Origin of the sequence: Caballeronia sp. LZ024, from assembly GCF_031451455.1 — a bacterium.
Classification (GTDB): domain Bacteria; phylum Pseudomonadota; class Gammaproteobacteria; order Burkholderiales; family Burkholderiaceae; genus Caballeronia; species Caballeronia telluris.
The window spans coordinates 1,683,541-1,795,138 of record NZ_JARUXL010000001.1; the positions used below are offsets into that span (position 1 = coordinate 1,683,541).

The 111,598-nt window shown below is 65.4% G+C and carries 111 protein-coding genes, 2 tRNA genes and 2 pseudogenes (1 of these 115 cut by a window edge); 49 read left to right on the plus strand and 66 right to left on the minus strand.

Going from position 1 to position 111,598, the window contains the following annotated elements:
• From QCE48_RS07720 to QCE48_RS07740, 5 genes are all read left to right on the plus strand, one after another.
• Positions 1-538, plus strand: a 538-nt coding sequence (locus QCE48_RS07720) for a methyl-accepting chemotaxis protein (RefSeq protein ID WP_309794108.1), incomplete at its 5' end; no start/stop codon positions are given.
• 190 nt (positions 539-728) lie between these two features.
• The gene (locus tag QCE48_RS07725; protein ID WP_309785377.1) at positions 729-1,490 is read left to right on the plus strand and encodes a hydratase; all 762 of its coding nucleotides are present in this window, start codon (positions 729-731) and stop codon (positions 1,488-1,490) included.
• 574 nt (positions 1,491-2,064) lie between these two features.
• On the plus strand, positions 2,065-3,987 hold the full coding sequence (locus QCE48_RS07730; protein ID WP_087631008.1) for a PrkA family serine protein kinase: 1,923 nt from the start codon (positions 2,065-2,067) through the stop codon (positions 3,985-3,987).
• Positions 3,988-4,179: 192 nt separating this feature from the next.
• The gene (locus QCE48_RS07735) at positions 4,180-5,445 is read left to right on the plus strand and encodes a YeaH/YhbH family protein (RefSeq protein ID WP_309785376.1); all 1,266 of its coding nucleotides are present in this window, start codon (positions 4,180-4,182) and stop codon (positions 5,443-5,445) included.
• The gene (locus tag QCE48_RS07740; RefSeq protein ID WP_309785375.1) at positions 5,442-7,094 is read left to right on the plus strand and encodes a SpoVR family protein; all 1,653 of its coding nucleotides are present in this window, start codon (positions 5,442-5,444) and stop codon (positions 7,092-7,094) included. The genes QCE48_RS07735 and QCE48_RS07740 overlap by 4 nt, the downstream gene beginning before the upstream one ends.
• A 62-nt stretch (positions 7,095-7,156) precedes the next feature.
• Here the strand turns inward: QCE48_RS07740 and QCE48_RS07745 are convergent, their stop codons facing one another.
• Positions 7,157-8,218: an AI-2E family transporter gene (locus QCE48_RS07745; RefSeq protein ID WP_309785374.1), complete on the minus strand. Its 1,062-nt coding sequence runs from the start codon at positions 8,216-8,218 to the stop codon at positions 7,157-7,159.
• A gap of 284 nt (positions 8,219-8,502) precedes the next feature.
• Between QCE48_RS07745 and rarD the strand changes: the two genes are divergently transcribed.
• Together rarD and QCE48_RS07755 are read left to right on the plus strand one after the other, a co-directional pair.
• Positions 8,503-9,411 carry an EamA family transporter RarD gene (rarD, locus tag QCE48_RS07750; RefSeq protein WP_309785372.1) on the plus strand — a complete coding sequence of 303 codons (909 nt, stop codon included), beginning with the start codon at positions 8,503-8,505 and terminating at the stop codon, positions 9,409-9,411.
• Positions 9,408-10,067: an NAD(P)H-binding protein gene (locus QCE48_RS07755; RefSeq protein ID WP_309785371.1), complete on the plus strand. Its 660-nt coding sequence runs from the start codon at positions 9,408-9,410 to the stop codon at positions 10,065-10,067. Before rarD ends, QCE48_RS07755 begins: the two co-directional genes overlap by 4 nt.
• 21 nt (positions 10,068-10,088) lie before the next feature.
• On the opposite strand, the gene QCE48_RS07760 is transcribed toward QCE48_RS07755, so the two are convergent.
• Together QCE48_RS07760 and QCE48_RS07765 are read right to left on the minus strand one after the other, a co-directional pair.
• Positions 10,089-11,084 (minus strand): aldo/keto reductase, encoded by a 996-nt coding sequence (locus QCE48_RS07760; RefSeq protein WP_309785370.1) that lies wholly within the window; start codon positions 11,082-11,084, stop codon positions 10,089-10,091.
• Positions 11,085-11,177: 93 nt separating this feature from the next.
• Positions 11,178-12,572 (minus strand): annotated as a pseudogene (locus QCE48_RS07765) (DHA2 family efflux MFS transporter permease subunit); the annotation flags it as partial.
• A 111-nt stretch (positions 12,573-12,683) separates the two neighbouring features.
• On the opposite strand from QCE48_RS07765, the gene QCE48_RS07770 reads away from it, so the two are divergent.
• From QCE48_RS07770 to QCE48_RS07780, 3 genes are all read left to right on the plus strand, one after another.
• Entirely contained in the window at positions 12,684-13,544 is an 861-nt protein-coding gene (locus QCE48_RS07770; RefSeq protein ID WP_062640866.1) for a LysR family transcriptional regulator, read from the plus strand.
• 103 nt (positions 13,545-13,647) lie between these two features.
• Positions 13,648-14,922, plus strand: coding sequence for an acyl-CoA dehydrogenase family protein (locus QCE48_RS07775; protein WP_309785369.1), 1,275 nt, complete (start codon positions 13,648-13,650; stop codon positions 14,920-14,922).
• Between the two features lie 316 nt (positions 14,923-15,238).
• Positions 15,239-16,882: a tannase/feruloyl esterase family alpha/beta hydrolase gene (locus QCE48_RS07780; protein ID WP_404982643.1), complete on the plus strand. Its 1,644-nt coding sequence runs from the start codon at positions 15,239-15,241 to the stop codon at positions 16,880-16,882.
• A gap of 13 nt (positions 16,883-16,895) precedes the next feature.
• Here the strand turns inward: QCE48_RS07780 and QCE48_RS07785 are convergent, their stop codons facing one another.
• The 3 genes from QCE48_RS07785 to QCE48_RS07795 all read right to left on the minus strand — a co-directional run bounded on the left by QCE48_RS07785 (position 16,896) and on the right by QCE48_RS07795 (position 19,847).
• A complete protein-coding gene (locus QCE48_RS07785; RefSeq protein WP_309785367.1) occupies positions 16,896-17,258 on the minus strand; it encodes a DUF2917 domain-containing protein in 363 nt (120 codons plus the stop codon).
• A 370-nt stretch (positions 17,259-17,628) separates the two neighbouring features.
• Entirely contained in the window at positions 17,629-19,563 is a 1,935-nt protein-coding gene (locus QCE48_RS07790; protein WP_309785366.1) for a hypothetical protein, read from the minus strand.
• A gap of 68 nt (positions 19,564-19,631) precedes the next feature.
• Positions 19,632-19,847, minus strand: a complete 216-nt coding sequence (locus QCE48_RS07795; protein ID WP_309785365.1) for a hypothetical protein — start codon at positions 19,845-19,847, stop codon at positions 19,632-19,634.
• Positions 19,848-20,024: 177 nt separating this feature from the next.
• On the opposite strand from QCE48_RS07795, the gene QCE48_RS07800 reads away from it, so the two are divergent.
• The 9 genes from QCE48_RS07800 (at position 20,025) to QCE48_RS07840 (ending at position 29,073) form a co-directional block, all read left to right on the plus strand.
• Entirely contained in the window at positions 20,025-20,378 is a 354-nt protein-coding gene (locus QCE48_RS07800) for a YciI family protein (RefSeq protein WP_309785364.1), read from the plus strand.
• A 295-nt stretch (positions 20,379-20,673) separates the two neighbouring features.
• Positions 20,674-21,072 carry a VOC family protein gene (locus QCE48_RS07805; protein WP_309785363.1) on the plus strand — a complete coding sequence of 133 codons (399 nt, stop codon included), beginning with the start codon at positions 20,674-20,676 and terminating at the stop codon, positions 21,070-21,072.
• Positions 21,073-21,077: 5 nt separating this feature from the next.
• Positions 21,078-22,376: an RNA polymerase sigma factor gene (locus QCE48_RS07810; RefSeq protein WP_309788244.1), complete on the plus strand. Its 1,299-nt coding sequence runs from the start codon at positions 21,078-21,080 to the stop codon at positions 22,374-22,376.
• 408 nt (positions 22,377-22,784) lie between these two features.
• Positions 22,785-24,158, plus strand: coding sequence for an MFS transporter (locus QCE48_RS07815; protein ID WP_309785362.1), 1,374 nt, complete (start codon positions 22,785-22,787; stop codon positions 24,156-24,158).
• Between the two features lie 36 nt (positions 24,159-24,194).
• Entirely contained in the window at positions 24,195-25,025 is an 831-nt protein-coding gene (locus QCE48_RS07820) for a phosphogluconate dehydrogenase C-terminal domain-containing protein (RefSeq protein ID WP_309785361.1), read from the plus strand.
• Between the two features lie 26 nt (positions 25,026-25,051).
• Positions 25,052-26,296 carry a ribulose-bisphosphate carboxylase large subunit family protein gene (locus QCE48_RS07825; RefSeq protein WP_309785360.1) on the plus strand — a complete coding sequence of 415 codons (1,245 nt, stop codon included), beginning with the start codon at positions 25,052-25,054 and terminating at the stop codon, positions 26,294-26,296.
• Positions 26,293-27,672 carry a 3-oxo-isoapionate kinase OiaK gene (gene oiaK, locus QCE48_RS07830; protein ID WP_309785359.1) on the plus strand — a complete coding sequence of 460 codons (1,380 nt, stop codon included), beginning with the start codon at positions 26,293-26,295 and terminating at the stop codon, positions 27,670-27,672. The genes QCE48_RS07825 and oiaK overlap by 4 nt, the downstream gene beginning before the upstream one ends.
• Positions 27,673-27,743: 71 nt before the next feature.
• Positions 27,744-28,451, plus strand: a complete 708-nt coding sequence (locus QCE48_RS07835; protein WP_309785358.1) for a transcriptional regulator NanR — start codon at positions 27,744-27,746, stop codon at positions 28,449-28,451.
• A gap of 28 nt (positions 28,452-28,479) precedes the next feature.
• Complete coding sequence (locus QCE48_RS07840) at positions 28,480-29,073, plus strand: intradiol ring-cleavage dioxygenase (protein WP_309785357.1); 594 nt, start codon at positions 28,480-28,482, stop codon at positions 29,071-29,073.
• Positions 29,074-29,084: 11 nt separating this feature from the next.
• Here QCE48_RS07840 and QCE48_RS07845 read toward each other — a convergent pair whose 3' ends face one another.
• The 3 genes from QCE48_RS07845 to QCE48_RS07855 form a co-directional block, all read right to left on the minus strand.
• Positions 29,085-29,471, minus strand: a complete 387-nt coding sequence (locus QCE48_RS07845) for a DUF488 family protein (protein ID WP_309785356.1) — start codon at positions 29,469-29,471, stop codon at positions 29,085-29,087.
• A 99-nt stretch (positions 29,472-29,570) separates the two neighbouring features.
• On the minus strand, positions 29,571-29,906 hold the full coding sequence (locus QCE48_RS07850) for a superinfection immunity protein (protein ID WP_309785355.1): 336 nt from the start codon (positions 29,904-29,906) through the stop codon (positions 29,571-29,573).
• 160 nt (positions 29,907-30,066) lie between these two features.
• The gene (locus QCE48_RS07855) at positions 30,067-31,053 is read right to left on the minus strand and encodes an AraC family transcriptional regulator (RefSeq protein ID WP_309785354.1); all 987 of its coding nucleotides are present in this window, start codon (positions 31,051-31,053) and stop codon (positions 30,067-30,069) included.
• Positions 31,054-31,167: 114 nt separating this feature from the next.
• Here QCE48_RS07855 and QCE48_RS07860 point away from each other — a divergent pair, with 114 nt between their 5' ends.
• Both QCE48_RS07860 and QCE48_RS07865 read left to right on the plus strand, forming a co-directional pair.
• Entirely contained in the window at positions 31,168-31,413 is a 246-nt protein-coding gene (locus QCE48_RS07860) for a hypothetical protein (RefSeq protein WP_309785353.1), read from the plus strand.
• 162 nt (positions 31,414-31,575) lie between these two features.
• Complete coding sequence (locus QCE48_RS07865) at positions 31,576-31,899, plus strand: hypothetical protein (RefSeq protein ID WP_309785352.1); 324 nt, start codon at positions 31,576-31,578, stop codon at positions 31,897-31,899.
• A gap of 22 nt (positions 31,900-31,921) precedes the next feature.
• Here the strand turns inward: QCE48_RS07865 and QCE48_RS07870 are convergent, their stop codons facing one another.
• Positions 31,922-33,394: an NCS1 family nucleobase:cation symporter-1 gene (locus QCE48_RS07870; RefSeq protein ID WP_309785351.1), complete on the minus strand. Its 1,473-nt coding sequence runs from the start codon at positions 33,392-33,394 to the stop codon at positions 31,922-31,924.
• A 600-nt stretch (positions 33,395-33,994) separates the two neighbouring features.
• Positions 33,995-35,962, minus strand: coding sequence for an alkyl sulfatase dimerization domain-containing protein (locus QCE48_RS07875; RefSeq protein ID WP_309785350.1), 1,968 nt, complete (start codon positions 35,960-35,962; stop codon positions 33,995-33,997).
• A 481-nt stretch (positions 35,963-36,443) separates the two neighbouring features.
• Between QCE48_RS07875 and QCE48_RS07880 the strand changes: the two genes are divergently transcribed.
• From QCE48_RS07880 to QCE48_RS07895, 4 genes are all read left to right on the plus strand, one after another.
• Complete coding sequence (locus QCE48_RS07880) at positions 36,444-36,641, plus strand: hypothetical protein (protein WP_125469732.1); 198 nt, start codon at positions 36,444-36,446, stop codon at positions 36,639-36,641.
• 188 nt (positions 36,642-36,829) lie between these two features.
• Positions 36,830-37,744 (plus strand): YihY/virulence factor BrkB family protein, encoded by a 915-nt coding sequence (locus tag QCE48_RS07885; RefSeq protein WP_309785349.1) that lies wholly within the window; start codon positions 36,830-36,832, stop codon positions 37,742-37,744.
• A 426-nt stretch (positions 37,745-38,170) separates the two neighbouring features.
• Positions 38,171-38,842, plus strand: coding sequence for a hypothetical protein (locus QCE48_RS07890; RefSeq protein ID WP_309785348.1), 672 nt, complete (start codon positions 38,171-38,173; stop codon positions 38,840-38,842).
• Positions 38,802-39,929, plus strand: coding sequence for a diguanylate cyclase domain-containing protein (locus QCE48_RS07895; protein WP_404982642.1), 1,128 nt, complete (start codon positions 38,802-38,804; stop codon positions 39,927-39,929). Before QCE48_RS07890 ends, QCE48_RS07895 begins: the two co-directional genes overlap by 41 nt.
• A 15-nt stretch (positions 39,930-39,944) precedes the next feature.
• Here QCE48_RS07895 and QCE48_RS07900 read toward each other — a convergent pair whose 3' ends face one another.
• Positions 39,945-40,862, minus strand: a complete 918-nt coding sequence (locus tag QCE48_RS07900; protein WP_309785347.1) for a recombination-associated protein RdgC — start codon at positions 40,860-40,862, stop codon at positions 39,945-39,947.
• Between the two features lie 61 nt (positions 40,863-40,923).
• A complete protein-coding gene (locus tag QCE48_RS07905) occupies positions 40,924-41,823 on the minus strand; it encodes a DMT family transporter (RefSeq protein ID WP_309785346.1) in 900 nt (299 codons plus the stop codon).
• A 110-nt stretch (positions 41,824-41,933) separates the two neighbouring features.
• On the opposite strand from QCE48_RS07905, the gene QCE48_RS07910 reads away from it, so the two are divergent.
• Together QCE48_RS07910 and QCE48_RS07915 are read left to right on the plus strand one after the other, a co-directional pair.
• Positions 41,934-42,401, plus strand: a complete 468-nt coding sequence (locus QCE48_RS07910; protein ID WP_309785345.1) for an Lrp/AsnC family transcriptional regulator — start codon at positions 41,934-41,936, stop codon at positions 42,399-42,401.
• 89 nt (positions 42,402-42,490) lie between these two features.
• Positions 42,491-42,808, plus strand: coding sequence for a hypothetical protein (locus tag QCE48_RS07915; RefSeq protein ID WP_309785344.1), 318 nt, complete (start codon positions 42,491-42,493; stop codon positions 42,806-42,808).
• A 56-nt stretch (positions 42,809-42,864) separates the two neighbouring features.
• On the opposite strand, the gene QCE48_RS07920 is transcribed toward QCE48_RS07915, so the two are convergent.
• Entirely contained in the window at positions 42,865-43,026 is a 162-nt protein-coding gene (locus QCE48_RS07920; protein WP_309785343.1) for a hypothetical protein, read from the minus strand.
• Between the two features lie 239 nt (positions 43,027-43,265).
• Between QCE48_RS07920 and QCE48_RS07925 the strand changes: the two genes are divergently transcribed.
• Both QCE48_RS07925 and QCE48_RS07930 read left to right on the plus strand, forming a co-directional pair.
• Complete coding sequence (locus tag QCE48_RS07925; RefSeq protein ID WP_309785341.1) at positions 43,266-44,660, plus strand: selenium-binding family protein; 1,395 nt, start codon at positions 43,266-43,268, stop codon at positions 44,658-44,660.
• A gap of 11 nt (positions 44,661-44,671) precedes the next feature.
• Positions 44,672-45,310: a hypothetical protein gene (locus tag QCE48_RS07930; RefSeq protein ID WP_309785340.1), complete on the plus strand. Its 639-nt coding sequence runs from the start codon at positions 44,672-44,674 to the stop codon at positions 45,308-45,310.
• 39 nt (positions 45,311-45,349) lie between these two features.
• On the opposite strand, the gene QCE48_RS07935 is transcribed toward QCE48_RS07930, so the two are convergent.
• From QCE48_RS07935 to QCE48_RS07985, 11 genes are all read right to left on the minus strand, one after another.
• Entirely contained in the window at positions 45,350-46,549 is a 1,200-nt protein-coding gene (locus QCE48_RS07935) for a porin (RefSeq protein ID WP_309785339.1), read from the minus strand.
• A gap of 10 nt (positions 46,550-46,559) precedes the next feature.
• Positions 46,560-48,065, minus strand: a complete 1,506-nt coding sequence (locus tag QCE48_RS07940; RefSeq protein WP_309785338.1) for an aldehyde dehydrogenase family protein — start codon at positions 48,063-48,065, stop codon at positions 46,560-46,562.
• 86 nt (positions 48,066-48,151) lie between these two features.
• Positions 48,152-48,604, minus strand: a complete 453-nt coding sequence (locus tag QCE48_RS07945; protein ID WP_309785337.1) for a cytochrome c — start codon at positions 48,602-48,604, stop codon at positions 48,152-48,154.
• Positions 48,601-49,077, minus strand: coding sequence for a cytochrome c (locus QCE48_RS07950; RefSeq protein WP_309785336.1), 477 nt, complete (start codon positions 49,075-49,077; stop codon positions 48,601-48,603). The genes QCE48_RS07945 and QCE48_RS07950 overlap by 4 nt, the downstream gene beginning before the upstream one ends.
• A complete protein-coding gene (locus tag QCE48_RS07955; RefSeq protein WP_087631050.1) occupies positions 49,074-49,595 on the minus strand; it encodes a methylamine dehydrogenase light chain in 522 nt (173 codons plus the stop codon). The genes QCE48_RS07950 and QCE48_RS07955 overlap by 4 nt, the downstream gene beginning before the upstream one ends.
• Before the next feature lie 45 nt (positions 49,596-49,640).
• Positions 49,641-50,291 (minus strand): methylamine dehydrogenase accessory protein MauD, encoded by a 651-nt coding sequence (gene mauD / locus QCE48_RS07960; protein WP_309785335.1) that lies wholly within the window; start codon positions 50,289-50,291, stop codon positions 49,641-49,643.
• Positions 50,288-50,839, minus strand: a complete 552-nt coding sequence (locus QCE48_RS07965) for a MauE/DoxX family redox-associated membrane protein (protein ID WP_309785334.1) — start codon at positions 50,837-50,839, stop codon at positions 50,288-50,290. Before QCE48_RS07965 ends, mauD begins: the two co-directional genes overlap by 4 nt.
• Before the next feature lie 10 nt (positions 50,840-50,849).
• A complete protein-coding gene (locus QCE48_RS07970) occupies positions 50,850-52,004 on the minus strand; it encodes an amine dehydrogenase large subunit (RefSeq protein ID WP_309785333.1) in 1,155 nt (384 codons plus the stop codon).
• 164 nt (positions 52,005-52,168) lie between these two features.
• The gene (locus QCE48_RS07975) at positions 52,169-53,110 is read right to left on the minus strand and encodes a helix-turn-helix domain-containing protein (protein WP_309785332.1); all 942 of its coding nucleotides are present in this window, start codon (positions 53,108-53,110) and stop codon (positions 52,169-52,171) included.
• Between the two features lie 179 nt (positions 53,111-53,289).
• A complete protein-coding gene (gene bla, locus QCE48_RS07980) occupies positions 53,290-54,165 on the minus strand; it encodes a class A beta-lactamase (RefSeq protein ID WP_309785331.1) in 876 nt (291 codons plus the stop codon).
• A gap of 37 nt (positions 54,166-54,202) precedes the next feature.
• Entirely contained in the window at positions 54,203-54,400 is a 198-nt protein-coding gene (locus QCE48_RS07985) for a hypothetical protein (protein WP_309785330.1), read from the minus strand.
• A gap of 120 nt (positions 54,401-54,520) precedes the next feature.
• Between QCE48_RS07985 and QCE48_RS07990 the strand changes: the two genes are divergently transcribed.
• Positions 54,521-54,928: an SRPBCC family protein gene (locus tag QCE48_RS07990; RefSeq protein ID WP_309785329.1), complete on the plus strand. Its 408-nt coding sequence runs from the start codon at positions 54,521-54,523 to the stop codon at positions 54,926-54,928.
• 10 nt (positions 54,929-54,938) lie between these two features.
• Positions 54,939-56,190 (plus strand): annotated as a pseudogene (locus QCE48_RS07995) (NAD(P)/FAD-dependent oxidoreductase).
• Positions 56,191-56,199: 9 nt separating this feature from the next.
• On the opposite strand, the gene QCE48_RS08000 reads toward QCE48_RS07995, so the two are convergent.
• From QCE48_RS08000 to QCE48_RS08055, 12 genes are all read right to left on the minus strand, one after another.
• Positions 56,200-57,693 carry an efflux transporter outer membrane subunit gene (locus QCE48_RS08000; RefSeq protein ID WP_309785328.1) on the minus strand — a complete coding sequence of 498 codons (1,494 nt, stop codon included), beginning with the start codon at positions 57,691-57,693 and terminating at the stop codon, positions 56,200-56,202.
• Positions 57,690-58,880 carry an efflux RND transporter periplasmic adaptor subunit gene (locus tag QCE48_RS08005; protein WP_309785327.1) on the minus strand — a complete coding sequence of 397 codons (1,191 nt, stop codon included), beginning with the start codon at positions 58,878-58,880 and terminating at the stop codon, positions 57,690-57,692. The genes QCE48_RS08000 and QCE48_RS08005 overlap by 4 nt, the downstream gene beginning before the upstream one ends.
• A gap of 22 nt (positions 58,881-58,902) precedes the next feature.
• A complete protein-coding gene (locus QCE48_RS08010; RefSeq protein ID WP_309785326.1) occupies positions 58,903-62,097 on the minus strand; it encodes an efflux RND transporter permease subunit in 3,195 nt (1,064 codons plus the stop codon).
• Positions 62,098-62,298: 201 nt separating this feature from the next.
• On the minus strand, positions 62,299-63,369 hold the full coding sequence (locus tag QCE48_RS08015; RefSeq protein ID WP_404982641.1) for a hypothetical protein: 1,071 nt from the start codon (positions 63,367-63,369) through the stop codon (positions 62,299-62,301).
• A 562-nt stretch (positions 63,370-63,931) separates the two neighbouring features.
• Entirely contained in the window at positions 63,932-64,279 is a 348-nt protein-coding gene (locus QCE48_RS08020) for a hypothetical protein (RefSeq protein ID WP_309785324.1), read from the minus strand.
• A gap of 33 nt (positions 64,280-64,312) precedes the next feature.
• Entirely contained in the window at positions 64,313-64,498 is a 186-nt protein-coding gene (locus tag QCE48_RS08025) for a hypothetical protein (protein WP_309785323.1), read from the minus strand.
• A gap of 203 nt (positions 64,499-64,701) precedes the next feature.
• Positions 64,702-65,556 (minus strand): hypothetical protein, encoded by an 855-nt coding sequence (locus tag QCE48_RS08030; RefSeq protein ID WP_309785322.1) that lies wholly within the window; start codon positions 65,554-65,556, stop codon positions 64,702-64,704.
• 336 nt (positions 65,557-65,892) lie between these two features.
• Positions 65,893-67,134 carry a porin gene (locus QCE48_RS08035; protein WP_309785321.1) on the minus strand — a complete coding sequence of 414 codons (1,242 nt, stop codon included), beginning with the start codon at positions 67,132-67,134 and terminating at the stop codon, positions 65,893-65,895.
• 378 nt (positions 67,135-67,512) lie between these two features.
• Positions 67,513-68,151 carry a LysE family translocator gene (locus QCE48_RS08040; protein ID WP_309785320.1) on the minus strand — a complete coding sequence of 213 codons (639 nt, stop codon included), beginning with the start codon at positions 68,149-68,151 and terminating at the stop codon, positions 67,513-67,515.
• A gap of 174 nt (positions 68,152-68,325) precedes the next feature.
• Positions 68,326-68,601 carry a hypothetical protein gene (locus QCE48_RS08045; protein WP_309785319.1) on the minus strand — a complete coding sequence of 92 codons (276 nt, stop codon included), beginning with the start codon at positions 68,599-68,601 and terminating at the stop codon, positions 68,326-68,328.
• Between the two features lie 96 nt (positions 68,602-68,697).
• Positions 68,698-69,873 (minus strand): aromatic ring-hydroxylating dioxygenase subunit alpha, encoded by a 1,176-nt coding sequence (locus tag QCE48_RS08050; protein WP_309785318.1) that lies wholly within the window; start codon positions 69,871-69,873, stop codon positions 68,698-68,700.
• 142 nt (positions 69,874-70,015) lie between these two features.
• On the minus strand, positions 70,016-70,927 hold the full coding sequence (locus QCE48_RS08055) for a LysR family transcriptional regulator (protein ID WP_309785317.1): 912 nt from the start codon (positions 70,925-70,927) through the stop codon (positions 70,016-70,018).
• Between the two features lie 109 nt (positions 70,928-71,036).
• On the opposite strand from QCE48_RS08055, the gene QCE48_RS08060 reads away from it, so the two are divergent.
• Entirely contained in the window at positions 71,037-71,975 is a 939-nt protein-coding gene (locus QCE48_RS08060; protein ID WP_309788241.1) for a DMT family transporter, read from the plus strand.
• A 20-nt stretch (positions 71,976-71,995) separates the two neighbouring features.
• On the opposite strand, the gene QCE48_RS08065 is transcribed toward QCE48_RS08060, so the two are convergent.
• Positions 71,996-72,622, minus strand: a complete 627-nt coding sequence (locus tag QCE48_RS08065; protein ID WP_309785316.1) for a DUF938 domain-containing protein — start codon at positions 72,620-72,622, stop codon at positions 71,996-71,998.
• Positions 72,623-72,945: 323 nt separating this feature from the next.
• Between QCE48_RS08065 and QCE48_RS08070 the strand changes: the two genes are divergently transcribed.
• From QCE48_RS08070 to QCE48_RS08080, 3 genes are all read left to right on the plus strand, one after another.
• Entirely contained in the window at positions 72,946-73,497 is a 552-nt protein-coding gene (locus tag QCE48_RS08070) for an ankyrin repeat domain-containing protein (protein WP_309785315.1), read from the plus strand.
• A gap of 146 nt (positions 73,498-73,643) precedes the next feature.
• Positions 73,644-74,786, plus strand: a complete 1,143-nt coding sequence (locus tag QCE48_RS08075) for a hypothetical protein (protein ID WP_309785314.1) — start codon at positions 73,644-73,646, stop codon at positions 74,784-74,786.
• A 24-nt stretch (positions 74,787-74,810) separates the two neighbouring features.
• Complete coding sequence (locus QCE48_RS08080) at positions 74,811-76,052, plus strand: MFS transporter (protein WP_309785313.1); 1,242 nt, start codon at positions 74,811-74,813, stop codon at positions 76,050-76,052.
• Here the strand turns inward: QCE48_RS08080 and QCE48_RS08085 are convergent, their stop codons facing one another.
• Complete coding sequence (locus QCE48_RS08085) at positions 76,053-77,447, minus strand: FAD-containing oxidoreductase (protein WP_309785312.1); 1,395 nt, start codon at positions 77,445-77,447, stop codon at positions 76,053-76,055. It abuts the gene before it with no gap.
• A 187-nt stretch (positions 77,448-77,634) separates the two neighbouring features.
• Between QCE48_RS08085 and QCE48_RS08090 the strand changes: the two genes are divergently transcribed.
• Both QCE48_RS08090 and QCE48_RS08095 read left to right on the plus strand, forming a co-directional pair.
• Positions 77,635-78,939: a cation:proton antiporter gene (locus QCE48_RS08090; RefSeq protein ID WP_309785310.1), complete on the plus strand. Its 1,305-nt coding sequence runs from the start codon at positions 77,635-77,637 to the stop codon at positions 78,937-78,939.
• Between the two features lie 51 nt (positions 78,940-78,990).
• Positions 78,991-79,566 carry an AAA family ATPase gene (locus QCE48_RS08095; RefSeq protein WP_309785309.1) on the plus strand — a complete coding sequence of 192 codons (576 nt, stop codon included), beginning with the start codon at positions 78,991-78,993 and terminating at the stop codon, positions 79,564-79,566.
• Positions 79,567-79,636: 70 nt separating this feature from the next.
• On the opposite strand, the gene QCE48_RS08100 is transcribed toward QCE48_RS08095, so the two are convergent.
• The 9 genes from QCE48_RS08100 to QCE48_RS08140 all read right to left on the minus strand — a co-directional run bounded on the left by QCE48_RS08100 (position 79,637) and on the right by QCE48_RS08140 (position 88,384).
• Complete coding sequence (locus tag QCE48_RS08100; RefSeq protein ID WP_309785308.1) at positions 79,637-80,746, minus strand: saccharopine dehydrogenase C-terminal domain-containing protein; 1,110 nt, start codon at positions 80,744-80,746, stop codon at positions 79,637-79,639.
• 135 nt (positions 80,747-80,881) lie between these two features.
• Positions 80,882-81,337: an Lrp/AsnC family transcriptional regulator gene (locus tag QCE48_RS08105; protein ID WP_309785307.1), complete on the minus strand. Its 456-nt coding sequence runs from the start codon at positions 81,335-81,337 to the stop codon at positions 80,882-80,884.
• An 89-nt stretch (positions 81,338-81,426) separates the two neighbouring features.
• Positions 81,427-81,813 (minus strand): hypothetical protein, encoded by a 387-nt coding sequence (locus QCE48_RS08110; RefSeq protein WP_309785306.1) that lies wholly within the window; start codon positions 81,811-81,813, stop codon positions 81,427-81,429.
• Between the two features lie 196 nt (positions 81,814-82,009).
• Positions 82,010-82,297, minus strand: coding sequence for a hypothetical protein (locus QCE48_RS08115; RefSeq protein WP_309785305.1), 288 nt, complete (start codon positions 82,295-82,297; stop codon positions 82,010-82,012).
• 105 nt (positions 82,298-82,402) lie between these two features.
• On the minus strand, positions 82,403-82,981 hold the full coding sequence (kdpC, locus tag QCE48_RS08120) for a potassium-transporting ATPase subunit KdpC (RefSeq protein ID WP_309785304.1): 579 nt from the start codon (positions 82,979-82,981) through the stop codon (positions 82,403-82,405).
• Positions 82,982-83,024: 43 nt separating this feature from the next.
• The gene (gene kdpB / locus QCE48_RS08125; RefSeq protein ID WP_309788240.1) at positions 83,025-85,082 is read right to left on the minus strand and encodes a potassium-transporting ATPase subunit KdpB; all 2,058 of its coding nucleotides are present in this window, start codon (positions 85,080-85,082) and stop codon (positions 83,025-83,027) included.
• Between the two features lie 133 nt (positions 85,083-85,215).
• Complete coding sequence (gene kdpA / locus QCE48_RS08130) at positions 85,216-87,024, minus strand: potassium-transporting ATPase subunit KdpA (RefSeq protein WP_309785303.1); 1,809 nt, start codon at positions 87,022-87,024, stop codon at positions 85,216-85,218.
• Positions 87,021-87,116, minus strand: coding sequence for a K(+)-transporting ATPase subunit F (kdpF, locus tag QCE48_RS08135; RefSeq protein ID WP_087631087.1), 96 nt, complete (start codon positions 87,114-87,116; stop codon positions 87,021-87,023). Before kdpF ends, kdpA begins: the two co-directional genes overlap by 4 nt.
• A 365-nt stretch (positions 87,117-87,481) precedes the next feature.
• Positions 87,482-88,384 carry a fructose bisphosphate aldolase gene (locus QCE48_RS08140; protein WP_404982640.1) on the minus strand — a complete coding sequence of 301 codons (903 nt, stop codon included), beginning with the start codon at positions 88,382-88,384 and terminating at the stop codon, positions 87,482-87,484.
• A 161-nt stretch (positions 88,385-88,545) separates the two neighbouring features.
• Here QCE48_RS08140 and QCE48_RS08145 point away from each other — a divergent pair, with 161 nt between their 5' ends.
• The gene (locus tag QCE48_RS08145; protein ID WP_309788239.1) at positions 88,546-89,172 is read left to right on the plus strand and encodes a dihydrofolate reductase family protein; all 627 of its coding nucleotides are present in this window, start codon (positions 88,546-88,548) and stop codon (positions 89,170-89,172) included.
• A 138-nt stretch (positions 89,173-89,310) separates the two neighbouring features.
• Here the strand turns inward: QCE48_RS08145 and QCE48_RS08150 are convergent.
• Positions 89,311-89,386, minus strand: a tRNA-His gene (locus QCE48_RS08150).
• A gap of 106 nt (positions 89,387-89,492) precedes the next feature.
• Positions 89,493-90,509, minus strand: a complete 1,017-nt coding sequence (gene dusA, locus QCE48_RS08155; RefSeq protein ID WP_309785300.1) for a tRNA dihydrouridine(20/20a) synthase DusA — start codon at positions 90,507-90,509, stop codon at positions 89,493-89,495.
• Positions 90,510-90,709: 200 nt separating this feature from the next.
• Between dusA and QCE48_RS08160 the strand changes: the two genes are divergently transcribed.
• On the plus strand, positions 90,710-90,943 hold the full coding sequence (locus QCE48_RS08160; protein WP_309794111.1) for a hypothetical protein: 234 nt from the start codon (positions 90,710-90,712) through the stop codon (positions 90,941-90,943).
• A gap of 25 nt (positions 90,944-90,968) precedes the next feature.
• Here the strand turns inward: QCE48_RS08160 and QCE48_RS08165 are convergent, their stop codons facing one another.
• The 5 genes from QCE48_RS08165 to ssuE all read right to left on the minus strand — a co-directional run bounded on the left by QCE48_RS08165 (position 90,969) and on the right by ssuE (position 94,816).
• Positions 90,969-91,184: a TOBE domain-containing protein gene (locus QCE48_RS08165; protein WP_309785298.1), complete on the minus strand. Its 216-nt coding sequence runs from the start codon at positions 91,182-91,184 to the stop codon at positions 90,969-90,971.
• 28 nt (positions 91,185-91,212) lie between these two features.
• Positions 91,213-92,079, minus strand: a complete 867-nt coding sequence (locus tag QCE48_RS08170; protein WP_309785297.1) for an ATP-binding cassette domain-containing protein — start codon at positions 92,077-92,079, stop codon at positions 91,213-91,215.
• Positions 92,076-92,918, minus strand: a complete 843-nt coding sequence (ssuC, locus tag QCE48_RS08175) for an aliphatic sulfonate ABC transporter permease SsuC (RefSeq protein WP_309785296.1) — start codon at positions 92,916-92,918, stop codon at positions 92,076-92,078. Before ssuC ends, QCE48_RS08170 begins: the two co-directional genes overlap by 4 nt.
• Before the next feature lie 14 nt (positions 92,919-92,932).
• Positions 92,933-94,081: an FMNH2-dependent alkanesulfonate monooxygenase gene (gene ssuD, locus QCE48_RS08180; protein WP_309785295.1), complete on the minus strand. Its 1,149-nt coding sequence runs from the start codon at positions 94,079-94,081 to the stop codon at positions 92,933-92,935.
• 102 nt (positions 94,082-94,183) lie between these two features.
• A complete protein-coding gene (gene ssuE, locus QCE48_RS08185) occupies positions 94,184-94,816 on the minus strand; it encodes an NADPH-dependent FMN reductase (RefSeq protein ID WP_309785294.1) in 633 nt (210 codons plus the stop codon).
• A gap of 272 nt (positions 94,817-95,088) precedes the next feature.
• On the opposite strand from ssuE, the gene QCE48_RS08190 reads away from it, so the two are divergent.
• Positions 95,089-95,547, plus strand: a complete 459-nt coding sequence (locus tag QCE48_RS08190) for a hypothetical protein (RefSeq protein ID WP_309785293.1) — start codon at positions 95,089-95,091, stop codon at positions 95,545-95,547.
• Between the two features lie 4 nt (positions 95,548-95,551).
• On the opposite strand, the gene QCE48_RS08195 is transcribed toward QCE48_RS08190, so the two are convergent.
• The 6 genes from QCE48_RS08195 to QCE48_RS08220 form a co-directional block, all read right to left on the minus strand.
• Entirely contained in the window at positions 95,552-96,667 is a 1,116-nt protein-coding gene (locus QCE48_RS08195) for an enoyl-CoA hydratase/isomerase family protein (protein ID WP_309785292.1), read from the minus strand.
• Positions 96,668-96,718: 51 nt separating this feature from the next.
• A complete protein-coding gene (locus QCE48_RS08200) occupies positions 96,719-97,384 on the minus strand; it encodes a TetR/AcrR family transcriptional regulator (protein WP_309785291.1) in 666 nt (221 codons plus the stop codon).
• A gap of 57 nt (positions 97,385-97,441) precedes the next feature.
• Positions 97,442-97,624, minus strand: coding sequence for a hypothetical protein (locus QCE48_RS08205; RefSeq protein ID WP_087631096.1), 183 nt, complete (start codon positions 97,622-97,624; stop codon positions 97,442-97,444).
• A gap of 274 nt (positions 97,625-97,898) precedes the next feature.
• On the minus strand, positions 97,899-98,183 hold the full coding sequence (locus QCE48_RS08210; protein WP_309785290.1) for a DUF1488 domain-containing protein: 285 nt from the start codon (positions 98,181-98,183) through the stop codon (positions 97,899-97,901).
• A gap of 173 nt (positions 98,184-98,356) precedes the next feature.
• The gene (locus QCE48_RS08215) at positions 98,357-98,710 is read right to left on the minus strand and encodes a hypothetical protein (RefSeq protein ID WP_309785289.1); all 354 of its coding nucleotides are present in this window, start codon (positions 98,708-98,710) and stop codon (positions 98,357-98,359) included.
• A complete protein-coding gene (locus QCE48_RS08220) occupies positions 98,710-98,991 on the minus strand; it encodes a hypothetical protein (RefSeq protein WP_309785288.1) in 282 nt (93 codons plus the stop codon). The genes QCE48_RS08215 and QCE48_RS08220 overlap by 1 nt, the downstream gene beginning before the upstream one ends.
• A 298-nt stretch (positions 98,992-99,289) precedes the next feature.
• Between QCE48_RS08220 and QCE48_RS08225 the strand changes: the two genes are divergently transcribed.
• Positions 99,290-99,640, plus strand: coding sequence for a hypothetical protein (locus tag QCE48_RS08225; protein ID WP_309785287.1), 351 nt, complete (start codon positions 99,290-99,292; stop codon positions 99,638-99,640).
• Positions 99,641-99,676: 36 nt separating this feature from the next.
• On the opposite strand, the gene QCE48_RS08230 is transcribed toward QCE48_RS08225, so the two are convergent.
• Positions 99,677-100,015, minus strand: a complete 339-nt coding sequence (locus tag QCE48_RS08230; RefSeq protein ID WP_309785286.1) for an SMR family transporter — start codon at positions 100,013-100,015, stop codon at positions 99,677-99,679.
• A gap of 5 nt (positions 100,016-100,020) precedes the next feature.
• Positions 100,021-100,527: a heme-degrading domain-containing protein gene (locus QCE48_RS08235; RefSeq protein ID WP_309785285.1), complete on the minus strand. Its 507-nt coding sequence runs from the start codon at positions 100,525-100,527 to the stop codon at positions 100,021-100,023.
• Between the two features lie 365 nt (positions 100,528-100,892).
• Between QCE48_RS08235 and QCE48_RS08240 the strand changes: the two genes are divergently transcribed.
• The 4 genes from QCE48_RS08240 to QCE48_RS08255 all read left to right on the plus strand — a co-directional run bounded on the left by QCE48_RS08240 (position 100,893) and on the right by QCE48_RS08255 (position 102,408).
• Positions 100,893-100,969, plus strand: a tRNA-Met gene (locus tag QCE48_RS08240).
• A gap of 149 nt (positions 100,970-101,118) precedes the next feature.
• On the plus strand, positions 101,119-101,484 hold the full coding sequence (locus tag QCE48_RS08245) for a DUF2946 domain-containing protein (RefSeq protein WP_309785284.1): 366 nt from the start codon (positions 101,119-101,121) through the stop codon (positions 101,482-101,484).
• A 98-nt stretch (positions 101,485-101,582) separates the two neighbouring features.
• Positions 101,583-101,945, plus strand: coding sequence for a copper homeostasis periplasmic binding protein CopC (gene copC / locus QCE48_RS08250; protein ID WP_309785283.1), 363 nt, complete (start codon positions 101,583-101,585; stop codon positions 101,943-101,945).
• A 7-nt stretch (positions 101,946-101,952) separates the two neighbouring features.
• Positions 101,953-102,408 carry a copper chaperone PCu(A)C gene (locus QCE48_RS08255; RefSeq protein ID WP_309785282.1) on the plus strand — a complete coding sequence of 152 codons (456 nt, stop codon included), beginning with the start codon at positions 101,953-101,955 and terminating at the stop codon, positions 102,406-102,408.
• 82 nt (positions 102,409-102,490) lie between these two features.
• On the opposite strand, the gene QCE48_RS08260 is transcribed toward QCE48_RS08255, so the two are convergent.
• The gene (locus QCE48_RS08260; RefSeq protein ID WP_309785281.1) at positions 102,491-104,998 is read right to left on the minus strand and encodes a penicillin-binding protein 1A; all 2,508 of its coding nucleotides are present in this window, start codon (positions 104,996-104,998) and stop codon (positions 102,491-102,493) included.
• 585 nt (positions 104,999-105,583) lie between these two features.
• Here QCE48_RS08260 and QCE48_RS31840 point away from each other — a divergent pair.
• Positions 105,584-106,009, plus strand: a complete 426-nt coding sequence (locus tag QCE48_RS31840; protein ID WP_404982638.1) for a plasmid mobilization protein — start codon at positions 105,584-105,586, stop codon at positions 106,007-106,009.
• 16 nt (positions 106,010-106,025) lie between these two features.
• Here QCE48_RS31840 and QCE48_RS08270 read toward each other — a convergent pair whose 3' ends face one another.
• Positions 106,026-106,430, minus strand: coding sequence for a DUF2177 family protein (locus QCE48_RS08270; RefSeq protein WP_309785279.1), 405 nt, complete (start codon positions 106,428-106,430; stop codon positions 106,026-106,028).
• A gap of 287 nt (positions 106,431-106,717) precedes the next feature.
• On the opposite strand from QCE48_RS08270, the gene QCE48_RS08275 reads away from it, so the two are divergent.
• Together QCE48_RS08275 and QCE48_RS08280 are read left to right on the plus strand one after the other, a co-directional pair.
• Positions 106,718-107,398 (plus strand): PspA/IM30 family protein, encoded by a 681-nt coding sequence (locus QCE48_RS08275; RefSeq protein ID WP_309785277.1) that lies wholly within the window; start codon positions 106,718-106,720, stop codon positions 107,396-107,398.
• A gap of 119 nt (positions 107,399-107,517) precedes the next feature.
• Entirely contained in the window at positions 107,518-108,723 is a 1,206-nt protein-coding gene (locus QCE48_RS08280; protein WP_309785275.1) for a tetratricopeptide repeat protein, read from the plus strand.
• Positions 108,724-109,060: 337 nt separating this feature from the next.
• On the opposite strand, the gene glgX is transcribed toward QCE48_RS08280, so the two are convergent.
• Complete coding sequence (gene glgX, locus QCE48_RS08285; RefSeq protein WP_309785272.1) at positions 109,061-111,271, minus strand: glycogen debranching protein GlgX; 2,211 nt, start codon at positions 111,269-111,271, stop codon at positions 109,061-109,063.
• 300 nt (positions 111,272-111,571) lie between these two features.
• On the opposite strand from glgX, the gene QCE48_RS08290 reads away from it, so the two are divergent.
• Positions 111,572-111,598, plus strand: partial view of a DUF2252 domain-containing protein gene (locus tag QCE48_RS08290; RefSeq protein WP_309785270.1) — the 5' portion only. It continues 1,383 nt past the right edge of the window; the window shows 27 of its 1,410 coding nt (coding positions 1-27); it begins with the start codon at positions 111,572-111,574; the stop codon falls past the right edge of the window.

A 111,598-nucleotide genomic window follows, 5' to 3' on the forward strand; every position in this document is an offset into this window, starting at 1 on the left:
CGCGCAGCGCTCGTCGGCGGCGGCGAAGGAAATCAAGGAACTGATCGACACGTCGGTGTCGCGCGTGCAGTCGGGCACGACGCTCGTCGACGAAGCAGGCCGCACGATGAACGAGATCATCGGCGCGGTGCAGCGCGTGACGGACATCATGGGCGAGATCGCGGCGGCATCGGAAGAGCAAAGCAGCGGCATCGATCAGGTAGCGCGCGCCGTCACGCAGATGGACGAGGTGACGCAGCAGAACGCGGCGCTCGTCGAGGAAGCGGCTGCGGCGGCGCAATCGCTGGAAGATCAGGCGGGACGGCTGCGGCAGGCAGTCGCCGTGTTCCAGCTGGCCGAAGGCGCCGGGAACGCCGTTCAGCAACCCGTCCCGGCGCGCGCGGCGCCGAAGCGTCCGCAGGCGCCGCGCGCGTCGGTGGCTCCGGCTTCGTTCAGGCGTGCACCGGCCTCGACCTCGACCTCGACTTCGACCGCCCCGCGGTCTGCCAGCCCGGCTGCCGCCGTGGCGAGCGTCGCGGGCGACTGGGAAACGTTCTAAGCCTCGTCATCCGGTCCGAGACCGGCCATGACACTCGACGACGCGCGCCGCGAATCCTTTCGCGGCGCGCGTTTGTCTTTGTAGCAGCGTCTTGCGCGTGGGGCGGGAAGTGGAAGCGAGTCCGCAGAAGGGCCCCGGTAACTCGTACACTGCGAGTACCGTGCTTCAACCTTCACCGAGGACTTCCGACATGACCGAATCGAGACTGGCCGCGCAACTCCTGCACGCCCGCGAGCAGCACGCGCTGATCGACGAGATCGCCGCCCGCGACATCCCCGAAGATGCCGGCGCCGCCTACGCGATCCAGCATGAGGTCCTGCGGCTCAAGGGAGCGCGCATCGGCGCGTGGAAGATCGGCGCGCGCACGCCGTCGGCGCCGCCCGCGGGCGCGCCTATCGACGAATCGCTCGTCTACGCCTCGCCCGGGCGGCTCGACATCGCGTCGTTCTTCCGCGTGCTGATCGAGCTGGAGATCGCGTTTCGCTTCGAGCGGGCGCTGCCGCCGCGCCCCGAACCCTACGCGCGGGAAGAGGTGCTCGGCGCGCTCGGCGGAATGGCGGTGGCGCTGGAAATCGTCGACAGCCGCTTTGCGCAGTGGCCGAATCTCGCGCCGCTCGCGCAACTCGCCGATGCGCAGAACAACGGTGCGCTCGTCGTCGGCGGGATCGAACCCTACAACGTGATCGCGCCCGGTTTCGACTTCCTCGCGCCGCGCCTCGATCTGACGCTCGACGGCGTCTCGATCGTGCCGGCGGGCGTTGGCAACCCGGCGGGCGATCCGCGCGAACTGCTCGTCTGGTTCGCCAATCATTGCTCGCAGCGCGGGCTGACCGTCGAGCCGTTCTGGACCGTCACGACCGGGACTTATACCGGCGCTTACCGTGTCGAAGTGCCGGGCGTGGTGCGTGGCTCGATCGACCGCGTCGGCGAGATCGAACTGACGCTCGTGTGAACCAGCGACGCGGATCGACTGTTGGACTGACGCAGCAGTCCCGCGATGCATCATCGATATCGGTAACGAGCGCAGTTAAATCCACAAACTTGTAAAGGGTATCGATTGGCGCGGCACTGCACGCACGTAATGCCGGATGCGAATGAATAAAGGTAAGCGAAAATTACAAGCCAATCGACGCCGGCAATTCATGCAACAGAATGGAAATCCCCACGCGAAACTGCATCGGAACGCGGCAGGCAAACGTATGGGAATGAACGATGCGACCGACAACGCAGCGTCCGTTCGCGCGCAATGGCACGTCGAGTGAAACCCGTCGTGGCTGTGGATAACTGTGCTGCTACGAGGTGAAGCGAACAGGCGGGCGAGGCTTGCAGTAACACGATAGGGACATCGGGACTGAGGATTGTAGGTGAACGAAAATAATCCACCAAGCTAGGAATTCTTCGAAGCAAATCACGCACGCAAGTGCGTGAAAAAAAATTCGAAAGGGTTTAGGATGAATTCAAGCGATGTCGTTTCGATTACGCGCGTAGCGCACGGCAACGTTTTCTGACTTCGGCGAGGAGGTAGCATGGATATCTACAGCAGTTTCGCGACCCGCTTCGAAAAAACACGAGAGGAGGAATTCTCGCTCGAAGAGTACCTCGCGCTCTGCAAAGAAGATCCTGCCACGTATGCAACAGCGGGCGAACGCATGTTGACGGCCATCGGTGACCCCGAGCAGGTCGACACACGACTCGATCCGCGTTTATCGCGTGTGTTTGCGAACAAGGTCATCAAGGTGTATCCGGCATTCCGCGAGTTCTACGGAATGGAGGAAGTGATCGAACACGTCGTGTCGTATTTCCGGCACGCTGCGCAAGGTCTTGAAGAGAAGAAGCAGATCCTGTATCTGCTCGGTCCCGTGGGCGGCGGCAAGTCGTCGATCGCCGAACGGCTGAAGCAACTCATGGAGCGCGTGCCGTTCTATTCGATCAAGGGTTCGCCCGTGAACGAATCGCCGCTCGGTCTCTTCGACTACGACGAAGACGGCCCCGTGCTCGAAGAACAGTACGGCATTCCCCGCCGGTATCTGAAGAGCATCCTGAGCCCGTGGGCGGTCAAGCGCCTGCACGAATACAACGGCGACATCCGCAAGTTCCGCGTCGTGCGCCGCTACCCGTCCATCCTTCGTCAGATCGGCATCGCGAAGACGGAACCGGGCGACGAGAACAACCAGGACATCTCCTCGCTCGTCGGCAAGGTCGATATCCGCAAGCTCGAAACCTACTCGCAGGACGACGCCGACGCGTACAGCTACTCCGGCGGCCTGTGTCTCGCGAACCAGGGCCTGCTCGAATTCGTCGAAATGTTCAAGGCGCCGATCAAGGTCCTGCATCCGCTCCTCACTGCCACCCAGGAAGGCAACTTCAAGGGCACGGAAGGTTTCGGCGCGATTCCGTTCGACGGCGTGATACTCGCCCACTCGAACGAGTCGGAGTGGAAGGCGTTTCGCAACAACAAGAACAACGAGGCGCTGCTCGACCGGATTTTCGTCGTGAAGGTGCCGTACTGCCTGCGCTACGGCGAAGAGGTGAAGATCTACGAGAAGCTCCTGCGCAACTCGTCGCTTGCCGAAGCGGTGTGCGCGCCCGGCACGCTCAAGATGATGGCGCAGATGGCCGTGCTCACGCGCCTGCACGAACCGGAAAACTCCAGTCTCTTCTCGAAGATGCAGGTCTATGACGGCGAGAACCTGAAGGACACGGACCCGAAGGCGAAGTCGTATCAGGAGTATCGCGACTTCGCGGGCGTCGACGAAGGCATGACCGGCGTCTCGACGCGCTTCGCGTTCAAGATTCTGTCGCGTGTGTTCAACTTCGATTCGACCGAGGTCGCGGCCAATCCGGTGCACCTCATGTACGTGCTCGAACAGCAGATCGAACGCGAGCAGTTCCCGCCGGAGACGGAGCAGAAGTACCTGTCGTTCATCAAGGACGTCCTGGCTTCGCGCTACGCTGAATTCATCGGCAAGGAAATCCAGACCGCTTATCTGGAGTCGTATTCGGAATATGGACAAAACATCTTCGATCGCTATGTGACCTACGCCGACTTCTGGATTCAGGATCAGGAGTTCCGCGATCACGATACCGGCGAGAGCTTCGACCGCGCGGCGCTCAATGCCGAGCTGGAGAAGATCGAGAAGCCCGCGGGCATCAGCAACCCGAAAGATTTCCGCAACGAGATCGTGAATTTCGTGTTGCGCGCGCGGGCGGCGAACGGCGGGAAGAATCCGGCGTGGATCAGCTACGAGAAGTTGCGCGTGGTGATCGAAAAGAAAATGTTCTCGAACACCGAAGAACTTTTGCCTGTGATTTCGTTCAACGCCAAAGGGTCGGCGGAAGAACAGCGCAAGCACGAGGACTTCGTCAACCGGATGGTCGCGAAGGGCTACACGCCGAAGCAGGTGCGGCTGCTCTGCGACTGGTATCTGCGCGTGCGCAAGTCGTCGTGACCGAGGCACGGGAAACGGCATGACACGATCGTGAAACCCTACGTATCAGGTCCGCGCCAAACCGCTTCGATTCGAAGCGGCCCGGCGCGGGCGCCTTGCGAGGCGTGACCGAGGCAGCCGCCCCGGCCATTGCCCGGGCGGAAGTCCGCGCAGCGCCTCGCTTTCCTCGCTTGATAACGCGGGAGACTGGATGTGCTGCACCAAATCATCGACCGCAGGTTAGCCGGCAAGAACAAGAGCATCGCCAACCGCGAACGCTTTCTGCGCCGCGTGAAGAACTACATTCGCCGCGCGGTCTCCGACGCGGTGCGCGACCGCAGCATCAAAGACATTCAAAACACCCAGAGCATCACGATTCCGAAGAAGGACATCGCCGAACCGTCGTTCCGGCATGGTCCTGGCGGCAAGCGTGAACTCGTCCACCCGGGCAACGCCGACTACATTCGCGGCGACAAGATCCAGCGCCCGCAAGGCGGCGGCAGCGGCGGCGGCAAGACCGCCAGCAACGAGGGCGAAGGGCAGGACGACTTCGTGTTCGAGCTGTCGCGCGAGGAATTCATGCAGTATTTCTTCGACGATCTCGAACTGCCCCGGCTCGTCAAGACCCAGTTGCTCGCCGTGCCGACGTGGAAGAACGTGCGTGCAGGCTGGGCGGCCGAAGGCACGCCGAATAATATCGACGTCGTGCGATCGCTGCGAAGCGCGCTCGGCAGGCGCATCGCGCTCGGTTCGCCGTTGTCGAGCCAGTTGCGCGAGATGGAACGCCAGCTGGAGACGCTGAAGGAAGAAAAGGGCGATCCCGAAGACATCGCGCGGCTCGAAGCCGACATCGTCATCATGAAGGGACGCATCACGCGCATTCCGTTCATCGATCCGTTCGACTTGCGCTACGTGAACCGCGTGAAGCAGCCGACGCCATCGAGCAAGGCGGTGATGTTCTGCCTGATGGACGTCTCCGGCTCGATGGACGAGCAGAGAAAGGACCTGTCCAAGCGCTTCTTCATCCTGCTGTATCTATTCCTGAACCGGAACTACGAGAAGATCGAGGTGGTGTTCATCCGCCACCACACGCGCGCCGAGGAAGTCGACGAAGACACGTTCTTCCATTCGACCGAAAGCGGCGGCACGGTCGTATCGAGCGCGCTGGAACTCATGAAGAAGATCATGGACGAGCGCTATTCGCCGACTGAATGGAATATTTACGGTGCACAGGCTTCCGACGGCGACAACTGGACCGACGATTCGCCCAAGTGCCGCAAGCTTCTGTCGGAAGACATCCTGCCGAAAGTGCGGTATTTTGCCTATATTCAAGTAGCGCCCGAAGAGCAGAACCTGTGGCTGGAATACGCGCAACTGGCGCTCACCGCGCCCGAGCTTGCGATGAAAAAGGTCGAATCGGCGGCGGACATCTATCCGGTCTTCCGCGAACTGTTCGAGAAACAACAGGCGGCTGCATGACGACAAGGCATCTGCATAATGAAGCGCGTGGGTATAACCTGGACGGCAGCGCGGACGACCGCTCACCGTCGAAGCTGGAAGCGGAGCAACGGAGCGCGCCCCACGCGGGGCGGAAGGAAGGCAGCATGAATGTTGCGGAAAAGAGGCCGTTGCCGTGCCCGTCCGACTGGACCTTCGAACTGATCGAGGAGTACGACACCGAAATCGCGCGCGTCGCCGAGCGGTACAAGCTGGATGTGTATCCCATCCAGCTCGAACTGATCAGCGCCGAGCAGATGATGGATGCGTACGCGTCGGTCGGCATGCCGGTGAACTACCGGCACTGGTCGTTCGGGAAACACTTTCTATCGACAGAAAAGAGCTATCGGCGCGGGCAAATGGGCCTCGCGTACGAAATCGTCATCAATTCGAACCCCTGCATCGCGTATCTCATGGAAGAGAACACGATGACGATGCAGGCGCTCGTGATCGCGCACGCCGCCTACGGCCACAATTCGTTCTTCAAGGGCAACTACCTGTTCCGGCTGTGGACGGACGCGCACGCGATCATCGACTACCTCGTCTATGCGAAGAATTACATCGCGGAGTGCGAGGAGCGTTTCGGGCTCGACCGCGTCGAGGAGCTGCTCGATTCGTGCCATGCGCTGATGAATTACGGCGTGGACCGCTACAAGCGGCCGCAAAAACTGTCGCTCGCGAAAGAAGCGGCGATGCGCCGCGAGCGCGAAGCGTATCTGCAATCGCAGGTCAACGAACTCTGGCGCACGCTTCCGAACAAGAAGGAGCACACCGCAGAGGAAACCGAAAGCCGCTATCCGCCCGAGCCGCAGGAGAACCTGCTGTATTTCGCGGAAAAGAATGCGCCGCTTCTGGAGCCTTGGGAGCGCGAAGTGATCCGCATCGTGCGCAAGGTGGGGCAGTACTTCTATCCGCAACGCCAGACGCAGGTCATGAACGAAGGCTGGGCAACCTTCTGGCATTACACGCTGCTCAACACGCTCTATAACGAAGGCCGGCTCGAAGACGGCTTCATGATGGAGTTCCTGCATTCGCACAGCAACGTCGTGTATCAGCCGCCCGTGACGAAGCCGTATTACAGCGGCATCAATCCGTACGCGCTCGGCTTTTCGATGATGAGCGACATTCGCCGCATCTGCGAAAATCCCACCGATGAAGACCGCGAGTGGTTCCCCGAACTGGCCGGCAGCGACTGGCTGGAGTCGTTGCACTACGCCATGCGCAACTTCAAGGACGAGAGCTTCATCGCGCAGTATCTGTCGCCGCATCTGATCCGCGAGATGCGTCTCTTCTCGATCCTCGACGACGACATGCGCGAAGCGCTCGAAGTCTCGGCGATCCACGATGAAAGCGGCTATCGCTATGTGCGGCAGGCGCTGTCGCGGCAATACGACATGCATCACCGCGAGCCGAACATCCAGGTGTATTCGGTGAATACGCGCGGCGACCGCAGTCTCACGCTGCGTCACTTCATGACGGACAACCGCCATCTCTCGAACGACAGCGACGAAGTGCTCAAGCACATGGCGCGGCTGTGGCAATTCGACGTGTATCTGGAAAGCGTCGACGAAAACGGGACGGTCAGGAAGCGCTTCGAGTGCAAGTACGTGCCAACGCACGAAGGGCGATAAGGCGTCACGTCGTTCAAGCAGAAACCGGCTCTTTCGAGCCGGTTTTTTTTGTGCGATCCGCCTCACTCGCCTCGTGCGGTTTCCTCGCCCTGGGAAAACAGATCCCAGCTCGCCATGAACAGCGCGGCGATCAGCGGTCCGATCACGAACCCGTTGATGCCGAAGAGCGCCATCCCGCCGAGCGTCGAGATCAGCACGACCCAGTCGGGCATGCGCGTGTCCTTGCCGACGAGGATCGGCCGCAACACGTTATCGACGAGACCGATCACCACCACGCAGAACGCCACCAGAATCACGCCGCGCCAGATATCGCCCGTCATGAAGAAATAGGCGGCGGCAGGCACCCACACCAGCGCCGCGCCGACCGCGGGCAAGAGCGACAGGAACGCCATCAGCACGCCCCAGACCAGCGCGCCTTGAATGCCCAGAATCCAGAAGATGAGCCCGCCGAGCAGGCCCTGAACCGCCGCCACGGCGATGTTGCCCTTGACGGTCGCCCGCACGACCGTCGTGAACTTCGCGATCAGGTGCTGCTTGTGCGGCTCGTCGAGCGGCAGCGCGCGGCGGATGCGCCGGCCGATCTCACCGCCATCGCGCAGCAGGAAAAACACGAGATAGAGCATCACGCCGAAGCTGATGACGAACTGGAAGGTGTTCTGGCCGATACTCAGCGCCTGCGCCGCCACGAACTGGCTGATCTGCGCGGCGCCTTCGGTCAGGCGGCGCTGGATGCCGGGAATGTCGTCGAGACCGAAGCGCCCGAGCAGATGCTGCACCGACAGCGGCAGCGCATGGAAAGCGTCCCGGAAATAGGTCGTGAAATTCGGCTGATCCGTCTTGATGCGCGTGTACGCAAGGCTGATTTCCTGCACGAGCGTGCCCGCGACCACCGTGAGCGGCAGGATCACGATCAGGATCGTCAGCACGAGCGTCGTCAGGGCCGCGAGATTGCGCCGTTTGCCGAAGCGGATGGTGAGCCAGCGCTGCATCGGCTGAAACAGGATCGCGAGTATCGTGCCCCAGAAGACCGCGCCGAAAAAAGGCAGCAGGATCCATCCGAGGGCGACCGTCACGACAAGAAGCAGGATATGGAAGAAGTGCTGATGGACCGGATTCTGATTCATGTGTAGTCGAAAAGTCGGGGCGGAGCGGCGTGGCGCTGTGTTGCGGCGCCGCAATAAGCGGGCCGGACCCATGCTAGCACGCGCCTTTCAACGGCTTGCCGCGCGGCTTCGTGCCTGGGTTCGAACGTAAAACGCCGGTGCGGTTCAAGCAAGCGACCCGGCGCGATCAGGGACACTCGGGGAAACCCATCCCGAGTCGACTAAAATCCGACACTTCCGCGCGACGAGTTCGTGTTTCAATCGCTCCCGCTCGTCCAGAACCGCTGTCCCACCGAACACACGACATGAATCCAGGAGTTGCCTACGCTTTCGCGGCTTTCGCCGTATGGGGCCTGTTTCCGATCTACTTCAAGACCCTGCATTCGATCGGCGCCGTGGAAATGCTCGCCCACCGGATGGCCTGGTCGATGATCTTCCTGCTCGTCGTGCTGACCGTGCGTCACCAGTGGCGCTGGCTCGGTCCCGTCATGCGCGACCGTCGCCAGCTTGCGCGCTTCGCGGCGAGCGCGGTGCTGCTGTCGACGAACTGGGGTATCTACATCTGGGCGGTCAACGAAGGCCGTATCGTCGAGGCGAGTCTCGGCTACTTCATCAATCCGCTCATCAATGTGCTGTTCGGGATGGCATTTCTGCATGAACGGCTGCGGCCGCTGCAGTGGGTGGCGGTCGCCATCGCCGGAGCGGGCGTCGCCTGGCTCACGTGGGTGAACGGCGCGCCGCCGTGGGTCAGCCTCGCGCTGGCGCTGACCTTCGGCGGCTACGGACTGCTGCGCAAGACCGCGCGTCTCGGGGCGCTCGAAGGCCTGACGCTCGAAACCATGCTGCTGTGTCCGGTTGCCGCGTTGTATCTCGCGTTCATCGGGACGCACGGCACGAGCGGGTTCGGCCAGGCGTCGTGGGGCGTGAAGCTGCTGCTCGCCGCGGCGGGCCCGATCACCGCGATTCCGCTCCTGCTGTTCGCAGCCGGCGCGCGACGCATCCCGCTCTCGATGCTCGGACTGATTCAATACGTGACGCCGACGCTGCAATTGCTGATCGGCGTGGTGATCTACGGCGAGCCGTTCGGCCACGACCGGCTGCTCGGCTACGGCGCGATCTGGGCGGCGCTCGCCGTCTATTCGCTGGAAGGAATCCTGAACGCGCGCATGACCGCGCCGCCGCGCGCGCCGGCCACGGCGAGGAGAGAGCGATGAAAGTGCTGCTGTTCGGTGCGACCGGCATGGTCGGGCAGGGCGTTCTGCGCGAATGTCTGCGCGATCCGGATGTCGATCGTGTCGTGACGCTCGGCCGCTCGGCGACGGGCGTCGAAGACGAAAAACTGCGCGAGATCGTGCATCGCGACATGTTCGATTACGCGTCGATCGAACGCGAACTCGCCGGCTTCGATGCGTGTTTTTTCTGCCTCGGCGTCTCGTCGTTCAGGATGAGCGAAGCGGACTACACGCGTCTGACCTACGACCTGACGATGGCCGCCGCGCGAACGCTCGCGCGTCTCGATCCGCAGATGACCTTCGTCTACGTGACGGGCGCCGGCACCGACAGCACCGAACAAGGCCGCAGCATGTGGGCGCGCGTGAAGGGCCGCACGGAAAACGCGCTGCTGCGGCTGCCGTTCAAGGCGGCGTACATGTTCCGCCCCGGCGCGATCGTGCCGATGCACGGCGTGCGTTCGAAGACTGCGCTCTATCAGTCGGCCTACTCGATCACTCGCCCGGTGCTGCCGCTGTTGCAGCGGCTCTTTCCGAACGCGATCGTCACGACCGAGCAGGTCGGTCGCGCGATGCTCGCGGTGGCGAAGCGCGGCGCGCCGTCGCCGATTCTCGAAAGTCGCGACATCGCGCGTTACTGACGGAGCCCGAGCCGAAACGCTTCAGCGCGTCGCATCGCCGAACCGGTATTCGACCGTCGCCTCGTCGAGTTTCGCTTTCAGCGCGGGATCGAGTGCGAGGTCGATCGCGGCGAGCGTGTCGGTGAGCTGCGCCGGCCGGCTCGCGCCGATGATCGCCGAGGTCACTGCCGGATTCGCCAGCACCCACGCAAGCGACGTCTTCGCGAGCGATTCGCCCGACTCCCCGGCGATGCCCTTCAGCTTTTCGATCGTCCGGAACTCGCGCTCGTGCCAGTAGCGCTGCGTGTACATTTCGCCTGCCTTGCCGACGGTCGCCGTGAAGCGGCCTTCGCTCGGCGCCGCGTCGTGGCGATGCTTGCCGGTCAGGAGACCGCCCGCGAGCGGGTTGTACGGGATCACGGCGAGATTCTCGTCGGCGGCGAGCGGCAGCAGTTCGCGCTCGATCTGGCGAAACAGCAGGTTGTAGCGCGGCTGCACGGACACGAAACGCGCGAGCCGCAGCGTATCCGAGCGCCCGAGCGCGAGGGCAAGCCGGTACGCCAGAAAATTCGACACGCCGATATAGCGCGCCTTGCCGTGCCGCACGATGGTATCGAGCGCTTCGAGGGTTTCGTCGAGCGGTGTTTCGCGGTCGTCGGAATGCAACTGGTACAGGTCGACGTAGTCGGTATTCAGCCGCTTGAGCGACGCGTCGATGGCGTCGAGCAAGTGCTTGCGCGACGCGCCCTGGTCCCACGGCGCCGGTCCCATCTTGCCGACCGCCTTGGTCGCGAGAATGTAGTGTTCGCGCTTGCCCGCAAGCCAGCGGCCGACGATTTCCTCTGTGCGTCCCACGACCGCCTCGGTGCCGCCGAGCGGATAGACATCGGCGGTATCGATGAAATTGACGCCGGCGTCGGCGGCACGGTCCATGATGCTGCGCGACACGTCTTCTTCCGTCTGCAAGCCGAACGTCATCGTGCCGAGGCACAGACGCGAAACAGTCAGGCCGGTGCTGCCGAATTTGCGATATTGCACGGTGGACTCCGAGTGTGGGTCAGTGATGGTTAAGCCGAGTCCGATAGCTTAGCCTCGACGCCCTGAACCTGCTGAAGCGCCAGGCTACCCAGGCTAGCGGATGGCCGCCGCGCTCTGCGCCGGTTGCGGCGACGCATCGAGCCGGCGGAACACGAGCGCCGACGCGAGCGTGATGAGCCCCACGCAAACGAAACTCAGCCGGAAACCGAGCGCCGCCGAGCCGAACCGGCCGTCGAACACCTGCACGAGGCCGCCGCCGATCGACACGCCCAGCCCGATCGCCAGCATCTGCACCATCGAGAAGAGGCTGTTGCCGCTGCCCGCATCGCGGATCGAAAGGCCCTTCAACGTGACGCTGTTCATCGCCGCGAACTGCATCGAGTTGCAGGCGCCGAACACGGCGAGGATCGCAATCTCCAGAGCGAGCGGCGTGCCCGGCGAAAACGCCGCGAAGCCGACAATCGATGCGCCCACCAGGATCGTGTTCACGAGCAGGAAGCTCTCGTAGCCATAGCGCTTGACGAGCGGCGCGATCCAGCCCTTCGCGACCGTGCCGGCGAACGCGGCGGGCAGCATCATGAGGCCGGAATGGAGCGGGCTGTAGCCGAGTTCGAGCTGCATCAGAAGCGGCAGCAGGAACGGCACCGCGCTCGACCCGATCCGGCAGGCGAGATTGCCGATCAGCCCGACGCTGAAGTTCGGCTCGCGAAAGAGCGCGAGCTGGAAGAGCGGGTTCCGGCGCCGCCGGGCGTGCGGGATATAGGCGAGCGCGGCGAGCGCCGAGACGACGAAGAGACCGGCCGCGACCGCGGCGCGATGTTCCTCCACCGGGCTGTCGAGCGCGATTGAAAACGCGACCATGCAAAGCGAGAGCAGCCCGCAGCCGAGAAAGTCGAACGGCGGAGAATCGGCGATGGCGTCGTCGGGCAGATAGCGATGCACCGCCGCGAGCCCGAGCGCGCCGATCGGCACGTTGATGAGGAAGATCCAGTGCCAGGAAATCGATTCGACGAACCAGCCGCCGAGCGTCGGGCCGAGAATCGGGCCGACCTGGCCGGCAATCGAAATCACCGCGAGCGCCGACACGTAAGCTTCGCCCGTCACGCTGCGCAGCACGGCGAGGCGTCCGATCGGCAGCAGCATCGAGCCGCCGATGCCTTGCAGCACGCGCGCGACGACCAGTTGGTTCAGCGAGTGCGCGCTCGCGCAGCAGAGCGAACCGACCACGAACACGAGGATCGCGACGAAATACACGCGCCGCGTGCCGAACCGGTCGGCGAGCCAGCCGGACGCGGGCGTGAGGAGCGCCATCGTCAGCGTGTAGGCGACGACGATCGACTGCATCGCGAGCGGCTGCGCGCCGAGACTGTGAGCGATGGAGGGCAGGGCGGTGTTGACGATCGTGGTGTCGAGCGCCTGCATGAAAAAACCGACGGCGACGATCCAGAGAAGGGCCGTGTGGGAAGACTGTCTGGTCATGGATGGATGCGGGGAAAAGCGTGGGGCGGAGCCGTCACGACATGGTAGTGAATCCGGGCGTTATCGGGAACCCTTCTAGCCGCATTGACTGTCATCGGCAATTCCGATCACAATCGGGTCATGCTCAATCCAGTCTGGCTGAACACCTTCGCGACGGTGGCCGCGTCGCACAGCTTCACCGACGCCGGCCGTCAGCTCGGTCTCACGCAATCGAGCGTGAGCGAACACATCCGGCGTCTGGAGGAAAGCGTCGGGCGGCGACTGATGACGCGCGACACCCATTCGCTCGCGCTCACCGCCGACGGCGAAGCGATGCTCGTGCACGCGCGCGTGATCCTCGAAGCGATGTCGCACGCCGAATCGCAGTTTCGTTCGCCGCGCCTGCGCGGGCGCGTGCGCCTCGGTTCGTCGGACGATCTGGCGCTCGGGCCGCTGCCGAGCGTGCTGGCGGCGTTTCGCAGCACGCATCCGGACGTCGAACTCGAAATCACGATCGGGATGACGGGCCAGCTCTATCAGTTGCTCGACGCCGGCGCGATCGACCTGGCGGTCGGCAAGCGGCGTCTCGGCGACGCGCGCGGCACGCGGCTCTTCAGCGGACGGCTGGAATGGCTCGCGAAGCCCGGCACCGAGGTGGATCTGGATTCGCCGCTGCCGCTGATTCTCGTCGCGGAGCCGAGCGTAACGCGCGCCGTCGTCCTCGATGCGCTCGCGATGGCGGGCGCCCGCTGGCAAATGGTCTGTACGAGCAGCAGCCATGCGGGCTGCATCGCGGCGGCGCGCGGCGGCCTCGGGCTCACGGTGCGATCGCATTTCCTGGCGGGGCGCGGGCTCGCGCCGCCGGTCAATCGCGCGGCCTTGCCCGAATTGCCCGAAGTCGAATTCATTGCGCTCGGGGCGAAACATCTGAGCCGGCCCGCCGAAACGCTGCTGCAACTCTTGCAGGACAGCGACCTGCGCGGCGAATGGGACGGCGAATAAGCACGCCGGTTCGTCGTATATCGTTAGCAGAATTGCGTCGTTTGCGCGGCGCAGCGTCGAATTTATGCTTTCCCGCAACGAAAACCGATGTGGAGAAAGCCTCATGACGACGATTCCAGCCGCGAGCGACGCGCAACTGCTCGACCGCTTCTCCGGCGTGTTCGAGCGCATCGCGGCGGGCGCGGTCGAGCGCGAGCAAAAGCGCGAACTGGCGCGCGACGCGGTGCAATGGCTTAAGGCGTCCGGTTTTACGGCGCTGCGGGTGCCGCGCGAATACGGCGGAGGCGGCGCGACGCTGCCGCAGTTTTTCCGCCTGCTGACGCGGCTCGGCGAAGCGGATTCGAACTTGCCGCAGATCCTGCGGCTGAATTTCGGCTTCATCGAAATGCGCCTGGAAAGCGACGACGAAGCGGCGCGCGAGCGCTGGCTGTCGCGCATCGCGGCGGGCGAAACGGTCGGCGCGGCGATCTCGGAGCGCACCGGCTCGACGCACAACACGGTCACGATCACGCCCGACGGCGCGAGCGGCCAGTGGCTCTTGAACGGCGAGAAGTACTACAGCACCGGCGCGCTCTACGCGGACTGGATCAACGTGACGGCGCACGACGGCCGCGACGACGTGCATCTGCTCGTGCGCGGCGATGCGCCGGGCGTCGCGCGTCTGGACGACTGGGACGGCTTCGGCCAGCGCCTGACGGCGAGCGGCACGACGCGCTTTGACAACGTGCGCGTCGAAGACGACCAGATTCTTCATCGTTTCAAGGCGTCCGAGCCGCGCCGCAACACGATCGTGACGGCGTTCTATCAGACCGTGCATCTCGCGACGCTCGCGGGCATCGCGAGGGCGGTGCTGCGCGACGGCGTCGCGTTCGTGCAGGGCCGCACCCGGACCTTCGGCGTGCCGGGCCGTTCCAGTCCGCGCGACAATCCGCTCGTGCATCGCGTGGTCGGGCGGCTCGCCAGTCTTGCGTTCGCGGCGGAAAGCGTGGTCGACGCGGTGTCGGCGGCGCTGGAGAACGTGCATCGTGCGCGCGCCGAAGGCCGCGCAACCGCCGACGACTACATTGCGCTCGACATCCAGGTCTACAAGGCGCAGCAGATCGTGATCGAGCAGGTGCTGGAAGCGTCGACGCTGCTGTTCGAGGTCGGCGGGGCGAGCGCGACGAGCGAAGCGCGGCGCCTCGACCGGCATTGGCGCAACGCGCGCGTGATCGCTTCGCACAATCCGGCGATCCAGCGCGAGGCGGCGGTCGGCGATTTCCATCTGAACGGCACCGCACCCAACGAGCGCTTCAGCCTCGCGCATGCGAAGGACGAACCGCCGAGCGTGCGCGACGACGCCGGCGAGCGCATCGCGCTGGCGGAAAGCGGCCGATAGGAACGCGCCTCCACCAAAGGACGCCGGGTTTCGACCCGGCGTTTGTCTTTTGCGCGCAGGCTGCGCGCGTCTCAAGTCATCGTCCGAAATCCTCGCCATTCCAGGTCGCTCCTGTTTCTTTCCCGATTGCACCGACTGAACCACTTCTTTATATTGAGCGGCATTCGAACCCGCGCAGCGGGGTTTCGGCTTACCCCGCCCTTACGCTTTGCCCCATGAACGCCGTCGATAAGAACAACGCCGAAGCCCCGCGTCGCACGCCCGAATTGCGCGCTCGCCAGTGACGTCGCGCGCCGGGTCCCTCGCGCGCCGGTGCTTGCGCTTGGCATGGCGCGTCGCCAGTGCCACCGTGCTCGCACTCGCGGCAAGCACGGGCGCGCACGCCGCATCCTATCTCGCGAAGCATTGCGCCGATCTGGAAAGCAAGGAGGTGCCGGCATCGCTGATCGGCCTGCCGACGCGCGGCGCGTCCATCTGGTCCGCGTCGGTCGTGAAGGCCGCCGCGCCGGGCAACCGCAACGGCGAGTACTGCCGGATCGTCGGCAGCATCAAGGCGGTGCAGGACAACACGCCCGACATCCGCTTCGAAGTGAACCTGCCGAGCCGCTGGAACGGCCGCGCGCTGCAGATGGGCGGCGGCGGCTACAGCGGCGTGCTCGTGAGCGGCACCGAACCGATGCCGTTCGCGCCCGACTCGACGCCGCTCGCCAAAGGCTACGCGACCTTCGGCTCCGATTCGGGCCACGTCGGCAATTCGGGCCGCGCCGACTTCGCCGCCAACGACGAAGCGATCCTCAACTTCGGCTTCGGGCATCTGAAGAAAACCCACGACGTCGCGCTCGCGCTCATCCAGCTCGGCTACGGCCGCAGCCCGGAAAAGACCTACTTCGCGGGCGGCTCGACGGGCGGGCGCGAGGGCTTCACCGTCGCCGAGCGCTATCCGAACGATTACGACGGCGTGATCGCCAATGCGCCCGCCATCAACTTTTCGGGCGCGCGCCTGATGGGCGTGAAGGTCGGGCAGGCGTCGTATGGCAAGCCGGGCGGCTTCGTCGGGCTCGCGCAGCAGCGGCGCGTGATCGAAACCGTCCTGCAGGAATGCGACAAGCTCGACAACGCCGCGGACGGCATCGTCGGCAACGTGGAAGCGTGCCGCAAGCTGGAGCCGAAGATCATCGCGCAGCTGCGGTGCGCGAACGGCCATCGGCCGTCGCTGCGCGACAGCTGCCTGTCCGATGCCCAACTCGCCACGCTCGCCACGCTGCGCGACGGGCTGAATTTGCCTTATCTGCTCGCGTTCGGCGTCGATAACTATCCGGGCTACAACGTCTATCAGGGCGTCGATTTCTCGGGCGTGCTCGGCCTCGGCGATTCGCCCGTGCTCGTGAGCCCGCCGAGCTTCGCCGTCAACGGCTATCTCTTCGCGCAGGGCGACGCGTACATCAAGCACTTCGTCACGCGCGACCTGAGCTATAACAGCATCGGCTTCGACATCGCGAATCCGGGACGCTACCGGCAGCGGCTGATGGCGCTTTCGGCGACCGTCGGCGCGATGAACACGGATCTCACAGGGTTCATCGCGCGCGGCGGCAAGCTGATCGCCATGCACGGTCTCGCCGACGAAGTGATCAGCCCGAACCAGACGATCACGTTCTACCGGCTGCTCGTCGACCGCTTCACGCAGGACGGCGTCGATGCGTTCATGCGCCTCTACATGGTGCCGGGCTTTCAGCACGGCAACGGCGTGTTCATCCCGGCGTGGGACGAACTCGGCGCGCTCGACCGCTGGGTCACGGACGGCATCGCGCCCGAAACGCTCGTCGGCACCGACATCGCGCCGACGACCAACGGCCGCTCCCGGCCGATGTGTCGTTATCCTGCGTATCCGCGCTACATCGGCAAAGGCAGCATCGACCAAGCGGCGAACTTCCGCTGCGTGTATGCCGACGTGCGACCCTGAATCGGGCCCTGAGTCAGAACGCACTGGCGTTGCTGCTGCGCGCGATGCGCGGCCAGATCCGCGCGAGCCAGCGGCCGGCCTGCGTCAGGCCGGTGCGCCGGTAAGTCGTGAGCGACGCCTCGATCGTGCGCTCCCGATCCGACGACACCCACACCCGCTCGCCGCGCGTAAGCAGCGCGACATCGCCCGGCAAGAGCCAGTAGTCGTAGGGATCGCCTTCGCGCGTGAGCCAGAGCGCCGCTTCGTCGACGCGCAATTCCGCATCGCGCGCGAGCCGCCATGACAGCGTCTGGCGCGGCTGCACCTCGAAATACTCGACGACCCGCGCCTTCGAACCACGCCTTGCGTGGGTGACTTGCCTGAGAACTTCGTCCATTGCTCTTCTCCACTAGTGAGCCGAACAAGACGGAGTCGCACGCGCAAAACAAAAGGCCCCGTCTTTCGGCGGGGCCTTCGGAAAACGAATCGGTTTGCTCGAGTCTTGCTAGCGCACGCGTTCTCCCGATGACCCGCCAGTGGCGATCATTGGGATATTAATCGGGACGATGGAGAGAAGGCGGCTTGCGTGCATGCGACAGAGTATGCGGGCGCAGCGCTTTCGCTGTCAATAACGAGATGACGCGACGAAGCGGGTCGCGCGTCTGCATTCGGTCGCAGCGCTAATTGAGACAGCGAATAAAAAAACCCGGGCTGAAGGGCCCGGGTTTTTCGAGAAGCAGTCGTGTTGCGTTCGGCCTGACGCGCGCTCAGCTTCCGACGTAGCCGGCCGGCTTGGTCGCGTTGTTCTTCGCGATGCTGGCGTTGCCCGACACCACGTATTGCGGCATCTCGGTGAGCGTCAGCGTGACGGCGCCGTTCGTGTAGGTCGCGTTCGAGACGTTGCCCATCGCGTCGATCAGCTGGACCGTGCCGCTCGTGCCCGGCGCATCGACGCTCAACTGGTACGCCTTGCTGTACGTCGCGCTGAAGCCGACGCTCGCGTCCCACACGGCGTTGTTGTGCGTCCAGAGCGCGGTGATCACCTTGCCGCCGCCCAGTTGCTGGAACGAGTAGGCGTACACGCCCGACGGCGTGCCCTTGACGGGGCCGAGCGTCGTCGTGCCGTCGAGGATGCGGGTCATCGCGGCGACGGTCATCGCGGCGGGCTTCGGGCTGATGTTTTGCGTGCCGAACGCGGCCTGCGGATTGTCGAGGTCGAAGAACGTGCCGTAGCCGACTTCACCCGGGAAGTCCGGACCGAAGAACACGTAGGTCTGGTCCGCGCCTTCGCCGAGCAGGATCAGGTGCGTGCGCGCCACGACCGCGCTCTGCGCGAAGAGAATGTTCGAGCTCGGGTAGTTCGGGCCGTAGTTCGAACCGAGGTCATAGCTGATGCCCGTCTCGGTCACGAAGAGCTTCATGCCCGGCTTGTACTGCGCGTTCATTTCCGCGCGCAGCGCACGAATTTCGTTCGGCAGCGAGTTGGCGGCATCGGCGGCATTCGCGTCGGTGTGATGACGCTCCGGCGGATGCGAAGGCGAGGTGCCCGCGTCGTAGTAGCCGTGCGTCGCGACCCCGTCGATGTAGTTCGCGAAGCCGAGCGGCGCGAGGCGCTTCAGGCGCTCGGTCGTGAGCGACGGGAACGGCTCGGCCGGGCCCATCACGACGGCCTTCGGGTCCCTCGAATGCAGACCCTGATACGCGGCCTTGTAGAGCGCGACGAAGTTCGCGTCCGTGTCCTTCCACAGGATGTACGGCTCCCACGTCACCTGGTAATAGTTCGCCGACTGCTGCGGGAAATAGCGCGCGCGGATCGCTTCGGTCTCGGCGCCGACGCGGCCCAGGTAGTTCGCGTAGTAGTTCAGGTCGGCGGGCGCGTAGCCGTAGTCCGGCGACAGGCCGTGGCCGCTCGCCCAGGCCGGAATGCCGTCGAGGCGCACGAGGCGCATCACCTTGCCCGACGTGAACGTCGGATCGAGATTGTTCATCGCCGAGGTGAACGTATTGCGGCCGTTCGGCTCCATCACGGACATCTGGCGGTCGTCGATGTTCCAGGTGATGCCGAGCGCGGCGAGCATCGCGGCGTTGCCGTTGAAGCCCTGCATGCCGAAGCGATGCTGGTCCTGGTTCGCGTAGGTCACGGCCGGCAGCGTGCCGGCGAGGTTCGGCAGCACGCCGAAGCTCGCGAAGCCGTTCGGGCGCGTGCCCGAGGTCTCGACCTGACCGCCCGCTTTTTGCAGCGTGCCCGTCAGCGCGAAGAAGCCCGCGAGCGTGGACGTGCAGGTGAGGGTGGTCGTCGTCGCGGCGGCGGGCACGGCGAAGCTGCCGCTCGCGACCACCTTGCTGTACGTGTTGTAGATCGCCCATTTGAAGGTGTCGGCCGCGCCCGGACGCGTCGTGTAGGAGACCTTGAACTTGCTGCCTGCGGGATAGAGCCGCGTGGCGTCGGCGCTCGGGCTGTCGGCGGTGATTTTCGCGCCACCGGACTGCGCGGGCGCCGCCGACGGAGACACGCACGAGATCGTCGGGTTCACGGCAGCATTGGCGGTGGCCTTCACATTGGCGGCATCGCTGGTGCCGGCGCTGTTCTGCGCGTTCGCGGTTGCGGCGACATCCGCGCTGTCGGAACCGCCGCCACATCCGGCGAGTGCACCCGCCAGGGCGATGGCGAGCGAAGAAAGAACGAGAGGATTATTTTTCATCGGTGATCGGAACGAACGTGAACCGGTGCGCGACGAACGTAGCGCCCGGCGACGCACAGCGTCGGGATTCAGAGCAGGCGCGGGTCGCGTTCGTGAAGAACGTCGACGGCCGGCATGGCGAGGACCGTTGGCGCGGCGATCGGGCTGAAACACAGCCTGGAAGCCAGTGCGCGAACGATGGCGGTGCCGCCCGTGGGACGGCTGGGGTCCGGTTCAGCGTCGCCCTGCGGGTTCGCGAAGACGTATTTCTGACCGATGCAGTCGGACGATGCGGTAAAAAACATCCGGCTTGGGCGGAATAGTACTAATAAACGGCCGTAACAGTGCGTAAAAGGCCGTAACTACTCGTAACGTATGATAAATAAACAATCGTCTGAATAAAGCGCACAGGCCCGGTAGTATTGCCTGCACGCGCGCGCCGGGGTAACTTGGGACACGGCAAATTTTTTCTGGAGATGTTCGTGGCTTACACGCTTTTGATCGTCGAACCGCGCGAACAACGCGGCCAGCGCACCGCAGAAGAGGGCCGGGCCGTCTACGGACGCATGCTCGAATTCGCCGGAAAACTAGAGGCGCGCGGCGTGCTGCGCGCGGCCGAGTCGCTCGCGTCGGACAAAGATGGCGTGCGTCTGCAGAAGCGCGACGGCGAGGCGAGACTCGTCGACGGCCCGTTCGCAGAGGCAAAAGAGATGATCGGCGGATTTTTCCTGCTCGACGTCGACACGCGCGACGAAGCGGTAGCGATTGCTGCCGAATGCCCGGCTGCCGAGTGGTGCACCGTCGAAGTCCGCAAGGTTGGGCCGTGCTTTACCTGAAGCGTGCGTGGACGTCGGGCCGGTAATTTTGATGCGGCGTGTCGATTCGGCCCGGCCTCGAACGTTGTGAGGACAGGAGGCCGCGCGGGTGCGTCGCGGCCTGCACGCCGCTCGCAGCACACAACATGGCCGAATTCGCCAAAAAGCCCGAAGGCGATGCAACGCGTCGCGAAACTGATGCAGGCCTTCTCGATCATGGACCGCATGGTCGGAAAGGATTTCGAAGACGGCCTGAACGACCTTAAAACGCTCGCCGAAGCGCACTGAAGCGCTCACCAACCGGAGACTGACCGCCATGCACAAGCAGATTTTCGTGAACCTGCCCGTCAAGGACCTCAAGCGTTCGATGACCTTCTTCAAGGCGCTCGGCCTGAGCTTCGATCCGCAGTTCACCAATGACAAGGGTGCGTGCCTCGTCATCGGCGAGAACATTTTCGCGATGCTGCTGGTCGAGGATTTCTTCCAGGGCTTCACGTCGAAGGCGATCGTCGACGCCGAGCAAAGCACCGAAGTGCTCGTGTGCCTGTCGTGCGAGAGCCGCGTCGAAGTGGACGAACTCGTCGCCAAGGCCGTCGCGGCGGGCGGGCGCGCGCCGCGGCCGCCGCTGGATCACGGCTTCATGTACGGACACGGCTTCGAGGATCTCGACGGCCACATCTGGGAACTCGTGCACATGGCACCGGAAGCCGCCTGAACGTGGTGAAGCCAGCGGCGGGCAGCCAGACCGACAGCGCGAGCGCGACGCATCGCGCGATCGAAGCGGTCTGGCGGATCGAATCGGCGAAGGTGATCGCGGGCGTTGCGCGCATCGTGCGCGACGTCGCGCTCGCCGAGGAATTCGCGCAGGATGCGCTCGTCGCCGCACTCGAGCGCTGGAGCGAAACGGGCGTGCCCGACAACCCGGGAGCGTGGCTCATGACGACAGCGAAGAACCGCGCGTTCGACCGCCTGCGACAGGAGGCGCTGCACGCCCGCAAGCACGAGGAACTGGGCCGCGAGCTCGATGCGCTCGAGATGCACGTCGTGCCCGATTTCGTCGATGCGCTAGATGCCGCGCGCGAGGACGACATCGGCGACGATCTGTTGCGGCTCGTCTTCACCGCCTGCCACCCGGTGCTGTCGCTCGACGCGCGCGTCGCGCTGACGCTGCGCCTGATCGGCGGGCTCACGACGGACGAGATCGCGCGGGCGTTTCTCGTCGCCGAGCCGACGATCGCGCAGCGCATCGTGCGCGCGAAGCGCACGCTGTCGGCGGCTCGCGTGCCGTTCGAGGTGCCGAAGGCGGATGCGCGCGCGGCGCGGCTTTCGTCCGTGCTGGAGGTGATCTACCTGATTTTCAACGAAGGCTATTCGGCCACCGCCGGCGACGATCTGCTGCGTCCCGCGCTCTGCGAAGACGCGCTCAGGCTCGGACGCATCCTCGCCGGACTCGCGCCGGACGAGAGCGAAGTGCACGGCCTCGTCGCGCTGATGGAGATTCAGGCGTCGCGGATGCGCTCGCGGGTCGACGGGGAGGGGCGGCCGGTGCTCTTGCCGGATCAGGATCGCAGCCGCTGGGACCCGCTACTGATCCGGCGCGGGCTCGCGGCGCTCAGGCGTTCGGAAGCGCTCGGCGGGGCGCGCGGCGTCTACGCGCTACAGGCCGCGCTCGCCGCGTGCCACGCGCGCGCGCCGAGCGCCGACGCCACCGACTGGCCGATGATCGTCGCGCTCTACGATGCGCTTCAGCAAGTGGCGCCTTCGCCCGTGGTCGAGTTGAACCGCGCGGTCGCGATCGGCATGGCGTTCGGGCCGCAGGCGGCGCTCGACATCGCCGATTCGCTCGCGGCGCAGCCGACGCTCGCGCGTTACCACTGGCTGCCGAGCGTGCGCGCCGATCTGCTTGCGAAGCTCGGACGCCGCGACGAAGCGCGCGCCGAGTTCGAACGCGCTGCCGCGATGACGCGTAATGCGCGGGAGCGTGAGTTTTTGCTGGGACGGGCGCGGGAGACGGATTGAAGCGCGTCGAACGGTTCGCTGGCGGACGTTGACGCAGAACAGGGGATTTGGCGCGAGCATCACGGCGCTTCGAAGGACTGGCTGCCACTAGACGCGCAGCCTCAGTTCGTTCTACTTTACATAACACAAATTATCGCAGTTTTGTGTGTAGGTCCCAAGTTCAAATGTCCGGTTTTCCGCGCCCAAGCGTTCCTGCGACATCCCTGCATAGACGGTTTCCCTCGCACGGCTGCTTTGATCGTTCGAAGCAGCCGCTTTGCTTCGCGGCGCCGAATCCCGCAACTCAATCGCCGCTTTTCGTCCTCGCGTAATCCCCGATGTCCACTGATCACACCTCATGGTCTACTCATCACACCACAAGAACAAAAAGACGGTTCCACATCCATCCACGTAGTCGGAGGAGGCGAAATGCAAAGTGCAGCAGATCTCCAGGCGGTCGAGAAATCGGCCATACGCAAGGTGTCGCTACGTCTCGTGCCCTTCGTGGCGCTGATGTTCTTCATCAACTTCCTCGACCGGACCGCGATCTCCTTCGCCGGCCCCAACGGGATGACCAAGGATCTCGGTCTCACCGCCGCGCAGTTCGGACTCGCGGCCGGCGTGTTCTTCATCGGCTACATCCTGCTCGAAATCCCGAGCAATCTCGCGCTCCACAAGTTCGGCGCCCGCCGCTGGCTCGCGCGGATCATGGTGACGTGGGGCATTGTCGCCCTGCTCTTCACCTGGGTCAGCAGCATTCCGGGTCTCTACACGCTGCGCTTCCTGCTCGGCGTCGCGGAAGCCGGCTTCTTTCCCGGCGCGATCCTGTTCCTCAGCATGTGGGTGCCCGCGCGCCATCGCAGTCACATCCTCGCCCTGTTCTATCTCGCGCAGCCGCTCACCATCGTGATCGGCGCGCCCGTCGCGGCGCTCCTCATCGAAGCGCAGGGCGCCTTCGGGCTCGCCGGCTGGCGGATCATGTTCTTCGGCGTGGCGGTGCCGGCAATCATCGTCGGGTTCATCGCGTGGTTCTATCTCGCCGATCGCCCGTCGCAGGCGAAATGGCTCACGCCCGCCGAGCAGACCTGGCTCACCGCCGAACTCGAAGCCGAGGAACGCGCGAAAACCGTCGCCGCCGCGCCGCACACGCTGCGTCCCGGCGCCGCGATGACAAGCGGCCGCGTGTGGGTGTTCGCGCTGATGTACTTCGGCCTGATCTACGGCCTCTACGCGCTGGCGTTCTTCCTGCCGACGATCATCGGCGGCTTCGAAGGCCGGTTCGGCACGCACTTCAACGTGTTCCAGAAAGGCCTGATCACCGCGATTCCTTACCTGCCGGCCGCGCTCGCCCTGTTCCTGTGGAGCCGCAACGCAACCAAACGCGGCGTGCGGGCCTGGCACATCGGCATCCCGGCGCTGATCGGCGCGGCGAGCATTCCGCTTGCGCTCTACATGAAGTCGCCGACCGCGAGCATCGCCGTCATCACGGTGACGGCCTGCGCGATCTTCTCCGCGCTGCCGAACTTCTGGGCGCTGCCCGCGCGTTTCCTGTCCGGCGCGGCGGCCGCGGCGGGCATCGCGCTCATCAACACGGTCGGCAATCTCGCGGGTTTCGTCGCGCCGTACATCACGGGCGCCGTGAAGGACGCGACCGGTTCCTATCAGGCGCCGATGTTCATCGTCGGGGCGTTCATGCTGCTCTCCGCAGGACTCGCGTTCGCGATCGGCTCGACGACCTCGCGTCGGCCGGCCGCGGAAGCGTCCGTCCCGGTCGGCCTGAACGCGCATTCGCACACGAAATAAGCGCTTCGACGCGCTCACTCTCTGGAGATCCACGAAATGACCGAAAAGATCGCACTCTTTGGCGCAGGCGGAAAGATGGGCTACCGCCTGAGCAGCAACCTGCTGAAATCGGATTACCGCGTCGCGCACGTCGAGCCGGGCGAAGGCGGCAGAAAGCGGCTGAAGGACGACCTGGGCGTCGAATGCGTGTCGGCGGACGCGGCCATCGACGGCGCCGATGTCGTGATCCTCGCCGTGCCCGACACGCTGATCGGCAAGCTGAGTCACGAAATCGCGCCGAAGCTGCGTCCCGGCACGATGGTGATGACGCTCGATGCCGCAGCGCCCTTCGCCGGCCATCTGCCGGACCGGTCCGACCTGACCTACTTCGTCGCGCATCCGTGCCATCCGCTGATCTTCAACGACGAATCGACGACCGAGGCGCGCCGCGACTTCTTCGGCGGCGCCCACGCGAAGCAGTCGATCACGAGCGCGCTGATGCAGGGCCCGGAGGAAGCGTTCGATCTGGGCGAGGCGGTCGCGAAAGTGATCTACGCGCCGATCCTGCGCTCGTACCGGCTGACGGTCGACCAGATGGCGCTGCTGGAGCCGGGCCTCTCCGAGACGATCTGCGCGACCCTGCTCTACGTGATGCGCGAAGCGATGGAGGAAACCGTGAAGCGCGGCGTGCCGAAGGAAGCGGCGCGCGATTTCCTGCTCGGCCACATGAACATCCTGGGCGCGGTGATCTTCAACGAAATTCCGGGCGCGTTTTCCGACGCCTGCAACAAGGCGATCGAGTTCGGCAAGCCGCGCCTCATGCGCGACGACTGGAAGAACGTCTTCGAGCGCGAGGAAATCGCCGAAAGCATCCGCCGCATCACCTGAAACCGCACTCGTCGAGGAAACCCATCGTGACCGAACGCATCCACGCCACGTACTGGCTCGAAACCGGCGTCGATCCGCAGCTCGCCGCCGATGTCATCGCGGGCGAGCAGTCGAGTGGCACCTTCGTCGCGCTGCCCACCGAGACGCCCGAACTAAAAGCGCGCTCGGGTGCACGCGTCGAGCGCCTCGACGTGCTCGACCGCGCCGACACGCCGAGCCTGCCGGGCGGCATCGAATCGAAGGTGTACACGCGCTGCGCGCTCGAACTCTCGTGGCCGATCGACAACCTGGGGCCGTCGCTGCCGAACCTGATGTCGACGATCGCCGGCAACCTGTTCGAGCTGCGTCAGGTGTCCGGCTTGCGGCTCACCGGCCTGCGGCTTCCGCCGTCGTTCTCCCGCGCCTATCCGGGGCCGGCGTTCGGCATCGACGGCACGCGCCGGCTCGCGGGCGTCGAGCGCGGACCGCTGATCGGCACGATCATCAAGCCGAGCGTGGGCTTGTCGCCGGACGAAACCGCGCAACAGGTGAAGGAACTGGTGGCGGGCGGCATCGACTTCATCAAGGACGACGAACTGCAGGGCGACGGCTCGCATTGCCCGTTCGACGAGCGCGTGCGCGCGGTGATGCGCGTCGTGAACGAGCACGCGGATCGCACCGGCAAGAAGGCGATGGTCGCCTTCAACATCACCGGCGATCTTGACCAGATGAAGCGCCGCCACGATCTCGTGCTCGCCGAAGGCGGCACCTGCGTGATGGCGGTGCTCAATTCGATCGGGCTCGTCGGCATGCACGAGTTGCGGCGTCACAGCCAGTTGCCGATTCACGCGCATCGCGCGGGCTGGGGTTATCTGTCGCGCAGTCCGGAACTCGGCTGGGATTACGCGCCGTGGCAGATGATCTGGCGCCTAGCGGGCGCGGATCACCTGCACGTGAACGGCCTGCGCAACAAGTTCAGCGAACCCGACGACAGCGTGATCGCCGCCGCGCGCGCCGTGCTCGCGCCCGTGATGGCCGACGCGCCGATGCCCGCGATGCCGGTGTTCAGTTCCGGCCAGACGGGTCTCCAGGCGGCCGACACCTTCGCCGCGATCGGCTGCGCGGACCTGATCCATACCGCGGGCGGCGGGATCTTCGGTCATCCGGGCGGCGTCGCGGCGGGCGTCGAGGCGCTGCGCGAGTCGTGGGTCGCGGCGATCGAAGGCGTGCCGCTGGAACGGCACGCGCAGCGCCATCCGGCGCTTGCCGCCGCGCTGGAGTTCTGGCGATGAGCGCGCATCCGGAGGACTGGCCCGACGGCCTCCTGCTCGCATACTACGGCGACGATTTCACCGGCTCGACCGACGCGATGGAGGCGATGACGGCCGCGGGCGTCCCCACCCTGCTCTGCCTCGACACGCCCTCGCCCGAACTGCTCGCGCGCTTTCCGGGCGTGCGCTGCGTCGGACTGGCGGGATCGTCGCGCGGACGCAGCCCGAAATGGATGGACGACGCGCTGCCCCCCGCCTTCGACGCGCTAGCCGCGCTCGGCGCGCCGATCCTGCAATACAAGGTCTGCTCGACCTTCGATTCGTCGCCGGCGATCGGCTCGATCGGGCGCGCCATCGACCTGGGCGTGCAGCACATGCCGGGAAACTGGTCGCCGATGATCGTCGGTGCGCCGCGCCTGAAGCGCTACCAGGCGTTCGGTCATCTCTTCGCGGCCGTCGACGGCGCGGGCTACCGGCTCGACCGCCATCCGACGATGTCGCGCCATCCCGTCACGCCGATGAACGAAGCCGACCTGCGCGTGCATCTGCGGCAGCAGACCGAGCGTCGCATCGAACTGATCGACATGGTGCGACTGCGCGCGCCCGAGGCCGCCGCGTCCTGTCGCGCGCTCCAGGGCGACGACACGCCGGTCGTGATGATCGACGTCCTCGACGAGGAAACGCTCGCGGCCGCCGGGCGGCTCGTCTGGGAGAACCGTGGCGCGGGCGTGTTCAGCGCGTCGTCGTCGGGATTGCAATACGCGCTCGCCGCGCACTGGCGCGCGTGCGGCCTCTTGCCCGCGACGCCCGCCCTGCCCGCCGCTCAACCCGTGTCCGCAATCGCCGCCGTAAGCGGCAGTTGCTCGCCCGTCACGGCCGGCCAGATCCAATGGGCGCGCGCAAACGGCTTTTGCGTCGAGCGGCTCGATCTGCGGCGCGCGCTCGACTCGCGTGCAGGCGACGCCGAAATCGCGCGCACGATCGACGTGGCGGAACGGGCGCTGCGGCAAGGACAGAGCGCGCTCGTCTTCAGCGCCGAGGGCCCGGACGATCCCGCCGTGCTCGCCTTCGATTCGATCGCGCGCGACGCCGGCCTCTCGCGTCAGGACGCCGCGCGGCGCGTCGGCGGCGCGCTGGCGGACGTGATGCGGCGCCTCTTGAATCGCGTGGCAGTGCGGCGCGTCGTGGTGGCCGGCGGCGACAGCTCCGGCGAAGTCGCGAGCGCGCTCGGGATTTCGGCGCTGAGCGTCGCCGGCGGGCTCGCGCCGGGCGCACCGCTGTGCCGCGCGTGGTCGAACGAGCCGCGCCGCGACGGTCTCGAAATTGTGCTCAAGGGCGGACAGATCGGCGATGCGTCGTTTTTCGGGGCGGTCCGCGAAGGCCGGCTGCCGGACTGACCGCGCGCCTCGCTTTCCGTGCCTGCGTGGTAATCTCATCAGACCACTTAGTCAAACGCACGGAAGAATCAATGGCTGAAATCGTTCAGCGTCGCAAGCTCTATCAGGAAGTGCTCGACCGGCTGATGGAACGCATCCGCACCGGCGAAATCGCGCCCGGTGCGCAGCTTCCGTCCGAACGCGAGCTGATGGAAATCTATGGCGTCGGGCGGCCCGCGATCCGCGAGGCACTGCAAACGCTCGAACGCTCGGGCATCGTCGAGATCGTGCATGGCGAACGCGCGCGCGTCGTCGTGCCGACGGCCGAACGCCTGATCGCGCAGATCGCGGGCGGCGCGATGCATCTTTTGCGCACCCAGCCCGACATGCTGGAACATCTGAAGCACGCGCGCATGTTTCTCGAAACCGGCACCGCGCGCATGGCGGCCGAACGCGCCAGCGAGGAAGACGTCGCCCGGCTGCAACTGAAAGTGGCGCAGCAGCGCGCGTCGATGGTCAATCTGGAAGAATTCATCGAGCGCGACATGGCGTTTCATCGCGAGATCGCGCAGATCAGCGGCAATCCGATTTTTCCGTCGATCGTCGAGTCGCTGTTCAGATGGGCGGGCGAATACTACCGGCCGATGGTCCGCGCGCCGGGCGCCGAGGAACTCACGCTCGCGGAGCACCAGCGGATCGTCGATGCGATCGGCGCGCGCGACGGCGACGCCGCGGCGGAAGCGATGCGCGCGCATCTGAGCCGCGCGAACGAGCTGTACCGGACGTTGATCCGCACTTAGCGAGCGAAAGCGGCAAGGAGCATCGGCGATGCGTGCGAAAAACGGGAACCTGCGGCGGCGCGATTTTCTGCGCCGCCTTGGCGCGGCCTCGGCGGTGCTCTGGTGGTCGATGGAGACGGCGCACGCCGAAGAACCGACGCCCGCCTGCGCCGACGATCATCACGCCACGCCCCGGCAAACCGCCGGCCCGTTCTTCCTGCCGAACTCGCCGGAGCGAACGAGCCTCGTCGAAGCGGGCATCGAAGGCACGCGGATCGTGCTGACGGGACGCGTCGTGTCGGCGCGATGCCAGCCGGTCGCGGGCGCGCTGCTCGACTTCTGGCACGCGGACGACGCCGGCCAATACGACGTCGACGGATTTCGCCTGCGCGGCCATCAGTTCGCCGACAGCGACGGCCGATACCGCATCGAAACCATCGTGCCGGGCCGCTATCCCGGGCGGACGCGGCACTTTCACGTATCGGTGCAGGCGCCGCATCGGCCGGTGCTCGTCACGCAGCTTTATTTTCCCCGCGAGCCGGAAAACGCGCGCGACGGGCTGTTCGACCGGCGCCTTTTGATGTCGATCGACGAAAGCGGCAAACCGCAGGCAGCGCGCTTCGACTTCGTCGTCGCCACTTGAAGCGCCCTGCTTCAGGCGATGGTCGCGCCGCGATCCGCGAGCATGTGCCGGAGAATGCCGCGATGACAGTGGCGCTCGTCGTCGCAATAACAGCCGATTGAAAAGTTGGACGTCTTCGACAGCGCGGCAAGCAGGTCGAGCACCTTGCTCGCGTCGCCAGCGTTCATTTCCGCGCGGAATTTGCGTTCGAACGCCGACCATTGCGCGTCGTCGGTGGCGTTTCTGCCCTGGGGCATCAACTCCGCGCTCGGCGAGAGGATCGGCAGCCAGACGTCGTAATAGTCGCGCGAGGCGAATTCGGCCTTCGGCACGCCGCGCGGCGGCCGGCGCACCGTGCCGATGCGCAAACCTTCGTCTTCCACGCGCGCGCTGCCCAGCTGAATGATGCGGATACTCATGCGCCTTTCCCCATGCCTTTTCGATAACGATGCCGTCGCACGGAATGTGACCCGCGCGTCGCACGCGTCACGAGGCACATCGCATGAAGCGCTGCGCGATCAATCCCCGCTGCCGCGCTCCATGCCGTGCGCGAAGCCAATTCCCGCGCGCCGTGCGCCGCGTGCGCGGGCGCGCGACACGATCGCATCGACGGTATGGTGCGCCGACGCCCGGCGATTCTTCTTCGCGACACGCCCGAGCATGCGCGCGCTGTCGGGATGAAACGCCCAGAACAGGGCGGCGATCCAGCCGATCACGGTCCAGCCGAACAGCAGGTTGAACAGCGCGAGCAACAGCACCGAGCGGCGTTTGGTGCGGTCGGCGAGAATCGCGGGTAGCAGATAGATCCCGGTCACGGCGATCGCCGCGACTACTTCAAGCAATACCTTCAGCATGTGTGCTCCCATCGGCCGTCGTGGCCCTGGCGACCCTATGCCGCATCGATTCGTGCGGCGGGGGTGATCGGAACATGCTAGGCACGGCATCCGGATGGATCAATGTCGTTTGCAACAAAAGACTGTTCGCGCGGCGATTGCGCGTCGGCCGCCGGGCGGGTCATTCGGTTTGCGCGCCTCGTGCGTTCTCGCGGCCGCCCGACGCGCGCCAGCGCGCCGGCGTCACCCCGATGTGGCGCTTGAAGACGCGCTGGAACGCGGCGTCGGACTGATAGCCGACCGATTCGCCGATCTGCGCGACGGGCGACGCCGTCTCCAGCAACGCGCGGCCCGCCATCGTCATGCGCACTTCGGTGAGCACGTCGGTCGCCGAGCGGCCGATCGCCTCCTGGAACTGGCGCACGAACGTCGCCCGCGACATGTTGCAGAGGGCGGCGAACTGGTCGAGCGTCCACGCTTGGCCGGGCCGCTCGAACATCGCCATCAGCGCCGCCGACAGACGCGGCCGCGCCGCGAGCGCCAAGAGGCCCGAGGGCGGTTGCGAACCCTCGCTCGCGAAGCGCAGCGTCAGCGCGAAGAGCGCCCCTGACAGGTGGCTCACGAGCGACGCGCTGCCCGGGCCTTCGTCAGCGGCTTCTTCCCGCATCAATTCGATCAGGCGTCGCAGGCGCGAGGCGCTCGGGAGCGCTTCGGCGGACGGATGCGCCGGTTCGGCGCCCGCCGCGCTGCGCACGACCAGCCTCCCCGGCAGATGATCGCGCAGCAGCCGCTCGGGCATCGCGCCGAGCAGGAACCGGCCGCACAGGATGTCGGCGGCATCGTCCTCTTCGTCGTGCCGCGAACCGTTGCCGGCGACGGCAAAGCCGTTGCCCTGATGCTCGTCGACGGGCCGCGGCGGCTTGCCGCTGCCATCGTGGATACGGTGCGCGGAACCGCCCGGAAACACGACGATATCGCCCGCGATCAATTGTTGCGGCGCACTGTTGCCGTCCTCGACGATTGCGCTGCCGGACAGCAGCACGTGATAGGGAATCTCGCGCACGCCGGCGGCTGCGTGCTCGATCGCCCAAGGCGCGCCGAAGTGGCATCTGACATCCAGACGCCCGCTGACGGGCATCAGCGAAAGAAGCCGGCTTAGCAGATCCATGTGTTTTCGGCCGTCGATAGGTAAGAGGAAAGGACGACTGCTTTTAATCTGCGGTTTGCGGCATGAAGGATGCTGAAAGCAACGCACCGGATAACCGGGACCACGGAGACAACCATGAAACCGCTTCGAACGATGATAGCCGCCCTTGCCTTGATCGCGAGCACGAGCGCCTTTGCCCAGAACGATGCCAAGACGCCGCAAAGCGCGAATCAGGGCGCCGCCATGGGCAACGCGGGCAAGAGTGATCCCGCCGCGAATGCGCCGAGCGGCGCCTCGGGCACGTTGATGCAGCAGCGCGAAAAGGGCATGGCCCCCGACAGCGCGTCCGGCGGCAAATCGACCGGGAAGATGAAGCAGTAGCGCTTCGTCGAAAACATTCGTCGCGGCGCCTCGCGCGGTCGTCGGGAATCGCACGCCCGCGCGTGGGTGACTGTTTGCAATTCGTTTCATAATAATGAAGGACGCTTCGTCCTGCCCGGACGCGCAACGAGCACCACGCGCCACTGAAGAGGAAGCCCGACGATGATCACCCGCTTGCTGCCGATCGCCGCCTGCACCGCCCTGCTCGCCGCGTGCGCGCAGGGCGGGCCCGTCGAGTTTTCGATGGGCGGCAATCCGCCGCCGTCCGCGAATGCGCGCGCCGATGCCGACTTTTCCTCGATGGACCGCGCGATGGACGCCTGCAAGCAGTCCGCGAAGCGCGCCGGCGCCGGACCCTGCACGCAGGTGCGCGCCTACGAGGCGTGCATGAAGACGCAGGGCTATATCACCGTGCTCGGCCCGGAAAATCCGCCGGACTGCGGCCAGCCGGCGTGGGAAGAGGACGTGCGCAAGTGGCTCAAATGAGCGCCCGTTCGCGGCCCGCGCGCTACACGCGCTTCGCGCCGCGCATGGCGAGCGTGTAGATCGCGGCACCCGCCACCGCGCCGATCAGCCAGCCGAAGTTGTTCGCCGGCAAGAGCTTGAACAGTTGCGTGCTGATCTCCCAGCCAACCGAGATGAATCCCGACACCAGCAGCGCGACGAGCCCCACGCGGTTCCATCCGCCGTCGTAGTAGAAGCGCCCATTCGGCGACATCGTGTAGAGCTCGGCGGTCTGCACGACCTGCTTCTTGACGAGGTAGAAATCGGCCATCATCACGCCGTACATCGGGGCGAGCACGGCGCCGAACACGGAGACGAAGATCGTGATCGCCTTCGGGCTGTCGACGAAGATCCAAGGGCAGACCAGCACCGCGAGCACCGAGGCGATCAGTCCGCCCTTCTTGAAATCGACGTGCTTCGGGAACAGGTTCGCGATGTCGTACGCCGGCGACACGAAGTTGGCGACGATGTTGATGCCCATCGTCGCGATGATGAACGTCACGCTGCCGATCGCCACCGCGACCTTGTTGTCGATGCGCGAGACGATCTCGACCGGGTCCATGATCATCGTGCCGAAGACTTTGGCGCTGCCCGAGGTCACGATCACCGTGATGATCGCGAACGCGATGAAGTTGACCGGCAGCCCGAGGAAATTGCCGATCTTCATTTGCCGCTCGCTTTTCGCGAACCGCGAGAAATCACCGAAATTGAGCAAGAGCGCGGCGAAATAGCTGATGACGAGCAGGATCGCATTGCCCATGCCGAGGAATTGCGCCGTGCCGGAAAGCTTCTCGCCGCCGAGCGTCAGGTTCAGGCTGTCGAGGCCCGCGCGCGACAGGATCCAGCCCATCAGCACGAACATCACCACGTAGACGGCCGGGCCGCAGAAGTCGATGAACTTGCGGATGATTTCCATCCCGCGCTGGAAGATGACGAGCTGCAAGAGCCACATGAAAAGAAAGCTGACCCAGCCGAGCAGATCGAGGCGCAGGAAACTCGTCTCGCGCAGCGCGATCGCGGAGGGCACGAAGAGCAGCAGGAGCGTCACGACCGCTTTCGATGCGAAATAGGTCTGCACGCCATACCACACGATGCCGACGACGCCGCGAATCAGCGCCGCGAGGTTCGCGCCCATCACGCCCATGCTGACGCGCGCCATCACGGGAAACGGGATGCCGTGCGTGAGGCTCGGCTTGCCGACCCAGTTCATCAGCACGTAGACGACGAAAATCCCCACCGCGAGCGCGATCAGCACCTGCCAGCCGGAGATGCCGAGCAGAAAGAGGCTGGCGGCGAAGGTATAGCCGCCGACGCTGTGCACGTCCGACATCCACATCGCGAAGATGCTGTAGCCGGTCCACGTGCGTTTCGCGCGCGGCACGGGCGCGAGGTCGTGGTTCCAGAGGCGCTCGTTGGCGTCGGTGATGGGCGCATCGCTGTCGAACGCGGATGCGTGGACGACGGGGGTATCGGCCATGATGTCTCCTCGGGTCCGACGGCGCCGGGCGGCGCGCGTCATTCCGCTGACGAAAGGAATAGCTCGACGGCGACTGCCGGCTTGCGTGCATCACATCGACTGCATGGTTCGACTGAACGGCCAAGCTCGCTTCGAGATTACTCGATGCGGCGGGCCGCGTCCGCCTGTTTTTTTGACCTTCGACGATACGTCCGCATCAGACCACGCGGGGGCGGACGAGGGGTGCGGCGTATAGGTGTGGAGGATTGGGAGGGCGTCCGGCTCAGTCCGGCCATGAACGGACGTCGGCCATGAGGATCGTGTGGCCGCACGAAGGTCGGCACCGTCCAGCTAACGGACTTTCGGGGCGCCGCTATTGATCTGGTCAGCCTTCGCCATCAAACATATCCGTTTGGGAGGGCCGCGCCAGTCCTTATTCGAGTTTTTTGGACTTTGCGTACGAGTGGGACTGGATCCCGGCTGCTGCGATGCCCCTTCACGAATCACTTTGGTCACACGCCTAAGTCAAAAGAGCGGTCGGTTACAGATCACCATGCCTATGGTCGATGCTATAAGTCGTCCGCTCTTAAGCTGAACCGGGGGTGGTGCGATGCATCTCGCTCAAGGCTCCGCGATAGTGAACCAGAAATCGAACTTGTCGAAGTTACCCAGCATCTCCTTGAACTTCGCCTTGTCTCCGTCGATGGTCACATCTCCGCTGTCCGTGAGATTGCCCAGTTTTAGCTTGCCAAGTGCGATGTCATCCAGTGTCGAGCGGTTGAGCGTAACCGTGCCATCTACTTTGTCTAGCTGCCTGTCCTTGCTGTAATTCATGACGCCATTCTTTACTTTCAGGACATACTGCGCCTTGATATCAGGGAACTTCAGGTTGTAGACATAGGACTTGTCGCCGACTTTTGGTCCGTTCAGGTGGATGGCAAGAAAGTCGAGGAACATATCGGTCGTCATCCCGCGAATGATGTCTGGAGAACTCGTATTCGGCGTCGCCATTTTCTTGACGCCGCCGCGCAGTTCCTGCGCGCCCGAAAGATAAAAGTTACGGGCCGGCCCCGATTCGGCTTGGTAACCTAATTGTTCTAGCGCGTCCGCCTCGATGTTGCGAGCCGCTTGGTTCTGGGGTTGCGCAAACACAACCTTGTTTGCCACGGTCGCGGCCCATCGATAATCGCCTTTGGCGTATGCTGCCTTTGCTGTCGCGATCATTTTGTCCGCCCCGACCATCTCGACATACCGCTTCGCCTCCTCAACAGGCGGTAACGGATTGAAGTCGGCCGGATTGGCATCCCAGAATCCTAGATAAAGCTGGTACGTGGCGCGAACGTTATGTTTGAGATCGCCGTAATAGCCGCGGTTATAAAATTCTTTCGCCAGACTATCCGGCAGCGCGAACTGTTCGGCGATCTCATTCATCGTAAGACCCTGATTCGCCATACGCAGCGTCTGATCGTTGATGTATTGGTATAGGTCGCGTTGCTTTTCCAGATGTTCGACGACGCGGTCGTTACCCCATTGCGGCCAGTGGTGACTGCCGAATGAAACTACCGCGTCGCCGCCCCATAGGTCGATTGTCTGATCCAGCGTACTTGCCCATTTCTGAGCGCTACGGACCTTCGCACCGCGCAACGTTAGGATGTTGTGAAGGGTGTGGTTTGCATCCTCGGCGAGACAGATCGCCTTGAACTGTGGAAAGTAGAACAGCATTTCGGCTGGCGCTTCAGTGCCTGGCGCCATCTGAAAGACAACATCGATGCCGTCGACCGTCAGCTTCTCTCCCGTCTTGTCAATGATCTTCGTCGGCTCAAACAAGGTAATCGTGCCGGCCGCCGTGGTAAGGCCGAGGCCGCCGCCCACATTGCCTTCCGGGTCCTTCGGCAGAAGATTGCCGTACATGTATGATGCGCGGCGGCTCATGACGTTGCCCGCGAACACATTTTCGCTGACCGCCTCCTCCATAAAGCCTTCCGGCGCAATCACGGGTACTTTGCCGGCGCGTGCATCCTTTTCATCCACTATCGCTCGTATGCCCGCAAAGTGATCGACGTGCGAGTGCGTGAAGATCACGGCGGTGACGGGAAGGTTCTCGACCTTGCTATTGACCAGATCGACGGCAGCTTTCGCGGTTTCCGTGGATGTGAGTGGATCGATTACCACCCAGCCAGTCTTGCCGCGAATGAACGTCATATTGGCTAGGTCGATGTTGCGCACTTGATAAATGCCATCGACAACTTTGAACAGCCCACGAATGCCGAGTAATTGCGATTGCCTCCACAGACTCGGATTAACCGACGCCGGAGCAGGTCCACTTTGCTTCAAGAAGTCGTACTGGGAGAGATCGATTACCGTGTTCCCGGCGCTGCCTTTGATAATTGGATTTGGAAGGTCGGCGATGAAACCGTGCCGGGCATCGTCGAAATCCTGCGTGTTCGAAAACGGCAGGTAATCTGCGACTGCCTGATTGGCTTTCCGAGTCGCGTCAGTAGCAGGATTTGGAGCGGCCTGACCAACGTCGATGCAGCAGGCGAGAGCTAGGACGGCGCAAACCGATTGCATACGAGTTAGTGCAGACATGGGTGGTCTCCGGTCGTGAGAGTCGGCGAAACTTACCTGAGGCTGAATTGCAGCCAAACCCGAATAGGAAAACTTGACTGATTTCGCTTGTCCGCCAGAAGCGCATTCACGCCAATCCGTGTAATCGGTTGCGACCGAGTTAGTTACGACTTGCTTTTTGATTTCGCCCTTAGATGACACCAATATCATAGTTTCGGACAAGTGGTATCCACGCGCTATCCCGGGTAGAGATTGGCGCGGAACCATGATGGCTGACGCCCCGCATTTGCCGCTGAAGTCACATCTTCTCGAACGGCAGTCAGGGCCCGAGAGCAGCCGGCCGCGCTATTTCTGACGTTGGAAGTGGCGGCCGCGCACTTAGCGTCAATGAGCACTGTCGCCTAACATGCCGCCCTTACCGCAGCTACGACCAGACCTCAATGAATCGCGACAGGAACGCCCTGGCCTAAAGTTCGTCTCGCTGGCTGCCGATAAGCCGGACATGAAAAAGAAACGTCTCTCCTCTCGCGACATGCACGACGCCTTCGCCGCTGCCGGCGAGACGCTCGCGCTGATCTGCCGGCTGCGCGGCATCAACGCTTCGGACCTGGCGCCCGAAGAGGTCGACGCGTTCTGGAACATGGCGCTCGATGTCGCCGCCCGCAAGGAGCCGCTTCCCGACGAAGCGCGCCGCAGCTAACGTCGCGCCTGTCGCTCGGGCCTCTTCGCCGCGCCGCTGGCGCGAAACTTGCGGCATCGGACCGTGGCGCGGTATTCCCGCGCCCGTACTGTCCGATTCCCCGATTGCCCGACCGCGCGCGGATCTGCACCCTCGCGTCGCGGCGCCGATGACGGCCGCCCGCCGGTTTTCGGCACGGCGGAGCGCCCATGTCGAAGTTCATTTGGAAGTGTCTCGGTCCGCAAGTGCGCAATGTCGCGCACCATCCCGGCGCGTTCGTGCTGCGCACGCTGAAGGCGTTTCGCGCCAATCAGGGCATGCTGCTGGCGGGCGCGGTCGCGTACTACGCGCTTCTGTCCATCGTGCCGCTCCTGATCCTCATCGTGATCGCGCTGTCCAATCTCGTCGGACAGCAGACGCTCCTCGACAACCTCGCGCGCCTGCTCGAATGGCTCGTCCCCGGTCAGGCCCGCGCGGTCGTGCATGAATTGTCGAATTTCCTCGCGCATCGCGCGGTGATCGGCTGGCTTCTGCTCCTCACGATGATCTTCTTCAGCTCGCTCGCGTTCACCGTGCTGGAAAACGCGATGTCGGTGATCTTCGTGCACCGGGTCGCGATCCGTCGCCGGCACTTCCTGCTCTCCGCGCTCCTGCCGTACTGCTACATCCTGTGCCTTGGCGTGGGCATGCTGATCGTCACGTTCGTGTCGAACGGCCTGCAGGCGATGGGCGCGAGCAGCGTCGACCTGTTCGGCGCCGATGTGTCGCTCAAGGGCTTTTCGCGCGTGCTGCTCTATTTGCTCGGCCTCGCGGGCGAGATTTTCGTGCTCACTTCGATCTATCTCGTGATGCCGGTGGGACGCCCGTCGCTGCGGCACGCGCTGATCGGCGGCGTCACGGCGGCGCTGCTCTGGGAAGTCACGCGGCACGTGCTCGTCTGGTATTTCGCGACGCTTTCGCAGGTGAGCGTCGTCTACGGCTCGCTGACGACGGCGATCGTCGTGCTCTTCAGCCTCGAAGCGCTCGCGACGCTGCTGCTGTTCGGCGCGCAGGTGATCTCCGAATTCGAGCGCTTCGGCACGCCCGCCGACGAGGCCTCGCCGGAGCCGTTTCACACCGGCTGAATCCGGCGCGGCCGCGCGGACAACCGGGACCGAAAACTGCTCATCAGGTGCGCTGGCCGACCGCGTCCGGAAACGCATTTACCGCACCGCCCACGTCCGACTGGCCTGGCCCCGCGCCCTTTGACCGTCAGTTCCCAGCACGAGGAGTCGTGAGCGGGTGCCGGGAATTGCATGGTTTCCGCCACTTTCTCGTAAAATCAGTTGAATCAGGCGTGGCGCCGGCCGGTTCCGTCAGACGAACCGCTGGTTTTCGCTATTTCTCTGCGCCGCATGCGAATAACGCGGCAAAGCTCGCGTCGCGCGCAAACGTTTCCTTTAGGCGCGCCGGGGAAACGCCCGCTCGCGGCCGCGCGTTTTTGCGCTTCGCGCCGCGCTGCATCGAAGGGAACTCCCTTCGTCTGACGAACCGTTTTCGGAGACGCTGCCATGGCAACACATGACATGCCGCCGACATCCGGGCGCCCATTGCCGGATGCCGACGTCGACCATTCGGACGACGATCTGCCGGAGCGCGCACCGCCGCGCTTCGGGCGCCTCGCGCTGTGGGTCGTATCGGCGAGCGCGCTGGCGGTCGGCGTCGCGGGGACGGTGGCTTATCGCGTGTGGTTCAGCCACGATCAGCGCGCCTACGTCGAAGCGATGGCGAACGCCCGCGAAACCCTCGGCATGAACCAGGCGGCCCGCGCGCAGCAGACGCTCTCCTACGGCGCCGTCGATACGTCGATACCGCCCGTGCGGCAAGTCGCCGTGGCAAACGCCGATGTCGAGCCGCGTGTCGCGCTCGACACCGCGACGAACGTCATGCCGCCCGACGACCCGGTTCAGTCGCCTACTCCGACCGCCATTCCAGCCGCGCCGGGCCGCCTCGCGGCCGCAAGCGCCGACGCCGCGCCCGTACCTGCAACCTCCGCGCGCGAAGCCGCGCCGAACCGGGCGAACCGTGCGTCGAATCAGGCGGTCGCGCAGAATCGCCGCCATCCGCCGCAGCGCGCCAAGCAGCCGCCGAGTCTCTTTGCCCGCATGGGTTCGTTTTTTCATCGCGTGAACTATCGACAGAATGTCAACGGAAGCCAGCGAGACGAATATTCCCGTCCGTGATTCGCGCCGCGCGCGGCCGGCGTTCATGCTGCGCTTTCGGCGGCCGGGACCGGCGCTGATCGCGGGTGCGTCGCTCGGCTGTCTGCTGATCGGCCTCCTGTTCGTCGCCGTGCAAGTGCGCGCGATCTTCTCGGGGCAGTTGCAGCAGGAATACATTGGGCTCGTGCTGGAAGCGGTCGATCGCGCGGAAGGTGCCCGCGACTCGGCGGCGGCGCTCGCCAACGCGCCTGCTGTCAGCGCCGATGCTCAAGCCGCCGATCCCGAAGCCTACCTTCGCGCGCGCCATGACCTGTCTGAACGGCTCGCCACGCTCGACGCGCTGGTGAGCGCAAGCCCGGCCCCGGCGCCGCCGTTTTCGAAGGCGGCGCTCGCCCCCGATGCCCCGTTCGATGCCGCGAGCCAGTCGCTCGATACGGCCGCGTCATACTGGCGCGCGCAGCGCGAAGCCGTCAGCGACGCGATGCGCAACCGCATTTCGCGGGTCGCCGACACGCTGATCCTGCTCTCGGCCATCGTCTTCGGCGTGCTGGTCACGGCGCTCGGCATGTATGCGAAGCACAACCGGCTGCTCGCGGGCCAATCGCACGAATTCGAGCACGCCGCGCTGCACGACGCCATGACCGGCCTGCCGAACCGGCGCCGGCTCTTCGCCGCGCTGGAAGCGACGGCGAAGAGCGCGGGCCGGATCGCGGTGCTGTACATCGACCTGGACGGTTTCAAGCGCGTGAACGACACGCAAGGCCACCGCATCGGCGACGAATTCCTGATCGCGGTGTCAAGGCGCTTTCGGCAGTCGGTGCGCACGGGCGACGTCGTCGCGCGCATCGGCGGCGACGAGTTCGCGGTGCTCGTCGCACGATTCGAATCCGATTCCGAACTCGCCGCGATCGCGCAGCGCCTGATCGCCTGCGTCGCGCAGACAGACCAGCAGATGGCGCTCGGACTCGTGCGCGCGAGCATCGGGATCGCGACATTCCCCGATCGCGTCGACGACTACTGGCGCCTAGTCGCCGCCGCCGACGAAACCATGTACGAGGTCAAGCGCAACGGCAAGAACGGCTTCGCGTTCGCGCCGGCTTCGTCGTAAGCGCCTCACTCCGCCTCAGGCCGCCGCCTGTTGCGCGCCTTCGACTTCGCCGCCGAGCGCGTCGGCGAGATCGGCGAAAAGACGTGCGAGTTCCGCCGTCATCAGCGTGAAGTCGGATTCGAAACGCTCGTCGTCGTTGTGCGCGGTCGGATCGGACGCTTCCTTGATCACGTCGAGCGGGCTCACGCGCTTGAGCGCGAGCGACGGCGTCAGCACGAACGACACCCGGTCGTTCCACGTCATCGCGAGCCGCATGCACTGCTTGCCGCCTTCGATGTGGCGCCGCATGTCATCGACATCGAGTGCGTGGCCGACGTAGCGCACCGTCGCGTTGCCTTCGCCCGTCGAGCGCAGTTCCGTGTCCTGGTCGAGCGTGAAGCCGCCGGGCGCCTCGCCCGACAGGAGCCATTCGGTCATCGCGGAGACGGGCGAGCGCGCGACGCGCAGCGTGTCGAGCGGCAGGCGGTCGATCGACTTGACGAGCAGGCTGCGCACTTCGTCCGCGAGCGTCGGCGACGCGGCGTCGATCGCGAGCCAGCCGTTCACCGTATCGATCCAGACGCGCGTGTCGCGTCGAATGCTGAAGGCGCGCGGCAGGAGTTCGTCGGTGACCTGCTCCTTGAGTTCGCGCATCTGCTTGCGGGCGGGTTTGAAGCCCTGCTGCTCTTCGAGTTCGGCGGCGCGCGCCTTCGTCACCTGATTCACGACGGACGCCGGCAGCAGCTTCTTTTCCGCGCGATAGACGAGCAGCATCTGGCGATTGGTGGAATAGACGAGCGCGCCGTCATCGCGCGGCGACGCCCAGCCGTGCGCCTGCATCTCGACGGTGTTGCCGGGCGCGAAGGCGTGCGCGGCGAGCCACGTTTCCAGTTGATCGGGCGTGACGGCCCAGCGGACCGGAAGACGGTGAAGCTGAAGGTTCTTGAACCACATGGGAGCGCCCTGCAAAAAGCAAAGCGGGCCATTCTAACCGAGCGTGGCATCGATGCGCGTTTCAGTTCGCCTCAGCCCGCCGCGCCGGCACGATGCGCCAGCCGAGATTGACGCCCGCGGCGGCCAGAAGGATCAGCGCGGCGCCCGCGACCTGCATCCACGCGAGGCGCTGGCCGAACGCGAGCCAGTCGACGGCGATCGCCACCACCGGATAGATGAACGACAGCGCGCCCGTCATCGCGGTCGGCAGTTTCTGGATCGCGCCGTAGAGCAGCACATACATCAGCCCCGTGTTGACCACGCCGAGCACGACGAGGTCGATCCATCCGGAATGCGCGGCGGGCAACTGGTCGAAGCGCACGAACGGCGCGAGCAGCGCGACGCCGAGCGATACGTGCAGGAGCGCGATCAGATGCGGCGGCGTGCCCTTCAGGCGCTTCGTGACGATCGACGAGATCGCGTACAGGAACGCCGCTCCGAGCGCGTAGCCGATGCCTTCGAGATACTGCCCCGGCATCGCGAGCACGGCCGGCTCGACGCGCACCACCATCACGAGCCCCGCGAACGCGATGCCGAGCCAGGCGAGCGTCGAGCGCGTCACGCGTTCGCGCAGCACGAGCACGCCGAGCGCGACGAGCATGAACGGCTGCGTGTTGTAGACGGTCGTCGCCATCGAGATCGACGCGCGCGAATAGGCCGCGAAGAGCAGCAGCCAGTTGCCGACGATCGCGACGCTGCCGAGCGCGACGAGCGCCAGCATGCGCGGCGAAAAGTAATGCCGGCGCAGCATGCCGAGCGCGGCGCATACGGCAAGCAGCGTGGCGCCGCCGAACACGCAGCGAAAGAACACGACGTTCATCGGCGTCTGCCCGGACGAGACGACCAGCCAGCCGATCGTGCCGGACATCAGCATCGCGGTGCTCATTTCGATTGCGCCGCGGCGCGTTTCAGTGGTGTGCATGATTCCGTGCAAGGGAGTGTCGATGCGAATCAGTTTATCGACGCTCGGCGCGCGAAACCATGCACGAAATCAGGCAAACTGGCCGTTCCACCTTCCGTTTGAAGCCGACCATGCCGAAAAGCCTTTCGACGCCGACCACCGCCCTCGACGACCTCGACCGCGAACTCATCTCGATTCTCGCCGACGATGGCCGCATCGCGATGAGCGAGCTTGCGCGGCGCATCGGATTGTCGGCGCCGAGCACGGCCGAGCGCGTGCGCCGGCTCGAAACGCTCGGCGTGATCCAGGGCTTCGGCGTGCAGATCGACCCGCGCGCACTCGGCTACACGCTGCAGGCGATCGTGCGCGTGAAGCCGTTGCCGGGCCAGTTGCATCTCGTGGAGGAAGCGATCCGGCGCATTCCGGAATTCGTCGAATGCGACAAGGTCACGGGCGACGACTGCTTCATCTGCCGGCTCTTCCTGCATTCGATCGAACAACTCGATGCGATTCTCTCGAAGGTCACGGAGCGCGCCGAGACGAGCACGGCAATCGTCAAGTCGACGCCCGTCGCGCGCAGGCTGCCGCCGCTTGCCTGAGCGATGCGCGGCATCGGATAAAGGGCACGAGTGAGCCGTGTGCGGCGCAACGGCGCTACACTGGGTGGCGAATCACCAGGAGGAACACCATGCCCGACATCGACGCCGACCGCACTTTCCGCGGGCTTCCCCTGACCGCCGAACAGGACGCCGAAGTCCGCCATTACATCAAGAAGAAGAAGCAGCACGGCGAGCCGTGGGACACGCCCGAACTGAGCGCCATGCTGCGCGACATGCTGGAGCCGCCCGCCGAGGACGACCTGATCGACGGCGAGTCCGACGATGAAACGCGCGCGGTGTCGGAACGCGCGTCGGCCTTCATCGACGAAGCGATGGACCCGATCGAAGCGAAAGAGGAATGGAACGCGGCAATGGAAGCCGAGGCCATGAAAGGATCGAAGCGCTGAAAGACGGCGCGCGATCGCGCCGTCAGGGCCGCATTGCGCGGCCCGTTACTCGCGAATCAGTGCCTGTGCCGCATCCAGTCGCGAAGCGCATGGGTGTCGAGCCAGCGCGCGGCATGCGGCTCTCCCTTGTGCTCGGCCCGATGGCGGGTCGCCAGCACGACGGCAATACAAAGCACCACTACGATTCCCACTATCAAGCTGATCATCGGCTCAGTCATGGCAGCCTCCTCCGAGGTCGGGGCCATGCCTACATTGTAGGTGAGCTGCCGATTATCACCAGGCTTCACCATTCGCCCTTTCGATCGCTGCGGCTCGATTCCCGTGATTGAATCGCTTATGTCATAGGGGCGATGCCGCTTTCGCTGCGCTGCGGCATCGGGCGGGCGGTCCACAGGTGTGCAGAAGGTGTCCTATAGTGCAAGCACCACTTGGCTAAACCTCGCATGGGAGACGCACGATGGCGACATGGAGACCGGACCCGAGCTTCTACCCGTCACCGAGGCTGGCGGCCAAGGCGCCGCCCGAGACGCTCGCCTACGTCGCAACCTTCGATCCCGGCCGGCAGCAGCCCGACGCCATCGCGGTGGTCGATGTCGATCCGCAGTCGGCCACCTACACGCAGATCGTCGGCGAACTGGCGATGCCCAACACCGGCGACGAACTGCATCACTTCGGCTGGAACGCGTGCTCCTCGTGCCTGTGCCCGAATGCGCCGCATCCGCACGTCGAGCGGCGTTATCTGGTCGTGCCGGGGCTGCGTTCGTCGCGCATCCATATCGTCGACACGAAGCCCGATCCGAGGAACCTGACGATCGTCAAGACGATCGAGCCCGAAGAGATCGCCGAGAAGACCGGCTATACGCGTCCGCACACCGTTCACTGCGGCCCGGGCGGCATCTATGTGACCGCGCTCGGAAATGCGGAGGGCAAGGCGCCCGGCGGCATCATGCTGCTCGACCAGCAGAGCTTCGATCCGCTCGGACGCTGGGAAGTCGAGCGCGGCCCGCAGCAGCTCGCCTACGACGGCTGGTGGCATCTCGGCTACGACACGCTCGTCACGAGCGAATGGGGCACGCCTGACACGTTCGAGAACGGCCTCGTCCCGGAGATCCTGCTCGGCGCGAAGTACGGCAGGAAACTGCACTTCTGGGACTTCACGCGCCGCAAACACGTGCAGGAGATCGACTTCGGCGACGAATACCAGCTCGTTTTCGAACTGCGTCCCGCGCACGATCCGACCAAGCCGTATGGCTTCGTCAATTGCGTGATCAGCCTGAAGGATCTGTCGTCGTCGATCTGGACGTGGTATCGCGACAAGGACAAGTGGGCGGTGAAGAAGATCATCGACATCCCCGCCGAACCCGCCGACGCCTCCGTGCTGCCGCCGATGCTCAAGGGCTTCGGCGCGGTGCCGCCGCTCGTCTCGGACATCGACCTGTCGATGGACGACCGCTTTCTCTACGTCTCGTGCTGGGGCACCGGCGACATGCTGCAATACGACGTCTCCGATCCGTTCGCACCGAAGTTGACGGGCAAGATTCGCATCGGCGGGATCGTGGCGCGCGAGACGCATCCGGGCGCGAAGAACGGCGCGCTCAACGGCGGACCGCAGATGGTGGAAGTGAGCCGCGACGGGCGCCGGGTCTACTTCACGAATTCGCTGTACGGCGCGATCGACGACCAGTTCTATCCCAAAGGCATCGAAGGCTGGATGGTCAAGCTCGACGCCGATCCTGCGGGCGGTCTCGCCGCCGACAAGGATTTCTTCATCGACTGGCCCAAGGGCCGCCGGCCGCACCAGATCCGTCTGCAAGGCGGCGACTGCTCGTCCGATTCGTACTGCTATCCGTAAGCGCCGCCTTCATGGAGACGCAATCGGCCACGCTCTGGCTGTCCGCCGCAGGGCTCGGCGCTTTTCACGGCATCAATCCCGCGATGGGCTGGCTCTTCGCCGTCGCGCTCGGTCTTTACGCGCATAGCCGTCGCGTCGTGCTGATCTCGCTCGTGCCGATCGCGATCGGCCACGCGGCGTCGGTCGCGCTCGTGCTGGGCGGCGCACTCACGCTCGGCTCGCTCGTCGATCACGTCTATCTGAACCGCGCGTGCGGCGTGCTGCTGATCGGCTGGGGCGTATGGTGCGCGGTGCGCGGGCATCGCGGCAAACCTGTCGTTGGGATGCGAACCGGGCTCGCCGGACTCGCGCTGTGGTCGTTCCTGATGTCGAGTGCGCATGGCGCGGGGTTCATGCTGATACCCGCGCTGTTGCCGCTGTGCGCGGCGGCGGGATCGACCGGATCGGGGGCGCTCGCGCATGCGCTGCCGCTCGGCGCGCTCGCCCTCGCGATCCATACGCTCGCGATGCTCGCCGTCATCGCGGCGATTTCCATGTTCGTCTACGAGCGCGCCGGCGGTCTCGGCTTTCTGCGCACCGGCTGGATCAACGCGGACTTCGTGTGGAGCGCCGCGCTCGTGCTGTGCGGCGTCGTGCTGCTCGTCGTGTAGGACCGGCCCGCGCATCCTGCCGCGCGGGCCGGCGGCGCATCAGAAGTTATGCCGGATGCCGAGTGTCACCGACAACTGGCGGTCGTTGTTCGAATTCGGCAGATTCGGAATCTGCGCGTAGTTCGCCGCCGCGCCCGTCGCCGGATCGACGCCGATGCCTGCGCCCGTCGCCTTCTGCATGATCGCGATGCCATAGAGCGCGGTGCGCTTGGACAGCGCGTAGTTCGCGCCGAGGTTCACCTGATGAAAGCGCGTCGACGAACCGCCGTCCGGCTTCGCGACGTTGTAGATGTACGCCGCGCCCAGTTGCAGGAACGGCGACAGCGCATACGTCAGGTTGATCTCGCCGATGTCGAACGCGATGTTGCGGCCGATCGGCTCGGCGGCGCTCGCGAAGTAGCGGCTGTGATCGAGCAGGCTATGCGTGTAGGCGAGCGCGATCGTCGCGGGCCCGATCGCGTAGGACGCCGCCGCGCCCCAGGCTTTCAGCGCGTCGGCGTTCTGCAACTGGCAATAGAGCGCCGACGCGTTGCTGCACGCGAAGTCGCCGATATAGCCCGCGCTGCCGCCGAGCGCCGCATCGAGTGGATTCTGCAGGTTCAGATAGCCCGCGCTCACCGACACCGGCGCCATCGCGTAAGTCGCCGCGAACGAATAGCCGCGGTTCTGCGCGAAATCGCCCGCGACACCGCCGAGGCTGAACGTGCCGCCGAGCGTGAAGCCGTGCCAGTCCGGGCTCACGTACTTGATCGCGTTGTTGAAGTTGAACGCTTCGTTGAGGTTGTCGACGTCGCCGATGTGTGAGCCGTAAAGCGTCGCCCAGTTGTTGCTCGACACGTAGGGCCCGAGGAAGTCGGAGTACGAGTCGTACTGGCGGCCGAACGACAGCGTGCCATAGCCGTCCTTCGCGAGCCCGACCCAGGCCTGCCGGTTAAAGAGCGAACCGCTTTGCACGAAGTTGCCGGAGCCCGTGTAGAAGCTGTTCTCCAGCATGAAGGTGGCCTTCAGTCCGCCGCCTAAGTCTTCCACGCCTTGCAGGCCGTAGCGCGACGGCACCAGATTGCCGCCCGTCATCTGCCAGCCGTGACCCGCGCCGATGCTGCCGTCGGGGCGCGTGAACTGCTGGCTGCTCGTGTAGGTGGTGCCGGCATCGACGGTGCCGTAGAGCGTCACCGAACTCTGCGCCGATGCATACGTGGAGGCGCCAAGGAGCGCGGCGGCCAGCAAGCGTTTCTTCATGGGTCCGATCTCACGCATGGTTGATGAGCACCGATTTCGTTTCGGTGTACATATCTATCGCGGCGCGGCCGAGTTCGCGTCCGAAGCCCGACTGCTTGAAGCCGCCGAAGGGCATCGCGTTGTCGAGCAGCGAGTGGCAGTTGACCCACACCGTGCCCGCCCTGATGCGCGGAATCAGCTTGTGCACCGCCGAGAGATCGTTCGACCAGATGCTCGCGCCTAAGCCATAGGGCGTGTCGTTCGCCTGCGCGATGACCGCGTCGGTGTCCTTGAAGCGCATCGCGACCAGCACCGGCCCGAAGATTTCCTCGCGCACGACGCGCATCGAATGATCGGTATCGACGAGCACGGTCGGCTCGACGAAAAAGCCAGCGCCCTCGCCTCGCCTGCCGCCCGCGATCGCGCGCGCGCCTTCGGTGTGGCCTGCGTCGATATAGCCGAGCACGCGATCGAGCTGGCGCGCCGAGACGAGCGGCCCGATCTGCGTCGCCGGATCGAGGCCCGGGCCGATCTTCATCGACTTCGCGATCGCGGCCACGCGTTCCATCACGCGATCGAACACCTTGTCGTGCACATAGACGCGCGAGCCCGCAGTGCAGACTTGTCCCGAGTTGAAGAAGATCGCATTGGCGACGCCTTCGGCGGCCTTGTCGATATCGACGTCGGGCAGCACGATCACCGGCGACTTGCCGCCCAGTTCGAGCGACATGCGCGTCATGTTGTCGAGCGCGGCGTGGCCGATGGCACGGCCGGTCGGTGTCGAGCCGGTGAAGGCGATCTTGTCGAGGCCCGGGTGGCTGGCGAGCGCGGCGCCCGCGGTCCTGCCGTAGCCCGTGACAATGTTGACGACGCCGGCCGGAAAGCCCGTTTCGGTCAGCAGTTCGCCGAGACGCAGCGCGGAAAGCGGCGTGTCTTCGGCGGGTTTGAGCACGACGGTGCAACCGGCGGCGAGCGCGGGCGCGAGCTTCCATGCGGCCATCAGCAGCGGGAAATTCCACGGAATGATCGCGCCGACCACACCGACCGCTTCTTTCCTCGTGTAGGCGAAGAACGCATTGGACGGGCTGTATGGAATCGATGCATCGACCGTGCTGCCTTCGATCTTCGTCGCCCAGCCGGCCATATAGCGAAAGCAATGCGCCGCCATCGACACGTCGAGTGCTTCGGCTACCGCCACCGGCTTTCCATTGTCGAGCGCTTCGAGCTCGGCCAATTCGCGGGCGTTGGCTTCGATGGCGTCGGCGGCGCGCAGCAAGAGACGCTCGCGGTCGCTCGGCTTCATGCGCGACCAGGCGGAATCGTCGAAGGCGCGGCGCGCGGCCTGCACCGCACGGTCGACGTCCGATTCGTGCGCGGCCGGGACGCGGCACAGTACGCTGCCATCGGCGGGATTGGTCACGTCGATCGTTTCGCCGCTCGCGCTTGCGTGCCAGGTGCCGTCGATCAACATGCACTTTTCGGCCGCGATGAATGCGCGGGTTTTGTCGAGTATCGCGTAGGGTTTTCGGGCAGTCATGTTTGTCTCCTTTGAGGTGGTCTTTTGTTTGAACACCGTTTTAAGCGCCTGCGCTTTCGGCGGACCCAGAACGATCTAAACACTTGCTAATAGCGCTCGGGCACGGTGGTGATGCCATTGGCCTGAAGCTTCTTGACGAGCCCCATGCGCGTCTTAGCGACATCAGTAAGCGCGGGCCGCCGATGCGTCGAAATCTCCTCAGCGGTATAAGGCCTGAAACCCACAGGCCGCGACGACGCGTTCATCGTCGCAAGCACCCAATTGAGAACATTGGCGAGTTCCGCATCGCTTAGCGCCGAGTTCGATGCGCCCGGTACGCGCATCACGAACTCCCGCCCCTCCGGCATGCCGACGAAATGCCCGAGCGACTCGCGCAGCGCGGGCACCTTGCCGGGAATGCCGGAACCGTCGGCCGTGTGGCAGCCCATGCAGTTGAGCACCCAGCCCTGCCTCGCCTGAACGGCGTCGTATGCCTCGGCGCTCGCTGCCGCTGCGTGCAGGGCCATCGCCGCAAGAAGAACGACGCCGGCCAGCTTCATAGCCCGAGACTCTTCACGACGCCTTCGCGCTGCGCATGCACCGCGGAGCCGACGACGGGGCTCGCCCGCAGCGCCTTGATCTGTTCGGCGTCGAAAGGCTTCGCGCTGCCGTGCTGCGCATTCAGGTCGAACACGACATAGTTGAGCACCTCGGCAATCTCGGCATCGGACATCGAAGAGAACGACGGCATCTTGAAGTTGTAGCTCTTGTCCTTGACCTTGATCGGCCCGAACATGCCATAGAGCACCGTATGTCCAAGATGCCTGCGGCCTTCGTCGGTGCCCGCGTACTTGCCCGGGTATTCGACCAGTGGCGGCGCAAGCCCGTCCATCCCCTTGCCGCCCGCCTGATGGCAGACGACGCACTTGCCGTCGAAGGTCGCCTTGCCGCCTGCGTACTGCACGGCCTGCGCCTGCGCGAGCGAAGCGCCGCACGCGAGCGCGGTCGCGATAAGCGTAGTGGTGACTTTCATTGCTTCGCCGCCCCGAGCAGGACCGACACGGAACAGTGATAGTTCGCGTTGCCGTTCGCCATGCACCAGTTGATGTCGTTGTTCAGCGAGAGCTTGTAGAGCGGCTTCTCGCGTTCGTTGCGATTGCAGAAGCAGCGTCCGCACGAAGTCTTGCCGCAGCAATCGTTGTACGACACGATGTAGTCGGAGCCGTCGTGCGGATTGCGGCAGGTGCCGATCCACGTGATCGGCGATGCCGTCGTGCCTGGCGGGCAACTGCTCGACGTGCCGCCACAGCAACTGCACAGCCAGCCGTCGATCGCGCAGTATTTCCAGTAATCGCAGCTCGTCGGGTCGTCGGTCTTCGACGCACCCGGCTTCTTCGGCTCGGCCGCGTAAGCCGTGCGATCGACGGGCAACAGCGGCACGACCGCCGATCCGACCAGCACCTTCCCGAGCTTCGCCATTGCGCTGCGCCGCGAGGAACGCTGCGCGACGCCGCGCGCCGAGTGTTCGAAAAATGAGTCCAGCCATTTCATAGACGCTGTCCTTGGTTCACGTGTGGGATCGTTAAAGCGCGCGTCTTACGCGTGCCGGGCGTGTTCGTGATCGTGCTCATGATCGTGTCCATGAGCGGCATGCTCGCTGCCGTGCACGAACTCCTGAAGCGATGCGACGCCGCGTTCCTTCGCCTCGAAAAGACTCTCCAGATGCTCGCGCGTATTGACGAGCCCTTTCGCGCGCACCTTGCCTTCGTCGTCGAGCAGCACGGCGTAAGGCAGCTTGCCGATCTGGTATGCGAGGCCCAGTTCCTGAGACAGCACGTAAGGCAGTTGCGGAAGACCCGTCTTTCGATAGAACGCCGCGTGCTCGGTCACGTCGCCGTCGCTTGCGAGGACGACATCGGTCGCGCCTTCACGCGCCTGAATCGAAGGCAGGAGTGGCAGCAGCTTCTTGCAGACGGGGCAAGTCGGCGAGAGGAAAAAGAGAAGCGTGCTGCGGCGTGCCGGCGAGATGCCGCCCACCTTCACCGCGCGCCCGGCGAGATCCAGCAGTTCGAACGAAGGCGCGATGGCACCGACGGCCGGACCCTTGTCGATCATCAGGGCGCCCGCGGGCATCATGCGTTCGTAGAGGATGCCGACCTGCCGCACGAGCGCGAGGCAGATCGCGCCGAGCGCGAGCAAGGCGGCCCAGGAGAGCGCGGTCGAAATGATCAGAGCGGTTTGCATCATGAGTTCCTTAAGTGTTCGAGCTTGGGAAGATTGGCGAGCAGCACGTCGAGCGTGAGCGTCGCGGCGACGGCGAAGAGCGTTCCGGCACCAACCGTCAGGTAGTCGAACCAGACGATCGCGCGCGGGTCCGGGGCGACGAGTGCCGCCGCTGCCGCGACACCGAGCAGCGCGACACGCGCCACGTGCCACCAGCCGATGCGCTTCTCCGACGTGCGCGAGGCCGAAGCGAAGCCTGCGCAGCCGCAGTCGATATCGGTATTGCCGCGCAGGATGTTGATGGCGAGCGCGCTGCCGAACGCGGCGAACAGCACGATCAGGAGCACGGCGGAAGCATTGCGCGTCGCTGGGAACAGCAGCCCGGTTGCGCCTAGCGCTTCGAGCAACGGCACCGCGTAGGCCATCGGCATGACGACGAACGACGGCAGCAGGCGGTAAGCCACAAGCGACGCGCCGAACTTCGCCGGCTCGCGCAGCTTCGCGGCCGCGCCGATCAAAACGACGATCGCGACCGCCGCGACGCACACCATGAGAACGACGGGATCGAGCATGGCGGCCACCTCAAGGATTGACGAGCAGCGTCGACGTCGAGCCGAGCTGTTTTTCGACGTGCTTCAGCTTGCCGGTCTGCGCATCCATCACGACGAGATCGGAGGTCGGCGTGAGGCCGTAGAAAAGCGGCTTGTCGTCGATGCTGACCTGGATCGAGAGGAACGGATCGATCTTCTGCTTCGCCAGATCCCAGCGCGCGATGCGCTTTTTCGTCGACGTATCGAAGACCCATACTTCGGTCGCCGGGTCCTTGTGCGAACCGTCGGCGCCCTTGTGCATCGCGACGTAGAGGCGATGCGTGCCGGCATGCAACGCGATCTGCTGAAGACCGCCCGGACGCCAGCCCGCTTTCTTCTCCTGCGCGCTGACGAGCGGCCACGGCGTGCCGAACGCAGGCGCGTCGCCCGAGAAATCGGCGGTGCGCACGCTGCCTTCGTAGGTGAGGAACCAGTACTGGTTGCCCTCGCGCGCGGCGTTGATGAACGCCGGATCGCGATCGACGTCGATGAACGCGTCGGAGAGCTTGCGGCTCGCTTCCTTGCCGTTCGCATCGAGCGTGATGGTCAATGCCTTGCCGCTCTCGCACATCGCCGAGAAGCGGTTGTTTCCGCTCGGATACGCGAGCACGCAGCCGTCCGTGTCGACTTCGCCGAGCACCTTCTTCGCGGCCGTGTCGATCACCGTGACCGAGGTCGACGGCGTGACGTTCGCGACATAGAGGAAGTGGCCGTCGTCGGATAGCGCGGTGTTGTACGGCGACGGCACGTGCTGTCCGTGCTTCGGCGGAATCGCGATTTCGCCGGTGACGGCGAGCGTCGTGTTGTCGATCAGCTCTACGACGTCGGTGCGATCGCCGTGCGAGCCGCGCGCGAAATACGTGGTCGCGATGTAGCTCGTCTTGTGGTCCGGCGAGATCGCGAAGCCCGGCGCAAAGCCGCCGTCGATCTGGCCGAGGAAGCGGTTGGCATCGGCATCGAAGACATGCACCCGCGCATCGGTCATGCTCGCGAACGAGATGTCCGGCACGTAGATCTGGTGCGGACTATAGGGCGGAACCTTGGCGACGGTCAGCTCTTCCGGCTTCTCGGCGGCGCTCGCCAGATGCCATGCCACTAGACCAGACATCACCGCCGCCATCGAGGCGGCCAGCCGTCTGCGTTTCATCGTATCCCCTCCGTAGGTCTATCGTGGGACAGACTCTAAGGCGAGGAAAAACGGCGGTCGCGCCGGGAACGGCAAGGCGTGCTTGCCGATTTGGGATAGTCGAAAGACGGGTGAAAGAGAGGACCGCGAACGCCTGTTCTAATCGTTCGCTGGGCGGCAAAAGCTTAAGAACGGCGAGCCGTCTGCGACGGCAGTTCGCCGAACTGATTGCGATAGTCGCTCGCAAAATGGCCCAGATGCGTGAAGCCCCATCGGGCCGCGGCTTCGGCAACCGGGACGTCGCATTGAGGCGTCGAGAGCAAAAGGCGCCGCACCTCCATCAGGCGGATCGAGCGCAGGTAATTCGCGGGATTCGTCTGCGCGACCGCCTGAAAGCTGTTTTGAATCGTGCGGCGGGAGACACGCAGCGCCGCGCACAGATCGAGCACCGACACCGGCTCCTCCGGGCGCGCGAGCACGAGTTCGTGGCTGCGCCACACGATCTCGTGCTGGCAGGCCTGCGTGAGGCGGCTCGTCTGGTCGGGGAAATGATAGGTGATGAGATCGAGGATGCCTTCGGCCACTTCCTGCGCGAAGCGGCGCTGCCCGTCCTGATCGGCGATGCGCTCCGGCTGCGCGAGCACGCGTTCGAGCGCCTCGACCATGCGCCGGCCCGCCCGGATGCCGGCCGCAGGCGGAATGTCGATGACATCGCGGTCGAACAGCGCGTCGTCCAGGTCGATGCCGGCGGCGTCCGCGACCCTGCCGAGCACGCGCGGTTCGATGGCAATCCCCACGAGCGACATGTCCGCCGGCGAATGCAGTGTGAATTCCTTCGCCCCCGACGCGACGACCATCGCGCCCTGCTCCAGCTTCACGCCGCGAAAGGTGAAAGGCGCGCTGCCGTTGAGCGCGAGTCCGAACGTGGTGTAACCCGCCGGCAGGCCGCCGCGCTGGACCACGCGCACGTTCGCCGCCTCCTGAAAGACCTGCACGCCTTCTACGGCGACCTGCTTGACCGTGCTCTGGAACGCGCCCGCCCCGATCTGGTCGTAGCGCTGGTCCCAGCCGCGCAGCGAGGCCGCATGCCGGTCTGCGTCGTTGAATACTTCGTGATTGACGTACACGGCGTCTCCTTTGTCCCATGCAACCCGTTGCCGAGGCGTCTTGCGCGCCGATCGGCAAGGATAAACCGGCCACGCGGATGGTCAATAAAGATTAACCATGTCTCGCCTAAAGGATTTACCGGTGCGGTTTTGGGGTCAGGTCTGCGCGCTTGAAACAATCGATGGTGCGCGCCGCACGCTCAGCCGAACTTCCCCGCGACGATCTTCGTCGCCGATGCGAGCACGTCGCTGCGCGCCTTGGCATCCTGCTCGCGTTGCGTGAAGTAGATCACGACGACGATCGGCGCCTTCGATGGCGGCCACAGCACGGCGACGTCGTTCGAGGTGCCGTAGTCGCCCGTGCCGGTCTTGTCGGCGACTTGCCAGTCGCGCGGCACGCCTGCGCGAATGCGCGCGTCGCCTGTCGTGTTGCCGCGCATCCACGCCTGAAGCTGGTCGCGCTCGCGTGCGCCGAGCGCATCGCCTAGCGCGAGCCGCTTAAGCGATCGAAGCATCGCGGCGGGCGTCGTCGTGTCGCGCAGATCGCCGGGAATCGCCGTGTTGAGCTCGGTCTCCGTGCGGTCGAGGCGGAACTCGTCGTCGCCGATCGAGCGCGCGAACGCCGTTACCGCGGGCGGCCCGCCGAGCAGCCGGATCAGCAGGTTCGCCGCCGAGTTGTCGCTGTACTGGATGGCGGCGGCGCACAGTTCGGAAACCGTCATGCCGTCGGCGACGTGCTTCTCCGACACCGGCGAATAATTGACGAGATCGCTTTGCGTGTAGCGGATGCGCTCGTCGAGCAAACCGTCTTCGTGCGCACTGCGCGTGAGAATCGCGGACGCGAGCAGCACCTTGAACGTGCTGCAAAACGGGAAGCGTTCGTCCGCGCGATAGTTGACGATCGCGCCGTCGCCGGTATTGAGCGCCGCCACGCCGAGGCGCCCGTTCGATGCCGCTTCGAGCGCCTTCAGTTGCGATGCCGCGGACGGGTCCACGCGCCACGCGGTGCAGGCACCGGCGAACGGAACGGAGGCGGCGGCGGCGAGCAATGCACGGCGAACGGGGGAATGCGTCATCTGGCATGGACCTCGATGGTGGGCAGAGGACGCAATTTTACGGGCTTATCCGTGGACGGTTCCACAGGCGGGATCGTCGCCTAATCTTTGGGAACGACGGCCGCGAGCGCGCCGAACCGCCGATCACGAGCTTGTCGCCGATGACGATGTCGGGGTTGCTCACCGTGTTCCTGATGAAGCACACTTGAGGGACGCCTTCGATCCGGCGCTGTTCGTTCAGGCTCGGACCGTTCATCTGGAATCCTCCTGATCGGCAGCCGTGGGGTCACGACCATCCGCGTGCTTGGACAAAAATGAGCGCGTGGAACGTGATGCCGGTAAACGAACTTTCTCCAAATGACATCCAGGACCAAGCATGTGGGCACATCAGGAGAGCATCGAAATCGCCGCAAAGCCTGAGCGCATCTGGGCGCTACTCAGCGATGTAGCGAGCTGGCCGCGATGGAACAGCGGTATCGAGCGCGTCGAGCTTCACGGACCGTTCGTGACCGGCACGACGTTTTCCATGACTGTGCCCGGCGCGGACACGTTCACGAGCCGGCTTCTGGCCGTTCACGAGAACGCCTCTTTCGTCGACGAAACCATTCTGGACGGCACGCGCGTCGTGGTGCTGCACGAGATCTCTCCGCTGTCTTCCGGCAAAAGCCGCGTGACGTACAGCACTGAGATCACCGGTCCGGACGAGGATGAATTCGGCCCGATGGTCACCGGCGATTTCGGGGATGTCCTGAAGACGCTGAAATCCCTCGTGGAATCATCTTGAGCCGCACGTCATGACGAAAAACGTGATCGTGCTCGGCGCGGGCATCGTCGGCGTGAGCGCCGCCTTGCATCTGAGGCAGCGCGGCTGCGACGTCGTGCTAGTCGACAAACGCGCGCCCGGCGAAGAAACCAGCTTCGGCAATGCAGGCCTGATCGAGGCATCGTCGGTCGTGCCCTACGCGTTCCCGCGCGACTGGCGCACCGTGCTGCGCTTCGCGTGCAACGGTTCGACAGCGCTGCGCTACGACCTGCGCTCGCTGCCCGCCTACGCGCCGTGGCTTGCGCGCTACTGGCGGGAATCGGCGCCTGCGCAGCTCGCCGCCGCCGCGCGCGACATGCTGCCGCTCGTCTCGCGATGCGTCGCGGAACACGAGGCGCTGATCGATCGCGCCGGCCTGCACGCGCTCGTGCGACCGACCGGCTGGCTCGAAGCGTGTCGCTCGCAGGCCTCGTTCGAGCGCACGGCGCGTGGCGCGCAGCGGCTCGCGGCGACGCACGGACTCGCCGTCGACATCCTCGACAGCGCGGCGCTGCAACGTGCCGAAGCCTCGCTCGCGCCCGGCTATGCCGGCGCGGTCCACTGGCACGATCCGCTCAGCGTGTCGGACCCGGGCGCGCTCACGAAGGGCTACGCAGCGCTTCTCGAACGCGAAGGCGGACGCATCGTGCGAGGCGACGCCGCGACGCTCGAAGCGCTCGAAACGCGCGGCAACGGCTGGCGCGTGCAGACCGAAGACGGCGCGATCGAGGCCGCGACGGTCGTCGTCGCGCTCGGCGTATGGTCGGGCGATGTGTTGCGGCCGCTCGGGTATCGCGTCCCGCTGATGGCAAAGCGCGGCTATCACATGCATTACGAAGGCGCGGCAAACGCCGCGCTGAATCGCCCGGTCGTCGATATTGAAAACGGCTTCGTCGTGGCACCGATGAAGCGCGGGCTGCGGCTCACGACCGGCGTGGAACTCGCGTCGCGAGACGCCGCCGAGCTACGGCCAACTGGACCGCGCCGAACGCCTCGCCCGGCCGGTGTTCGGTCTCGGGTGCAGACTCGACGAGAAACCGTGGCTCGGTTTGCGCCCGTGCACGCCAGACATGCGGCCGGTCATCGGTGCCGCGGGACGGCACGCGGGCTTATGGTTCGACTTCGGACACGCGCATCACGGCCTGACGCTCGGACCCGTGACGGGGCGTCTGATCGCGGAACTGATCGTCGGCGAGACGCCGGTCGTCGATCCGGCGCCGTACCGGCCAGCGAGATTCGCCTGAACGCCGCACTCAGTCGCCTTGCGAAATCTGCTCGGCGCTCGGCAGATCGGCCACCGTCCAGCCGCCGCCCAGCGCCTTCACGAGTGCGACGCTCGCGGCCATGCGCCTGCGTTCGATATTGACCGCCGCGCGCTGGTCCGACAGCACGATCGCCTGCGTGACGACCACGCTCAGGTACGTAATCGCGCCGTTCTCGTAACGGTTCCCCACCTTGTTCAACGCGCGCTGCGCCGCATCGACGGCTTCGCGCTGCGCGGCGAGCGCGCGCTTGAGGACCTGCAGCGCGTTGAGGTTGTCCTCCACCTGCCCGAACGCGGTGAGCACCGTCAACCGGTAATCGGCGACGCTCTCGTCGTATGCCGCGCGCGCCGCATCGCGGGCCGCCGCGCGGCCGCCGAAGTCGAGCACCGTGAACGCGAGTTGCGGTCCGAGCGACCAGAAGCGGCTCGGCGCCATCAGCCAGGAACTGAAGTTGGTCGCTTCCAGCCCGCCTGTCGCCGCGAGCAGCAGATTCGGAAAGAACGCTGCCGTCGCCACGCCGACGCGCGCATTCGCCTCCGCCACGCGCCGCTCGGCGGCCGCGATGTCGGGACGCCGTTCGAGCAGCGCCGACGGAATGCCGAGCGGCAGCGCATCGAGCGCGGCCGCGGGGTTCGGCACGTTACCCGCGTTGAGCGGCGGGACGTCGAGTGTGAACGTCGATGGCGGCTCGCCCACCAGAATCGCGATGGCGTTCACGAGGCGGCTCTTCGTCGTTTCCAGATCGATGAGTTGCGCCTGCGTCGACTTCAGTTGCTCCTCGGCCTGCGCGACATCGGATTCCGCCGCGATGCCGCCCGCGAAACGGTCCTTGGTCAGCGTGAGCGCCTTCTGATAGGCCGCGAGCGTCTCCGTGAGCAGGCGCTCTTCCTCGACCGTGCCGCGCAGTTCGAAGTAGTTGGTCGCGAGTTCGGCCTGCATCGAGAGGATCGCGCTGTGGAGATCGGCGGCGCTCGCCTCGGCCTCGGCGCGCCCGCCCTCGACCGCGCGCGAGATGCGGCCCCAAAGGTCGGGCTCCCAGGAAATCTGCGCGTTGATCATGTAGTCGGGCAGCGTGACGCCCGCGCTCGACTTGTACAGCACGTTCTCCGAGGCCCGCGACTGGTTGAACGCGGCGTTCGCGGTCACGGTCGGAAAGTACGCGGCGCGCGATTGCGCCACGGCCGCGCGCGCGCCGCGAAAGCGCGCGGACGCCGCCGCGACCGTCTGGTTCGCCGATGCGACCTGCTCTTCGAGCGCGTTCAGTTGCGCATCGCCGTAGATTTCCCACCACGGTGCGCGCGCGTGGGCGTCGGCGGGCTGCGCGGGCTTCCAGTCCTTCGACGCCGCCGCCTGCACGCCCGCATCGATCGACTTGTAGTTCGCGGGCGTGCTCACTTCCGGACGCACATAGTCGGGACCGGCGACGCAGCCCGCGAGCGCGGCTGTGAAAGCGGCCATCGCGCAAACCGGCCAGCGATTCATGACGCCTTGTCCTCCTTCTTGTCGCCGCTCTTTTTCTGCGCGTCGCTCACGCGCACGGCCGCGCCGTCGATGATCGAATCCGGCGGATTGATGATCACGCGCTCATCGCCCGTCAGGCCCGAGACGATCGACACGCGCGTCCCGTAGTCGGTGCCGAGCACTACCGGCAAGAGCTTCACGCGGCTGTTCGCGTCGACGGTAGCGGCGCGCACGCCTTCGGGCCGAAACAGCAACGCATTGCCCGGCAGCATCAGCCCGGGGTTCGCGCTCGTCAGCCTGAAACGCACCTGCGCATACGCGCCCGCGAGCAGTTCGCCCGCCGGATTTTTAACTTGCACCTCGACGCGCATCGTGCGCGCGACCGGATCGACGGCGCCCGCCGTGCGCACCGTGACGCCCTCGAACCTGCGCTCGTTCTGCTCGGTGAGCAGCAGTTCGGCGGGCAGACCGACATGCACGAGCCGCGCATACGCCTGCGGTACGTCGACGAACACGCGCAGCGTCGTCGGGTCCTGCACGTGGAAGAGTTCGCGCGTTGCCGTGCCGCTGCCTGCGTCGATCAACTGGCCGACGTCGGTATTGCGCGCGGTGACGACGCCGTCGAACGGCGCGTAGATCTTCTGGAACGACACGAGTTGCGAAAGCCGCGACACGTTTGCCTGCGCGGCGTTGAGCGCGGCTTGCTTGGCGAGCATGTCGCCGTTCTTCTCGTCGGTTTCCTGGCGCGACACCGAATTGTTCTTCGCCATCTGTTCCCAGCGCTCGGCCGTCGTCTTCGCGAGCAGATAGTTCGCGCGCGCGGTCTGCTCGTCGGCGCGGGCCTGGCGGAGCTGATCGTTGATCTCGGGCGCGTCGATCTCCGCGAGCAGTTGCCCCTTCTTCACATGCTCGCCGATATCCACCGTCCAGCGCCGCAAATAACCGTTCGTGCGCGCGAAGATCGGCGCGTCGGAGAACGCGCGGATGTCGCCCGCGAGGATGAGGTCCTGGGTCGCCTTCATTCGCGTCGGCGTGATGACTTCGACGGTCTGCACGCTGTAGCGCTCGACATTGCGTTCGAGTTCCGCATGCGCCGAACGGCGCGAGACGATGCCCTGCACGATCAGCGCTAGCACGACCAGCACCGCGAGCAGGAGCCAAAGCCTGCCGCGTCGCCGGTGAGGTCGTTGCGATTGCTGCTCTTCCATTGATGCTCCGCTGGATTCTTATTCAGTGCTGTTGACGTGCGACCGCGCCCGCGTCCGGCTTGTTGCGCTCGCGCGCCTCGATGCGCTTGTAGATCATCGAAAAGACGACGGGCACGAAAAACAGCGTCGCGATGGTGCCGACCATCAGCCCGCCGATCACCGCGCGCCCGAGCGGCGCGTTCTGCTCGCCGCCCTCGCCCAAACCGATCGCCATCGGCACCATGCCGATCATCATCGCGAGCGCCGTCATGAGCACCGGGCGAAACCGCGTGTAGCCCGCTTCGAGCGCGGACGCTACCGCGTCGCCGTGCTCCTGCAGGGCCGAGCGCGCGAAGCTCACCACCAAGATGCTGTTCGCGGTCGCGATGCCGATACACATGATCGCGCCGGTGAGCGCGGGAATGGAAAGCGTGGTGTGCGTGAGAAACAGCATCCAGACGATGCCCGCGAGCGCGCCCGGCAGCGCCGTGATGATGATGAACGGATCGAGCCACGACTGGAAATTCACGACGATCAGCAGATACACCAGCACGACCGCAAGGATGAGGCCGAGCGCGAGGCCGTTGAACGACGTGTTCATCGTCTCGACCTGACCGCGAATGCGGATCGACGAGCCTTTGGGCAATTCGCCGCGCGATTCGTCGATGAGGCGCTGGACGTCGTCCGATACCGCGCCGAGATCGCGCCGCTCGGTACTCGCGTAGAGGTTGATGCTCGTCTGCGCGTTGTAGTGATAGACGACCGCCTCGCGCGAACCGCGCGACAGCGTGGCGAGCGAGCCGAGCAGATTGGTCCGGCCCGACGCGGACGTCAGCGGAATGTTCGCGACCGATTGCAGCGAATCCATGTCGTATTGCGGCGACGATGTGATGACGTTGTAGCTCACGCCGTTGGCCGGATTGAGCCAGAACGTCGGCGTCGTCTGCTGGCTGCCGGAGAGCGTGATGAGCAGATTGTTCGCGACGTCGCGCTGCGTGAAGCCCGCCTGCAGTGCCTTCGTGCGGTCCACTTCGACGTTGATCGAAGGTAGATCGGACGGCTGCTGGATGCGCGCATCGACGAGACCGGGCACGCGGCGCATCTTCTCCAGCAGCCGGTTCGCGAACGCGCGATTGCCCTTTACGTCGCGCCCGACGATCTCGACATCGATCGGCGCGGGCACGCCGAAGTTGAGGATCTGGCTCGTGATGTCGGCGGGAAGGAACGAGAAGCTCACGCCCGGAAACTCGGCCGGCAGACGCTGCCGCAATTCGTGGATGTAGTCGGCGGTCGGCTTGTGCTCTTCGGTCAGGCTGATAAGGATATCGGCGTCGGCGGAACTGATCGTGCCCGTGTTGCTGTACGACAGGTTGATGCCCGACACCGGCAGGCCGATGTTGTCGATGATCGAATGCACTTCGTTCTTCGGGATCAACTGGCGCACGCGCTGGTCGACGCGATCGGTGAGTGCGGCCGTCTCCTCGATGCGCGTGCCGGTGCGCGTGCGCAGATGCATCGCGATCACGCCGGCATCGACGGACGGAAAGAAGTCTCGGCCGAGAAACGGCGCGAGCCCGAGCGAGAGCAGGCAGCACAGGAGGAAGATCAGCGCGAAGCGGCCGGGATGCGCGAGTTGCGCTTCGAGAAAGCCGCGATAGCGCGTGCGGACCGCTTCGAAGCGTCGCTCGAAACCCAGATGGATGCGCACGAACGGATTGCGCGAGCCCTTCATGCCTTCGACATCGCCGCCCATGTGCTCGTGATTGCGCAAGAGGTACTTCGCGAGCGTCGGGATCAGCGTGCGCGAGAAGAAGTACGACGCGAGCATCGCGAACACGACCGCTTCCGCGAGCGGCACGAAAAGATAATGCGCGACGCCCGTCAGCAGAAACATCGGAATGAACACGATGCAGATGGAGAGCGTCGAGACGAGCGTCGGCACGGCGATCTGCTGCGCGCCGTCGAGAATCGCCTGCTCCAGTTCCTTGCCCTGCTCCAGGTTCTGGCTGATGTTTTCGATGGCGACGGTCGCATCGTCGACGAGAATGCCGACCGCGAGCGCGAGGCCGCCGAGCGTCATGATGTTGATCGTCTGGCCGATCGCGGAGAGCGCGACGATCGAGGTCAGCATCGAGAGCGGAATCGAGATCGCGATGATGAGCGTCGCGCGCCAGCTGCCGAGAAAGAGCAGCACCATCAGCGCGGTCAGCCCCGCGGCGATCACCGCTTCGCGCAGCACGCCCGACACGGACGCGCGCACGAAGAGCGACTGGTCCGCGACCGGGTCGATCTTGAGCGATTCGGGCACGAGGCCGCGCAGCGTGGGCAAGAGCGCCTTCACGCGCGCGACGATGTCGAGCGTCGAGGCGTTGCCGCTCTTGTTGATCGTCAGTAGCGATGCGCGCGTGCCGTCGAGGCGCACGATGTTGGTCTGCGGCTGGAAGCCGTCGCGCACGTGGGCGACGTCCTTGATGTAGATCGTGCCGTTCGGGCCGGTGCGGATCGGGATGTCGTTCAGGCCTTCGATCGAATTCGGGCTCGCGTTCAGGCCGACGGAATATTCGGTCGGGCCGATCTTGGTCGTGCCGGTCGGCAGGATCAGGTTCTGCGCGGTGATCGCGCTGACGACGTCGGTGGGCGCGAGGTTCTTCGCCTGCAGTCTCGCCGAATCGATATCGACCATGATCTGGCGCTGCTTGCCGCCGTAAGGAAGCGGCACGGACGCGCCCTGCACCGTCGCGAGTTGCGTCTTGAGGAAGCTGTTGCCAAAGTCGTAAAGCTGCTGCTCGGTGAGTTCGGGCGACGACAGCGCGAGCCGCAAAATCGGCACCGTCGATGCGTTGAAGCGCAGGATGTTCGGCGGCGTGATGCCGGGCGGCAGCGAGCGAAGCTGGGTCTGCGAAAGCGCGGTGATTTCCGCGATCGCTTCATCGACGTTCGCGTTCGGCTGGAAATAGATGCGGATGACCGCGATGCCCGGCAGCGATTCCGATTCGATGTGCTCGATGTCGTTCACCGCCACCGAAAGGCCGCGCTCGTAGTTGAGCGTGATGCGGCGTTCCATCTCGGCGGGCTGCAGGCCGTTGTACGACCAGATGACGGAGACGACCGGGATATCGATGTTGGGAAAGATGTCGGTCGGCGTGCGCAGGATCACGAGCGGACCGATGATCAGCAACAGCAGGGACAGAACGATAAACGTGTACGGGCGCCTCAGCGCGAGTCTGACGATCCACATCGATTTCGCTTGCCCGGTTGGTCCCTGTAAGCCGGTTATTGGACTATGCAACGCACCCGCTACGATGACACAACTGAAGCTTACAAAACAAATTGCGCAAACGGTTGCGGACGTTTGCGCGGAAAATAATCCGCTGAAGAATGGCCGACCGACGGGCTGCCGGTTTTTCGCCCACGCGTAAGGACGTCCGGCGAGCGGCGGCTAATTCGCGGGAATCGTCACGATCGGCGCTTTCGAACTCTGCGTGACCTCGGCGAGCGCCATCAGGTTCTGCACGACCGTAAATGCGTATTTGGAATCGAAGTCGCGCCGTTCGATCCAATACTCCTGCTGTCCATACAGAATGTCCACGTAGGCATCGGGCGGCGCCTTCTTCCCCACCTTCACGATGATCGTCGGCCGCGTTTCTCCGCCGATCAGGCCGATCGTCGGCTTGGTCGCGCCGCTCCCGATCTGCTCGTCGGGCACGTTCACCTGCGCACCCAGGTCGGTGAGAATGCCGAGCACCGAACGCGTGACCATCTGAATGTGGTCGCCGCGCTGCGTCGATTGCCCGTAGACGATCTCATAGGTCTTCGTCTTCGGCGAAAGCTTCAGCAGCTTGCGCACGCGCGTGAGATCGGCGGACGTTTCCTTCGACGTGCCGCTCGTCGTCGCGCCGAGCGTGATGAACACACGACCGACATGGTCGTCGTCGCGCGACTCGATGTTCAGTTCGCCTGCCAGTTGCAGGCGTCGCAGCGAGCGCAGCAACTGGAAGAACTCGGGCGCGCCCGAATTGTTCGGGCCGCCAAGCGCCGTGCCGTTTTGCAGTCCGCCAATCGACTGCGCGGTGATGCGCAGCAAAAGATCGATCGGCATGCCGCTTTCGGCGAGCGGCATGACGAGCGTCGGCGAAAGCGGCCGGATGTAGGCGCTCGCGTAGGCTTCGCCGGTCGTCGGCGTGAAGGTGAACGTGGGGTGGTTCGAGTACGAGACGGTGCCCGTCGCGAGCGCATAGTTCGGCTGCGCGCCGGACCCGGCGTTGAGCGTCGTGCCGGCGGTCGTGTCGAACGTATAGGCCGCGATGATCTGGCTGACCGTCAGGAAAGCCGGCGAATCCGCGAATCGCAAGCCGACGATCGCGGCAAGAATTTCACGCTTCTTGGCATCCCCGAGCGCCCGCGCATAATCGACCTGATCGGCTTTCAGCCGGTTCGGTCCGATCATCGAACATCCCGCGCAAAGGCACGCGAGACCAAGCACCGCTGTCGAAATTGCTTTCCTTGTCATGGCCTTTTGAGAGCTGGATCGGTTTCGATCAGGCGGCAGCACGCCGCCAACCCGGGCCACGGGCGCAAATTTCATACCTTTAAGGTTGAATCGACGACGCGGATGCGCGAATTGAGCCTCCCCGCGCGCCTTTTCGTGCGCGCGTGCGCGCGTGCGCGGTGCCGAAACGGATCGGACTACCGCGGCGTTGGTGTGCCCGAAGTCGGAGTCGGCGCTGGAGCGGGGTGTCGATCCGTGATGTGGCGAGCGGCTTCGGCGTGCTGCGCGACGAGCGTATCGAGCCGATCGGAGGCGAAGCGCGGTCCGTCGCCGCGTGCAAAAGCGGGTGCCGCAAACGAGGATGTCAGTGCCAGCAACGACACGGCCACAAGCTCTCTTTTCATGATTCGCTCCAGACGTCTCCGGACTTGCTCAGGACGAAACAATCGGAGGGCGTCGCCTGGGATTACGTGCGCCCTCAGCTGTATTTGACGTCCGCACGAACTCGCCCTTCAACTGCGGATTGCATCGCCATGAGGCGCGCCGCACGAATTCATGCAGATTCCGCCCATATCTTTTGCTCCTAAGAGCCCCCTGGCAAGGTTTCATCGAGCGAGAACTCGACGTTCGGGAAGTCCTGCAGGCGTCCGTTGACTTCGGCCTCGCGCTCGCTGGTGAACAAACCGTCGAGATAGTCGAACGAGAGCTTCGGCACCAGCGCCTTCAGCGCGAGTTCCGCACTCTTCTTCGGCTCGACCGCGATCTCGTCGACGTCGAGGCACGCGCAAAACTGGCCGCCCTTCGTTTCCATCGCGCCCACGTCGATGACCTTGCCATCGACGTTCTGCGCCAGAATGCGCTGCTCCACCGCGAACAGCCGGAACGGGCGTTCCAGGCGCGCGGCGGTATCGCCAGTATCCTTGGTGGTCATTTTCTGCTCCAGTGGGTCGCGGGAGAAACCGCGTCAGCCCGCCTCGCCGACGCTGCCCGGATCGGGCAGATCGGGCTTGCCTTCTGTCGGCGCCGGCGGCTCCGGCTCCATCTTTGAATCGCGCTTTTGTTCCGGGGTCAGGCGCCGGTCGGCGGCGGTGGGATCGGTCGTGGTCTGCTGCGGAGGTGTCGGGCGGGCCGATTGCGTGTCGTCTGTCATGGCGATGTGTCCTTGGAAGGGATTCCATCGCTATGTAGCACGTCGCGCGCCTACCACCTTGCGCGGGGCTTCGACGCGTTCAGGAACGTGCGGCGCAATGCGGATATCGGGACTCTGGCGTTGCGGAATGCAAATGAGCGCGAAGGGATGCGTCGCGAGGAGATTGTCGCGACGCCTGCGTCGCGGTTAGCCGAGATCGGGCGTTACCATACGCCTTGCGCGTCCATCGTCGCGATAGGGGGGCGCGCCGCGCCGACGCGCGTCCAGTCATCGAAGCTGGCATCGTGTGCAAGCGACGTCGTGGCTATCGCGGAATCGGACGCCGCGTCCAGGGCCTGCCCTGTCACAGAAGCGCCGCGCGCCGATTGGCCGTGCGTCGATTTGCTCCATTCGAGCCACGCGGCGCTCCACGGGTCGGGCTCGGCGTCGCCGGGCGGCGTGACGTGCGACGCGGACCCGCCGTTCGGCGAATTCCCGGCCTGCGTTGCATTGGCGCGTTCTAGCGACGCCGCGGTCGCAGTCACCGCGTGGCGCTGCGGGGCGCGCACGTCGCCTTCGATCCATTGCGTTTGACTGACGCTCGCGGCCAGATGTGGTGCGGGTTGCGCTCGCCCGGCCATCGTGTCGATCTGCGGCGAATTCGGTCCACCGTCCATTGCACTGCCGACGCTCGCGGCCGACACCCAATCGTCCGCAGCGCTCGCTGCCTGCGCGTCGGCCGCAATTTGGGGTCCGCGTGACACGCCATGACTGGACGGCGCAGCATGCACGACGTGGCCTTCGGACACGCCGACGCGCGGCCGGATGGCAGCAGCATGCACATTGAACGCGGGTCGATGATGCTTGACCCGCCTTTTGCTTGCCGTGTCATCGGGCCGTCTGGCCTGGGAAAACCGCTGCGGCACATATTCGAGAACGGAATCCATCGTGTCGCCGCCCAGCGACGCTCGGACGCCGCCCGCATTCGTCGCCATCGACTGCGTCGCGTCTGCCGCATCGGGCAGCAACTGCGCCTGCGCTCCGGCAAACGACGGAGCCCATCCGACAAGTGCGAGCACGCCCAACGCCGCCCGCCTGAGGAGCGCAAGCGAAGCGACACTGGCCGTAGAGCTCGCCGCACCGCGAGCGAGCGTGGCCTGAGTTGGACGAAGCGCAAGACGGTGGCGAGCGTTCATTATCATTGGCATCACTGATTGATGAACTTGCCAACATAGCGCAAACGCCAGTCACGCACTGTGAACAATTGTTTAGGCGCCTGCGCGGCTTCATGTCGATTGCGCGTCGAGTATGGCGCATGGTCCCGCAATCCACACCGAACGATGCCGAAAGACCAAAAAAAAACCGGACGCCTGGGCGTCCGGTTTTCGTGCTGCCTGCCGCAGAAGCTGTGCGGATCAGAAGCGGTGGATGATACCCACGCCCGCCGCAAACATGCTGCGCGAGGCCGACGGTGCGCCCTGGAAGCCATCGCCGATCGACGCATTGGCCGCTGTCTGGCGTACAACGCCAGCCGACGGGTAGTACAGCGTGTTGCCGTTCGCGCGCTGGAACGCTTCGAGCGCGTACAGGCCCGTGCGCTTGGACAGCGAGTAGTACTGGGACAGGTTGAACTGGTGGTACGACGCTGCGTCGTTGATGCCGTTCGCCTTGCTAGCCCACGTGTAGCTGTAGCCCGCGCCGAAGTCCCACACCGGCGACGCCTTCCAGTGAAGCACGGTCCCCGCCGTGTTGAAGACCGCTTCGCTGGCGAACAGTGAGTTGAGGCCCGGGATGTACTGAACGTTCGTATAGGTCGCCGTGATGTCCCACGAGCTGTTGAACGTGTAGCCGCCCGCAACCGCGAAACGCTGTTGCGCCTGCGCCCGCTGATAACCCGACGTGATCGCGGACACGCCCGCTTGGCCGCCGCCCGTAGTGCTCGTCGTGTCGTTGATGGTCGTCGAGCTGCCGCTGTAGATGCCGCCGCCGTTAGCCGCGTTGTTGATGCGCGAGAACGCCACCGCGAGGCCGATCGGGCCTTGAGCGTACTGCGCGCCGGCCGACCATGTCGAGCCCTGATACGCGCTGCCCGGCACGCCGGCGAACGAGTACGAGCCGCTCACCGTCAGGCCGTAAAGCTTCGGCGACGTATAGACGATAGAATTGTTCGCCCGGTAGATCGTGTCGAGGCCATCCAGATCGCCCGGGTGCGCGCCGAAGTAGCCGGTGAGCCAGTTCGTCGGGCTATACGGCGAAAGGAGCGTGTAGTACGAGCTGTACTGACGGCCGGCCGTCAGCGTACCGTAGGCGGGGTTCGTCAGGCCGACCCATGCCTGGCGCGCAAACAGCGCGTTGGAAAACTGAGCCTGTCCCGAGTTGATGTCGAAGCCCGATTCCAACTGGAAAATTGCCTTGCTGCCGCCGCCGAGGTCTTCCGCGCCCTTCAGGCCGAAGCGGCTGCCCGCCCAGATGCCCGAAGCCATTTTGACGTTCGAACGGCCCGGTGTGGTTTTGGCGAGGTTCGTCTGGCTGCTCTGGTAGACGACCGAGTCATCGACGATACCGTACAGCGTCACGCTGCTCTGCGCGAACGCCGGTGCTGCGCTCAGCGCCGCACCGGCGATCACAGCGGCTTTAGTCTTGTTGTAACGCTTCATTCTCATCTCCTCTGAGCGGTTTGTCGGATTCTTTGGGCTTGCTTAGCGACAAGGCCTGACGCCCGACACCTTTATGCCAGTTGGCTTAAGGCGCGGCCTTAGAATGCTCGCCAGTGTAATGTTATCGAGATCGAAAGCGAAAGTTCCACGAACAGCGACTGTCGTTTTTTTTCACTGTCTGGTTAACCAGTATTTTCGCGGCCGACTGGTTGAGGCGAGCTTCGGAAACCGCACGGGACATGGCCTCCGGGCGAGGCCACCAAGAAGAAAAAATCATCAACGAAAGCGTGCGCGACCTGCTTTCATACAGCTTTCGATTGCAGGTTGAATGCTGAGGGATCGCGCTTTAAGCCGCTAGCGGACCGCAATCCGAACGCGTCAGCGACGCGCTTCGGTGACCATGCGCCACGCGAGTCCGGCGAGCACCGTGCCCATCAGCCAGCGCTGGACGACGAGCCAGAACGGCCGGCCCGCGAGGAACGTCGCGATGGATCCGGCCATGATCGCGATGACCGAATTCACGGCGACGCTGATCGCGATCTGCAGCGACCCGAGCACGAGCGACTGCGCGAGCACGCTGCCGTGCCCTGCTGCGGGCGCGATGAATTGCGGCACCAGTGAAAGGTACATGACCGCGATTTTCGGATTGAAAACGTTCGTGACGAAGCCCATCCCGAAGAGCTTGCGGGGACTGTCTGCGGGCAGTGCGCGGACCTGGAACGGCGAATGTCCACCCGGCCTGACGGCCTGCCAGGCGAGATAGAGCAGATAGGCGGCACCGCCGAAACGCAACGCGTCGTAGGCGAACGGCACCGCGAGCAGGAGCGCCGTGATGCCGAGCGCCGCGCACAGCATGTAGACGACGAAGCCGAGCGCGACGCCCGCGAGCGAGATCAGTCCGGCGCGCCGTCCCTGGCAGATCAAGCGGGAGACGAGATAGACCATGTTGGGTCCGGGCGTGAGCACCATCCCCAGCGCGACGAAACCGAACGCGACGAGCTTGCTGATTTCAGGCATGACTTCGTTTGATGGTATCGACGGAACGACGAGGACATGCGTGCGGCCCCAAACGGTACACGCTCCGCGATGGCGATCCATCCCGAGCCACCGCTCACGCGAGCCGGCGCCGCGGTTCGCGTGGCGCCGGCCGAGCGAGATGCCGCTTCGCCGACGTTTCTAGGGCTCGAGTTTCTAGGATTCGATACGCGCGCGCAGTTCGCGCGCCGTCTCGAGCAGGCCTTCGTAGCCCGACCGCGCATGCGAAGGCAGGTCGGGATCGCCGACGAGCGTGCCGAGCGTCTCGATGATGCTGTACAGGATGCCCTTCGCCGCGCCTGCGGCCATCCGCCCGGCGGCGACCGAATCGTCGACGTGAGCGATCGCCGCATCGAAATGTTCCAGCTCGGGCTGCGGGTGCTCGGGCGCCGCGGTGTCGTCGGCGGACGGGTCAGTCGAGTCGCGTGTCATGGTGACAACCTCCTTCGTGTGGAGCGTTCCTTCTGTATAGTGCCAGCGCGCGTTCCGCGCCAGTGGGCCATGTCCCGATCGAATGGAATTCGCGGATCACGGCGCCGGCGCTTCGGTGACGGGCTGGATCAGGTGCACGCGGCGCGTCTCGAAACCGTGCGCCGGGCGCATCCCTGCTGGCGCGCCGCGTTCGGTCAGGAGCGCGCGCAGATCGTTGATCACCGGAAAGACCTCCTGGTTGTGATCGGCGCCCTGCCGGTCGTGCGCTTCCTGCTCCCGCTCGACGATCCAGCGGTCTTCCTTGAAAATGCGCTCGGTAAACCACACGAGCAGCGGCCAGGCGGCATCGAGCAATGCGCCGAACTTCGGGCGGCGGATCGACAAGAGACCGAAGGTGCGGTTCGTGCGCTGCTCGCGGTCGAGCGGCACATAGACGATCCACAGGTCCATGACCATCGTGCCGTCCTTCGTGCGGATCCTGAGCGTCTGGTACGGATACGCGGTGCGGATCGTCATGACGTCCTTGTGTGCGCCCTCGGGATCGTCGCTGCCGTCCTTGCCGCGCTTCTGGCCGAACACCAGCGCCTCGCCGATCGGCTGGCGGCCCTCCTCGCGCGCGAACGTGTAATCCACCTCGACCCAGTCCTCGCCGCGCCGGCGCCCGAGCGAACGCGCGCGCATCCGGCCCATCTGCCGGCGATGCAGGAACTGATGGTTCATGTCCATCAGGTTCTCGTGCATGAACGTGTAGTGGCACTTGACCTCGCGGCCGAAGCGGCGCGTCTTGTAGGCCTTGTCGCTGGCCGAGCCGAGTTCGGGGAATACCGCCGTGTCGGCGAGCAGCGGGTCGCCCGGAAACACGAAGACGAGCCCCGCCGCCTCGCGGCACGGGTACGCGCGCACGCCGTTGGGCAAGCGCTCGCGTCCGAGATAGGGAACGTCGGTGCAGCGGCCGGAGCAGTCGTAGGTCCAGCCGTGATAGCAGCAGCGGATCGACTCGCCGTCGACGACGCCCGCGTGCAGCGGCACCTGCCGGTGCGCGCAGCGGTCCTCCAGCGCGAACACGCGGCCCGACTCCGTGCGCACGATGACGATCGGGTCGCCGGCGAAGGACACGCCGTGCGCACGGCCGGCCTTCACCTCGTGCGACCACGCGAGCGGATACCAGTGATCGGGGTGGATGTCGACGCGTCGCAGGTCGCGCGGCGTCTGCGATGCGGGAGCGTCGCTGGAACCGGCTTGCGCTGCTTGCTGCGGCGATGCTGCGGGCATGTACGAGCCTCCGTGCGCGAATACGACGAATCGCTGCTCGCAAGGGCAGCGTTGTGAACGGGCATTCGCAGTCTACACGGCGACGGCGATTCGAGTGCGCGACTCCGGGAAGTCACGGAGCGCTCCCGGCGATGCCGCCCCGTCACCCCAGCCGTTGCGCCAGGAAATCGATCAGCGCGCGGACCTTGGGCGGCAGAAACCGGTTCGGCGGATACAGCAGCCAGACCGGCCCCTGGTACGCCCGCGCCTCCAGGTCCCAGCCGCCGAGCACGCGCGCGACGCTGCCCATCGCGAGCGCCTCGCGCGCGGCAAACTCCGGCAGGTTCGCGATGCCGAGCCCGTCCTGCGCCGCCTCCAGGCGCGCGCCCGCATGATTCGCGATGTAGCGGCCCTTGACCGTCACGCTCGCCGTCTCGTTGCCGCGGCGAAACTGCCAGCGATTGTCGTCGGCCGTTTCGCCCAGATAGATGCAGTCGTGCGTCGCGAGATCGCGCGGATGCGCCGGCACGCCGCGCTCGTGCAGATACGAATGCGCGGCGCACAGCACCCAGCGGATCCGGCCGAGCGGCCGCGCGGCGAGCCCAGGCGGCGGCCGGTCGGTCGCGCGGATCACGAGATCGAGGTCGCTCGCGAGCGGATCGATTTCGTGGTCGGAGAAGAAGAGTTGGACGTCGACGTCCGGATACGCCGCGAGAAACGCCGGCACGAGCGGATGGATCACCGATTTCGCGTAAGCCGACGGTGCGCTCAGCGCGACGCGTCCCTGCGGCCGCCCGACGCTCTGCCCCGCGGCATCGACCGCGCCCGCCGCCGCGGCGGCCATGTCGCGGCAATGGCGGTAGACCTGCTGCCCCGATTCGGTCACGCGGACCTTGCGCGTCGAGCGTTCGAGCAGACGCGTCGCGAGCGCCTCTTCGAGACGCTTGATCTGGCGGCTGACGGTCGATGGCGTGCTGCCGAGCTGGCGGGCGGCGACCGAAAAGTTACCCGCGTCGACGACGCGTGCAAAGACCGCCATGTCAGGCAACAACGCGAAAAGGTCGGCTGGATTCATGAGGTTTTATCTGTGCACCGAGCGCAAAAAGCCTATGCGCGTGAACTGGATTATCGCGCTGCGCGCATCATTCGACAATGGCGGCTCGCTCACTTCCGTCCTCGACACCATGAAACCCGACCGCCCCGCCCGCCGCGTCCAATTCCTGTCCGACCTGATGCTGCTCGCGGTCGCCATCGTGTGGGGCAGCAGTTACGGCGTGGTGAAGGAAACGCTCGCCGTCTATCCGGTGCTCGGGTTGCTGGCGCTGCGCTTCGGGATCACCTTCGTGCTGCTCTCGCCGGCCCTCCGGCACCTGCGCCACGCCGATGCCGCCACCCTGCGCGGCGTGCTCGGCGTCGGCGCACTGCTGCTCGGCATCTTTCTCGCGGAAACCTTCGGCGTGCTGCTCACGCGCGCATCGAACGCGGCGTTCCTCATCAGTCTGTGCGTCGTGCTGACGCCGCTCGTCGAATGGGCGCTGCTCGCGCGGCGGCCGGGCCGCGTCGAATGGGCGGCGGTGGCGGTCTCGCTCGGCGGCGCGTGGCTGCTCACCGGCGACGGCGCCCTCGCCTTCAATGCCGGCGACGCGCTGATCCTCGTCGCGGCCGTGCTGCGCGCGCTCAACGTGTGCGTGACCAAGCGCGTGATGCGCGACGCGTCGATGCCCGCGCTCTCGATCACGGCGGTGCAGTCGGGCGTCGTGGCGGCGGGCAGCGCCGTCGTGGCGCTCGTCTTCGCGCCGGCGCAACTCCGGCACGTGCCGTCGCTCGGCGGCCACGGCCTCTTCTGGGGATCGGTGATCTATCTCGTGCTCGCCTGCACGTTGTTCGCGTTCTTCGCGCAGAACTTCGCGATCGGTCGCAGCAGTCCGACGCGCGTCTCGCTGCTGATGGGCAGCGAGCCGGCTTTCGGCGCACTGTTCGCGAGCGTGTGGCTCGGCGAGGCGGTGTCGGCGAGCGGATGCATCGGCGGCGCGATGATCGTCGCGGCAACGCTCATGGCTACCGTGCCGTGGACCAGCGCCTTCGGGAATCGCCGGCGCGCGTTGGGCGCAAAAAACGCCTGATCGCGCGCGCCCGCACCGGGTCAGTTTTTCCTGAACACCAGACTGAAGTTGTTCGCCGGCATCGGGACGACTTCCTCCAGCGCGAGCCCGGCCGCGCGCCCGAGCGCCTCGACCGCTTCCATGTTGCGCACGCCCCAGCGCGGATCGGTTGCGCGCAACTGGGCATCGAACGCTTCGTTGCTCGGCGCCGTATGGGCGCCGTGGCGCCGGTACGGGCCATACAAATATAAAACGCCGCCCGCGGCCAAAAGCCGCTTCGCGCCTTCGAACAGATCCTCTGCCGCCTGCCACGGCGCGATGTGGATCATGTTGATGCAGACGATCGCCGCCGCCGATTCGATGCCCCAGTCGGCCGAGCGGACATCGATCGCGAGCGGCGGCTTCATGTTGGCGAGCTTCTCGTGCATGCGCCAGGCGTCGATCGACGCGCGCGATGCGGCGTCCGGGTCGCTCGGCTGCCAGTCGATGCCCGGGAGCGCAGCGGCGCAATGCACCGCATGCTGACCGGTGCCGCTCGCGATTTCCAGCACGACGCCGCTTGCGGGCAGCACGCGCCCGAGCACGGCGAGGATGGCGTCGCGATTGCGCGTCGCGGCGGGCGCGTTGCGGCGCACTGCGGGATCGGCGCCGGCGTCGGGGTGGTTCATGATGGCGAGGTTCCTTGTCGAAGCGGTGAAGTGATGAGCGCGGAAAGCGAACGGCATCGAGCCTAAGCGCGCGGCTTGCGGCGCGTCAAGCAACCAAGCAGGCAAGCGCGAATCGCTCCCGCCCGTTGCCCATGGCGCGAATCGTGCTGGCGAGGAGCCCGCGCGAACGCCTCCCGCGAGCAAACCTGTATCCTTCGAACAGCGCGGTAAGCCGCGCGAGCACGAAGCGCCGGCTCGACCGGCGTCTCTCGCCGCGCATTTTGCTCCGCGCAGCAATGCCAGCTAACGACGAAGCAAGCACGAAGCAAGGACGGAGCAATCCCATGCAAGAACCCAACGACGCAAAACAGCAAGGCCCCGACGACGAGATGATCGCGTTCGCAAGCGAAGTCTTCGAAGTCGCGCGGCGCGGCGACGCCGCCATGCTCGACGCGCTGCTGCACAAGGGCCTGCCGCCGAACCTGCGCAACGACCGCGGCGACACGCTCGTGATGCTCGCGAGCTACCACGGCCACGCGGACGCGGTACGCGTGCTTCTCGAACACAAGGCCGACCCGGACCTGCGCAACGACCGCGGCCAGACGCCCATCGCGGGCGCGGCGTTCAAGGGCTTCAGAGCGGTGATCGAAGTGCTGCTCGATCACGGCGCCGATGTCGAAGGCGCATCGCCCGACGGCCGCACCGCGCTGATGCTCGCGGCGATGTTCAATCGCGTCGAGCTGGTCGAGTATCTGATCGGGCGCGGCGCGAATCCCGACGCGCGCGATGCGAACGGCTTCTCCGCGCGCGACGCGGCCGAAAAGATGGGCGCGCCCGATACGGTTGCGCGGCTCGCCACCGCGGCCGAAGCGCGCGAACGCCCGTCCGGCGTGTGACGCCGCGCGCCCGGCAGGCGCATGACAAAAAGCATGATCGGCGTTCCGGCAGGCACGCTCCCACGACTTCTCGCAAATCAATCCGCTCCGGTTCGCCCGGGGCGATCTGACCCAGGCAGGTGGCCCGGACACATGGAGCTTTTGTGATGACTGGCGGTTTCTCGCGTCGAGGTTTCTCAGCCCGAGGTCTGTTCATTTCGATGTTCACGGCGGCGCTCGCCCTCGCGAGAGCCGCGCTCCTTCGCGTGCTTGCGACGCGTCGATGCCTCGCGCCGCTTCTCGCGCTCGCCATGCTTCCAGCGTGCAGCCTGCTGCCGCAGCAGACGCCGGTGCCGATCGTCGAGCATTCGTTCCAGCCGCCCGCGCCGACCGAGGAAACCGCCGAAGCGGAAGAGCCGTCGACCGTGGCCGCCGCCGAGCCCGCGTCGGAACCGAAGGCGCCGCGCCCCGCGAAGCCCAAGCGCCGCGTCGTCAAGCCGAAGCCCGCCGCACCGCCCGCCCCGCCGCCCGTCGAGGAACCGGAGCCGCCGCCTCCGCCGCAGATCATCTCGACGCGCATCCTCCAGCACGACCAGTTGCACGGTCTGCTCGACAGCGAAGTGCAGCGCCCGGACGGCAAGGTGATCGGCCGCGCGGTCGACATGTACGTCGATACCGCCGCGAAGCCGAAGGTCATGATGGTCAATCTGGCGGGCTTTCTCGGCGTGGGCGATCGCAAGGTGATCTTCCCGTGGTCCGCGTTCCGCTTCGCGCCGGCCGCGAAGACCCCGGCGATCACGCTCGGCGCGTCCGCCGCGCCCGCCGCCGGCAAACCGAAAGCCGATGCGGCGCCGCCCAAGCCGCAGCCGGTCAAGGACGTGCCGCCCAACCTGATGCAGCTCGTCGATTCGACGGTCCTGCAGAAGAACGGCGCGCGCATGGGCCGCGTCGTCGACGTGCTGATCGATTCGCAGGCCGAGCCGCAGGCGGTCGTCATCGATCTGAGCGATTCGCTTTCCGGCGACAAGCGCCACGTCGCGGCGAGTTGGGGCGACCTGCACGTGCTCACGCGCAACAAGACGCCTCAATTCCAGATGGATTTCACCGACGCCCAGTTGAAGGCGTCGCCCACTTACGGACCCGAACAACCGATCAAGATCGTTTCTCCTGTCGTGCCCGCGCCCGCGTCGGCGCCGGCTTCCACTGCGGCTGCTGCCTCGGCTGCGTCGGCGTCCACTTCGTCCGGGCCGGTCGCGACCGGTCCCGTGGCGTCGGGCGCGGCCGCCTCCGGCGCGCGCGCTTCCAGATAACGACACCGGTATCGATCACAAACAATGGTAACTGCACGAAGTCTTCGCGCACTCGACTGGCTGAATTTCTTCGTCGCCAACGTGCAGACCGGCTTCGGCCCCTTCATCGCTTCGTACCTCGCCGCCAACAAGTGGACGCAGGGCGAAATCGGGCTGATGCTCTCGGTCGGCACGATCAGCGCGATGGCGAGCCAACTGCCGGCGGGCGCGCTCGTCGATGCGATGCGCAACAAGAAGTTCGCGGCCGCCTCCGCGATCGTGGCGATCATCGCGAGCGCCCTCTTTCTCGCCGCGAGCCCGACCTTCGTGCCGGTGTTCGCGGCCGAAGTGCTGCACGGCTTCGCGAGCTGCATGCTGGTGCCCGCGATGGCGGCGATCTCCTACGCGCTCGTCTCGCGCGCCGATCTCGGCGACCGGCTCGGGCGCAATGCACGCTGGGCGTCGATCGGCAGCGCGTTGACCGCCGCGCTGATGGGCGTCTTCGGCGAATATTTCTCGCTGCGCTCGGTGTTCTTCCTGACGGCCGCGCTCGCGCTGCCGGCGCTCGTCGCGCTGTCGATGATCCATCACGAGATGCCGGCGAAAATGCCTCGCGGCGCCCCGAAGCCGGACAGCAAGATCACGCCCGAAGGCGAAGAGCGCGTCTCGCTGCGCGAACTGCTGCGCGACAGGCGGCTCTTGATCTTCGCGGCGTGCGTGGTGCTATTCCACCTCTCGAATGCGGCCATGCTCAATCTCGCCGCGGGCGAAGTCACGGCACACATGGGCGACAACGTTCAACTCGTGATCGCCGCGTGCATCATCGTGCCGCAGTTCCTGGTCGCGGCGATGTCGCCGTGGGTCGGAAGACAGGCGCAGCGCTGGGGGCGGCGGCCGGTGCTGATCCTCGGCTTCGCCGCGCTGCCGGTGCGCGCGCTTTTGTTCGCCGGCGTGTCGAGCCCTTACCTGCTCGTGCCGGTGCAGATGCTCGACGGCATCAGCGCGGCAGTGTTCGGCGTGATGCTGCCGCTGATCGCCGCCGACGTCGCGGGCGGCAAGGGCCACTACAACCTGACGATCGGCTTCTTCGGACTCGCGGCGGGCATTGGCGCGACGCTCTCGACGGCGGCGGCGGGCTTCGCCGCCGACCGCTTCGGCACCGCGATGAGCTTCTTCGGACTCGCGGGCGCCGGAGCGCTCGCCGTCGCGCTCGTGTGGCTCGCGATGCCCGAGACGCGCGAAGCGGCCGTCAAGCAGGAAGTCGAAAAGCCGGCGGTGGAAGCCTGATCATTTCAGCGGCTTGAGCATTCCAAGCAGCGTCGGAATCAGTTCGCTGACGGTCGGATGGATGTGCATCGCGTTCTTGAGCGTGGTGTACGGCGCGCCCGCGTTCATGATGTCGACGAAGGTGTGGATCGCCTCGTCGCCTTCGATGCCGTGGATCGCGGCGCCCAGAATCTGCTTCGTCTTCGCATCGACGAGCGCCTTCATGAAGCCGTCCGTCTCGCCGCGCTCGCGCGCCCGGCCCACGCGTGACATCGGCATCGTCGCGATCAGCGCCTCGCGGCCGTTCTCGCGGCTCTCCTTGCTCACTTCGCTCTCGCTCATGCCGACGCGCGCATAAGGCGGATCGACGAACACCGCGTAGGTCATGATCCGCGTATCGACGCTGCGCGGTTCGTTGTCGATCAGATTCGCCGCGACGATCTCGAAGTCGTTGTACGACGTATGCGTGAACGCGCCGCGTCCGTTCACGTCGCCGATCGCCCAGATGCCGTCCACCTGCGTGCGCAGCTCGCCGTCGACGTCGATCAGACCGTGCGCGTTCACCGCGACGCCCGCCGCGTCGAGCCCGAGGTCGTCGGTATTCGGCTGACGGCCGGTCGCGATGAGCAGATGTGACGCATCGAGCGTGTCATCGTCGAGCCAGATGCGCGCGCCGGTGCCGAGCGGCTCGACGCGCGTCGGCTCGCCCCCGAAGCGAAATTCGACGCCCTCCTTCGCCAGCACCTTTTGAATACTTTCCGCGAAATCCGCGTCCTCGCGCGTGAGCACGCGCTGACCGCGCACGAACACGGTCACGCGGCTGCCGAAGCGGCGGAACATCTGCGCGAATTCGAGCGCGATATAGCTCGCGCCGACGATCACGAGATGCGCGGGCACCTCGGTCAGTTCGAGCAGCGTAGAGTTGGTCAGATACGGCACGCGGTCGATGCCGTCGATCCGGGGAACGGTCGGGCGCGTGCCGGTGTTGACGAAGGTCGCGTCGCTTTCCAGCTCGTGCGGCTGGCCGTCGTGCCCGTCGACGCGGATCGAATGCGGCCCCGTGAAGCGCCCGTGGCCGGTGAAGACGGTCAGGTTCGGCGTGTTGCGCAGCCATTGTTCGACGCCGTCGCGCGACGCGCCGATCACCTTGTCCTTGCGCGCCTTCACGCGCGCCATGTCGATCCGCACTTCTCCGCCGATCAGCACGCCGTACTCCGCCGCGTGGCGCGCGACATGCGCGGCGCGCGCGCTCGCGACGTAGGTCTTGGTCGGCGTGCAGCCGACGTTCACGCAGGTGCCGCCGAACAGATGCCGCTCGATGACGGCCGTCTTGCGCCCGCTTTCCGCGAGCCGCACGGCGAGCGGCGCGCCGCCTTGTCCGGTACCGATCACGACGGCGTCGAAATGGTGTGACATGCCAGCCTCCCGCGAAAGCGTGACGTTGAACGAGGGTCGTGCGAGGAAAGATCGTTGCCATCTTACGCGCGAAGGAGGCGCCTCGTCGGCATCGCGAGCGTCACGGGCATGGCCCGTGCTACGTTGTCCGGACTGCGGCCCATTGATGCAATGCGCGCCGGCCACTCCCCACAGCAGACAGGTTTCCATGACCGAGACGATGTGGTTTCTCGTCGTTGGCGGTGTACTCATCTTCATGGGGCTTGCCAGTTCGACGTTCAAGCATCTGCCGATCAGCACGGCGATGTGTTATCTCGCGATCGGCTTCGCGCTCGGCCCGCTTGGTGCGGGCCTGCTCGCACCCGATCTCGCCGCCGACGCCACCCTCCTGCGCCGCATCACCGAAGTCGCGATGCTCGTATCGCTCTTCGCGATCGGCCTGCGCCTGCGCGTGCCGCCGACCGACCGCATCTGGCTGCTGCCCGTGCGGCTCGGCATCGTCGCGATGGTAATCACCGTGATCGCGCTCACGCTGTTCGCCGTGCATGTGCTCGGGCTGAACTGGGGCCCCGCGATCCTGCTCGCCGCGATGCTCGCGCCGACCGACCCCGTGCTCGCCCACGACGTGCAGGTCGAAAGCCCCGGCGACGTCGATTTGCTGCGCTTTTCGCTGACCGGCGAAGGCGGCCTGAACGACGGCATCGCGCTGCCGTTCGCGCTGCTCGGCATCGCCGTGTGCAACTACGAGGCGTCGCCGGGCGAGGCGCTTTCGTGGACGTTCGCGGGTTTTGCGCTCTGGGGCGTCGCGGGTGCGCTGGCGAGCGGCTGGCTTCTCGGCGAGCTGTCGGTGCGGCTCGTGGCGTTCCTGCGCACGCGCCACGGCCAGGCGCTCGGTCCGGAAGGCTTCTATGCGCTCGGCCTGATCGCGCTGTCTTATGGCGTGGCCGAACTCCTGCACACCTACGCGTTTCTCGCGGTGTTCGCGGCGGGCCTCGCGATGCGCCGCGTCGAGCAGAAAGCGAGCGGCGACAAGTCGCCGAGAGAGGCGGTCGGCACCATCGACTCGGCGGATGTCGGCGCCACGGCGTCCGATCCCGAACGCGCGCATGCGTTCATGGCCGAGCGCGTGCTCGGCTTCACGATCGAACTGGAGCGCATCGCGGAGGTGGCGATCATGCTCGTCGTCGGCGCGACGCTCGCGGACGTCTGGCGGCAGTTCCTGAACTGGCAGGCCGCGGCGCTGATCGTCGCGCTGTTCGCGATCGTGCGGCCGGCGGCAGTGGAGGCGTCGCTGATCGGCTCGCTCGCGACGGCGCCGCAGCGGCGCCTGATGAGCTGGTTCGGGATACGCGGCGTCGGCTCGTTCTACTATCTGATGTACGCGCTGGAGCACGCGCCGAAAAGCGCGGCCGCGCCGCTCGTGCCGCTCGTGATCGGGGTCATCACCGCGTCGGTGATCGTGCACGGCATCACGTCGACGCCGCTCATGAAGTGGTATCAGCGCGGACGCTGACGGCGCCGCTGGGTATGATGGAAATCCGCTGGTTCACATGGAACGCCGGGCATGACGCATCTGATCTTTTTCTGCGGCCACGCGGGCACGGGCAAGACGACGCTCGCGAAGCGCCTCTTTGCGCGCCTCGCGCAGGCGAGCGGCGAGCCGTTCTGCCTGCTCGACAAGGACACACTCTACGGCGCGTATAGCGCCGCCGCGATGAACGCGCTGACCGGCGATCCGAACGATCGCGACAGCCCGCTCTTCCTTCAGCATTTGCGCGATCCCGAGTACCGCGCGCTGATCGATACCGCGCGGGAAAATCTCGATCTCGGCGTGAGCGTCGCGGTGGTCGCGCCGCTCACGCGCGAAGTCCGCGAGGGACGTCTCTTCGATCGCACATGGCTTCGCATCGGCGACGAGGTGAAGGTGCGCGTGGTCTGGGTGCACGTGACGGAGGACGTCGCGCGCGAGCGGATCGTCGCGCGGGGCAATCCGAACGACGCCTACAAGCTCGCGCACTGGGACGAATACCGGCAGCGGCGCTTCGTGCCGGACGGACCCACGAGCCGCGCGCTCTTAATGTTCGACAACGCGTCGCCGTCGGACGAGGCGCATGAGGACCTGCTGCAGCGGCTTGTCTAGCGCCGTCAGCGCGACAAAAAGGGCGCCGCAGCGCCCTTTTCGTCTCTCAGTGGCTCTGACGGCCCTCGGTTCACGCCGCAGCCAGTTGCCGCGTCGCCTTCAACACGCTCTCCCCTTCGTAAAGACGCCCGAAGCGGTTGTTCAGAAACGCTTCGAGCGGCACCTGCTCCTGACGAATGAAGCCGCTTTGCGGCAGCACGCCTTCGCGGAACAGGTCGAGTTCCGCGCAGACCGCGCCCGCCGTCGTGATCTGGATCGCGCTCATCGGCACGCCGCACACTTCCTTCGCGAAGATCTTGCGCGTGAACACGTCCTGCACGAGCTGGCCGCGCCGCATGCCGGTGGCCGTCACGAAGATCAGCACGACGTCCTGCGCCGTCGACGGCACCGCGCGCCTGAGCATCGCCTTCAGGCCGTCGCGGTCGGTGGACATGCGCAGGTCGTCGAGCAGGAACTTCATCAGGTCGCGATGGCCCGGATAGCGCACCGACTTGTAGTCGAGCGCCTCGACCTTGCCCGCGAGCGTCTCGCAGAGCGTGCCGAGCCCGCCCGAGGTGTTGAACGCCTCGTATTCTATGCCGTCGAGCGAGAAATGCTCGACGCCTTCGAGCGGCTGCACCCATTGCTGGCGGCTGTCGCGGATCGCCTCGCACGGCTGGCAATACTCGTTGATGAGCCCGTCGATACTCCACGTCAGGTTGTATTTCAACGCGTTGGTCGGAAACTCGGGCAGCGCGCCGACGCGCATCTTGACGTCGCGCAAGTCGTCGAGACGCTTCGCCAGATCGTGCGCGACGATGCCGATGAAACCCGGCGCCAGGCCGCACTGCGGCATGAACGCGTGCGTCGCGCCGTCGGCGATCGCGCGGATCGCGTGCGTCGCGCGCACGTCCTCGGTGAGGTCGAAGTAATGGACGCCCGCCGCTTTCGCCGCCGACGCCACGTTGATCGCGAGGTAATACGGCAGCGCGTTGACGAGCGCGTCGAAGCCGTGCAGCGCATGACGCAGCGCGGTGGCGTCGGCGGAATCGACGCGGCGCGTTCCGATGCCTTGCGCGTCGAGCAGCGCGAGCGCGCCGGCGTCGCGATCGAACGCGACGACTTCGAAGTCCCCTGTTTCACGCAGCAGGTGAGCAATGCTTTGACCGATCAGTCCGGCTCCGACGAGGGCTACTTTCATCTTTTGTCTCCTTGTGCGTGAAAACCTTCCTGCACAAGTGTAGAAGCGCCCGAATACTGATCCTAGAGCCAAAATGATGCGGATCGACGAGTGTTTTCGTCGTTTTGACGTCGATGCGATACGAATCGTCGAAAGTCAGCCGGTGCGGTCGATCTTGCGCGCGAGGATGATCGACGTCGTCGTGCGCTCGACGCCTTCCAGCGCGCCGATTTCGTCGAGCAGGTCGTTCAGGCGATCGGGGGAATCGGCGCGCAGCCACGCGACGTAATCGAACTCGCCGCTCACCGCGCAGAGCAACTGGATCTCGGGCATCTTCGCGAAACGCTTCTGGACGTCGCGGCCGTACTTCGGCGCGAGCTTGATGCCGACATACGCCTGGATACTCGCGTCGAGCACGTCCTGCCCGAGCCGCACGCCGTAGCCCGCGATCACGTTGTTCTTTTCAAGGCGAGCGATACGCGCGATCACCGTCGTGCGCGCGACGCCGAGTTGCCGCGCCAGGTTCGCCACGCTCTCGCGCGCGTTCGTTTGCAGGAGCGCGACGAGATTGCGGTCGATGTCGTCGAGTTGATCGAGGCGCGGCGGTCTCATGCGGGCGTCGTCCGTCGGGTTCAGGAGCGCGCATTATCGCCCACCGCGGGCGTCGGACGGACGGGCAAAAGGCGCCCGGCCGCGCCGGATCAGAGGACGCTGTCCTTCAGTTCCAGCGTGAGGACTTCGCCCTTTTCCTGCGAGCGGCTCGCGAAGTCGATGCCGGAGCGCTCCATGACCTTGCGGATCTCTTGCGGGACGCGATCGCTCACGCTCGCCGCGACGATCGGCCGGTCGATGTTGGAGAGGAACTGGCGAATACCCGGCGCCGGCCAGTAGACGAACACGTTGAGCGGAAAGGAGAGCCGCGCGCCCGCGCTGCGATGGGCGGTGATGTGCAGGCCGATAGTCGGCGACGCGCTCATCTGGCGCGGCGAGACATGAAAATCACGCCCGAAGTCGGTCGCGACGCTTCGGACGAGAAACGGCAGACATTTGTCGCTGAACACCTTGTTTTCGGTTTTGCTGAGCGCCATTTCGGCCTCCGGTTGCTGAGCAGGAATCGCAGCACGAGAGTAGAACCGAAGCGGCGCGGCTTCTGTTACGCGGAGCACATCTGAAATGAAAATGACGAAGCGGATGGGGGCATTCAGGCGCGCTTCGCGCCGGTGACAACGCGGTCGGGGCATTACCCGCCAGCGGTTTGCGTCACCGGCTGACGAAGGTTTCCCGTCACAATGAATTCGACGATTTTCCCGCGACGAGGCCGTCGATGATCGACTCCCCATAAGCAAACGCGGCGCGCTGGGCGTCTCCGAGGTCTTCGTAGCCGTGGGTCGTGTTGATCTTGAACACGCGGAAAGGCGCGGAAGGATCGGCGCCGTCCGATGGCCGAAGACGGATCGCCGCGTCGTAGCCCTGTCCGTCGCGCATGTTGCGGCGCATGAGCGGATCGCTCTCGCGCGGATAAACCAGAGCCTCCAGGTCGTATCCCTGATAAAAATGATGCTTGCCTGCCATGATCGTCTCCGGTGTGATGTATGAAGCATACGCGCCTTGTGGCTGCGCCCGGGCGAGAATTTTCACCGGACTCACCGGCTTGCGAGGCCATGCTTTACGAACGCTTCACGGCCGCGTCGCGGCATCGAGCGCCAGGTTGAGCCTGAGCACGTTCACGCGCGCTTCGCCCAAGACGCCGAACTGACGTCCGGTCGTGTTGCGTTGCACGAGCGCTTCGACGTCCTCGCGCGCCAGCTTGCGCGCCTTCGCGACGCGGTCGATCTGATAGGCGGCGGCAGCCGGGCTGATCTCCGGGTCGAGCCCGCTGCCCGAAGACGTGACGAGATCGACCGGCACCGGCGCGGTGCTGGACGGATCGGCGTCGTGAAGTGCGCTCAGACGGCCCTTCACTGCGTCGGCGAGCGCGGGGTTGGTCGGCCCGAGGTTCGAGCCGCCCGACGCCTGCGCGTTATACGGATTCGGCGACGTGGCCGAGAGCCGTCCCCAGAAGTATCGAGGCGCGTCGAACTGCTGGCCGATCAGTGCGGAACCGACCACCTTGCCGTTCTGCTCGATCAGGCTGCCGCCCGCCTGCCTCGGAAAGACCGTCTTGCCGATCGCGGTGACGGCGACCGGGTAGACGACGCCCGTGACGACCGTCAACGCGGCGAACAGCACGAGCACGGGACGAATGAGGTTTTTCATGATGGTTGGCTCGTTTGTTTGAAGCGATTCACTCGACATGTCTTCACGCCCAGCCGAAGCCGGCGAGCACCATGTCGATCAGTTTGATGAACGGAAACGGCAGCACCAGCCCGCCCAGACCATAGATCAGCAGGTTGCGCCGCAGGAGGGACGCCGCGCCCAGCGCGCGGTATTTGACGCCCCTGAGCGCCAGCGGAATCAGGAACACGATGATGAGCGCATTGAAGATCACCGCCGAGAGGATCGCCGAGGCGGGCGAGCTCAGGTGCATCACGTCGAGCACGCGCAGTTGCGGATAGGTCGTCGCGAACGCGGCCGGGATGATGGCGAAGTATTTGGCGACGTCGTTGGCGATCGAGAACGTCGTGAGCGAGCCGCGCGTCATCAGCATCTGCTTGCCGATCTCGACGATCTCGATCAGCTTCGTCGGGTTCGAATCGAGATCGACCATGTTGCCGGCTTCCTTCGCCGCCTGCGTGCCGGAGTTCATCGCCACCGCGACGTCGGCCTGGGCGAGCGCCGGTGCGTCGTTGGTGCCGTCGCCCGTCATCGCGACGAGGCGTCCTTGCGCCTGATGCGCGCGGATCGTCGCGAGCTTCGCTTCGGGCGTGGCTTCGGCCAGAAAGTCGTCGACGCCCGCTTCGGCCGCGATCGCCGCCGCCGTCAGCCGGTTGTCGCCCGTCACCATCACGGTCTTGATGCCCATCTTGCGCAACTCGGCGAAGCGCTCCTTGATGCCGCCCTTCACGATGTCCTTCAGTTCGATCACGCCGAGCACGCGCGCAACCTCGCCCTGCTTCTCGGCGACCACGAGCGGCGTGCTGCCGCGCCGCGCGACGGTGTCCACGGCGGTCTGCACCTCTTGCGCCAAGCGGCCGCCGTTCGTCTCGACGTAGCGCTTCACCGCATCGGCGGCGCCCTTGCGAATCTCGCGGTCCGGCAAATCGACGCCGCTCATGCGCGTCTGCGCGCTGAAACCGAGGAAGGTCGAATGCAGCGTCGCCATGTCGCGCTGGCGGATGTCGAAGCGCTGTTTTGCGAGCACCACGATGCTGCGGCCTTCCGGCGTTTCGTCGGCGAGCGACGCCAGTTGCGCGGCATCCGCGAGATCGTGTTCCGAGCGGCCCGGCGCCGGCAGGAAAGCCGCTGCCTGGCGGTTGCCGAGCGTGATCGTGCCGGTCTTGTCGAGCAGCAGGACGTCGACGTCGCCCGCTGCTTCCACCGCGCGGCCCGATGTGGCGATGACGTTCGCCTGCATCACGCGGCTCATGCCCGCCACGCCGATCGCCGACAACAGCCCGCCGATGGTCGTCGGGATCAGGCAGACGAGCAGCGCGACGAGCGCCGTGATCGTCACGACGTGACCGGACTTCATGGCTGCAACGGAGAAGATCGAGAACGGCAGGAGCGTCGCGGTGGCGAACAGCAGCACGAGCGTGAGCGCGACGAGCAGGATCGTGAGCGCGATCTCGTTCGGCGTCTTCTGCCGCTTCGCGCCTTCGACCATCGCGATCATGCGGTCGAGAAACGCCTCGCCCGGATTGACGGACACGCGCATCACGATCCAGTCGGAGAGCACCCGCGTGCCGCCCGTGACCGCCGAGAAGTCGCCGCCCGACTCGCGGATCACCGGCGCGGACTCCCCCGTGATCGCCGATTCATCGACCGAGGCCACGCCTTCGATCACGTCGCCGTCGGCGGGAATGACATCGCCCGTTTCGACCAGCACGACATCGCCCTTGCGCAGATCCGTCGAGGCCACGATCTGCACGGGCGACTTCGGATGCGGCATGTTCAGCTTCTTCGCCATCACGTTGTGCTTCGCGTGCCGCAACGACGCCGCCTGCGCTTTCGAACGGCCTTCCGCCAGCGCCTCGGCGAAGTTCGCGAAGAGCACCGTGAACCACAGCCACAGCGCGACCGCGAGAATGAACCCCGAGCGCGCTTCCGCCTGACCGGCGAGCGCCGCGAACCACAGCACCGTGGTCAGGATGCTGCCCACGTAGACGCAGAACATCACCGGATTGCGCAACTGGGTGCGCGGCGTGAGCTTCCTGAACGAATCGACGATAGCCGGTTTGACGATCCGCGGATCGAACATCGAACGTGCTGCCGAGCGCGTATGGGCGCCCGGCTCCGGCGTCTTTCGGGGCGCCTGGTCGGGATTCTCGACAGGCGGTTTGACAAGTGTAGACATGCTTTCCTCTGGATCATTGAGCGCTTTCATTGACCACTTATTGGCCCGCGAGCATCATCAGATGCTCGACGACCGGACCGAGTGCGAGCGCCGGCACGTAGGTGAGCGCGCCGACCAGCACTACCGTGCCGAGCAGCAACACGACGAAGAGCGGACCGTGAGTCGGCAGCGTTCCGGCCGTGACGGCGATGCGCTTCTTGGCCGCGAGCGCGCCCGCGATGGCGAGCACCGGAACGATCGAGCCGAAGCGGCCGAACCACATCGCGATGGCGAGCGTCGTGTTGTAGAACGGCGTGTTCACGGACAGGCCGGCGAATGCGCTGCCGTTGTTGTTCGAAGCCGAGCTGTACGCGTAGAGCACCTCGGAGAATCCGTGCGGACCGGGATTGAAGATCCCGGCCGTGCCCGCCGCGCTCAGCACGCCGATCGACGCGCCAACCAGCACGAGGAACGGCGTGAGCAGGACGACGATCGCCACCATCTTCATCTCATACGATTCGATTTTCTTGCCGACGTACTCGGGTGTACGCCCGATCATCAAGCCGGCGACGAACACCGCGAGCAGCGCGAACACGAGCATTCCGTAGAGACCCGATCCGACGCCGCCGAAGATCACCTCGCCCAGTTGAATCAGCAGGAGCGGAACGAAGCCGCCCAGCGGCGTGAGCGAGTCGTGCATGGTGTTGACCGCGCCGCACGATGCAGCGGTCGTCGCGACCGTGAAGATGCCGGACTGCGCGATGCCAAAGCGCGTTTCCTTGCCTTCCGCGTTGCCGCCCGCCTGCCATGCCGACGCACCCTGATCGACGTGCAGCGATGCAAAGAGCGGGTTGCCGGCCTGCTCCGCCGAGATCTCGCCCCAGCACGCGACCGCAAACGCGATCGTCATCGCGGCAAGCACGGCGTAGCCTTGCCGCCGGTCGCCGACCATGCGGCCGAACACCACGCAGAGCGCCGCGGGAATTGCGAGCATCGCGATCATCTGCACGAAGTTCGAGAACGGTGTGGGATTTTCGAACGGATGCGCGGAGTTCGCGTTGAAGAAACCGCCGCCGTTGGTGCCGAGCATCTTGATCGCTTCCTGCGACGCGACCGGGCCCATGGCGATCGTCTGCTTGTCGACCTGGTGGCCCTCCATCACCGGATTGCCCTTCTCGTCCTTGACGGCGTTGCCCTGCGCATCGGTCCTGGGCGTCTGATAGGTCGTGATCTGTAGCGTCGACACCTCCCCGTACGACTCGAAGTTCTGGATCGCACCTTGACTCACGAACACCAGCGACACGACGACGGCAAGCGGCACAAGCACGTACAGCGTGATGCGCGTGAGATCGACCCAGAAGTTGCCGATCGTCATCGCGGAGTGGCGCGCAAAGCCGCGGATCAACGCGACGACGACCGCGATCCCGGTCGCCGCCGACAGGAAATTCTGCACGGTGAGTCCGAGCATCTGCGACAGATAGCTGGCGCTCGCTTCGGGCGAATAGTCCTGCCAGTTGGTGTTGGTGACGAAGCTCACGGCGGTATTGAACGCACCATCGACGGTCATCGGGCCGACGCCTTGCGGATTGGCCGGCAGCCACTGCTGCAGGCGCAAAAGACCGAACAAGGCCAGCGCGCCGAGCGCATTGAAGGCGAGCACGGCAAGCGCATAGCGCTTCCATGACATTTCGGCTTGCGCATCGACGCCCGCGAGCCTGTAAAGCGCCGCTTCGATCGGCCGTCCGATACGGCGCACGACGACCGACGATCCATCCATCACGCCGGTGATATAGCGGCCGAGCGGAATCGCCAGCGCAATCAGGACGATGATGAAGAGCGCGGTCTGAAGCAGGTTATTGGCGTTCATTCCAGATCCTCCGCACGCAGCAACGCGTACACGAGGTAGACGAACAGAAGCAGCGTCGATGCGCTCGCGAGCCACAGCATCCAGGGCGTCATGGGCGACCTCCCGGAGCGCGGCGAAGCTTTTCGCAGCCGGCGACAAGCGCCACGCAAAGGCCAACGAAAACGGCCATGCCGGCGATGTAAAGCAAGTCCATTGTGATGAGCTCCCGTAGCGGATTCGGACGAACTGAAGCGTACGCAAATCCGCGTAAAAGCCCGGCTAAGAATCGGGTCTTCGGTATAAAAATCGTATAAACGTCGCCGCTAGACGTGAGTGCGGCGATAAGGCGGGATGGGGGAAGACGCCGGCACCGCTGACGCGGCCCGGCGCACGATCGAATGATGATCCGGCAGAGAACGGCAGACGCGAAGAGATTCCCGCTGCCGCCTTGAGTCTTGCAGACGCCGCTATCGAGGGATCAGGTCTTCTGAACCGAAGCGTTGTAGATTTCGTCGATCGAACCTTCGAGCGTCGTATTGAACTCGTCGTCGCTCATCGACTTCTTCAATTCGTTGATGAGCGCGCGCGAGAAGCTCGCGATCATGCCGTGGTTCTTCGCAAGGCGCTCGCACGCGTCGCTGCGCGTATAGCCGCCCGACAGCGCGACCACGCGCACGACACGCGGATGCTCGATCAGCGGACGATAAAGGTCGGTTTCGTCCGGGATGGTCAGCTTGATCATCACCTGGCTCGACTCGGGCAGCGCGTCCAGACCCTTGATCAATTCATCGCGCAGGATTTTTTCCGCGCCCTTCTTGTCCGGGCTCTTGATCGATACTTCGGGTTCGAGGATCGGCACGAGACCATGTCCGATGATCTGCGCGCCCACTTCGAACTGCTGTTTCACCACGGCGGCGATGCCCTGCTCGTTCGCCTGATGGATCACCGAACGCATCTTCGTGCCGAAGATGTCGAGCTTCGCCGCGCGAGCCAGCAGCGCATCGAGACCCGGGTTGGGCTTCATGACCTGCACGCCGTCGGCTTGCGTTTCGAGGCCCTTGTCGACCTTGAGGAACGGCACCACGCCCCTGTCTTCCCACAGGAACGCAGGCACCGGCTTGCCGTTCGCCTGACCGTCCATCGTGGCTTCGAAGAGAATGGCGCCGATCACCTTCTCGCCCGAGAACGACGGCGCGGTGATGATGCGCACGCGCATCTCGTGCATCAGCTTGAACATCTCGGCGTCGCCGTTGTAGGCGTCGTCCGGAATACCGTACTGCCGTAGCGCGCCCGGCGTCGAACCACCGCTCTGATCCAGAGCGGCGATGAATCCCTGCTTCTCCCTCATTTGCGCCAGCATTTTTTCGTTAGCCACGAACATGTCCCTCCTCAAGGTTCAAACGCCGGAACGCGAGCACGGTCCGTGCCGTGAGTTTACTGTTTTTGACGCGCGTGCATTATTTCATCGACTTGCCGTCGATCCACACGCGAGCCGTTCGTCGTATTGACGGACCGATCGGGTTCATCGAACTGGAGGACAGGATGCGCAAACTCGTTGTTTCCGCTTTCATCAGTCTGGATGGGGTCATTCAATCCCCTGGCGGGCCCGAGGAAGATCGCGGCGGTGGATTCGGCCTTGGTGGCTGGATCGTTCCCTATGCCGACGACGCCATCGGCCGGCACTTGCAGGACCTGCTCTCGCGGCCGTTCGACCTGCTGCTGGGACGCTTCACCTATGACATATTCGCGTCGTACTGGCCGCGCGTGCCGGCCGATTCGGCGAGCCGCGCCATCGCTGACCGGTTCGGCAGCGTACCCAAGCACGTCGCGACGCACCGACCCGGTACGCTCGACTGGCAGAACAGTCGCGCGCTGGAAGGCGACCTTGCCGACGCGATACGCGCGCTTCAACGTCAGGACGGCGCCGATCTCCTGACGTTCGGCAGCGGCGACATGGTGTGTCAACTGCTCGCGGCTGGCTTGGTCGACGAGCTCAGGCTTCTGACTTACCCGATCTTGCTTGGACGTGGAAAGCGTCTGTTCGGCGACGACGCCCGGGCGTCCGCCTTCACGCTGGCGCACTCGATCAGCACGCCGGGCGGCGTGCTGATTAACCGATACGTGCGCAACGGCGAGGTGAAAACGGGATCGTTCGGAGAGGTTGATTAAGGCGCGGATTGCAGCCTGACGAATCACTCAGCCGGCTTAATGCGGATCTAGGGGACAGGAATCAGGAAGGCGCGGTTACAAGGAACGCAGAAAGCAAAAAGCCCAGTATCGAAGACTGGGCTAACGCTTTAGTTTGATTGGGGTGGCTGATGGGACTCGAACCCACGACGACAGGAATCACAATCCTGGACTCTACCAACTGAGCTACAGCCACCACTGACCAAACCTGATTTACTGCTCCCGGGCTTGCCAGAACTGGCTTGCCGATCGAGAAGCGAGATTATACGAATAAAGATTCCGTTTGCCTAGCCCCTCGCGAATCAATTCGTGCCAGACTCCTCGGCCAGTTCCAGCGCCTCGCGCAGATGAGCGCGCGCCTCGTCGAAGATCGCGAGATCGCGCGCCGCAAGCCGACGGCTGTCCGACAGCACGCGGCGCCAGCCGCGCGCCCCCGCCACGCCCCGGTACAACCCGAGCGCGTGCCGTACGATCGCGCCGAGATACGTCCCGCGCGCAAGCTCCGCGCGCGCGTAGGCGATCAGTCCCGCCTCGATCTCCTCGCGCGTCGGCACCGGCGTGCTGGCGCCGTAGAACCGCGAATCGACGCCCGCCAGCACGAACGGATTGTGATACGCCTCACGTCCGAGCATCACCCCGTCGACGTGCTTCAAATGCTCTTCCACTTCGTCGAGCGTCTTGATGCCGCCGTTGATCGAAATCTGCAGATGCGGGAAATCGCGTTTCAGCCGGTACGCATACTCATACTTGAGCGGCGGAATCTCGCGATTTTCCTTGGGGCTCAGGCCCTTCAGGATCGCATTGCGCGCGTGCACGATGAAGACCTCGCACCCCGCATCGGCGATTGTGCCGACGAAATCGCGCACGAACTCGTAGTTCTCGACCGCATCGACGCCGATGCGGTGCTTCACCGTCACCGGAATCGCGACGGCATCGCGCATCGCCTTCACGCAATCGGCGACGAGTTGCGGCTCGTTCATCAGGCACGCGCCGAACGCGCCGCGCTGCACGCGCTCCGACGGGCAGCCGCAGTTCAAGTTGATCTCGTCGTAGCCCCATTGTTCGCCGAGCTTGGCGCTCTTCGCCAAGTCGGCCGGCTCGCTGCCGCCAAGTTGCAGCGCGACCGGCGCTTCGGCGGGCGTGAAGGCGAGATGCCGCGCGACGTCGCCGTGAAGGAGCGCGCCGGTGGTCACCATTTCGGTGTAAAGCCACGTGTCGCGCGTGATCAGACGATGAAACGAACGACAATGCCGATCGGTCCAGTCCATCATCGGGGCGACGCTGACGCGGCGGGGGCTGGGCTTGGAAACTGCTGACATGGAAAACGCGGGAAGATTGCGTGAGGCGCGCCAAAGCGCGCCGAATCCGCGATTTTACCGCAGCGCGATGAAACCGGCCGGCCGCACCGCCGCGACGGCGGTCGAACTGCGATGCCCGCAACCGGTCACATCAGGAAAGCGACGCCGCGCTAAAACTCCACGCCGGCGTAAATCGGGAGCAAGTCATGACGAGCCGACCCTTGTTCGCAGCCCTTTTCGCGTTCGCGAGCGCGCTCGCCGCGGCGAACGCCAGCGCGCAGACGGCGCCGCCGGGCGACGCCAACGCATCGATGGTGAAGCCGCCGGGCGCGGCGGCCGCGAGCGCCACACGCCCGAACAATCCGGACAACATGCCGGTCAAGCGCCCGACACCGCCGCCCAACAGCGACCGCATGCTCCACCACAGCCCCGCCAGCGACGCGATCGCGAAATAAGCCGACCGCGCGTCCAGATGAGCGTTCAGATCAGCGCGATCGAGACTTCGGTCGACTTGACGAGCGCCACCACTTCCGTGCCGACGGCGAGCGCAAGTTCGTCGATCGAGCGCGTGGTGATCACGGACGTGACGATGCCGAACGGCGTCTCGACATCGACTTCCGATACCACCGGCCCCCGGATGATCTCCTTCACTTTGCCTCGGAACTGATTGCGCACGTTGATGGCGGTGATGGTCATTGGCTCGGTTCCTTCGTGTCGGGTTGTTTCAGGCGACGGACGCCGCCGGGAAAGGACGAAACTCGCCCGGCGCGTGCCCGAGCACGCGCGTGAGCACCGCTTCCTCCAGCGCGGCGAACGCAGGCGAGGTCCGCAAACGCGGTCTGGGCAGCCGGATCGCGGCATCGTAGGCAATGCGCCCCGCCTCGATCAGCACGATGCGATCGCCGAGCGACACGGCCTCCTGCACGTCGTGCGTGACGAGCAGCGCCGTGAAGCGATGCTCGCGCCAGAGCCGTTCGATCAGCGCATGCATTTCGATGCGGGTGAGCGCATCGAGCGCGCCGAGCGGCTCGTCGAGCAGCAGCAGGTCCGGCCGATGCACGAGCGCGCGCGCCAGCGCGACGCGCTGCCGCTGGCCGCCGGAAAGCTGCGCGGGCCAGTCGTTTTCGCGATCGCTCAGGTTCACTTCGGCGAGCACCGCGCGGGCGTCGTCGCGCGCGGTGCGCGGCAGGCCGAGCATCACGTTCTGCAGCACCGTCTTCCAGGGCAGAAGCCGCGCGTCCTGGAACATGATGCGCGTCTGCAACGCTTCGCCCGCGCGCTCGCCGTGTCGGTCAAGCGTGCCGCCGCCCGGCGCTTCGAGGCCCGCGACAAGCCGCAGCAGCGTCGATTTCCCGCAGCCGCTCCGGCCGACGATCGACACGAAACTGCCTCGCTCGATCGCGAAGTCGAAGTTCGAGAGCACGTTGCGCTCGCCGTAGCGCTTGTCGACGCCGCGCATCTCGACGGCGAAATCCGCACCCGGTGCGGGCGTCGCGGCGCGGGCGAGCGGCGCGGCGCGCTTCGCGTCTCGCCTCGGTTCGAGGTGGAGTTCGCCGCGCGGAAAATCGGTGGAAGAAGTGATCGCGCTCATCGATGGGCTCCTTTTGCCTGATATGCCGGGTGCCAGCGCAGCGTCGCGCGCTCGATGCCCTTCGCGAGCATGTCGGCAAGCTTGCCGAGCAGCGCGTACAGCAGGATGCCGACCACCACGACGTCGGTCTGGAGAAATTCGCGCGCATTCATCGTCATGTAGCCGATGCCCGATTGCGCCGAAATCGTTTCCGCGACGATCAGCATCACCCACATGAGTCCGAGCGCGAAGCGCACGCCGACCAGGATCGACGGCAGCGCGCCCGGCAGGATCACGTCGCGATACAGCGCGAAGCCGGAGAGCCCGTAGCTGCGCGCCATCTCGACCAGGCCTGCATCGACGGAACGGATACCGTGGAACGTGTTCACGTACACCGGGAAAAACACGCCGAGCGCGACGAGAAAGAGCTTCGCCTCCTCGCCGATGCCGAACCACAGGATCACGAGCGGGATCATCGCGAGCGCGGGGATGTTGCGGATCATCTGGATGGTCGAATCGAGCGCGGTCTCGGCGTTGCGGGAAAGACCCGTCGCCAGCCCGAGCGCGAAGCCGATGCCGCCGCCGATCGCGAAACCCGCCAGCGCGCGCCACGCGCTCACCTTCACGTTCGCCCACAGGTCGCCGGACTGCACGAGCGTCCACGCGGCCGTGACGACCGCGAGCGGCTCGGGCAGAATTCGCGCCGACAGTCCGCCGGTGCGCGCGGCGAGTTCCCACGCGACGAGGATCGCGAGCGGCACGAGCCACGGCGCGCACGGAGCCGCGACGCGGCGCAACAGGCCGCCGGCGCGAACGCCGGCACGCGCGGTGCCCGGCTGGGCGATGTCGATATGCGCCATGAGTCGCTCCTTGGTCAGCTTTGCGACGCGCGCGGCACGTAGGTATTGCCGACGACCTCGCCGAACGGACCCGACAGCGGACCGGCGATGCGTTCCTTCTGCTCGCGCGGCAAGAGCGGGAACACGAGTTCCGCGAACCGGTACGACTCTTCGAGATGCGGGTAGCCGGAGAGAATGAACGTATCGATGCCGAGCGCCGCGTACTCCTTCATCAGCCCCGCGACCTGCTCCGGATTGCCGACGAGCGCCGTGCCCGCCCCGCCGCGCACGAGCCCGACGCCCGCCCACAGATGCGGATAGACCTCGAGCTTGTCGCGCCGTCCGCCGTGGAGCGCCGCCATGCGCCGCTGGCCTTCGGAATCCATCTTCGCGAACTGTGCCTGCGCGCGCTGGATGGTTTCGTCGTCGAGCTTGCTGATGAGCTTATCGGCGGCGGCCCACGCTTCTTCTTCGGTCTCGCGCACGATCACGTGCAGGCGAATGCCGAACTTGATCTCGCGCCCTTCCGCCGCCACGCGCTTTCTGACGTCCGCGAGCTTCTTTTCGACGTCGGCGGGCGGCTCGCCCCAAGTGAGATACGTATCGATGTGATCGGCGACGATCCCGTGCGCCGCCGCCGACGATCCGCCGAACCACAGCGGCGGATGCGCCTTCTGCACCGGCGGATAGAGCAGCTTGCCGCCCTTCGACGCGAGATGCGTGCCTTCGAAATCGATCGATTCGCTCGTGTGCGACGCCGCGAGCAGCTTCTTCCAGATGTGCAGGAATTCGTCGGTGACTTGGTAGCGCGTGTCGTGATCGAGGAACACGCCGTCGCCTTCGAGTTCGGCCTGATCGCCGCCCGTCACGACGTTGATCAGGAGCCGCCCGCCCGAGAGCCGGTCGAAGGTGGCGGCCATGCGCGCCGACAATCCCGGCGACGACAGTCCCGGCCGGATCGCGACGAGAAACTTGAGGCGCTTCGTGGCGGGAATCAGACTCGACGCGACGACCCACGCGTCCTCGCACGAGCGTCCGGTCGGCAGCAGCACGCCTTCGTAGCCGAGCGTATCGGCGGCGACGGCGATCTGGCGGAAATAGTCGGCGTCGGCTGCGCGCGCGCCTTCGGTCGTGCCGAGATAGCGGCTGTCGCCGTGGGTCGGAATGAACCAGAACACATTCATCAGGGGCTCCTGCACTGTTTTTTGTGAATTCGAAAAGAAAATGAGGCGCTGCGATGCCGCAGGAGGCGAGCGTGCGCAAGCCCGAACAAGACGATGTCGACGTCAGCTCGCGCAGCGGATCAGCGCGGCGAGCGTCGCGGCCGTTTCGCGCGGCGCGCTGGCCGCCGCGAGGCTCGCGGCCTTCGTGCGCAGTTCGCGCAGTTGCGCCTGTTCGTCGAGCGCGTGTGCGAGCGCGTCGGCGGAGGCGGTCACGCGCTGCACCGTTTCCGCGGACGCGGCGTAGCCGTTCGCGGAGCGCGGCAGATCGGCGTCGGAGGCGAACACGTTCGGCAGATGGTGCCGCGCGCCGAGCGACCACAGCACGGGCTTCAACGCATAGTCGAGCGCGAGCAGATGCGCGAGCGAACCGCCCGTCGCGATCGGCAGCACGATCTTGCCCGCGAGCCCCGTCTGCGGCAGCAGGTCGAGCAGCGTCTTGACGAGGCCGCTGTAGGACGCCTTGTAGAGCGGCGTCGAAATCACCACCGCCTGCGCGTGCTCGATCAGTTCGAGCGCCTCGCGAATCGACGGATGGGCGAAGTCCGCATGCATCAGCGCGGCGGGCGGCAGCGCGCGCGCGTCGATGCGCCTCACGGCGATGCCGCGCGAGCGCAACGCGCTTTCGGCAAGCGCGAGCAGATACGTACTGCGAGACTGGGCGGCGGGACTTCCGGAAATCGACACTACGTAGGACATCGCTGCTGTTTCCTTGTGCTCGCGCTCGTGATGTCAGGCGCGCGTTCGCGCGGGACGGCCGTTCCGTCCCGCTGGAGAAACAGTCTAGGGATGCCCCCTATCGTTTAGAACGATTTTTTCGAGCTTAGGTTTTCCGCTTTCGTGATTTGGCTGGCGTGCGAAGCGCTTCGGCGCCGCATGAGCGGGGAATGACCGGAAGCGCGCCACTATAATGGCGCTCAACCCAAAAAACACGGCGCAGCCGGCGGCTCGCGCCATTCGCGGTGCACTCAATGCAAAAAGTCATCTTGCCGTTCGTTTCCGGCTTTCTCGCGGCCCTGTTTTTCCGCGAAGCGACGCTCGCGCTGCTGCACGCGGCCGGCGTCGTCGATCCGGCCGGGTTCTCCACCGCGCCGTTCCTGCCGCTCGGCATCCCCGAATTCATCGCCAACGCGCTGTGGCGTTCCGTGTTCGGCGTGCTGATGGCGTGGCTGTTGCGCATCGCGCCCGATCGCAACGCGCCGTGGGTCGGCGCGCTCGTCTTCGGCGGCATCGTGCTGACGGCGGCGAGCGTGTTCGTCGTCGATCCGGCGCACGGCATCTGGCCGAGCGGCAACCTGCTGCCGCGTCTTGCGATCGGCTTCGTGACCAACGCGATGTGGGGCTGGGGCGCGCTCGTCTTCATGCGCGCCTTCATGGCGGAAACGGCGGGCGCGCGCCGCGACGAGCGCAGCGGGCGCCGGCCGTCTTAGTCCTTTAGTCCTTCAGCAGCTTCAGCGGATGGTGGTCGCGCGACCACGGGCTCTCGAGCATCCGCTTCACGTCCTCGGGCGTGACGTCTTCCAGACGCGCGATCTTCCACGCTGGCCGGTTGTCCTTGTCGACGATGCGCGCCCGAATCCCCTCCACCACGTCGCCGTGCTCGAACACATTGCGCGTGACGTCCAGGTCGCGGCGCAGCGTGTCGGCCATCGTCGAGAGCCGCGCGCGGTCGACGAGTTCCAGCGCGATCTCGATCGACAGCGGCGAGCGCTCACGCAGCACGCCGATCGTCTCGCGCGCCCACTCGGCGGCGGCGCCGCCATCGGCTTCCTTTTCCAGCGACGCGAGAATCGCACGGCCATCGCCCGCCGCGAAATGCTTGTCGATCGACGTGCGGACCGCGGCGAGCGGACTCGCGTCGGGCGTGGGCGCGACCTTGTATTTCACGCACTCGGCGCCGACGAAACGCACGATGTCCACGCCGTCGTTCAGACGCTCGTGCTTCAGCGCCTCGATCAGGCCGGGCAGCGCGGCGTCGTCGAGATAGGCGTCGGCGAGCCGCGCGTAGAGCGCGTCCGCGGCGCCGATCGTCGCGCCCGTCGCCGCCAGATAGCGCCCGATCGCCCCCGGCGCGCGGGCGAGAAACCAGCTCGCGCCGACGTCCGGAAAGAGGCCGATGCGCGTCTCGGGCATCGCCATTTTCGTGGATCCGGTCACGATCCGCAGGCCGCCCGTGTGATGCGCGCCCTGCGAAATGCCGACGCCGCCGCCCATCACGACGCCGTTCGTCACCGCGATGTACGGCTTCGAAAACGTGAAAACGGTGTGATTGAGGCGATATTCGTCGGTGAAGAATTTGTCGACGGTCGCGCGTTCGCCCGCCGTCGCCGCCTCGTAGAGGAAACGGATGTCGCCGCCCGCGCAGAACGCGCGCGTGTGCGGACTGTAGATCACCGCGGCCCGGATTGCGTGGTCGTGGCGCCAGTCGCCGAGCGCGTTGCGAATGGCGTGCAGCATGCCGCTCGTGAGCGCGTTCAGCGCCTGCGGCCGATCGAGCGCGATAAAGCCGATGCCGTTGGCGGTTTCGATATGGATGTCGTGGGTTCTCATCGGTGCAAAGGGGTTCGGTTCGCTGGGTGTCGATTCGTTTCCACGCGAGGTTCATGCCCGCCCGGGGTCGCGGCCGAACCACGCGTCGAGCGAAAGCTCGGCGAGCGCTTCGGCCGGCGAGCGCGGCAGCGGAACTTGCGCGGAATGCGTTGAAGAAGCGGGATGCGGCGCGTGCGAAACACGCGACGACCGCGCGGAATTGACGATGGCAAGCGCGACGATGCCGTGCAGGTTCGCCCATAGCGCCTCGGCGCATGCGGCTGCCGGTGCTTGCGCGGGCAGCCGCCCGGCCGCGCGCAGTTCGACGAACGCGTCGGTCACGAGGGACAGGGTTTTTGCGGCATCGACGGTGGCGGCGCTCGCGTCGACGCCCGACGCTTCCATGAACATCAGGCGATAGGTTTCGCAATGGCCGAGCCCGAATTCGACATAGGCGCGCCCCATGGCTTTCAGCCGCTCGGCGGCATCGACGATGCTCGCGTGGGGCGCGAAGGCCGTCAGCAGTTGCGCGTAGCCCTCGCTGCGCAGCGCGCGGGCGATCTCGGCACGGCTCTTGAAATGCAGATACAGGGCGGCGGGCGAATAATCGATTGCCTCCGCGATCTTGCGCATGGACAGCGCGGCGAAGCCCTCCCGGCCGACGATTTCCCGCGACGCACTCAAGATGCGCTCCCGCACCGCCTGCCGCTGTTCGGTCCGTCGTTCCTGGATTCCCATGCGGGCACTCTCGGAAAATGAGCCCGGACTGACGGTCATTCAGCCCGGCCGGGCGCTTCAGACTATTATTTTGCGCTTATTGTCAGATCGCGGCGCGGCGCGCTCGAACGGTTCTTCCTGCTCGCTCGTGATGGCCGACGCGATCACGATGCACGCGGCCAGAAACAGCACGCCGGCGGCGGCCCAGATCAGCCAGAACGCATTGAATTCGACGAGCGAACTCGCCAGGGTGTGCAACATGACAACCCCCGAACGACTTTTATAGTGTGCTGCTGCCGTGAAAGCGGGTCTCGCGGAGCAAGCTGCGTGCCGCACCAGTCGCGATGCGCGGCGCACGATAACTGGAATGGTAATCGCAAATCGGGCTGCGCGTGAGGGTCGCTGGCGGCTTTTGCTGCGCGTTGATGGGCGTCTGTGCGCGCTGCGCGCCGGCGGTATGAGAGCGCGTGCCGCGTGCAGGCCTTACAAGGGCGTGTAATTGCGTCCCGGCGTGCGGGACAAACGAAGGCAGCGCTCAGGCGATGACTTTCCCCGGCGGGAAATGTCCGCTCTTAAGTAAGACCGGCGAGCCGTTGCTCACCCGCAGATGTTCGCGCGCCACGGCTTCGATGCGCGGACGGCCGGCGTCGAATGCGCTGATCCAGCCGCTGCTGTCGAAGCTCCGCGCATCGAAATGATCTTCCAGCGCCTCGACCGAGATTGCACACGGAACCCGCGCGCCGTCGACGAGCGCGGCGAACACGATCGTCAGGTTGGCGCTGTGATAGTCGGGAGCGTCTGGGGGAAATTCGATAACCATGATCGCCTCGTGACTGGAACAAAAAGATCGGACAGTGGCCGTTAGGGGCTCGGACGAGCCCCGCCTGAGTCCGATGGATCGGCGAATATGGTACTCGCGAGCGCGATGCGCGGTCCAGAGCGAACAGCGACGGCTCGGCGCATCCCCATGCAACGGGCAATGCGAGGCGTCGGTCATGCCTCGAACACGGCGATCGGCACGTCGACGATGAAAAGCGACGTCGCCTGAGGGTCCGCGTAGTCGAAGCGCAGATGCCGGCTCATCTCGCGCACGCGCTCGCGTGCAAGCTCGCACGCTTCGCCGGTGAGTTCGGTGCCGCTCTTCAGCAATTGCGCGTCGAAGCGGTAGTGCACGCCCCACGCGACGTTGCCCGGATGATTGGCGACGCCGCTCGTGCGCCAGCTCACGAACAGCGAAGGCGCGAGTTCCGGGCCGACCTCGCTCACATCGGCGTTGCTCGGGAACAGGTCGAGCAGGCAACGCGCGATGTCGTGCAACAGCGGATGGCGGACGTTGAGCTGGCGCATCAGGTCACGGAGAGAAGTCGGTCGATGTAGTCGCGGGCCGCCTGTTCGACGTGCGCGAGCGCTTCGTCTTCGGTCGCGAAGCGTTGCTCGCTGCCGAGATCGACGAGTGCCTCGAAGCGATGCGCGTCGTCGGGACCGCGTTGCGCGACGCTGACGGCGCCGACGTAAATCGGCGCTTCGGCGGTGCTGCCGGCGGCGGCGTCGGGCTGATGCGTATGGGTCAGCCGCGCTGACGCGCTGATGTAATAGCCCCGGCAGGGACCGGAAACACGTTCTGCCATGGAGTTCTCCTTATGCGGTTCGAGGCGCCGGTACGCCGGTCGCCGGCTCGTGGCCGCGACCGGCGGGCGCATGCAGTAAGGTTCGCGATCCGGAAATTAGTTCGCGTCGATTTCCGCCTTGCGGCAAACCGTGCCGATTATCGCGCCCGCCTTTGAACCGACCGGCCCGCGCTGCGCCTGACGCTCTCGCAAACCGCGCGCCCGCGTGACGCCGCGCTAACAACCGCTTACGCGGCGCGTAAAGCGCGTGTGGGAAAATATGGCATCCCAGCTTGAACCACACTTTCACGAGGTAGAAATGAAGGAATTTGCGCGGCGCGTGTGCCGCACTTCGCCGAGATTGCCGGGCCTGCCGCTTGGCGCGGCCCTTGTCGTCGTGGCCGCGGGTTTGTCGGCGTGCGCGTCGTCGAACAATGCGTCGCTCATCAACTTGCCCGACGGGCAAACCGGTTACGCGATCAACTGCAGCGGCGCGGATGCGTCGTCGAGCTGGGGAAGCTGCTATGTGCTCGCGGGCAAGGCCTGCGGCGCGACCGGCTACGACATCGTCTCCAAGGACAACGAGGAAGGCGGCCCGACCGGCGGCGGCATCAGCAACGTGATCTCCGCGAACGTCAAGAACCGCTCGATGGTCGTGCGCTGCAAGTGAGCGCGGGCGTCTGAAGGCGCCCGCCCGGCGACGTCATCAGTGTGCGCTGACCTTCGAGAACACATTCAGCACCACGACGCCGGACACGATCAGGCCCATGCCAAGCACGGCGGGCCAGTCCGGGATCTGCTTGAAGAGGATCGCGGCGACCGCCGTGATCAGCACGATCCCCGCGCCGGACCAGACGGCATAGACGATGCCGACCGGAATCGAGCGCAGCGTGAGCGACAACAAATAGAACGAAAAACAATAGCCCACGACGACGACGATCGACGGGATCAGGCGCGTGAAGCCGTCGGAAGCGCGCAACGCGGACGTCGCCACGACCTCGGCGACGATCGCGAACGCAAGGAGCACATAAGCGGACGAACGCATGCGCCCTATTGCCCCGCTTCCCGCGTGAGCAGAAGCGCGCCGAAGTCCTGACCGAGCACCGCGCAGAGCGCTTCGACCACCAGTTGGTGATCGTCGCGTTGCGGCATCCCGGAGACCGCCACCGAGCCGATCACGCCCGCGCCCGCCACCGAGAGCGGAAAGGCGCCGCCGTGCGAGGCGAACTCGGCGACGGGAAGACCGTATTTTTCGCCGAGCGTGACGCCCTGCTGCTGGAGCTGCAGTCCGATTGCATAGGAACTGCGCCGGAAGTGCTCGACGGTGCGCGACTTGCGCTCGATCCAGGCGCTGTTGTTGGGCGTCGCGCCGTCGAGCGCGGCGAAGAAGAGCCGCTGGCCGAACGTGCGAACGTCGATCGCGACGGCCGCGCCGCGCGCAAACGCCATCTCGCGCAGTTGCGCGCCGATCTGCCACGCGCGATCGCAGTCGAACTTCGGAAAGACCAGCGTTTTTTCCTGATGAGCGATGGCGTTGAGGTCGTGGGGGATGTCCATGGGGATGCCTTCGTGATCGTTTCGAATGAAGTGGAACTCGCATGAGCGAATGCGATTTTGACACGCCCGCGTTCAAACGACGCAGCGTGCACCGTCACGGACTTTCATTGCAGCGACATGGCGCGTCGGCGGCGGGCGTGATCGATCGGCCTGGCGCGCCCGCATGATTTGGATCCCTTAATTCACGTCACAGCGATATCTGCATCGCTCGCTTCAGTCAAGAATATCTGACGCCGCTTCACGGCCGCTCATAGACTTTTCTTGAAATCGGGCAAGGCGCGCATGAATCGACCTCTGCGTCTCATCAAACTCTCGAAAAGCTTGCGGCGGCTATTCCGATGCTCTATAATCTTTTCTTCGACGGACGCGGGGTGGAGCAGTCTGGCAGCTCGTCGGGCTCATAACCCGAAGGTCGTAGGTTCAAATCCTACCCCCGCAACCAAGCATTCAAAGCAAAAAGCCCGGCTCGCCGGGCTTTTTGCTTTTCCGGCCTTTGCGCGTGCTCACGTTATCGCGCAGCCTGCCCGGGCGTCGCTTATCGCGCATGGCATAATCGCCTGCTCGTTTCCCATTCGATGCATCCACGCGTTCATGCGTAGCGCCCTGATACGGAAGATCGGCGGTATTGTCGGATTGCTCGCGATCCTGATGACGGCGCTCGCCCCCGCCGCATCGCAGATGCTCGAACGCACGCGCATCGAGTCGATGCTCGCGGCGTTCTGTTCAGTCGAGACGACAAAGGTATCGAAGCACGACGGCGACACCGCCCTCGCGCACCTGCAGGCGTGTGGTTATTGCAATCTCGCCGCTCATACGCCCGTCACGCCACCGCCCGCGCACGCGCATCGCGTGCCTGTGCTGGCGGGCCCGAGGCCCGTCGCACGACTGGATACGCTCGAGCGGCCGCATGCGGCCGTCATCGCGGCCCAGCCGCGCGCCCCGCCCTCGTTTGCCTGACTCACTCGCCCCTTCGCGACGCGAAGCGTGAACCGCCAACGGCCTCACGCGTGCGCGCCGCTCGTCAACACCTTCCCATCCGGCGGGAGTCAATCGATATGAACGCATCCATCATCAAGCACGGCACGCTTGCCGTCAGCCTTTTCGTCTCTGCGCAATTCGCCTTCGCGCACGCCGTCCCCAAGCAGCAGGACCCGGCGCCCAACGCCACCGTGTCCGCGCCGCAGGAAGTCTCCATTGAATTCGGCGAAGCGCTGGAGCCGTCGTTCAGCAAGCTGGTTGTCGTCGATGCCGGCGGCAAGCAGGTGAACACGGCGCCGTCGGCCGTCGACGCGAGCGACAAGAAGCACATGAGCGTGGCGCTCGGCACGCTCCCGCCGGGGACGTATCGCGTGAACTGGACAGCCGTCGCCGACGACGGCCATCGCACGCAAGGCCACTACAACTTCAAGGTCAAGTGAGACTCGCATGAAAAAAATCGCCGCCCCTTTCACCACGCTCTGCGCGACGCTCGTCGCCGCGCTGCTCGGCGCGCCGCTCGCTCACGCGGCGACGCTCTCGGTCAGCGACTGCTGGATCCGCTCGATGCCGCCGAATTTGCCGTCGTCGGGCTACTTCACGGTGTCGAACGACGGCGACGCGCCGGCATCGCTCGTCGGCGCCGAGACGCCTGCGTTCGGCATGGCGATGCTGCACAAGTCGGAAAGCAACGGCAGCACCGCGACGATGTCGCACGTGGCATCGGCGGAAGTGCCTGCGCACGGCACGCTGCGCTTCGCACCGAAGGGCTATCACCTGATGCTCGAAGGCGCGGGCAAGCCGCTCCAGGTCGGCTCGACGGTTCCGCTCTCGCTTTCCTTCGCCGATCACTCGAAGGTCAGCACGATGTGCACCGTGAAGCCCGCCTCCGCGCTCGGCAACTGATTGAAGGCATCGAAAAAGAAACGCGCCGCAGTGTGAACTGCGGCGCGTTTCTTTTAGGCGATGCCGGATGCGGTCGGAGCGTTCAGTGCTTGCTGAACAGATCCATGATCTGCTTGCGCTCGTCGGCGTTCACGTTGGGCGCCTGCATGCCGCCCGGGCCGACTCCGCCCGATGTCGTCGTCACGGCGCCCGCCGGATCGGCCGCGTCCATGCCGATGCTCGCGATAAAGCCGCTGCCGGGCGTCCGGTCGGCGTAAAAGAGTTCGCCGTCGAAGTCTGTGATGCCGTCGGGCTTCGGCATCTGCTGCTGCGGCACGTTGCGCAGCGCGCGTCCCATGTAATCGACCCAGATCGGCAGCGCGAGCTGCGCACCGAACTCCTTGCTGCCGAGCGACTTCGGCTGATCGTAGCCCATCCACGCCACCGCCACGAGCGAGTGCTGATAACCGGCGAACCAGCCGTCCTTCGCGTCGTTGGTCGTGCCGGTCTTGCCTTGCAGGTCGTTACGCTTGAGCGCGTTGGTCGCGGCTCCCGTGCCCTGCGTCGCGACCGTGTGCAGGAGGCTGTTCATCATGTACGCGTTGCGCGGCTCGAGCGTCTGCGGCGCGTTGCCACCGGCCGTCAGCGGGTCGGCGCGCGAGATCACCGTGCCGCGCGCATCGGCGACTTCGGCGATCAGGTACGGATTGATGCGGTAGCCGCCGTTCGCGAACACCGAATACGCGCCGGAAAGCTGCAACGGCGTGACGAGCCCGGCGCCGAGCGCGAGCGGCAGATACGGCGGCGTCTTGTCGACGTCGAAACCGAAGTTCTTCGTGACGAACTCCTGCGCGTAGCCCGTGCCGATGTACGACAGGATACGGATCGACACGAGGTTCTTCGAACGCTGCAAACCCGTGCGCATCGACATCGGGCCGTCGGGCTGGTCGTCGTCCTTCGGCTCCCAGGCCTGGCCGCCGGGTGTCGTCGGCGGGAAATAGAGCGGCGCGTCGTTGATGATCGTCGCCGGTCCGAGGCCCTTGTCGAGCGCCGCCGAGTAGATGAACGGCTTGAAGCTCGAACCCGGCTGGCGCCATGCCTGCGTCACGTGGTTGAACTTGTTCTTGTTGAAGTCGAAGCCGCCGACGAGCGCGCGAATCGCGCCGTCCTGCGGCACGAGCGAGACGAGCGCGCCTTCCACTTGCGGCAATTGCGTGATCTGCCAGTTGTCCTTCGCGTCCTTCGTCAGGCGCACGATCGAACCGGGCTTGATGCGCAAGGCCGCCGCCGCATTGCTCCGTAGCGCGGGCGCGGCGAAGCGCAGGCCGTCGCCGGCGATGTTCGCGGTTTCGCCGCCGACGAACTGCGCGCTCACCTGCTTCGCGCTCACGGCCGTCACGACCGCGGACTCCAGATCGCCGTCGTCCGGATGATCGACGAGCGCGTCCTCGATGGCCTGCTCGCGGTCGTCGTCGTCCTTCGGCAGGTTCACGAAGCCTTCCGGCCCGCGATAGCCGTGGCGCCGCTCGTAATCCATGATGCCCTTTCGCACCGCGCGATAGGCGGCGTCCTGATCGGCGGAATCGATGGTCGTCGTGACCGTGAGGCCGCGCGTGTAGGTCTCTTCCTTGTATTGCGCGTACATCATCTGCCGGACCATTTCCGCGACGTATTCCGCATGCACGCCGTACTCGGTGCCGGCGGATTTCGTGTGGATCTCCTCGACGACGGCCTGGTCGTACTGCTCGCGCGTGATGTAGTTCAGGTCGAGCATGCGCTTCAGGATGTACTGCTGGCGGATCTTCGCGCGCTTTGGATTGACGACCGGGTTGTACGCGGACGGCGCCTTCGGCAGGCCCGCGAGCATCGCGGCCTGCGCGAGCGTGATGTCCTTCAGGTCGCGGCCGAAGTAGACGCGCGCCGCGGCCGAGAAGCCGTAGGCGCGCTCGCCCAGATAGATCTGGTTCATGTACAGCTCGAGAATCTGGTCCTTCGTCAGCGCGCGCTCGATCTTGTACGCAAGCAGCATTTCATAGATCTTGCGCGTGTAGGTCTTTTCGCTCGACAGGAAGAAATTGCGCGCGACCTGCATCGTGATCGTGCTCGCGCCCTGCGAGGCGCCGCCATGCATCACGTCGCTCACGCCCGCGCGCAGGATGCCGAGGAAGTCGACGCCGCCGTGATCGTAGAAACGGTAGTCCTCGATCGCGAGGACCGCCTTCTTCATCTGGTCGGGGATGTCCTGGAAGCGCGCGAGCGAACGCCGTTCCTCGCCGAATTCGCCGATCAGCACGTGATCGGCGGTATAGACCCGCAGCGGCACTTTCGGCCGATAGTCGGTGAGCGCGTCGAGCGAGGGCAGGTTCGGCCCCATCACGACGAGCGCATAACCGATGATGAGCGCGCCGATTACGCCCGCGAGCGCGAACAGCCCCGCGAACCACAATGCGATGCGCGCGAAGAACGAGCGCCCTTCGGGCTCGTCGCGATAGCGGCCGTCGTTGCGGTCGTTACGGTCGTTGCGGTCTTCGCCGTGACGGTTGCCGTCGCCGATGTAATGCCGGACGTCGCGTGAGGGGTTCGAGGAATTCGGTCGTTTGATGATTGGCATGACTTCGATGGTTCGGCGCGCGACCCGGACGCTTGGCCCGGTCGGATGCGCCGTTTGACTGAATCAGTCACGTGAGTGGTCGCGTGAGGCTCGCGGTTGGCCGCCGCGCGCCCCGCGCCACGTGAACCAGACCGCGCGCGAGATGTTTGCCGGCACGGACCGGCCGGCATGGCCCGGATGCTCGGGACGCGCGCGGCGGCAAAGCGCCTGTCCGGCTGCACGCGCAGGGTAACAGCACATTTTAAAGAATTCGAGCGCACTTCTCCGCGAGACGCCCGATTTTTTTGTAAGTAAATCACGCCGACAGTGCGCTCACGCACGGACAGGTTACCCACAGAAACTATTGAGAGCGCTGTGGACAACCGTATGAGAAAATCGCCAAGTCATTGAGCGAGCGCCACTTTTGGCGTGTGCCGCGATTTCGGTTCGAACCGGCCGGACCCACCCACGCCGAAGCACAAAACGATATGATGGATGCGTCGGGCTGCGTCGTTGCGAGGTAGAACGAACGCGGCCGGCGAGCCGTCTTGCGGTAACTTTGTCGCATCGCTTCTTTGCAATCGCCTTACTGTTTGCGAGCCGCTCATGTCTACCAAACCCAGCGAACGCATCGTTGTTTTCGTGACACCCGCGCAGAAACTCGCCATCAGCAACACCGCCGAGGGACTCGGCATCAGCGTGAGCGAACTCATGCGGCGGGCGGTCCTGAATTTCAATGCCACGAGCGAGCAGATCAAGGTGGCCGGTCTGGTCGAGCGCCTGCGCGCGCCGAAAACGCCCGATGCGCTGAACGTCGCGCTGCGTCACGTCGCGGAAAAAGCCGCGGCGCGCGAAGCGAAGACCGCCGCGGCGAATGCGTCGAAGAACGCGGCCGCCGCGCACAAGGCGGCGCTGGCGAAGGCGAAGCCCGAGGCCGAATCGCCGCACTCCACGGAACCGGCCGACCCTGGCGACTCCGATACCGACGAAGGCGAAGGCGCATCCCTCACGCGCGGCCACTCGGAGCAATGAGCGCCGATGTCGTGTGTCAGGAGACGAAACGCATCGGCACCGCGACCGCCGCCGAGGCGACCGCTGTCGCGAACGCGCCCCAGGCGATGTCGACGACGACGATCGTCGTGCTCCAGCCCTTTAGCGTCGCGAGATTGGTGAGATCGTAAGTCGCGTCGGCGATCGCGCCGAACAGCACGCCATTGATGAGCGCTCGCGCCGCGCTCGCTTCGGCGAGACCGGGCATCACGCAGAAGTACGTCATCGCGGCGAGATACAGCACATAGAACACGGCCGCCGCGCCGAAGTTCGGCCGTTCGAGCAGCAACGCGCCGATCTCGCGCCGATAGAGACCGCGCCCCACGGCCCCGAGCCACAGCGCATCGAGCGCGAGGAACACGACGGCCCCGACCGCGAACGCTATGACGAGCATCTTCGACATGATGTTTCCGCTGGCTGATTCTATGGCGTTCGATGGCGTGCGGGGCTTGCTGCGCCGCGCCTGCCGTTACATTCCTTAACGCTGCGCGCCCGGTCGATTAAGACCCGCTTAAGCCGCATCGTGCTCTAATAGACGACGCGAGAAACAGCATCCGACCCAGGCTGCGCGTCTTATTGAAGCTTGTGCTTGCAATCCGCGCGGGCGGCCCGAACTTACGTGGCGCGGATCGCGCACGAGCGCCGCGCGGCAGCCTCGGGCGGTCCGCAGCTTTCATCAAGGAGAAACACATGTCGCTTTTGGATTCCATCACGCGCACCGTCAAGGGTCTGCTGAACGACGCCGCCGACACGATGCAGGACCCGTCGCGCGACTCGCGCCAGATCGTGCGCGAACTCGACGACAGCATCGCGAAGGCGGAAAACGCGCTGATCGAGATTGAGGCGCAGGTCGCGACGCAGCAAAGCAAGCGCGATGTCGCCGCCGACAAGGCGAAGAAGTACGAAGACGGCGCGAAGCGCGCGCTGCAAACGGGCGACGAAGGGCTCGCCCGCGAGGCGCTCGCCGCGCAGGCGAACGCGGAAACCGAGCGCGACGCGCTCGCCGGGGAGCTTGGCACGCTCGAACCGTCGGTCGATCATTTGAAGCAGCAAATCGCCGACATGCGCCAGCGCCGCAACGACCTGAACGCGCGCTCCAACATCCTGCAGGCGAAGCAGCAGATCGCGCAGGCGAAGGACGTCGCGGCGACCGCACTCGGCGGCATCGGCGGGAAAAACCTGTCGGAGGATTTCCAGAAGCTCGAAGACAAGGTGCAACTCGCCAACGCCCGCTCGGACGCCCGCCTGAATTCCGCCGACCAGAAGTCCGGCAAGGCGCTAGACGACAAGCTCGCGGCGCTTAACCGCGGCCCGTCCGTCGACGACCGGCTGGAAGCGCTGAAGAAACAGTTGAATTCGCCGTCGCAGTAGGCTTGACGAGGCTGTGCCAGGCGGCGCGGCGAACTTATCGGCTCGGCGCGCGTCGCACTGGAATGTGTCATCGATTGGGATCGACAGGAGGCGGGCGTTCATCGCGCCCGGCCCGCATCATGAAAAAATATCTGACGGCTGTCGCGGCGTCGCTGCTGTTCGTCGCTTCGGCGGCGTTCGCGGTGCCGACCGCCCAGCAGATCGAGCAGGCGATGTCGCAAGGCAACTGGCAAAAAGCCGACGCCGGTCTGACCGAGGTCCTGCAGGCGCATCCGAACAATGCGCACGCGCATTATCTCTATGCGCAGGTGCTCGATCGCGAGGGTCGCTACGACGACGCCCTCTCGCATCTGCGGCAGGCGAAGTCGCTCGATCCGCAACTCAAGTTCACCGACCCGATGCGTTTCGCGGCGACCGAAGCGCGCATTCGCGGCGACGCGAATCGCGCGAACGTCGTCGCCAATGTCCCCGGCGGCGGGCAGCAGGCGAACCAGACCGGCTCGGTCGCGCAAAATCCGTTCAACCCGGCGCCCGCACCGGCGCAAGAAAAACATGGGCCGTCGGTCGGCGGGTGGGTCGGCTTCGCTGTGCTGTTCGCGGCCATCGCGCTGGTGTTGCGCTGGGGTCTGCGCCGCGCCCGCGCGCGCGACGACGGCCGCGCCAACGACGATCGCCGCACGCAACTGAAGCGCGCGACCGAACTGCTCAACGACGTGCGCACGCTCAAGTTGGATGTGCGGCTGTCCACGGCGCCCGGGCACGAAGCGCTGCTGAAGGATGTCGAGGGCGTCGAGACGCAATTGCGCGAACTGGTCGAAGCGCTGTCGAATGCGAAGAACCCGGTGCCGCCATATCAGGTCGAGGACCTCGCCAACCGCGTCGAGAGCCTAAAGGCGCGCGCCGAAGGACGGCCGGATCCCAATGCCGCGAATGCCGCTGCGGCCTCAGCGCGCGAAGGCGACTCCGTGTACGCGCAGGAAGCCGAGCGTTTCGGACGTAATCAGCAAGGGCCCTATCCGCCGCAGCAGCCTTATCCGCAGCAACAAGGGCCCGTCGTCATCCAGCAGGGCGGCGGCGGTTTTGGCGGCGGCATGGGCGGGTTGCTGACGGGTGTGCTGCTCGGCGAAGCGCTGTCGCACGGGCGCGACCGCGTGATCGAGCGCCCGGCGCCCGACAACACTTTCGGCAACGGCGCAGGCAATGGCGGCAGCGACGGCGGCGGACTCGACTTCGGCAATGGCTCGAACGAGTGGAATGACGGCGGTAGCGGTGGCGGTGGCGGCCTGGATCTCGGCAACAACGACGACAACTGGCGCGATACGTGATTCGAATTTGCCGACGTTGAGAGAGAAAGCAAAAGGCTCCGGTGTGATGACCGGAGCCTTTTTCATTGTTGCACCGGTCCGAGCTTCAACCGCCGCCGAGAAAGCGCAACAGCGCCCAGAGAAACTTGAAGAACCCGACGATGAACTCCCACACCCGCTCCAACTGGTCCCAACCCGCGACGCGCGCGATGGCGTGAAGAATCATGTCGCTGGGAGCAGGCAGGATCGGGATGGCGTGTTCGTTTCGTTCATCGTTCGGGAGGCGCTCGCGTCAAATGGAAAAGCGGGACATGCCGCATCGGCAGGTCCCGCATCATAACGCGGCGGCCGCCCCGGCTTATTCCTGCTTCGGTTCGCCGCCCTCCGGCTCGACTTCATCCGTCAGCGCTTCCTCCAGCCGCTTGAAGATGCGCCGCGTCGCGCCTCGCGCATGCAGCGCGAAAAGCAGGAGCGAGCGCCCTGTCACCTGATACACCGCGCCCGAATCGAAGTCTTCCAGTTCCTCGCGGATCGGCGCATTCGTATCGATGAGACAGCTCCATTGATCGCTGCCCGGCACGTCGGGCAGCGTGAAGTCCACGACATCGTGATGCGCGTTCACGACGAGAAGCAGCGTCGCATCCGACGCCGGCCGGCGAATCCCGGTCGCCTGGGCGCGGCCGTCGATCACAAGGCCGAAGCAGCGCATCGACGGATCGTCCCATTGCTCGGGCGTCAGTTCGTCGCCCGACGGGCTCAGCCATTTGACATCGGCCACCTGCAGGTCCTCGCGCCACTCACCCGTGAGGAACCGCCCGCGACGCAGCACCGGCAGCGTGTGGCGCAGCGTCGTCAGCTTGCGGACGAACTCGGTCAGCGCGCGGCCGTCGTCGTCGATGCCTTCCCAGTCGACCCAACTGATGTCGTCGTCCTGGCAATACGCGTTGTTGTTGCCCTGTTGCGTGCGGCCAAACTCGTCGCCGGCGAGCACCATCGGCGTTCCCTGCGAGAACAGCAGCGTCGCGAGCATGTTGCGCTTCTGGCGCTCGCGCAGCGCGCGGATTTCCGGGTCGTCGGTCGGGCCTTCGACGCCGCAGTTCCACGACTTGTTGTCGGAATGGCCGTCGTTGTTGTCCTCGCCGTTCGCCTCGTTGTGCTTGTCGTTGTACGACACGAGATCGTTGAGCGTGAAACCGTCGTGCGCGGTGATGAAGTTGACGCTCGCCCACGGGCGGCGCCCGCGGTGGTTGAACTTGTCGCCCGAGCCGGTGATGCGCGTCGCGAGTTCGGCGGCGACGCCGTCGTCGCCCTTCCAGAACGAGCGCACCGTGTCGCGATACTTGTCGTTCCATTCCGCCCAGCCGGGCGGAAAACCGCCGACCTGATAGCCGCCCGGGCCGCAATCCCACGGCTCGGCGATCAGCTTGACGCTCGACAGGATCGGGTCCTGACGGCAACTGTCGAGGAAGCCGCCGCCTTCGTCGAAGCCGTATGGCTCGCGGCCGAGGATCGTCGCGAGGTCGAAGCGAAAGCCGTCGACGTTCATCTCCGTGACCCAGTAGCGCAGGCTGTCGGTGACCATCTGGAGCACGCGCGGATGCGACAGGTTCAGCGTGTTGCCGGTGCCCGTATCGTTGATGTAATAGCGCGGCTCGTCGGGCATCAGGCGGTAGTACGACGCGTTGTCGATGCCGCGAAACGAAAGCGTCGGGCCGCGCTCGTTGCCTTCGGCCGTATGGTTGTAGACGACGTCGAGAATCACTTCGAGCCCGGCCTCGTGCATCCGGTCGATCATCTCCTTGAACTCGGCGACGACGCCCGGGCCGCGCGAAAAGAAGCGCGGGTCGGCGGCGAAGAAGCCAATCGTGTTGTAACCCCAGTAGTTCGTGAGGCCCTTGTCGAGCAGATGGCTGTCGTTGACGAACGCGTGGATCGGCAGCAATTCGACGGAGGTCACGCCGAGGCTCTTGATGTGCTCGATGACTTCCTTCTGCCCGAGGCCTTCGAAGGTGCCGCGCATGGGCTCCGGCACGGCCGGATGGCGCTTCGTGTAGCCGCGCACGTGGGTTTCGTAGAAGATCGTGCGTTCCCACGGTACGCGCACGCGCGTCGCGTGGGTCCAGCTGAACGATTGATCGACGACCTGGCACTTCTGCATGAACGGCGCGCTGTCGCGTTCGTCGAAGGTGAGATCGTCGCCGTCGGCGTTGAGCGTGTAGCCGAATACCGCCGGGTCCCACTTCAGTTCGCCGACGTGCGCTTTTGCGTAGGGGTCGAGCAACAGCTTGTTCGGATTGAACCGATGCCCCGCTTCGGGCTCGTAAGGCCCGTGCACGCGATAGCCGTACACGGCGCCCGGTTTCAGCCCGAACACGTAGACGTGCCAGACTTCGTCCGTGTATTCCGGCAGTTCGATGCGTTCCAGTTCCTTTTCGCCCTTTTCGTCGAACAGGCATAGTTCGACTTTCGTCCCGTTCGCGGAAAACAGCGCGAAGTTGACGCCTTCGCCGTCCCAGGTGGCGCCGAGCGGAAACGGCGAACCTTCTGCAATGCGGATATCGTTCGGCATGTGGTGGTGTTTCTCGGTAATGGTGATGCGCCGCGTTGAAGTGTGGATCGGTGCGGGCGTTGGGGAGCCTCTTGCGGCTCCGAGCGGTCGAGTCAAGCAGGTTACGTGCCCGGGATGGGGGCGTGCGTTGACGCTTTTTGCGGCGGCATCGCGGGGAACGGAAACACAGGAACATCAAACGGTGTAAACCTCAATCCACCCCGGTGTAAAACGTACACGTATCGCGCGCGCAAGTGCGCACGGGATCTAAACCAGCGGCGCGCCCTGCGAAGCAAGACAACCTCTTTAAGGAGAAACCGCTTGCCGACCCAAGCCAGCTCGACGAAG

Bases quoted from the DNA above. Each gene is read 5' to 3' on its own strand.
- QCE48_RS08115 (WP_309785305.1), bottom strand. From the start codon at position 82,297: ATGGCAGGCAAGCATCATTTTTATCAGGGATACGACCTGGAGGCTCTG.
- QCE48_RS08005 (WP_309785327.1), bottom strand. From the start codon at position 58,880: ATGGAAGAGCAGCAATCGCAACGACCTCACCGGCGACGCGGCAGGCTT.
- QCE48_RS07740 (WP_309785375.1), top strand. From the start codon at position 5,442: ATGACGACAAGGCATCTGCATAATGAAGCGCGTGGGTATAACCTGGAC.
- QCE48_RS07850 (WP_309785355.1), bottom strand. From the start codon at position 29,906: ATGCTGAAGGTATTGCTTGAAGTAGTCGCGGCGATCGCCGTGACCGGG.
- QCE48_RS07890 (WP_309785348.1), top strand. From the start codon at position 38,171: ATGGCAACACATGACATGCCGCCGACATCCGGGCGCCCATTGCCGGAT.
- QCE48_RS08045 (WP_309785319.1), bottom strand. From the start codon at position 68,601: ATGACACGCGACTCGACTGACCCGTCCGCCGACGACACCGCGGCGCCC.
- QCE48_RS07985 (WP_309785330.1), bottom strand. From the start codon at position 54,400: ATGAACGGTCCGAGCCTGAACGAACAGCGCCGGATCGAAGGCGTCCCT.
- QCE48_RS08215 (WP_309785289.1), bottom strand. From the start codon at position 98,710: ATGCGCCAGCTCAACGTCCGCCATCCGCTGTTGCACGACATCGCGCGT.
- kdpF (WP_087631087.1), bottom strand. From the start codon at position 87,116: ATGACGCCCTGGATGCTGTGGCTCGCGAGCGCATCGACGCTGCTTCTG.
- dusA (WP_309785300.1), bottom strand. From the start codon at position 90,509: ATGTCAGCAGTTTCCAAGCCCAGCCCCCGCCGCGTCAGCGTCGCCCCG.
- QCE48_RS07795 (WP_309785365.1), bottom strand. From the start codon at position 19,847: ATGTTTTTTACCGCATCGTCCGACTGCATCGGTCAGAAATACGTCTTC.
- QCE48_RS07935 (WP_309785339.1), bottom strand. From the start codon at position 46,549: ATGAAGAAACGCTTGCTGGCCGCCGCGCTCCTTGGCGCCTCCACGTAT.
- QCE48_RS08065 (WP_309785316.1), bottom strand. From the start codon at position 72,622: ATGAACCACCCCGACGCCGGCGCCGATCCCGCAGTGCGCCGCAACGCG.
- QCE48_RS08010 (WP_309785326.1), bottom strand. From the start codon at position 62,097: ATGTGGATCGTCAGACTCGCGCTGAGGCGCCCGTACACGTTTATCGTT.
- QCE48_RS07950 (WP_309785336.1), bottom strand. From the start codon at position 49,077: ATGAAAGTCACCACTACGCTTATCGCGACCGCGCTCGCGTGCGGCGCT.
- QCE48_RS08195 (WP_309785292.1), bottom strand. From the start codon at position 96,667: ATGAGAACCCACGACATCCATATCGAAACCGCCAACGGCATCGGCTTT.
- QCE48_RS08220 (WP_309785288.1), bottom strand. From the start codon at position 98,991: ATGGCAGAACGTGTTTCCGGTCCCTGCCGGGGCTATTACATCAGCGCG.
- QCE48_RS08035 (WP_309785321.1), bottom strand. From the start codon at position 67,134: ATGAAGCGTTACAACAAGACTAAAGCCGCTGTGATCGCCGGTGCGGCG.
- QCE48_RS08110 (WP_309785306.1), bottom strand. From the start codon at position 81,813: ATGGCGCTCAGCAAAACCGAAAACAAGGTGTTCAGCGACAAATGTCTG.
- QCE48_RS07860 (WP_309785353.1), top strand. From the start codon at position 31,168: ATGAAACCGCTTCGAACGATGATAGCCGCCCTTGCCTTGATCGCGAGC.
- QCE48_RS08040 (WP_309785320.1), bottom strand. From the start codon at position 68,151: ATGCCTGAAATCAGCAAGCTCGTCGCGTTCGGTTTCGTCGCGCTGGGG.
- oiaK (WP_309785359.1), top strand. From the start codon at position 26,293: ATGAGCGCGCATCCGGAGGACTGGCCCGACGGCCTCCTGCTCGCATAC.
- QCE48_RS08170 (WP_309785297.1), bottom strand. From the start codon at position 92,079: ATGAGCGCGATCACTTCTTCCACCGATTTTCCGCGCGGCGAACTCCAC.
- QCE48_RS31840 (WP_404982638.1), top strand. From the start codon at position 105,584: ATGTCTACCAAACCCAGCGAACGCATCGTTGTTTTCGTGACACCCGCG.
- QCE48_RS08075 (WP_309785314.1), top strand. From the start codon at position 73,644: ATGACTGGCGGTTTCTCGCGTCGAGGTTTCTCAGCCCGAGGTCTGTTC.
- QCE48_RS07955 (WP_087631050.1), bottom strand. From the start codon at position 49,595: ATGAAATGGCTGGACTCATTTTTCGAACACTCGGCGCGCGGCGTCGCG.
- QCE48_RS08000 (WP_309785328.1), bottom strand. From the start codon at position 57,693: ATGAATCGCTGGCCGGTTTGCGCGATGGCCGCTTTCACAGCCGCGCTC.
- QCE48_RS08225 (WP_309785287.1), top strand. From the start codon at position 99,290: ATGAAGGAATTTGCGCGGCGCGTGTGCCGCACTTCGCCGAGATTGCCG.
- QCE48_RS07725 (WP_309785377.1), top strand. From the start codon at position 729: ATGACCGAATCGAGACTGGCCGCGCAACTCCTGCACGCCCGCGAGCAG.
- QCE48_RS07865 (WP_309785352.1), top strand. From the start codon at position 31,576: ATGATCACCCGCTTGCTGCCGATCGCCGCCTGCACCGCCCTGCTCGCC.
- QCE48_RS08050 (WP_309785318.1), bottom strand. From the start codon at position 69,873: ATGCCCGCAGCATCGCCGCAGCAAGCAGCGCAAGCCGGTTCCAGCGAC.
- QCE48_RS08080 (WP_309785313.1), top strand. From the start codon at position 74,811: ATGGTAACTGCACGAAGTCTTCGCGCACTCGACTGGCTGAATTTCTTC.
- QCE48_RS08105 (WP_309785307.1), bottom strand. From the start codon at position 81,337: ATGAGACCGCCGCGCCTCGATCAACTCGACGACATCGACCGCAATCTC.
- QCE48_RS08275 (WP_309785277.1), top strand. From the start codon at position 106,718: ATGTCGCTTTTGGATTCCATCACGCGCACCGTCAAGGGTCTGCTGAAC.
- QCE48_RS08090 (WP_309785310.1), top strand. From the start codon at position 77,635: ATGACCGAGACGATGTGGTTTCTCGTCGTTGGCGGTGTACTCATCTTC.
- QCE48_RS07915 (WP_309785344.1), top strand. From the start codon at position 42,491: ATGCCCGACATCGACGCCGACCGCACTTTCCGCGGGCTTCCCCTGACC.
- QCE48_RS08055 (WP_309785317.1), bottom strand. From the start codon at position 70,927: ATGAATCCAGCCGACCTTTTCGCGTTGTTGCCTGACATGGCGGTCTTT.
- copC (WP_309785283.1), top strand. From the start codon at position 101,583: ATGAACGCATCCATCATCAAGCACGGCACGCTTGCCGTCAGCCTTTTC.
- glgX (WP_309785272.1), bottom strand. From the start codon at position 111,271: ATGCCGAACGATATCCGCATTGCAGAAGGTTCGCCGTTTCCGCTCGGC.
- QCE48_RS07945 (WP_309785337.1), bottom strand. From the start codon at position 48,604: ATGAAGCTGGCCGGCGTCGTTCTTCTTGCGGCGATGGCCCTGCACGCA.
- rarD (WP_309785372.1), top strand. From the start codon at position 8,503: ATGAATCCAGGAGTTGCCTACGCTTTCGCGGCTTTCGCCGTATGGGGC.
- QCE48_RS08085 (WP_309785312.1), bottom strand. From the start codon at position 77,447: ATGTCACACCATTTCGACGCCGTCGTGATCGGTACCGGACAAGGCGGC.
- QCE48_RS08260 (WP_309785281.1), bottom strand. From the start codon at position 104,998: ATGCCAATCATCAAACGACCGAATTCCTCGAACCCCTCACGCGACGTC.
- QCE48_RS07920 (WP_309785343.1), bottom strand. From the start codon at position 43,026: ATGACTGAGCCGATGATCAGCTTGATAGTGGGAATCGTAGTGGTGCTT.
- QCE48_RS07990 (WP_309785329.1), top strand. From the start codon at position 54,521: ATGTGGGCACATCAGGAGAGCATCGAAATCGCCGCAAAGCCTGAGCGC.
- QCE48_RS08165 (WP_309785298.1), bottom strand. From the start codon at position 91,184: ATGACCATCACCGCCATCAACGTGCGCAATCAGTTCCGAGGCAAAGTG.
- QCE48_RS07925 (WP_309785341.1), top strand. From the start codon at position 43,266: ATGGCGACATGGAGACCGGACCCGAGCTTCTACCCGTCACCGAGGCTG.
- QCE48_RS07880 (WP_125469732.1), top strand. From the start codon at position 36,444: ATGAAAAAGAAACGTCTCTCCTCTCGCGACATGCACGACGCCTTCGCC.
- QCE48_RS08280 (WP_309785275.1), top strand. From the start codon at position 107,518: ATGAAAAAATATCTGACGGCTGTCGCGGCGTCGCTGCTGTTCGTCGCT.
- QCE48_RS07930 (WP_309785340.1), top strand. From the start codon at position 44,672: ATGGAGACGCAATCGGCCACGCTCTGGCTGTCCGCCGCAGGGCTCGGC.
- QCE48_RS07770 (WP_062640866.1), top strand. From the start codon at position 12,684: ATGCTCAATCCAGTCTGGCTGAACACCTTCGCGACGGTGGCCGCGTCG.
- QCE48_RS08100 (WP_309785308.1), bottom strand. From the start codon at position 80,746: ATGAAAGTAGCCCTCGTCGGAGCCGGACTGATCGGTCAAAGCATTGCT.
- kdpA (WP_309785303.1), bottom strand. From the start codon at position 87,024: ATGAACGCCAATAACCTGCTTCAGACCGCGCTCTTCATCATCGTCCTG.
- QCE48_RS07790 (WP_309785366.1), bottom strand. From the start codon at position 19,563: ATGAAAAATAATCCTCTCGTTCTTTCTTCGCTCGCCATCGCCCTGGCG.
- QCE48_RS08060 (WP_309788241.1), top strand. From the start codon at position 71,037: ATGAAACCCGACCGCCCCGCCCGCCGCGTCCAATTCCTGTCCGACCTG.
- QCE48_RS07785 (WP_309785367.1), bottom strand. From the start codon at position 17,258: ATGGACGAAGTTCTCAGGCAAGTCACCCACGCAAGGCGTGGTTCGAAG.
- QCE48_RS07840 (WP_309785357.1), top strand. From the start codon at position 28,480: ATGCGTGCGAAAAACGGGAACCTGCGGCGGCGCGATTTTCTGCGCCGC.
- QCE48_RS07940 (WP_309785338.1), bottom strand. From the start codon at position 48,065: ATGACTGCCCGAAAACCCTACGCGATACTCGACAAAACCCGCGCATTC.
- QCE48_RS07885 (WP_309785349.1), top strand. From the start codon at position 36,830: ATGTCGAAGTTCATTTGGAAGTGTCTCGGTCCGCAAGTGCGCAATGTC.
- QCE48_RS07845 (WP_309785356.1), bottom strand. From the start codon at position 29,471: ATGAGTATCCGCATCATTCAGCTGGGCAGCGCGCGCGTGGAAGACGAA.
- QCE48_RS07905 (WP_309785346.1), bottom strand. From the start codon at position 41,823: ATGCACACCACTGAAACGCGCCGCGGCGCAATCGAAATGAGCACCGCG.
- QCE48_RS07970 (WP_309785333.1), bottom strand. From the start codon at position 52,004: ATGAAACGCAGACGGCTGGCCGCCTCGATGGCGGCGGTGATGTCTGGT.
- ssuC (WP_309785296.1), bottom strand. From the start codon at position 92,918: ATGGCGCATATCGACATCGCCCAGCCGGGCACCGCGCGTGCCGGCGTT.
- QCE48_RS07910 (WP_309785345.1), top strand. From the start codon at position 41,934: ATGCCGAAAAGCCTTTCGACGCCGACCACCGCCCTCGACGACCTCGAC.
- QCE48_RS08255 (WP_309785282.1), top strand. From the start codon at position 101,953: ATGAAAAAAATCGCCGCCCCTTTCACCACGCTCTGCGCGACGCTCGTC.
- QCE48_RS08015 (WP_404982641.1), bottom strand. From the start codon at position 63,369: ATGACAAGGAAAGCAATTTCGACAGCGGTGCTTGGTCTCGCGTGCCTT.
- mauD (WP_309785335.1), bottom strand. From the start codon at position 50,291: ATGATGCAAACCGCTCTGATCATTTCGACCGCGCTCTCCTGGGCCGCC.
- QCE48_RS07730 (WP_087631008.1), top strand. From the start codon at position 2,065: ATGGATATCTACAGCAGTTTCGCGACCCGCTTCGAAAAAACACGAGAG.
- kdpC (WP_309785304.1), bottom strand. From the start codon at position 82,981: ATGAAAAACCTCATTCGTCCCGTGCTCGTGCTGTTCGCCGCGTTGACG.
- QCE48_RS08230 (WP_309785286.1), bottom strand. From the start codon at position 100,015: ATGCGTTCGTCCGCTTATGTGCTCCTTGCGTTCGCGATCGTCGCCGAG.
- QCE48_RS08270 (WP_309785279.1), bottom strand. From the start codon at position 106,430: ATGTCGAAGATGCTCGTCATAGCGTTCGCGGTCGGGGCCGTCGTGTTC.
- QCE48_RS07820 (WP_309785361.1), top strand. From the start codon at position 24,195: ATGACCGAAAAGATCGCACTCTTTGGCGCAGGCGGAAAGATGGGCTAC.
- QCE48_RS08235 (WP_309785285.1), bottom strand. From the start codon at position 100,527: ATGGACATCCCCCACGACCTCAACGCCATCGCTCATCAGGAAAAAACG.
- bla (WP_309785331.1), bottom strand. From the start codon at position 54,165: ATGACGCATTCCCCCGTTCGCCGTGCATTGCTCGCCGCCGCCGCCTCC.
- QCE48_RS08190 (WP_309785293.1), top strand. From the start codon at position 95,089: ATGCAAAAAGTCATCTTGCCGTTCGTTTCCGGCTTTCTCGCGGCCCTG.
- QCE48_RS07755 (WP_309785371.1), top strand. From the start codon at position 9,408: ATGAAAGTGCTGCTGTTCGGTGCGACCGGCATGGTCGGGCAGGGCGTT.
- QCE48_RS08200 (WP_309785291.1), bottom strand. From the start codon at position 97,384: ATGGGAATCCAGGAACGACGGACCGAACAGCGGCAGGCGGTGCGGGAG.
- QCE48_RS07805 (WP_309785363.1), top strand. From the start codon at position 20,674: ATGCACAAGCAGATTTTCGTGAACCTGCCCGTCAAGGACCTCAAGCGT.
- QCE48_RS08070 (WP_309785315.1), top strand. From the start codon at position 72,946: ATGCAAGAACCCAACGACGCAAAACAGCAAGGCCCCGACGACGAGATG.
- QCE48_RS07745 (WP_309785374.1), bottom strand. From the start codon at position 8,218: ATGAATCAGAATCCGGTCCATCAGCACTTCTTCCATATCCTGCTTCTT.
- QCE48_RS08140 (WP_404982640.1), bottom strand. From the start codon at position 88,384: ATGTTCGTGGCTAACGAAAAAATGCTGGCGCAAATGAGGGAGAAGCAG.
- QCE48_RS08095 (WP_309785309.1), top strand. From the start codon at position 78,991: ATGACGCATCTGATCTTTTTCTGCGGCCACGCGGGCACGGGCAAGACG.
- ssuE (WP_309785294.1), bottom strand. From the start codon at position 94,816: ATGTCCTACGTAGTGTCGATTTCCGGAAGTCCCGCCGCCCAGTCTCGC.
- QCE48_RS08210 (WP_309785290.1), bottom strand. From the start codon at position 98,183: ATGGTTATCGAATTTCCCCCAGACGCTCCCGACTATCACAGCGCCAAC.
- QCE48_RS07965 (WP_309785334.1), bottom strand. From the start codon at position 50,839: ATGCTCGATCCCGTCGTTCTCATGGTGTGCGTCGCGGCGGTCGCGATC.
- QCE48_RS08025 (WP_309785323.1), bottom strand. From the start codon at position 64,498: ATGACAGACGACACGCAATCGGCCCGCCCGACACCTCCGCAGCAGACC.
- QCE48_RS07855 (WP_309785354.1), bottom strand. From the start codon at position 31,053: ATGGATCTGCTAAGCCGGCTTCTTTCGCTGATGCCCGTCAGCGGGCGT.
- QCE48_RS07870 (WP_309785351.1), bottom strand. From the start codon at position 33,394: ATGGCCGATACCCCCGTCGTCCACGCATCCGCGTTCGACAGCGATGCG.
- QCE48_RS07895 (WP_404982642.1), top strand. From the start codon at position 38,802: ATGTCAACGGAAGCCAGCGAGACGAATATTCCCGTCCGTGATTCGCGC.
- kdpB (WP_309788240.1), bottom strand. From the start codon at position 85,082: ATGTTCGATCCGCGGATCGTCAAACCGGCTATCGTCGATTCGTTCAGG.
- QCE48_RS08245 (WP_309785284.1), top strand. From the start codon at position 101,119: ATGCGTAGCGCCCTGATACGGAAGATCGGCGGTATTGTCGGATTGCTC.
- QCE48_RS07875 (WP_309785350.1), bottom strand. From the start codon at position 35,962: ATGTCTGCACTAACTCGTATGCAATCGGTTTGCGCCGTCCTAGCTCTC.
- QCE48_RS07835 (WP_309785358.1), top strand. From the start codon at position 27,744: ATGGCTGAAATCGTTCAGCGTCGCAAGCTCTATCAGGAAGTGCTCGAC.
- QCE48_RS07900 (WP_309785347.1), bottom strand. From the start codon at position 40,862: ATGTGGTTCAAGAACCTTCAGCTTCACCGTCTTCCGGTCCGCTGGGCC.
- QCE48_RS08145 (WP_309788239.1), top strand. From the start codon at position 88,546: ATGCGCAAACTCGTTGTTTCCGCTTTCATCAGTCTGGATGGGGTCATT.
- ssuD (WP_309785295.1), bottom strand. From the start codon at position 94,081: ATGAATGTGTTCTGGTTCATTCCGACCCACGGCGACAGCCGCTATCTC.
- QCE48_RS08020 (WP_309785324.1), bottom strand. From the start codon at position 64,279: ATGACCACCAAGGATACTGGCGATACCGCCGCGCGCCTGGAACGCCCG.
- QCE48_RS08205 (WP_087631096.1), bottom strand. From the start codon at position 97,624: ATGTTGCACACCCTGGCGAGTTCGCTCGTCGAATTCAATGCGTTCTGG.
- QCE48_RS07815 (WP_309785362.1), top strand. From the start codon at position 22,785: ATGCAAAGTGCAGCAGATCTCCAGGCGGTCGAGAAATCGGCCATACGC.
- QCE48_RS07775 (WP_309785369.1), top strand. From the start codon at position 13,648: ATGACGACGATTCCAGCCGCGAGCGACGCGCAACTGCTCGACCGCTTC.